This is a genomic window from Providencia sp. 6390 (genome assembly GCF_058148425.1).
In genome coordinates, this window is the sequence record NZ_JBYVYL010000005.1 from 230,686 (window position 1) to 346,028 (window position 115,343).

Annotated in this window: 108 protein-coding genes, 5 tRNA genes and 1 pseudogene (1 of these 114 running past the window's edge); 32 read left to right on the forward strand and 82 right to left on the reverse strand. The window is 42.0% G+C overall.

Translation table 11 applies throughout. The features are described from left to right. The 12 genes and pseudogenes from AC3Z9T_RS12650 to AC3Z9T_RS12705 form a co-directional block, all read right to left on the reverse strand. Nucleotides 1–666 carry the 5' portion of a carbohydrate porin gene (locus AC3Z9T_RS12650; RefSeq protein WP_490126480.1) on the reverse strand. Its footprint begins 639 nt before the window's first position, so 666 of the gene's 1,305 nt are visible here — the first part of the coding sequence; the start codon lies at nt 664–666; its stop codon lies off the left edge, out of view. A 319-nt stretch (nt 667–985) separates the two neighbouring features. Then, the gene (gene ascB / locus AC3Z9T_RS12655; RefSeq protein WP_490126616.1) at nt 986–2,380 is read right to left on the reverse strand and encodes a 6-phospho-beta-glucosidase; all 1,395 of its coding nucleotides are present in this window, start codon (nt 2,378–2,380) and stop codon (nt 986–988) included. Between the two features lie 12 nt (nt 2,381–2,392). Beyond that, nucleotides 2,393–4,288, reverse strand: coding sequence for a PTS beta-glucoside transporter subunit IIABC (bglF, locus tag AC3Z9T_RS12660; RefSeq protein WP_490126481.1), 1,896 nt, complete (start codon nt 4,286–4,288; stop codon nt 2,393–2,395). Nucleotides 4,289–4,466: 178 nt separating this feature from the next. Next, nucleotides 4,467–5,303 carry a BglG family transcription antiterminator LicT gene (gene licT / locus AC3Z9T_RS12665; RefSeq protein ID WP_490126482.1) on the reverse strand — a complete coding sequence of 279 codons (837 nt, stop codon included), beginning with the start codon at nt 5,301–5,303 and terminating at the stop codon, nt 4,467–4,469. A gap of 407 nt (nt 5,304–5,710) precedes the next feature. Continuing rightward, entirely contained in the window at nt 5,711–6,274 is a 564-nt protein-coding gene (locus tag AC3Z9T_RS12670) for an RBBP9/YdeN family alpha/beta hydrolase (RefSeq protein ID WP_490126483.1), read from the reverse strand. A 123-nt stretch (nt 6,275–6,397) separates the two neighbouring features. Next, nucleotides 6,398–6,502, reverse strand: a pseudogene (locus tag AC3Z9T_RS12675) (PAAR domain-containing protein); the annotation flags it as partial. A 336-nt stretch (nt 6,503–6,838) separates the two neighbouring features. Next, entirely contained in the window at nt 6,839–8,032 is a 1,194-nt protein-coding gene (locus tag AC3Z9T_RS12680; protein WP_490126484.1) for a glutathionylspermidine synthase family protein, read from the reverse strand. A 2-nt stretch (nt 8,033–8,034) separates the two neighbouring features. Then, nucleotides 8,035–8,781: a DUF1190 domain-containing protein gene (locus AC3Z9T_RS12685; RefSeq protein ID WP_490126485.1), complete on the reverse strand. Its 747-nt coding sequence runs from the start codon at nt 8,779–8,781 to the stop codon at nt 8,035–8,037. 12 nt (nt 8,782–8,793) lie between these two features. Further along, nucleotides 8,794–9,201 carry a DUF350 domain-containing protein gene (locus AC3Z9T_RS12690; protein ID WP_490126486.1) on the reverse strand — a complete coding sequence of 136 codons (408 nt, stop codon included), beginning with the start codon at nt 9,199–9,201 and terminating at the stop codon, nt 8,794–8,796. A 221-nt stretch (nt 9,202–9,422) separates the two neighbouring features. Next, a complete protein-coding gene (locus AC3Z9T_RS12695; RefSeq protein WP_490126487.1) occupies nt 9,423–10,580 on the reverse strand; it encodes an ABC transporter permease in 1,158 nt (385 codons plus the stop codon). Then, a complete protein-coding gene (locus AC3Z9T_RS12700) occupies nt 10,580–11,725 on the reverse strand; it encodes an ABC transporter permease (RefSeq protein WP_490126488.1) in 1,146 nt (381 codons plus the stop codon). The genes AC3Z9T_RS12695 and AC3Z9T_RS12700 overlap by 1 nt, the downstream gene beginning before the upstream one ends. Before the next feature lie 11 nt (nt 11,726–11,736). Then, on the reverse strand, nt 11,737–12,708 hold the full coding sequence (locus AC3Z9T_RS12705; RefSeq protein WP_490126489.1) for an HlyD family secretion protein: 972 nt from the start codon (nt 12,706–12,708) through the stop codon (nt 11,737–11,739). 231 nt (nt 12,709–12,939) lie between these two features. On the opposite strand from AC3Z9T_RS12705, the gene AC3Z9T_RS12710 reads away from it, so the two are divergent. The 4 genes from AC3Z9T_RS12710 to AC3Z9T_RS12725 are packed head-to-tail and all read left to right on the forward strand — an operon-like array spanning nt 12,940 to nt 15,934. Beyond that, nucleotides 12,940–14,622 (forward strand): LytS/YhcK type 5TM receptor domain-containing protein, encoded by a 1,683-nt coding sequence (locus AC3Z9T_RS12710; protein WP_490126490.1) that lies wholly within the window; start codon nt 12,940–12,942, stop codon nt 14,620–14,622. Between the two features lie 13 nt (nt 14,623–14,635). Continuing rightward, nucleotides 14,636–15,352: a two-component system response regulator BtsR gene (gene btsR / locus AC3Z9T_RS12715; RefSeq protein ID WP_490126491.1), complete on the forward strand. Its 717-nt coding sequence runs from the start codon at nt 14,636–14,638 to the stop codon at nt 15,350–15,352. A gap of 42 nt (nt 15,353–15,394) precedes the next feature. Then, nucleotides 15,395–15,769, forward strand: coding sequence for a YjaA family stress response protein (locus AC3Z9T_RS12720; RefSeq protein ID WP_490126492.1), 375 nt, complete (start codon nt 15,395–15,397; stop codon nt 15,767–15,769). A 3-nt stretch (nt 15,770–15,772) separates the two neighbouring features. Continuing rightward, a complete protein-coding gene (locus AC3Z9T_RS12725; protein ID WP_490126493.1) occupies nt 15,773–15,934 on the forward strand; it encodes a hypothetical protein in 162 nt (53 codons plus the stop codon). Nucleotides 15,935–16,042: 108 nt separating this feature from the next. On the opposite strand, the gene AC3Z9T_RS12730 is transcribed toward AC3Z9T_RS12725, so the two are convergent. From AC3Z9T_RS12730 to rlmE, 17 genes are all read right to left on the reverse strand, one after another. Next, complete coding sequence (locus tag AC3Z9T_RS12730) at nt 16,043–17,986, reverse strand: DEAD/DEAH family ATP-dependent RNA helicase (RefSeq protein WP_490126494.1); 1,944 nt, start codon at nt 17,984–17,986, stop codon at nt 16,043–16,045. Continuing rightward, the gene (locus AC3Z9T_RS12735) at nt 17,970–18,056 is read right to left on the reverse strand and encodes a hypothetical protein (RefSeq protein ID WP_490126617.1); all 87 of its coding nucleotides are present in this window, start codon (nt 18,054–18,056) and stop codon (nt 17,970–17,972) included. The genes AC3Z9T_RS12730 and AC3Z9T_RS12735 overlap by 17 nt, the downstream gene beginning before the upstream one ends. A 99-nt stretch (nt 18,057–18,155) precedes the next feature. Beyond that, a complete protein-coding gene (gene nlpI, locus AC3Z9T_RS12740; protein ID WP_490126495.1) occupies nt 18,156–19,073 on the reverse strand; it encodes a lipoprotein NlpI in 918 nt (305 codons plus the stop codon). 82 nt (nt 19,074–19,155) lie between these two features. Beyond that, nucleotides 19,156–21,279, reverse strand: coding sequence for a polyribonucleotide nucleotidyltransferase (gene pnp / locus AC3Z9T_RS12745; RefSeq protein ID WP_490126618.1), 2,124 nt, complete (start codon nt 21,277–21,279; stop codon nt 19,156–19,158). A 279-nt stretch (nt 21,280–21,558) separates the two neighbouring features. After that, on the reverse strand, nt 21,559–21,828 hold the full coding sequence (rpsO, locus tag AC3Z9T_RS12750) for a 30S ribosomal protein S15 (RefSeq protein ID WP_006657959.1): 270 nt from the start codon (nt 21,826–21,828) through the stop codon (nt 21,559–21,561). A gap of 124 nt (nt 21,829–21,952) precedes the next feature. Next, nucleotides 21,953–22,897: a tRNA pseudouridine(55) synthase TruB gene (gene truB, locus AC3Z9T_RS12755; RefSeq protein ID WP_490126496.1), complete on the reverse strand. Its 945-nt coding sequence runs from the start codon at nt 22,895–22,897 to the stop codon at nt 21,953–21,955. Continuing rightward, complete coding sequence (rbfA, locus tag AC3Z9T_RS12760; protein WP_070925673.1) at nt 22,897–23,307, reverse strand: 30S ribosome-binding factor RbfA; 411 nt, start codon at nt 23,305–23,307, stop codon at nt 22,897–22,899. Before rbfA ends, truB begins: the two co-directional genes overlap by 1 nt. Before the next feature lie 98 nt (nt 23,308–23,405). After that, entirely contained in the window at nt 23,406–26,138 is a 2,733-nt protein-coding gene (gene infB, locus AC3Z9T_RS12765; protein ID WP_490126497.1) for a translation initiation factor IF-2, read from the reverse strand. A 23-nt stretch (nt 26,139–26,161) separates the two neighbouring features. Then, nucleotides 26,162–27,670 (reverse strand): transcription termination factor NusA, encoded by a 1,509-nt coding sequence (gene nusA, locus AC3Z9T_RS12770; RefSeq protein ID WP_490126498.1) that lies wholly within the window; start codon nt 27,668–27,670, stop codon nt 26,162–26,164. A 23-nt stretch (nt 27,671–27,693) separates the two neighbouring features. Then, nucleotides 27,694–28,146: a ribosome maturation factor RimP gene (gene rimP / locus AC3Z9T_RS12775; protein WP_490126499.1), complete on the reverse strand. Its 453-nt coding sequence runs from the start codon at nt 28,144–28,146 to the stop codon at nt 27,694–27,696. Nucleotides 28,147–28,352: 206 nt separating this feature from the next. After that, nucleotides 28,353–28,429 (reverse strand) — tRNA-Met (locus AC3Z9T_RS12780). A gap of 59 nt (nt 28,430–28,488) precedes the next feature. Further along, nucleotides 28,489–28,578 (reverse strand) — tRNA-Leu (locus AC3Z9T_RS12785). Between the two features lie 96 nt (nt 28,579–28,674). Continuing rightward, complete coding sequence (gene secG / locus AC3Z9T_RS12790) at nt 28,675–29,013, reverse strand: preprotein translocase subunit SecG (protein ID WP_490126500.1); 339 nt, start codon at nt 29,011–29,013, stop codon at nt 28,675–28,677. 257 nt (nt 29,014–29,270) lie between these two features. After that, the gene (gene glmM, locus AC3Z9T_RS12795) at nt 29,271–30,608 is read right to left on the reverse strand and encodes a phosphoglucosamine mutase (RefSeq protein ID WP_490126501.1); all 1,338 of its coding nucleotides are present in this window, start codon (nt 30,606–30,608) and stop codon (nt 29,271–29,273) included. Further along, nucleotides 30,601–31,449 carry a dihydropteroate synthase gene (gene folP / locus AC3Z9T_RS12800; RefSeq protein ID WP_490126502.1) on the reverse strand — a complete coding sequence of 283 codons (849 nt, stop codon included), beginning with the start codon at nt 31,447–31,449 and terminating at the stop codon, nt 30,601–30,603. The genes glmM and folP overlap by 8 nt, the downstream gene beginning before the upstream one ends. A 67-nt stretch (nt 31,450–31,516) precedes the next feature. Then, nucleotides 31,517–33,499: an ATP-dependent zinc metalloprotease FtsH gene (gene ftsH / locus AC3Z9T_RS12805; RefSeq protein ID WP_490126503.1), complete on the reverse strand. Its 1,983-nt coding sequence runs from the start codon at nt 33,497–33,499 to the stop codon at nt 31,517–31,519. A gap of 48 nt (nt 33,500–33,547) precedes the next feature. Then, nucleotides 33,548–34,177 (reverse strand): 23S rRNA (uridine(2552)-2'-O)-methyltransferase RlmE, encoded by a 630-nt coding sequence (rlmE, locus tag AC3Z9T_RS12810; protein WP_490126504.1) that lies wholly within the window; start codon nt 34,175–34,177, stop codon nt 33,548–33,550. 207 nt (nt 34,178–34,384) lie between these two features. Here rlmE and yhbY point away from each other — a divergent pair, with 207 nt between their 5' ends. Beyond that, entirely contained in the window at nt 34,385–34,678 is a 294-nt protein-coding gene (gene yhbY, locus AC3Z9T_RS12815; RefSeq protein WP_490126505.1) for a ribosome assembly RNA-binding protein YhbY, read from the forward strand. A 280-nt stretch (nt 34,679–34,958) separates the two neighbouring features. Here yhbY and greA read toward each other — a convergent pair whose 3' ends face one another. Continuing rightward, a complete protein-coding gene (greA, locus tag AC3Z9T_RS12820; RefSeq protein WP_490126506.1) occupies nt 34,959–35,435 on the reverse strand; it encodes a transcription elongation factor GreA in 477 nt (158 codons plus the stop codon). Between the two features lie 261 nt (nt 35,436–35,696). Here greA and dacB point away from each other — a divergent pair, with 261 nt between their 5' ends. Continuing rightward, entirely contained in the window at nt 35,697–37,145 is a 1,449-nt protein-coding gene (gene dacB / locus AC3Z9T_RS12825; RefSeq protein WP_490126507.1) for a serine-type D-Ala-D-Ala carboxypeptidase, read from the forward strand. Nucleotides 37,146–37,220: 75 nt separating this feature from the next. On the opposite strand, the gene cgtA is transcribed toward dacB, so the two are convergent. The 3 genes from cgtA to rplU form a co-directional block, all read right to left on the reverse strand. Further along, nucleotides 37,221–38,396: an Obg family GTPase CgtA gene (gene cgtA, locus AC3Z9T_RS12830; protein ID WP_490126508.1), complete on the reverse strand. Its 1,176-nt coding sequence runs from the start codon at nt 38,394–38,396 to the stop codon at nt 37,221–37,223. 132 nt (nt 38,397–38,528) lie between these two features. Beyond that, nucleotides 38,529–38,786: a 50S ribosomal protein L27 gene (gene rpmA, locus AC3Z9T_RS12835; protein WP_070925593.1), complete on the reverse strand. Its 258-nt coding sequence runs from the start codon at nt 38,784–38,786 to the stop codon at nt 38,529–38,531. A 19-nt stretch (nt 38,787–38,805) separates the two neighbouring features. Next, nucleotides 38,806–39,114 carry a 50S ribosomal protein L21 gene (gene rplU / locus AC3Z9T_RS12840; protein ID WP_004915752.1) on the reverse strand — a complete coding sequence of 103 codons (309 nt, stop codon included), beginning with the start codon at nt 39,112–39,114 and terminating at the stop codon, nt 38,806–38,808. A 334-nt stretch (nt 39,115–39,448) separates the two neighbouring features. On the opposite strand from rplU, the gene ispB reads away from it, so the two are divergent. Beyond that, entirely contained in the window at nt 39,449–40,420 is a 972-nt protein-coding gene (gene ispB, locus AC3Z9T_RS12845; RefSeq protein ID WP_490126509.1) for an octaprenyl diphosphate synthase, read from the forward strand. Between the two features lie 32 nt (nt 40,421–40,452). Here ispB and AC3Z9T_RS12850 read toward each other — a convergent pair whose 3' ends face one another. Beyond that, nucleotides 40,453–40,815 (reverse strand): DNA-binding protein, encoded by a 363-nt coding sequence (locus AC3Z9T_RS12850; protein ID WP_490126510.1) that lies wholly within the window; start codon nt 40,813–40,815, stop codon nt 40,453–40,455. 275 nt (nt 40,816–41,090) lie between these two features. Continuing rightward, nucleotides 41,091–41,438 (reverse strand): DNA-binding protein, encoded by a 348-nt coding sequence (locus tag AC3Z9T_RS12855; RefSeq protein WP_490126511.1) that lies wholly within the window; start codon nt 41,436–41,438, stop codon nt 41,091–41,093. Between the two features lie 515 nt (nt 41,439–41,953). Here AC3Z9T_RS12855 and AC3Z9T_RS12860 point away from each other — a divergent pair. Next, a complete protein-coding gene (locus tag AC3Z9T_RS12860; RefSeq protein ID WP_490126512.1) occupies nt 41,954–42,226 on the forward strand; it encodes a helix-turn-helix domain-containing protein in 273 nt (90 codons plus the stop codon). 82 nt (nt 42,227–42,308) lie between these two features. Here the strand turns inward: AC3Z9T_RS12860 and mdh are convergent, their stop codons facing one another. Further along, a complete protein-coding gene (gene mdh, locus AC3Z9T_RS12865; RefSeq protein WP_490126513.1) occupies nt 42,309–43,247 on the reverse strand; it encodes a malate dehydrogenase in 939 nt (312 codons plus the stop codon). Between the two features lie 545 nt (nt 43,248–43,792). Between mdh and argR the strand changes: the two genes are divergently transcribed. Then, nucleotides 43,793–44,263, forward strand: coding sequence for a transcriptional regulator ArgR (gene argR / locus AC3Z9T_RS12870; RefSeq protein ID WP_490126514.1), 471 nt, complete (start codon nt 43,793–43,795; stop codon nt 44,261–44,263). Between the two features lie 177 nt (nt 44,264–44,440). Here the strand turns inward: argR and mpl are convergent, their stop codons facing one another. Then, nucleotides 44,441–45,820, reverse strand: a complete 1,380-nt coding sequence (gene mpl / locus AC3Z9T_RS12875) for a UDP-N-acetylmuramate:L-alanyl-gamma-D-glutamyl-meso-diaminopimelate ligase (protein ID WP_490126515.1) — start codon at nt 45,818–45,820, stop codon at nt 44,441–44,443. A 167-nt stretch (nt 45,821–45,987) separates the two neighbouring features. Between mpl and fbp the strand changes: the two genes are divergently transcribed. Together fbp and ppa are read left to right on the forward strand one after the other, a co-directional pair. After that, a complete protein-coding gene (fbp, locus tag AC3Z9T_RS12880; protein ID WP_490126516.1) occupies nt 45,988–46,995 on the forward strand; it encodes a class 1 fructose-bisphosphatase in 1,008 nt (335 codons plus the stop codon). 210 nt (nt 46,996–47,205) lie between these two features. Then, nucleotides 47,206–47,736 (forward strand): inorganic diphosphatase, encoded by a 531-nt coding sequence (gene ppa / locus AC3Z9T_RS12885; RefSeq protein WP_490126517.1) that lies wholly within the window; start codon nt 47,206–47,208, stop codon nt 47,734–47,736. Nucleotides 47,737–47,789: 53 nt separating this feature from the next. Here the strand turns inward: ppa and AC3Z9T_RS12890 are convergent, their stop codons facing one another. The 3 genes from AC3Z9T_RS12890 to tamA are packed head-to-tail and all read right to left on the reverse strand — an operon-like array spanning nt 47,790 to nt 53,650. Then, the gene (locus tag AC3Z9T_RS12890; protein ID WP_421667618.1) at nt 47,790–48,137 is read right to left on the reverse strand and encodes a gamma-glutamylcyclotransferase family protein; all 348 of its coding nucleotides are present in this window, start codon (nt 48,135–48,137) and stop codon (nt 47,790–47,792) included. Nucleotides 48,138–48,140: 3 nt separating this feature from the next. Further along, nucleotides 48,141–51,911: an autotransporter assembly complex protein TamB gene (gene tamB / locus AC3Z9T_RS12895; RefSeq protein ID WP_490126518.1), complete on the reverse strand. Its 3,771-nt coding sequence runs from the start codon at nt 51,909–51,911 to the stop codon at nt 48,141–48,143. After that, on the reverse strand, nt 51,908–53,650 hold the full coding sequence (gene tamA / locus AC3Z9T_RS12900; protein WP_490126519.1) for an autotransporter assembly complex protein TamA: 1,743 nt from the start codon (nt 53,648–53,650) through the stop codon (nt 51,908–51,910). Before tamA ends, tamB begins: the two co-directional genes overlap by 4 nt. 133 nt (nt 53,651–53,783) lie before the next feature. Here tamA and msrA point away from each other — a divergent pair, with 133 nt between their 5' ends. Both msrA and paeA read left to right on the forward strand, forming a co-directional pair. Further along, nucleotides 53,784–54,422 (forward strand): peptide-methionine (S)-S-oxide reductase MsrA, encoded by a 639-nt coding sequence (gene msrA / locus AC3Z9T_RS12905; protein WP_490126520.1) that lies wholly within the window; start codon nt 53,784–53,786, stop codon nt 54,420–54,422. 152 nt (nt 54,423–54,574) lie between these two features. Then, nucleotides 54,575–55,942 carry a polyamine export protein PaeA gene (paeA, locus tag AC3Z9T_RS12910; protein ID WP_490126521.1) on the forward strand — a complete coding sequence of 456 codons (1,368 nt, stop codon included), beginning with the start codon at nt 54,575–54,577 and terminating at the stop codon, nt 55,940–55,942. Nucleotides 55,943–56,040: 98 nt separating this feature from the next. On the opposite strand, the gene AC3Z9T_RS12915 is transcribed toward paeA, so the two are convergent. Next, nucleotides 56,041–56,247: a DUF1107 domain-containing protein gene (locus AC3Z9T_RS12915; RefSeq protein WP_319067343.1), complete on the reverse strand. Its 207-nt coding sequence runs from the start codon at nt 56,245–56,247 to the stop codon at nt 56,041–56,043. A gap of 306 nt (nt 56,248–56,553) precedes the next feature. On the opposite strand from AC3Z9T_RS12915, the gene AC3Z9T_RS12920 reads away from it, so the two are divergent. Continuing rightward, nucleotides 56,554–57,114 (forward strand): YtfJ family protein, encoded by a 561-nt coding sequence (locus AC3Z9T_RS12920; RefSeq protein WP_490126522.1) that lies wholly within the window; start codon nt 56,554–56,556, stop codon nt 57,112–57,114. A 428-nt stretch (nt 57,115–57,542) separates the two neighbouring features. Here the strand turns inward: AC3Z9T_RS12920 and qseC are convergent, their stop codons facing one another. Both qseC and qseB read right to left on the reverse strand, forming a co-directional pair. After that, entirely contained in the window at nt 57,543–58,889 is a 1,347-nt protein-coding gene (gene qseC / locus AC3Z9T_RS12925) for a quorum sensing histidine kinase QseC (protein WP_490126523.1), read from the reverse strand. Further along, nucleotides 58,886–59,548 carry a quorum sensing response regulator transcription factor QseB gene (gene qseB / locus AC3Z9T_RS12930; RefSeq protein WP_490126524.1) on the reverse strand — a complete coding sequence of 221 codons (663 nt, stop codon included), beginning with the start codon at nt 59,546–59,548 and terminating at the stop codon, nt 58,886–58,888. The genes qseC and qseB overlap by 4 nt, the downstream gene beginning before the upstream one ends. Before the next feature lie 182 nt (nt 59,549–59,730). Here qseB and AC3Z9T_RS12935 point away from each other — a divergent pair, with 182 nt between their 5' ends. The 4 genes from AC3Z9T_RS12935 (at nt 59,731) to mqo (ending at nt 63,147) form a co-directional block, all read left to right on the forward strand. Further along, the gene (locus tag AC3Z9T_RS12935; RefSeq protein WP_490126525.1) at nt 59,731–60,138 is read left to right on the forward strand and encodes a YgiW/YdeI family stress tolerance OB fold protein; all 408 of its coding nucleotides are present in this window, start codon (nt 59,731–59,733) and stop codon (nt 60,136–60,138) included. A gap of 137 nt (nt 60,139–60,275) precedes the next feature. Beyond that, complete coding sequence (locus AC3Z9T_RS12940; protein WP_490126526.1) at nt 60,276–60,869, forward strand: GDP-mannose pyrophosphatase; 594 nt, start codon at nt 60,276–60,278, stop codon at nt 60,867–60,869. Nucleotides 60,870–61,254: 385 nt separating this feature from the next. Next, nucleotides 61,255–61,644 carry a cupin domain-containing protein gene (locus AC3Z9T_RS12945; RefSeq protein ID WP_490126527.1) on the forward strand — a complete coding sequence of 130 codons (390 nt, stop codon included), beginning with the start codon at nt 61,255–61,257 and terminating at the stop codon, nt 61,642–61,644. A gap of 9 nt (nt 61,645–61,653) precedes the next feature. Further along, the gene (mqo, locus tag AC3Z9T_RS12950; RefSeq protein ID WP_490126528.1) at nt 61,654–63,147 is read left to right on the forward strand and encodes a malate dehydrogenase (quinone); all 1,494 of its coding nucleotides are present in this window, start codon (nt 61,654–61,656) and stop codon (nt 63,145–63,147) included. Nucleotides 63,148–63,199: 52 nt separating this feature from the next. Here the strand turns inward: mqo and cysQ are convergent, their stop codons facing one another. Together cysQ and bamJ are read right to left on the reverse strand one after the other, a co-directional pair. Further along, entirely contained in the window at nt 63,200–63,940 is a 741-nt protein-coding gene (gene cysQ, locus AC3Z9T_RS12955; protein WP_490126529.1) for a 3'(2'),5'-bisphosphate nucleotidase CysQ, read from the reverse strand. A 261-nt stretch (nt 63,941–64,201) separates the two neighbouring features. Beyond that, nucleotides 64,202–64,822 carry a BamJ family beta-barrel-assembly machinery protein gene (gene bamJ, locus AC3Z9T_RS12960; protein WP_490126530.1) on the reverse strand — a complete coding sequence of 207 codons (621 nt, stop codon included), beginning with the start codon at nt 64,820–64,822 and terminating at the stop codon, nt 64,202–64,204. Nucleotides 64,823–65,039: 217 nt separating this feature from the next. Here bamJ and AC3Z9T_RS12965 point away from each other — a divergent pair, with 217 nt between their 5' ends. The 3 genes from AC3Z9T_RS12965 to AC3Z9T_RS12975 all read left to right on the forward strand — a co-directional run bounded on the left by AC3Z9T_RS12965 (nt 65,040) and on the right by AC3Z9T_RS12975 (nt 66,578). Next, entirely contained in the window at nt 65,040–65,657 is a 618-nt protein-coding gene (locus tag AC3Z9T_RS12965) for a LysM-like peptidoglycan-binding domain-containing protein (protein ID WP_490126531.1), read from the forward strand. Between the two features lie 103 nt (nt 65,658–65,760). After that, nucleotides 65,761–66,069: a type II toxin-antitoxin system TacA family antitoxin gene (locus tag AC3Z9T_RS12970; RefSeq protein ID WP_490126532.1), complete on the forward strand. Its 309-nt coding sequence runs from the start codon at nt 65,761–65,763 to the stop codon at nt 66,067–66,069. A gap of 2 nt (nt 66,070–66,071) precedes the next feature. After that, entirely contained in the window at nt 66,072–66,578 is a 507-nt protein-coding gene (locus tag AC3Z9T_RS12975; protein WP_490126533.1) for a GNAT family N-acetyltransferase, read from the forward strand. An 84-nt stretch (nt 66,579–66,662) separates the two neighbouring features. Here the strand turns inward: AC3Z9T_RS12975 and rplI are convergent, their stop codons facing one another. From rplI to AC3Z9T_RS13015, 8 genes are all read right to left on the reverse strand, one after another. Then, on the reverse strand, nt 66,663–67,112 hold the full coding sequence (rplI, locus tag AC3Z9T_RS12980) for a 50S ribosomal protein L9 (RefSeq protein ID WP_154622442.1): 450 nt from the start codon (nt 67,110–67,112) through the stop codon (nt 66,663–66,665). A 38-nt stretch (nt 67,113–67,150) separates the two neighbouring features. Next, nucleotides 67,151–67,378: a 30S ribosomal protein S18 gene (rpsR, locus tag AC3Z9T_RS12985; RefSeq protein WP_000135199.1), complete on the reverse strand. Its 228-nt coding sequence runs from the start codon at nt 67,376–67,378 to the stop codon at nt 67,151–67,153. Between the two features lie 4 nt (nt 67,379–67,382). Further along, entirely contained in the window at nt 67,383–67,700 is a 318-nt protein-coding gene (gene priB, locus AC3Z9T_RS12990; RefSeq protein ID WP_490126534.1) for a primosomal replication protein N, read from the reverse strand. 8 nt (nt 67,701–67,708) lie between these two features. After that, complete coding sequence (gene rpsF / locus AC3Z9T_RS12995; protein ID WP_430261420.1) at nt 67,709–68,104, reverse strand: 30S ribosomal protein S6; 396 nt, start codon at nt 68,102–68,104, stop codon at nt 67,709–67,711. 146 nt (nt 68,105–68,250) lie between these two features. Then, a complete protein-coding gene (gene rlmB / locus AC3Z9T_RS13000; RefSeq protein ID WP_490126535.1) occupies nt 68,251–68,988 on the reverse strand; it encodes a 23S rRNA (guanosine(2251)-2'-O)-methyltransferase RlmB in 738 nt (245 codons plus the stop codon). 256 nt (nt 68,989–69,244) lie between these two features. After that, nucleotides 69,245–71,719: a ribonuclease R gene (gene rnr, locus AC3Z9T_RS13005; RefSeq protein WP_490126536.1), complete on the reverse strand. Its 2,475-nt coding sequence runs from the start codon at nt 71,717–71,719 to the stop codon at nt 69,245–69,247. Between the two features lie 41 nt (nt 71,720–71,760). Further along, complete coding sequence (nsrR, locus tag AC3Z9T_RS13010) at nt 71,761–72,183, reverse strand: nitric oxide-sensing transcriptional repressor NsrR (RefSeq protein WP_490126537.1); 423 nt, start codon at nt 72,181–72,183, stop codon at nt 71,761–71,763. A gap of 264 nt (nt 72,184–72,447) precedes the next feature. Then, complete coding sequence (locus tag AC3Z9T_RS13015) at nt 72,448–72,627, reverse strand: hypothetical protein (RefSeq protein WP_490126538.1); 180 nt, start codon at nt 72,625–72,627, stop codon at nt 72,448–72,450. Between the two features lie 54 nt (nt 72,628–72,681). On the opposite strand from AC3Z9T_RS13015, the gene AC3Z9T_RS13020 reads away from it, so the two are divergent. Then, complete coding sequence (locus AC3Z9T_RS13020; RefSeq protein ID WP_490126539.1) at nt 72,682–73,884, forward strand: mechanosensitive ion channel family protein; 1,203 nt, start codon at nt 72,682–72,684, stop codon at nt 73,882–73,884. Nucleotides 73,885–73,965: 81 nt separating this feature from the next. On the opposite strand, the gene AC3Z9T_RS13025 is transcribed toward AC3Z9T_RS13020, so the two are convergent. The 9 genes from AC3Z9T_RS13025 to tsaE form a co-directional block, all read right to left on the reverse strand. Beyond that, nucleotides 73,966–75,264 carry an adenylosuccinate synthase gene (locus AC3Z9T_RS13025; protein WP_490126540.1) on the reverse strand — a complete coding sequence of 433 codons (1,299 nt, stop codon included), beginning with the start codon at nt 75,262–75,264 and terminating at the stop codon, nt 73,966–73,968. Between the two features lie 287 nt (nt 75,265–75,551). Beyond that, nucleotides 75,552–76,553: a protease modulator HflC gene (gene hflC / locus AC3Z9T_RS13030; RefSeq protein WP_490126541.1), complete on the reverse strand. Its 1,002-nt coding sequence runs from the start codon at nt 76,551–76,553 to the stop codon at nt 75,552–75,554. Between the two features lie 2 nt (nt 76,554–76,555). Next, a complete protein-coding gene (gene hflK / locus AC3Z9T_RS13035; RefSeq protein WP_490126542.1) occupies nt 76,556–77,758 on the reverse strand; it encodes an FtsH protease activity modulator HflK in 1,203 nt (400 codons plus the stop codon). 86 nt (nt 77,759–77,844) lie between these two features. Further along, nucleotides 77,845–79,125, reverse strand: coding sequence for a ribosome rescue GTPase HflX (gene hflX / locus AC3Z9T_RS13040; RefSeq protein WP_490126543.1), 1,281 nt, complete (start codon nt 79,123–79,125; stop codon nt 77,845–77,847). 101 nt (nt 79,126–79,226) lie between these two features. Continuing rightward, on the reverse strand, nt 79,227–79,523 hold the full coding sequence (gene hfq, locus AC3Z9T_RS13045; protein WP_490126544.1) for an RNA chaperone Hfq: 297 nt from the start codon (nt 79,521–79,523) through the stop codon (nt 79,227–79,229). Nucleotides 79,524–79,748: 225 nt separating this feature from the next. Next, the gene (gene miaA / locus AC3Z9T_RS13050; RefSeq protein ID WP_490126545.1) at nt 79,749–80,687 is read right to left on the reverse strand and encodes a tRNA (adenosine(37)-N6)-dimethylallyltransferase MiaA; all 939 of its coding nucleotides are present in this window, start codon (nt 80,685–80,687) and stop codon (nt 79,749–79,751) included. Then, nucleotides 80,680–82,611 (reverse strand): DNA mismatch repair endonuclease MutL, encoded by a 1,932-nt coding sequence (gene mutL, locus AC3Z9T_RS13055; protein WP_490126546.1) that lies wholly within the window; start codon nt 82,609–82,611, stop codon nt 80,680–80,682. The genes miaA and mutL overlap by 8 nt, the downstream gene beginning before the upstream one ends. Before the next feature lie 11 nt (nt 82,612–82,622). After that, nucleotides 82,623–83,936 (reverse strand): N-acetylmuramoyl-L-alanine amidase AmiB, encoded by a 1,314-nt coding sequence (gene amiB, locus AC3Z9T_RS13060; RefSeq protein ID WP_490126547.1) that lies wholly within the window; start codon nt 83,934–83,936, stop codon nt 82,623–82,625. A 14-nt stretch (nt 83,937–83,950) separates the two neighbouring features. Next, nucleotides 83,951–84,415, reverse strand: coding sequence for a tRNA (adenosine(37)-N6)-threonylcarbamoyltransferase complex ATPase subunit type 1 TsaE (tsaE, locus tag AC3Z9T_RS13065; RefSeq protein ID WP_490126548.1), 465 nt, complete (start codon nt 84,413–84,415; stop codon nt 83,951–83,953). A gap of 372 nt (nt 84,416–84,787) precedes the next feature. Here tsaE and queG point away from each other — a divergent pair, with 372 nt between their 5' ends. Continuing rightward, nucleotides 84,788–85,945, forward strand: coding sequence for a tRNA epoxyqueuosine(34) reductase QueG (gene queG, locus AC3Z9T_RS13070; protein WP_490126549.1), 1,158 nt, complete (start codon nt 84,788–84,790; stop codon nt 85,943–85,945). A 687-nt stretch (nt 85,946–86,632) separates the two neighbouring features. Here the strand turns inward: queG and AC3Z9T_RS13075 are convergent. From AC3Z9T_RS13075 to AC3Z9T_RS13090, 4 genes are all read right to left on the reverse strand, one after another. Further along, nucleotides 86,633–86,708 (reverse strand) — tRNA-Gly (locus AC3Z9T_RS13075). Between the two features lie 37 nt (nt 86,709–86,745). Beyond that, nucleotides 86,746–86,821: transfer RNA gene (locus AC3Z9T_RS13080), tRNA-Gly, on the reverse strand. 40 nt (nt 86,822–86,861) lie between these two features. Beyond that, nucleotides 86,862–86,937, reverse strand: a tRNA-Gly gene (locus AC3Z9T_RS13085). A gap of 339 nt (nt 86,938–87,276) precedes the next feature. Further along, nucleotides 87,277–87,489: a YdgH/BhsA/McbA family protein gene (locus AC3Z9T_RS13090; protein WP_490126550.1), complete on the reverse strand. Its 213-nt coding sequence runs from the start codon at nt 87,487–87,489 to the stop codon at nt 87,277–87,279. Nucleotides 87,490–87,799: 310 nt separating this feature from the next. Between AC3Z9T_RS13090 and AC3Z9T_RS13095 the strand changes: the two genes are divergently transcribed. Continuing rightward, nucleotides 87,800–87,928, forward strand: coding sequence for a hypothetical protein (locus AC3Z9T_RS13095; RefSeq protein WP_490126551.1), 129 nt, complete (start codon nt 87,800–87,802; stop codon nt 87,926–87,928). 3 nt (nt 87,929–87,931) lie between these two features. Here AC3Z9T_RS13095 and orn read toward each other — a convergent pair whose 3' ends face one another. Then, nucleotides 87,932–88,474: an oligoribonuclease gene (gene orn, locus AC3Z9T_RS13100; RefSeq protein WP_490126552.1), complete on the reverse strand. Its 543-nt coding sequence runs from the start codon at nt 88,472–88,474 to the stop codon at nt 87,932–87,934. Nucleotides 88,475–88,593: 119 nt separating this feature from the next. Here orn and rsgA point away from each other — a divergent pair, with 119 nt between their 5' ends. From rsgA to AC3Z9T_RS13120, 4 genes are all read left to right on the forward strand, one after another. After that, entirely contained in the window at nt 88,594–89,646 is a 1,053-nt protein-coding gene (rsgA, locus tag AC3Z9T_RS13105) for a small ribosomal subunit biogenesis GTPase RsgA (protein WP_490126553.1), read from the forward strand. A gap of 247 nt (nt 89,647–89,893) precedes the next feature. Further along, nucleotides 89,894–90,805, forward strand: coding sequence for an archaetidylserine decarboxylase (gene asd, locus AC3Z9T_RS13110; RefSeq protein ID WP_490126554.1), 912 nt, complete (start codon nt 89,894–89,896; stop codon nt 90,803–90,805). A 33-nt stretch (nt 90,806–90,838) separates the two neighbouring features. Then, on the forward strand, nt 90,839–94,180 hold the full coding sequence (gene mscM, locus AC3Z9T_RS13115; protein ID WP_490126555.1) for a miniconductance mechanosensitive channel MscM: 3,342 nt from the start codon (nt 90,839–90,841) through the stop codon (nt 94,178–94,180). Then, nucleotides 94,177–94,506 (forward strand): hypothetical protein, encoded by a 330-nt coding sequence (locus tag AC3Z9T_RS13120; RefSeq protein ID WP_490126556.1) that lies wholly within the window; start codon nt 94,177–94,179, stop codon nt 94,504–94,506. Before mscM ends, AC3Z9T_RS13120 begins: the two co-directional genes overlap by 4 nt. Nucleotides 94,507–94,519: 13 nt before the next feature. On the opposite strand, the gene AC3Z9T_RS13125 is transcribed toward AC3Z9T_RS13120, so the two are convergent. The 6 genes from AC3Z9T_RS13125 to pldA all read right to left on the reverse strand — a co-directional run bounded on the left by AC3Z9T_RS13125 (nt 94,520) and on the right by pldA (nt 101,119). Beyond that, nucleotides 94,520–95,311: a tetratricopeptide repeat protein gene (locus AC3Z9T_RS13125; protein ID WP_490126557.1), complete on the reverse strand. Its 792-nt coding sequence runs from the start codon at nt 95,309–95,311 to the stop codon at nt 94,520–94,522. 251 nt (nt 95,312–95,562) lie between these two features. Then, nucleotides 95,563–96,282: a hypothetical protein gene (locus tag AC3Z9T_RS13130; protein ID WP_490126558.1), complete on the reverse strand. Its 720-nt coding sequence runs from the start codon at nt 96,280–96,282 to the stop codon at nt 95,563–95,565. A 185-nt stretch (nt 96,283–96,467) separates the two neighbouring features. Beyond that, entirely contained in the window at nt 96,468–97,277 is an 810-nt protein-coding gene (gene yigL / locus AC3Z9T_RS13135) for a sugar/pyridoxal phosphate phosphatase YigL (protein WP_490126559.1), read from the reverse strand. A gap of 13 nt (nt 97,278–97,290) precedes the next feature. Further along, on the reverse strand, nt 97,291–98,286 hold the full coding sequence (gene pldB / locus AC3Z9T_RS13140) for a lysophospholipase L2 (protein ID WP_490126560.1): 996 nt from the start codon (nt 98,284–98,286) through the stop codon (nt 97,291–97,293). A gap of 16 nt (nt 98,287–98,302) precedes the next feature. Beyond that, nucleotides 98,303–100,129, reverse strand: a complete 1,827-nt coding sequence (gene recQ, locus AC3Z9T_RS13145) for an ATP-dependent DNA helicase RecQ (protein ID WP_490126561.1) — start codon at nt 100,127–100,129, stop codon at nt 98,303–98,305. Nucleotides 100,130–100,225: 96 nt separating this feature from the next. Then, nucleotides 100,226–101,119 carry a phospholipase A gene (pldA, locus tag AC3Z9T_RS13150; RefSeq protein WP_490126562.1) on the reverse strand — a complete coding sequence of 298 codons (894 nt, stop codon included), beginning with the start codon at nt 101,117–101,119 and terminating at the stop codon, nt 100,226–100,228. 163 nt (nt 101,120–101,282) lie between these two features. On the opposite strand from pldA, the gene AC3Z9T_RS13155 reads away from it, so the two are divergent. From AC3Z9T_RS13155 to AC3Z9T_RS13170, 4 genes are all read left to right on the forward strand, one after another. Further along, nucleotides 101,283–101,753 carry a thioesterase family protein gene (locus tag AC3Z9T_RS13155; protein WP_490126563.1) on the forward strand — a complete coding sequence of 157 codons (471 nt, stop codon included), beginning with the start codon at nt 101,283–101,285 and terminating at the stop codon, nt 101,751–101,753. A 154-nt stretch (nt 101,754–101,907) separates the two neighbouring features. Beyond that, on the forward strand, nt 101,908–102,804 hold the full coding sequence (gene rarD / locus AC3Z9T_RS13160; RefSeq protein WP_490126564.1) for an EamA family transporter RarD: 897 nt from the start codon (nt 101,908–101,910) through the stop codon (nt 102,802–102,804). A gap of 733 nt (nt 102,805–103,537) precedes the next feature. Next, on the forward strand, nt 103,538–104,890 hold the full coding sequence (locus AC3Z9T_RS13165) for an APC family permease (protein ID WP_490126565.1): 1,353 nt from the start codon (nt 103,538–103,540) through the stop codon (nt 104,888–104,890). A gap of 101 nt (nt 104,891–104,991) precedes the next feature. After that, nucleotides 104,992–106,710: an amidohydrolase gene (locus tag AC3Z9T_RS13170; RefSeq protein WP_490126566.1), complete on the forward strand. Its 1,719-nt coding sequence runs from the start codon at nt 104,992–104,994 to the stop codon at nt 106,708–106,710. 348 nt (nt 106,711–107,058) lie between these two features. On the opposite strand, the gene AC3Z9T_RS13175 is transcribed toward AC3Z9T_RS13170, so the two are convergent. The 9 genes from AC3Z9T_RS13175 to lptM form a co-directional block, all read right to left on the reverse strand. Continuing rightward, entirely contained in the window at nt 107,059–107,646 is a 588-nt protein-coding gene (locus AC3Z9T_RS13175) for a hypothetical protein (RefSeq protein WP_490126567.1), read from the reverse strand. Nucleotides 107,647–107,996: 350 nt separating this feature from the next. Beyond that, nucleotides 107,997–108,584, reverse strand: coding sequence for a 2OG-Fe(II) oxygenase (locus AC3Z9T_RS13180; RefSeq protein ID WP_490126568.1), 588 nt, complete (start codon nt 108,582–108,584; stop codon nt 107,997–107,999). Nucleotides 108,585–108,769: 185 nt separating this feature from the next. After that, nucleotides 108,770–109,411 (reverse strand): hypothetical protein, encoded by a 642-nt coding sequence (locus AC3Z9T_RS13185; protein WP_490126569.1) that lies wholly within the window; start codon nt 109,409–109,411, stop codon nt 108,770–108,772. Nucleotides 109,412–109,642: 231 nt separating this feature from the next. Next, on the reverse strand, nt 109,643–111,805 hold the full coding sequence (gene uvrD / locus AC3Z9T_RS13190) for a DNA helicase II (protein ID WP_490126570.1): 2,163 nt from the start codon (nt 111,803–111,805) through the stop codon (nt 109,643–109,645). 57 nt (nt 111,806–111,862) lie between these two features. Further along, a complete protein-coding gene (gene yigB / locus AC3Z9T_RS13195; protein ID WP_490126571.1) occupies nt 111,863–112,579 on the reverse strand; it encodes a 5-amino-6-(5-phospho-D-ribitylamino)uracil phosphatase YigB in 717 nt (238 codons plus the stop codon). Further along, complete coding sequence (gene xerC, locus AC3Z9T_RS13200; RefSeq protein WP_490126572.1) at nt 112,579–113,508, reverse strand: tyrosine recombinase XerC; 930 nt, start codon at nt 113,506–113,508, stop codon at nt 112,579–112,581. The genes yigB and xerC overlap by 1 nt, the downstream gene beginning before the upstream one ends. After that, complete coding sequence (locus AC3Z9T_RS13205) at nt 113,490–114,194, reverse strand: DUF484 domain-containing protein (RefSeq protein ID WP_490126573.1); 705 nt, start codon at nt 114,192–114,194, stop codon at nt 113,490–113,492. The genes xerC and AC3Z9T_RS13205 overlap by 19 nt, the downstream gene beginning before the upstream one ends. A 16-nt stretch (nt 114,195–114,210) precedes the next feature. Continuing rightward, a complete protein-coding gene (gene dapF, locus AC3Z9T_RS13210) occupies nt 114,211–115,035 on the reverse strand; it encodes a diaminopimelate epimerase (RefSeq protein ID WP_490126574.1) in 825 nt (274 codons plus the stop codon). A gap of 21 nt (nt 115,036–115,056) precedes the next feature. Further along, nucleotides 115,057–115,245 carry an LPS translocon maturation chaperone LptM gene (gene lptM / locus AC3Z9T_RS13215; protein WP_490126575.1) on the reverse strand — a complete coding sequence of 63 codons (189 nt, stop codon included), beginning with the start codon at nt 115,243–115,245 and terminating at the stop codon, nt 115,057–115,059. Between the last annotated feature and the right edge of the window lie 98 nt (nt 115,246–115,343).

The window sequence follows — 115,343 nt, forward strand, 5'->3', positions numbered from 1 at the left end:
TTCCATTACACCAGTTTTGATCGTTATTTCAGGTGTGATCTTATAGCTGACAGTGGTGCCCCATGTGTGAATATTCCAATTACTCCATGTTAGTGAGTTGGCAGATTTTCCGCCACATTGACTAAGCATTTGAAAATCACAAGGAATAATCTGATCGAACTCTTGTACTTTGTTCATCATCCCTATGCGCCAAGTCAAGCGACGATCGTCAAAGCTACGTGCAAAAGTGAGCCATCCTAAACGGGTGATAGAGCCTCCGCCGTAACTTTCTTGGGCAAGATCATTGTTTGGAACGCGAGGATCTTGCAATCGTTTGAGAGTAAGATTGTCCTCGTGATTGCGGTTAACAATATTTCCTTCAATACGAGCGTCGGGAATACCAGTCCAACGTTCAAGATCTTGAGTAAATGTGAACGCAAATTGGTCAATGTAAGCGGTGTGTTTATCAGAATTATAACCACCGCCTGCATTATAAGCGACTTGACTTAAATAATTACTATTAAATGAAAAACCATGATCAGACAAAATAGGGCGAATCCCTAACATATCTCCAAATATACCTTTAGGCACAGGTTCAAAGCCTAATACAGTACCATTCCATGATGATTGTTCAGCAATAGCAGGCAACGCTAAAAATATCAGTGAGAATACAAGTTTTTTATTCATTTATAATAGAACCTATTTTAAGATAAAAAATGGATAAACATATAAGTCTATTTATACTCTAAATAATTCGAGTTGCAGCTAGGCGACAAGTGAAGATAGACGGGGAGCATAGATAAACTATGTGACTCGGCTAGCTGAACGTAGTCAACAACGCTGCAACTTGAAGTATGACGAGTATATCAATATTTCTATAAACTATTATTATATTGGATATAGGGTATGCAAAGTCAGCCTATATAGTTGTCAGCATATATAGTATATAGCAACGTTAATTTATGGGTTTATGATTAATAAACCCATAAATATTTAATTAGCTTAATTAGCGAATTAAAAACTCCCCTTGTGATTTAATGATTTTTTGATACCAATAAAAGCTTTTCTTACGTTTACGCTCTAACGTGCCATTACCTTGATCATCTCTATCAACATAGATAAAACCATAACGTTTAGACAGTTGTGCATTTGAAGCACTCACAATGTCAATAGGCCCCCAGCTGGTATAACCCATAACATCGACTCCATCTTGAATAGCTTCATATACCTGAACTAAGTGGTCATTAATATATTGAATTCGGTAATCATCAATAATTTCTCCCTCAGGGGTAATTTCATCAATAGCACCTAATCCATTTTCAACAATAAATAATGGTTTTTGATATCTATCCCATAATAAATTTAATATTGTCCTTAGTCCTTCAGGATCAATTTGCCATCCCCACTGTGAACTTTCTAAATGAGGATTTGGTATCATACTGAGAATATTTCCTCGTTTCTTATTATATTCTTCTTTATCCGCCGTAATGCAACCTGTCATATAATAACTGAAAGAGATAAAGTCGACGGTGTGCTTAAGATCCAGTTTATCTTGTTCTGTAATATCTAAGTAAATTTGATTATCTTTAAAATAACGCAGCATATAACCTGGATAAGCGCCACGGCATTGTACGTCGCCAAAGAATAACCATGTACGGTTTTCAGTCATCGCTTCCCAAATATCATTGGGCTTGCATGTTAATGGGTAAACTAACCCACCGAGCAGCATATTACCTATTTTGGCATCGTGGATTATATCATGACAGGCTTTAGTGACCCTTGCACTAGCGACAAGTTGATGGTGAATAGCTTGATAAATCTCTGCTTTTGAACTGTTCTCTGGTAAGCCAACGCCTGTCATTGGTGCATGTAATGACATGTTGATTTCATTAAAGGTTAGCCATAGTTTGACTTTATCTTTATAACGTTCAAAAACAGTACGTGCATAGTGCTCAAAAAACTCAATAGTTTTACGATTTCCCCACCCTCCATATTCAGTAACTAAATGATATGGCATTTCATAATGAGATAGGGTGATGACAGGTTGAATATGGTATTTAGCCATTTCCTCGAATAATTTATCGTAAAAAGCGAGCCCTTCCTCATTAGCTTTTTGCTCATCACCGCGAGGAAAAATACGACTCCATGCAATAGAGGTACGTAAACATGTGAAGCCCATTTCAGCAAAAAGAGCAATATCCTCTACATAACGATGATAAAAATCGATAGCGACATCTTTAATATATTGGTCGTTATCACCCCGCTCAACCAGCGATCCAAAAATACCATTTGGCTGAACATCAGAAGTACTTAGCCCTTTTCCAGCCGTTAAATACGCGCCTTCCGCTTGATTTGCTGCAATGGCTCCACCCCATAAAAATGCGTTAGGAAATTTTGTCATCATTTTCGTTCCTCATTTCGGATTAACTGTCATGAATGTAAGACCAGAATTAATTGTCTGGTTAAGCAAGGCGATTTCAACAGCAGCATAATCATCACTGTTGCTAATAATAACTGGTGTTGTTAAGTCAAAACCGGCTTCAATAATCTTTTCTAAATCAAAGGTAAGGAGTAGGTCACCCGCTTTGAATGTATCTCCCTGTTTTACTTGGGGTGTAAAGTAAAGGCCATCTAGTTTCACCGTATCGATACCAACGTGGATCAATAACTCAATTCCACTTTGGCTTAATAGCCCTAATGCATGACCTGTTTTAAAAAATGAACCAACTTCACCGTCGAATGGGGCATAGACGGCACCAACGTTAGGTACAATCGCTGCGCCTTGACCGAGTAATCCACTCGCGAATGTTTCATCAGGGACATTTGCTAGGGGTAACGTATACCCAGACAGAGGAGACAAAATGTCATATTCAGTAGCCGGTTGTGCTTGAATATGAGTCGAATTAGCGAGTTGCGATTCATGTTTCAACCCAAAGAAGCGAGTTGTTAGGCAAGCAAAAACAAAGGAAAGCAAAGAACCAATAATCGCTCCCCAAACAGTATTATCAAAACCATTTTCGGGAATAATTTGTGTGAAAGTGAAAATGTTGACTAGCCCAAAAGAGTAGGTCAACGTTTGGCTATAACCGATGATTGCGCCCCCAACAGCACCACCGATGCAGCCAAAAATAAACGGTCGGCGTAGTGGTAAAGTAACACCATAAACAGCAGGTTCAGTAATACCAAAAAGCCCCGCAGTTACAGACGACCCCGCCATAATTCGCATTTTGGCATTGCGAGTGGCTAACATGACACCTAGCGCTGCACCAACTTGCCCAGCAACAGCAGGAAGCAGTAGTGGAACAAGCGCATCTTGCCCATATACGCTAAGATTATTGATGCTAATTGGCACAATTCCCCAATGCAGGCCAAAAATAACACAAATTTGCCATATTGCGCCCATAAATGCTCCCGCAATAATAGGAGTAAAGTTATAAATAGATTGGAAAGTATCTGCGATTAATAGGCTTAGCCAGGTTGCCGATGGGCCGATAACCAAGAAAGTTAGAGGAACGATAATGAGTAAACATAAAAATGGAGAGATGAAATTTTTCATCGCCGCGGGTAATAAGGCATTCAATCTTTTTTCTAATAAACAGCTCATCCAAGCTGCAAAAATAATAGGAATAACCGATGTACTATAATTAATGAATGTAACAGGGAGGCCTAAAAAATATTCAGGTGCCGCACCTGTAAGGCTTTGTTGAAATGCAGTTAGCATTGATGGATGTACCAACGCACCACCGATAGCCATTGTTAAGAATGGGCTACCTCCAAATTTTTTACCTGCGGTATAACCCAGTACTAAAGGGAAGAAATAAAATAGTGAATCACTGGCAGCAAACCATAATTTATAAGTGGCACTTTGTTCTGACAACCAATTAAGAGTGATAAATAGAGACAAGAATCCTTTTAAAATCCCGGATGCAGCCATAACACCCAGTATCGGTGTGAATATACTGGATACAATATCGATAAAATGACTAAGAATATTTTCTTTGTCTTTTTTCTCGTTAGGTATATCACCATTTTCTTCAGATAAAGATCTTTCCGTTGTATCTTCTTTCCCTATGAGTTGGTTTATTGCGTTATAAACTTCATGTACATGATTACCAATGACAACCTGAAATTGGCCCCCACTTTCAACGACAGTGATCACTTCTGAGTTTAGTTTTAAATGCTCAGAGTTTGCTTTCTTTATCTCTTTAAGTTTAAAACGCAGGCGCGTTGCACAGTGAATAACATTCACAATATTGTCTTGACCGCCGACATCGTGAATGATTTGTTCTGCTAAAGGTTGGTACGTCATAAATATTCCTTTATCACTTACTGGTGAATACTAGCGCTATTAATGAATGTGCAAAAAAAAACCTGATAGCCACTCCCTTCAAGTAAGAGTGATAATCAGGTTTTGCCCACCATAAAAGGGTGGTAACAATCCATTTGGTTTTTTATTCGTTGTCAGTCAAATAGCGAAATTAATTATGTTATAGTGAATTCTCTTTTATCACCCGTTCTATATGGATAGTCAGAAACATCTGTTCTTCATCCGTTAAAATGCGTCGATATTTTTTTTGTAAAAATTGATTTATTTTCTCGGCACATTGCCAAGCAACAGCATAATTTTCTTTAATCATCAAATGCATCGAAACGTCATCATTCGGCACAGGCGTATTATTCATCATTCTATGAGCAAAAAACTTTAAGTGCGTGACAAAACGTTGATAACTCAATGTTTCTTCATGGTATTCAATTTTTAGATGATATTTCACGATATTCATGATTTCTTGCATCACATCCATTGTTTGCATCACAACAGGCATTTCCCCTGTAAGTTGTGCATTGACGAAATGTAAAGCAATAAACCCTGCTTCATCGATTGGTAATTCGATACCGTGATCCTCATTAATTCGTACTAATGAATCTACCCCTAATTGGTATTCTTTTGGGTATAGGCGTTTTATTTCCCATAACATAGTGTTAGTAATTGCGAGACCTTTTATTTGCCTTTCAATGGCGTAATTGCAATGGTCTGTTAATACAATATATAAATTTTCATTTAATTGACCTAACTGGCTTTGCGCATGTTCAATAATTTCATCACAGGTTTTCATAACAGAAATAGGAATATGGCTAAGTAATTCACTAAGCCGAGCAGTTAACTCATCGCTGCGTAATTCAAAAATCTTTTCAATTTTGGTTATGTCGACAGCATCATACACTTTTTTTTGAAAAGCTAAGCCTCGTCCCATAACAACAATTTCCTGATGTTTTTCATTCAGGGCAATGACCACATTGTTGTTTAATATTTTTGCGATCTTCACGCTATCCCCCTAAAACGAAAAAACCTGATAACCCAATGATAATTATCTCATCGGAATATCAGGTTTTGCCTGCCAATAATGGCAGTAACAATCCAAAAATCTTCTTTTTTGGCACTTTAATCAAATAATAGGTATGATTCAAATGCTAAAACTTGAAAGTGTGAGGTGCCTCATACTGAACTACATATAAAGGTTCAGAAAACTCTGCCGCGACCACGTGTAATGCTCAACAACTCCTGTAGAAGATCTAAGCGGCATTTTTGATGTGGTGTTAAATAGCCAATCACTGAATGGCGTCGATAATACTTGTAAAGTCGGATGTAATTTTCAACTTAAATTATTTAATTCATTCCCAGATCTTCAACAACTTTAGGTAGTTACCTTACCATCTAATCTATATAAATATCCTAGCATTTTATATCTTTGCTTATTAATGGAATGCCAGTGAAATTTTCGAATAACCGTTCCCCTTCAATCCATTCACCATAACCAGCAGCAGTATGAATATGTCCTGCACCATGAATTAAATGAGTTTGGCACCCCCATAATGATGCCAATGAGCATGCGCGAGTTTCGCTGAGATGTTCATCATTATCGCTGTATATTAGTAATGAACGAGTGTTGAATTTTTTCGAAGGCAATGGCCGTTGCTGCCTAATTGGAACGATAGCCGACGGAGAATCAACATCAGCAGGAGCCACTAAGATTAATGCTTTTACCCTGTTACAGGCATGGGAAGAGGCCCACTGTGCAATAGCTACAGCACCACAGCTGTGCCCTAAAAGTACTAAATTTCCGTCAACTTTTTTAATGTAGTGATCAAGTTTATTCACCCACCCTAAGCAGGAAGGATTATTCCAATCATCTTGCTGCACCCGCATAACATTACGGTATTTATTTTCCATAAATGTCTGCCAATGCAGGGGACCTGAGTTGGTATAACCGGGCACTATGAGGTAAGTGGTTTCCATTGTTCGCTACCTTTCTATTATATTTATTGAACATCAATTCTAACATAACCAACTTAGATATCTTCCAACACAAGCCCTGCTTTAATCACCTCGTTGCAGATTGTATACACATGACTTTGCAATCTAAGCAGTCAAACAGCAACCACTTGAGCAGCCACATACAACTTTATGACCTTCGAGTACGACAGGTATCCCGTTGATTTTTATTAAACTATCCCCTTCATAGAGGTTCGGTACCATCGCAAGCAACACGCGAGCACTGTCAAACCAACTCAACGTACTGAACCCCTTCGATACACCTTTGGCTATTGCATAGTCATTTCCAGATTGAAAAGCGAGTTGCCTTGAGTCTTGGTTAATATCAGGTGGCTTGGGAACCGCCTAGCCAAAAGACAAATCATCATAAATTCATTATTAGGAATTTAATTTATGAAAAATGAATCAATTAATGAACAGTAATATAAATGAATTTTATTCATCAGTGAGTACATGTTTTGTCGCGTTTGATCACGATAATATAATAATAAATAACATTACTCAGAAATCTTTCATATATAAACTGAATTACCCCATAATATAATGTGGAACAAATCGAGATGTATCTTTGGTGATTAATGATTTATCTTCTCGGATGCCAATTCCTGCGGGTTCATCACCGATCACCCAACTGCCTATTAATGTATAATCTGAACCAAACCGAGGTAGCAACGCACTGGCCTGATAAATACGTGGTTCATGTGCATATTCACCGAATTCTTCAGTGATGATCTCTTTTTCATGGTTAAGAAAAAGTGACACATTGGCACCTTCACGTGAAAATAGTGGCTTAGTGGTGAAACCTTGCCAATTATTGCCCATGTCCTGTTTAAGCTTTCCAATAATATTGATCGACTCATCGGCAAAATAAGCGGGTAATAAATTAGGGTGATTAGGAAAATATCGCCATAATAAAGGTAATAACCCTTTATTACTTAAAATCGATTTCCATAGCGGTTCAACCCATTCTGTGCGCTGACTACGCAATACAGGGCCATAATCATCCTGAAACATCCACTCATAGGGATATAATTTGAATCCTTGATGGATAATTTGATCTTGTAGATCGGTAAAAACACCACCAGTTCCTAGCCCAACCTCTTCCATATGCAAAAACTGTGTTTTTAGACCCGCTTGACTGGCGCAGTCTTCCAAATATAACACCGTTCCTCTATCTTCAATCGAATCTTCACAGCAGCAGAAATAGAATGGATACTCATTACGCCATAGTAAAAAACGTTGGATCAGCTTTTCTTGAATTGAATTAAACTGATCTGCATTGGAAGGCAATAAACCACCTGCCGTCATATCAAACAGCCATTGCCATTGAAAGAATGCAGACTCATAAAGCGATGTTGGCGTATCTGCATTGTATTCCAACAGTTTTGCGGTGCTATAGCCATTCCATGAAAAATCCATCCGTCCATAAAGCGACGATTTATTATTTTTCCAGCTATCCGCTATTGCATCCCAATAGAGCTCGGGGATTGCCAATTGATTAAGAATGCACTCATCATTAATTGTTGTATCCACAATTTCTAAGCACATTTGATGTAATTCAGCAGTGGGATCTTCAATGCCTGTTTCAATTTGATCTAACGTGAAACAATAGGCATGTGACTCATCCCAATAAATCTCATCATCAATAATATGAAAGTTAAAACCATAATCTTCAGCTATCTGATTTAAATTTTCACGTGGTTTAAGTGGTATTCTTAACATAATCATCCACCCTTACTTTTCGATTTGTTCCCGAAGCCACCACGAGATGTCGTCTTAGTTGAATTATTATGATAATTGGCAGGTTTTAGCTTATTGGAACCATCAGAAACCCATTTTTCTGATGAGCCAACCTCATGATAAACATTAGGCTCATAACGAGTAGAATAAAATGGACGCGCCCTAGAAAAATAGTAGCCACCACCACCTCCTCCTCCTGAATGAGTTTGCGTCGAGCTATAACGCTCTACTGCCTCAGGAGATTCATTAATTGAAAATCCTGCGAGCTTGGGTCCATAAATATCCTGTTCATTCAAGTGATGACAATATTCAGAATCAACATTTTCTGATAAGCATTGAGCATACTGAGATGGGCTTAGTTTACGCTTACCTTGTATACAATTTCCTGTACCATATACGTTTTCGCAAAGATCGAGTTGGCGATACGTCGCCATGTTTCGCATCAATTCTTGCTGTGCTTCCTCTTGTTTTTGTGCACAAAAAGAAAGGTTATAACCTGCTTGCACGCAATCATTGGTATCCTTAAATAAGGATATTTTAGGCGTTTCAGATTCCTGATCGCAGCTACGCAGCCCAAAAAATACCGCTCCGCCCATAATAGCCAACGTCAGTAAACCCGGCCCTTTTCGAGTCTCTTTAGTACTCACGCCGATCCGTTTAATCTCCGAGCCACCTTGATGGTAGCTATTCTTTTTTCGTCGACTATTTTTCTTTCTATTTTTCTTGTTCATAACGTTTTTTGATTAATAGCTCATACTGACAGCATTCAAAATACCAAATCCAAGCGATGTACCACCTAAAAATAAACCAGCAGAAATGTTATTCTGTTCAATCTTTTCGCTAATTTTTGGCATATATATTTTAGTTGCACCCAGTACCAATAATTGAACCAATAAAGCAATAACGCCCCAAATAACGCAATCAAGAATACTTACAGAATGAGAAATAGCACTCGATAACGGCGTGATATAACCAATCATGGCACCAATAAACGCGATCCCAGCGGCGGTATTGTTCTGCTTAATGAGTGCCCATTCATTATGCCGAGAGACTCGCGTATAAATAAATAAAAACACCAGTACCATAATAGTACCAATGAAAAAGTAGCTGATAAAAGAAAGTAATGCAGAGAATATAACAGAGAAGTCCATAAATGCCCCTTTTAATTAAGGGCTGAAATTTATATCAATCTATTTAAAAAATAAACTTAATTAAATAAGTTCTTACAAAATCATTAAATGCCATTCTTAATATGAATATAAAATTAATTAAATACTACAATCTTGTGTATATTTTTATTCTTTGAACAAATCAGCTTAATGAATTTTTAAAATCACAACAAAGAAAAACGGGACAGCGCCCGTTTTTACGATTACTCATGATGCTGTTTACGCCAACGATGAATAACATGAGATATATGCCGTAACTCACCGTCACGTAACATGCCAATAAACACACCGATCGCCGTATAAATTACCCCCAGCACTAGCATCATAACAATATCCATCAGGACCCCGCTGAACGGTAGCCCCATCTGATTAATGCCTGCCATTGCGCTCGTCGCCCAAGTCGACGGCAAAGCGTAAGCAATCATTCGTACCCATTCAGGCATTGCCTGTAATGGCCAAATGGTTCCTGACATATAAAATACTGGTGTGGTGATAAATGCCAATGTCAGATAAATCATTTCAACGCTACGCAAACATTCTGTCACTAACTTGCCAAGTCCCAGCACAGCAAGTAAGAATGGGAAAGTCAGCATCCATAATTGGTATAGCGGCGCTTCTTGGCGGTAACCTAGGATCCATGGCCATAAAGCAAAAAATACTGTTGATAAAAATAGCCATATTGGTATCAGAGCCGACAGTGCACCTAAATACACTGCAAGTGGTGGTTTTCCTTTAGGTGTTCCGCGGATAGCAATACTGACACGCACACAAGCAATCAACAGTGAGTGCTGTAATAGCATCACTAACAGCCCTGGAAATATAATCGCAGCAAAGCTAACACCGGGGTTATAAAGTGGCTCAGTGACACTACGAATGGGTGTGATGATCACTTCTGCTTGCTGTTTACTGTAGCCTGAATCCACCAGCAATTGGGTGTTATAGCTATTCAACAACGTTTGGTAAGCACTTACTAACTCTTGCTGGATCTGACCGCTCGCTAAACGGTTTGTCGCATCACCATAAACAGGTATGGTAATGTTTTTTCCATTTAGTAAGAATTTTTCAAAATCTGTAGGGATAATAATGATGGCAAACAACTGCCTATTTATCATGTCCTTGCGCGCTTGAGTCAAATTATCATAGTTGTGTAGCTCTACCTTAGGTGCCGCATCTAAATCACGAATTAATGTACGACTCGCAACACTATGATCCTGATCGATAACAGCAACAGGCAAATCCCATAAAACCGGTTTTGCATACACCAAACTCATCACACATAGAGAAACCAATAATAACAGCCACATTGGCTTATCCAACATGCCGAGCAGTACTTTACGGAAGGTAGCAAAATACATCTGCATTATAGTTCCCCTCCCTGAGCGGCAATCCGTTTAGGTAAACGCTTACGGATCAAAAATGCGGTAACCACTGGGTAAATCAATAAAAATAAGCACACTTCCACAATACGCATAAATGAAATTTCACGTAAGAAAATATCAAACATCGCATTAAGGGTATGAGTAAGAGGCTCAATATTGGAAATGATTTGAGCAGGTAAAATCATGGATAATTCAGGTACAGCCATACCCGAAAAGGCCAATGCAATACTGACCAACATCCCAATTAAACTGTAAGCCATAATAGCGCTAGAGGTAAAACTAAATAGTAATAAACCAATACTTTGCGCTGCTATCACATAAAAGAAGCCAACCATTATCATATACAAGGGATTGCCCACCACCTTAGCATCAAAAATGCTCACTAGTGCGGCTAATTCCACCACTAATAAGGTGGTAAAAAACAACGTATAAGGTGCCATTTTGCCTAAAACTGCCATCGAAAATGGCTTCACACTCTGCAATATAGAGCTGCGTGATAAGGTATAAATGGTGCAAGTTACCACAAACAACTGCAACATATGGATCGTTGCTGCAAACTGCTGATAATAAATATAGCTGCCACTTGGGTTAAATAAGCTATCGTAGGAAAGTGTCACTTGTGCCAATGGTGGTAACGCTTTACCCATTGAACTAGCGAGTTGAGTACGATACTTCGCGTTCAGTTCTGCGACGAGCCCGCTAAAATCTTGAATGGCGTAACTACCAGAGGCATAGAATAATGCGTTGTAATACATGCGTAATTCAGGCTGACGCCCACGCAACACATCAGCTTCAAAATTAGTTGGAATATACAATAATGCATAGTCTTGAGCACTCGCCAAACGTTTTAGTGAGGTATTGAGGTTATTATCAATCGCTTTAACGTCTGCATGAGGCCCTGCATTTAAATCTCTCACCACCATCCTTGAGACTGGGCTGCTATCGTTATCCACCACAGAAACAGGTAGATTCATCAGTGTGCCTTCTGAAAAGTTAGCACTTACCAACGTAAATAACATCAAAGGAAACAACCAGCTCAACCAGTGAAAAACGGGGCTACGAATGGCGGCTTGTGTTTCTCGACTAAAAGCATGCTCAAAACCATGCCAAGCGAATTTTAATTTCATATTCGCGCCTTCTATTTATCCCAGCGCCATAACACGCTCATGCCAGGCCTTAAACCATCAATTGGCTCCAACGGATACAAACGTACTTCAAAGGTTTTCAAGTCAAAGTCACCTGTTGCTCGGGTTGCCCTTTTGGTTGCATAGTCCCCTTTTGGTGCGATATAGCGAACTTCCGCTTCCACTTTTTTATCACCTAATGCAGGCACATCGAGCTGAACTTTATCGCCTTTTTTGACATCAACAAGAATGTCTTCGCGTAAATTGTAAATAAAATACGCTTGAGGGATGCGCACCATGGTCAGCAATGGGCTACCTGCATTGAAAATTTCACCCACCTCAGCTGGAATTGGGCCAACTTCACCATCCACAGGGGCTTTGACTTGCAAATCATCAAGTTGAACCTGTAGTTCAGCCAATTTTTGATCAGCTTCATTGAGCTCGGCTTGATATTTTTGGCGTAATTCAATGCGATCACCGTTTTTCGCTTCTTCAAGTTGTGCTTTAGCTCCTTGAACTTGCTGGAAAGCCACATCTTTGGCTTTTCGTGAACTATCAAGTTCATTGGCGGAGACATATCCTTTACCTGACAAATTACTTAATCGGTTATATTCACGAGAGGCATTTTGATACTGAGATTCCGCTTGTGACAATGATGCTTGTAAATTACGCAGTGTTTCTTCACGAGTTCCGTGAAGTGATTGATCTAACTGAGCTTGCGATTGGTCTCTTGCTGCTTTTAATGCTGCATACTGAGCTGTGAGCTCAGGACTTTCCAATGTAATCAACAGCTGCCCTTTTTTAACATCATCTCCACGCTCAACGTGACGTTCAATCACTCGTCCTTTGGCTTTCGATGTCACCATAACTTCAGGTGCGTCAACTTCACCTTGTAATAATAAAAATTGATTATGGGAATGAAAAAGTGCCGCCGCCGCTATCAAAATCAGCATCAACAAAATCAGTGCTATTGTTCTTTTTTTCATTATTAGTAAAACCTTAAATAATCACGGAGGAAACTATGGCAATGAAATTATCGCAGCAATTGCCAGCACAGCGTTAATAAATTTGTGCGCAAGGTCACACATAGAAGGGGGAAACGCCTATTATTGAATCAGGTACAGTCTTATGTCAAATAAAGATAGCATATCACTATTATCTAATTAGCAGGTTACGCTACAATCGCCACCGTTAAAGCAGCAAAACTGGAAACCTTAATGTACGAGTTCGATCTGATCCTGCTGCTATTGCAGCAGATGTGTGTTTATTTAGTCATTGCATGGGCACTGAGTAAAACCCCACTAGTGATCCCTTTATTAAAGGTGACCATTCGCCTGCCACACAAAGTGATGTGTTATGTCATTTTCTCAGTTTTCTGTGTGATGGGAACCTATTTTGGCTTACATATCAATGATTCAATCGCTAATACACGAGCCATCGGCTCAGTGCTTGGCGGCTTGCTTGGCGGGCCCGCCGTTGGTTTTGCTGTTGGTTTTACAGGTGGTCTACATCGATACTCCCTCGGGGGGATGACAGCTTTTAGTTGCATGGTGTCAACTATCGCTGAAGGGCTAATTGGTGGCCTTGTGCATCGCTATTACATGAAACGTGGACAAATCAATAAAATATTTAACCCACTCACCGCCAGCTGTGTGACCTTTGTCGCCGAAATTATTCAAATGTTAATTATTTTATTATTGGCGCGCCCTTTCGACGAGGCATTAGAACTGGTCAAAAATATCGCTGCGCCAATGGTCATTGCCAACACTATCGGTGCAGCAATGTTTATTCGTATTTTACTTGACCGTCGTGCCATTGTTGAAAAATATACAACCGCATTTTCAGCACAAGCACTAAAAATTGCGCTTTGTACTGATGGCATCCTGCGCAAAGGCTTTAATGCAGATAACAGCATGAAGGTCGCTAAAATTATCTACCAAGAGCTAGAGATTGGTGCAGTCGCCATCACAGATAGAGAGAGGATTTTAGCGTTTATTGGTATTGGAGCTGATCATCACCGCCCAGGAACCCCCATAGCCTCAGATCAGTCAAGGCGAGCCATCGATAACAATGAGGTCGTTTACGCAGATGGTAATGAAACGCCTTATGAATGCTCTTTAAGCCCTACCTGTAAATTAGGCTCAGCACTGGTGATCCCACTTAGAGGGGAAAATGAACGCGTTATTGGTACTATTAAGCTTTATGAGGCGAAAAACCGCCTATTCAGTTCAATTAACCGCACATTAGGTGAAGGGATCGCCAGTTTATTTTCGGCGCAGATCCTCGCAGGACAATATGAGCGTAATAAACAGTCCTTATTACAATCTGAAGTAAAACTATTACATGCTCAAGTTAACCCACACTTTTTATTTAATGTATTGAATACCTTACAAGCCGTTATTCGTCGGGACAGCCAGCAGGCAGGTCAGCTAGTTCAGTATATTTCCACTTTCTTTAGAAATAACCTTAAGCGCCCTGAGCAGCACGCCACATTAGGCGAAGAATTAGAGCATGTGAATGCTTACTTACAGATAGAAAAGGCCCGCTTCCAAGAAAAATTACATATAGAGCTGGATATCCCTGAACACTTAAAGCAGGTTGAATTACCTGCTTTTTCGCTACAACCCATTGTAGAGAATGCAATTAAACACGGCACCTCACAGTTATTAGAGACTGGATATATTACAATAAGAAGCTATATACGTGGTGAGCAGGTTTATATCGAGATAGAAGATAATGCAGGGCTCTATCAACCCACAACGCAAAGTGATGGTTTGGGTATGAGCCTCGTAGATAAACGCCTCAGACTTAAATATGGCGAACAATATGGCGTGAGTGTGGAGTATGAGCCTGAGCAATTTACACGCGTACAGTTACGATTGCCTTACGTTTTAACATAATAGAACACTACTTATGAAAGTATTAATTGTTGATGATGAACCACTTGCTCGGGAAAATTTACGTTGCTTGCTTGAAGAACATGACGATATTGAAATCATGGATGAATGTGCCAATGCGATTGAAGCAATCAGTGTGATCCACAAAAAGAAACCTGATGTCGTATTTCTTGATATTCAAATGCCACGCATCACTGGTCTGGAAATGGTGCGCATGCTCGATCCCGAAGATCGGCCTTATATCGTCTTTTTAACCGCTTTTAACGAGTTTGCTATACAAGCTTTTGAAGAACATGCGTTTGATTATTTATTAAAACCGCTCGAAAGTGACAGGCTAAATAAAACACTCACTCGCCTACGCCAAGGCCGACAAAAACAAAATCTTGAGATCTTAAGTGACCATGAGCCATTAAAATTCATCCCTTGCACCGGCCATAGTCGCATCTGGCTAATGAAACTCGATGAAGTACAGTATGTGACTTCACGAATGAGCGGCGTTTACGTAATGAGCACACAAGGGCAAGAAGGCTTTACTGAGCTGACACTAAGAACCTTAGAACTACGCACTCCATTAGTACGCTGCCATCGTCAATATTTAGTTAACATGACCCAATTAAGTGAAATTTTGTTTGGTGATAGTGGGCAAGCAGAGCTAGTCTTAAGTTCGGGAGAACATATCCCAGTAAGCCGCCGCTACTTAAAGCCGTTAAAAGAGGCACTAGGACTTATTTAAAACACTCATTTAAAAGATGACGCGTATATAGGGAGATCACACATGGCCGACTACTACTTACAACTCCGTACCAACTCAATGACCTTAAAAAACCTAGAAACCCATGAAGAGTACACCGCAGAAGGCGAGTTCTCATCATCTCGATTGATCATTGGCGATTTCTATGTCGCACAAAGCCTTCTAGTACAACTTATCGATGCAATGAAACTGAGTGTTCGGTTGCCGTTAACACCACACCACCGCATTGTCATCCAAGCCTTAGAAAAAAATGAAGGCGGCTTAAGCCCTGTCGAAGTCAGGCTACTCGAAGAGATCACCGTTGCGGCTTTTAACCATAAGCTTAAAAAAGTGATAGTCAGCCATGACACACTGCCAATGCCACAAAGGCATGCAGAAGAGTTGTTGAATAAGAAGTAAAGTATGAATATAGAAAATATCAATAATGAATCGCAACAAACAAGAGATCAATTAGATGCTGATGCACTTTTTACATTAATCATGATGGCTAAATTAGACATCGAAACGGGTCGTTATATGCCCGTCGATGAAGCCTTTCAAAGATTGGAAGAATCAAGATGTTAGAAGATTAATGATTCATTTATTAAAGTCATAAAAAAACCCGCTATCCAATTGGAAGCGGGTTTTGCATTTTAACAAGTGCCTGTTTAATCAAGGCACTCGATAGTTTAATTACGCGTTATGGCTAGTGCTGCGACGACGCGGTGCTGCTGTATTGTGATCTTCATTACGACCACGTGGAGCACTGCTGTTACCACGATCACGGTTACCACCACGGCGATTACCACCTGCGCTCTCACGATCGCCACCACCACTACGACGGTTTCCGCCTTCGCGGTCATTACGACGGCCTGCGCCGAAACCACCTTCGCTACCACCGTCACGACGTGGACCACCACGACGCTCACGGCGTTCAAATGGTTGTGCATCACCAATCAGTTGCATCTGTGTTGGTTTGTTCAGAATACGTGCGCGGCTTAAATGCGTTAATACGTCAGTTGGCATGCCTTTTGGTAATTCGATTGTAGAGTGCGTACCGTACAATTTGATATTACCGATATAACGGCTGCTGATGTCAGCTTCGTTAGCAATCGCACCAACAATGTGACGAACTTCCACACCATCATCACGACCCACTTCGATACGGTACATTTCCATATCGCCAACATCACGGCGCTCACGACGGCTTTTATCGCCACGTTCTGCACGATCAAAACCATTACCATTGCTGTTGCTACGCTCACGACGACGATCATCACGGTCGTTAAACTCACGACGTGGACGACGCGGTGCATCAGGTGGCAGGATCAGAGCACGTTCACCTTGAGCCATTTTCAGCAATGCTGCTGCTAATGTTTCCATATCAACATCTTCTGATGGAGACAGTTTAGTCAACAGTGCACGGTATTGGTCTAAATCGCTGCTTTCAAATTGCTGTTGAATTTTCTCAGCAAATTTAGCCTGACGACGCTCGCTTAACAGTTGTGCATCTGGCAGCTCAACTTCTGGAATAGTCAGCTTCATGGTGCGTTCAACATTACGCAGCAGACGACGCTCACGGTTCTCTACGAACAGTAACGCACGACCTGCACGGCCAGCACGGCCAGTACGACCGATACGGTGAACGTAAGATTCTGCATCCATTGGGATATCATAGTTAACAACTAAACTGATACGCTCAACGTCAAGGCCGCGAGCCGCAACGTCAGTTGCAATCAAAATATCCAAACGACCATCTTTCAAACGCTCTAACGTTTGTTCACGCAGTGCTTGGTTCATATCACCATTCAATGCCGCACTATTATAACCGTTACGTTCAAGGGCTTCAGCCACTTCCAGCGTTGCGTTTTTAGTACGAACAAAGATGATTGCTGCATCAAAATCTTCAGCTTCTAAGAAACGAACCAATGCTTCGTTTTTACGCATGCCATACACAGTCCAATAGCTTTGAGCAATATCTGGACGTGTTGTAATGCTAGCCTGAATACGGATTTCTTTAGGCTCTTTCATGAAACGGCGTGTAATACGACGAATTGGCTCTGGCATAGTTGCAGAGAACAGCGCAGTTTGATGTTCAGCTGGAATTTGGCTCATGATGTTTTCAACATCTTCAATAAAGCCCATACGCAGCATTTCATCCGCTTCGTCCAGTACTAAGCCTTTCAGTTTAGAAAGATCTAAAGTACCACGTTTTAGGTGGTCAAGTAGGCGGCCTGGTGTACCGACAACCACTTGTGGGCCTTGACGCAGAGCACGTAATTGCACGTCATAGCGTTGGCCACCATACAGAGCAACAACGTTAACGCGGCTCATGTGTTTAGAAAAATCGCCCATCGCTTCAGCAACTTGCACTGCCAACTCACGAGTTGGAGCAAGAACTAAAATTTGCGGAGCTTTTAAATCAGGGTCGATGTTGTGAAGCAGTGGCAGACTGAAAGCAGCGGTTTTACCACTACCTGTCTGTGCCATACCCAGCACATCATTACCTTCCATCAACAATGGAATACATTGCTGCTGGATTGGTGAAGGTTTTTCGTATCCCAGGTCGTTTAGTGCAGTCAAAATAGACGCTGATAAACCTAAATCAGCGAAAGAGATATCAGTCTCGGTGGTCATGTAAAGGTGCCTCATACTTAATGGCGGCCAGTTTACATAACCGTGCGAAATTCATTTCGGTCATTTTCATTTAAAATGTGAACTGGCTCAAATTGTGTTATTAAACGAACAAATAGGCCGTCACCCCTAAGGATGATGACTCAAAAAATAATCATGAAATGTTCGTCAGCTATTGCTGGCCCGATTCTAAAAGGTCGTCTTGTTCTTGGCCTAACAGCGCCAATTCCAACAATGCATAGCGGTGTTCAACAAAGCTGTGAGCGTTGTTAGCCACCGTCAGTTTGAATAACGCAGTTGCGCTATCCTTATCCCCCAGACTTAGGTAATGCTTACCTAAATAGAAGTTAGTTTCACTGAGATGCTCAGCGAGCGAAGTGTTATCCGTAAAAGTTTCCTTCAAACGCGTCATCAATGTGTTTTCACTGATGTCACCGAGATAAAACTCTACGATATTCCAGCCCCATTGCCCCTTCTCCGCACGGTTATAACGAGCTGCAAGGTTTTCTTGCGCCATATGCGGGTCTATGTCTTTTTCAACGAGATAAAGCCACAGAGAACGAAAAGGATCATTTGGATCTATCTGATAATACGCCAGCAGATCATCCTGCGCTAATTTATGACGGCCACCGTAATATAATGCGATGCCGCGGTTCATACGCGCGAAATTGTAAGTTGGATCAAGCTCTAATACAGAATCAAACGCTTCATAGGCGGCATCATAGTTGCCAGCCTGCGTAAAATATATTCCTAAAAAGTTAAAGATTTCAGGAATATCTGGGCGGATCGCTAACGCAGTTGAAAAATCATTGCGCGCTAATGCCCTCAAACCGAGACTATCATACAACACTCCGCGCTCATATAAAAGCTGGGCGTACTCATCATCGGTCAAAGATCGGCTCGCAAGAATTTGTTCCATACGAGCCAATATCACTTCTTGCTGTAATGATGGTTGCAAAGGAACGGCAAATACCTCGTTTTTACGCCAATCCTTACTGCTACATCCAAGTAGGACAAAAAAGATAAGCGCAGAGACCACACGAGCAAACGTGTTTAAGTCCCTAAACCGAAGACAGATACTGTTCAGCATACTCCGTCCTTACATTACCACTATTTCAGCAAATTTACGGCTAAATGCGCCCTCACTTGAAGGGCGCTGTTCCAGTATCAGCCTATTCTGCTGAGTCCTGTTGCTGCGCTGGAGCTTCTTCCGTTGCGACAGCTTCTTTCATGCTTAGGCGGATACGGCCTTGACGGTCGATTTCCAATACCTTAACAGGAACTTCTTGACCCATTTGCAGATAGTCAGTCACTTTCTCAACACGCTTATCAGCGATTTGAGAAATGTGAACTAAACCTTCTTTACCGCCACCGATAGCAACGAATGCACCGAAGTCAACGATACGAGTAACCTTACCTTGATAGATACGGCCAACTTCAACTTCTGCAGTGATCTCTTCGATGCGACGGATAGCTTCTTTTGCTTTCAGGCCATCAGTTGCAGCAATTTTCACAGTACCATCATCTTCAATTTCAATGGTTGTACCAGTTTCTTCAGTCAGTGCACGGATCACTGAACCACCTTTACCGATAACATCTTTGATCTTGTCTGGGTTGATACGGATAGTATAGATACGTGGTGCGAATTCAGAGATCTCTTCACGAGGGCTGTTAATCGCTTGTTCCATAGTGCCTAAAATGTGCAGACGAGCACCCTTCGCTTGGTTCAATGCAACTTGCATGATTTCGCGAGTGATACCTTCAATCTTAATGTCCATTTGCAGTGCACTGATACCATCACGGCTACCAGCCACTTTAAAGTCCATATCACCTAAGTGGTCTTCGTCACCAAGGATGTCAGAAAGTACAACGAAATCGTCGCCTTCTTTAACCAGACCCATAGCAATACCTGCAACAGCCGCTTTAATTGGTACACCAGCGTCCATCAGAGCCAGAGAAGCACCACATACAGAAGCCATTGAAGATGAACCATTTGATTCAGTGATTTCAGATACAACACGTACTGTGTATGGGAAATCAGCGTGGTTTGGCATCACAGCCAGAACACCACGTTTTGCTAAACGACCATGACCAATTTCACGACGCTTAGGCGAACCAACCATGCCTGTTTCACCAACAGAGTATGGAGGGAAGTTATAGTGGAACAAGAAGCGGTCAGTGTACTCGCCCATTAATTGGTCGATTACCTGTGCATCACGCTCAGTACCCAGCGTTGCAGTGACTAGCGCCTGTGTTTCACCACGAGTAAACAGAGCTGAACCATGAGTACGTGGTAGAACACCAGTACGTACGTCGAGCGCACGGACCATATCTTTCTCACGACCATCGATACGTGGCTCACCACGGATAACACGGCTACGTACAACTTGTTTTTCTAAGTTAGCAAGGATGTCTGCAACTTCAGAAGTATCAACGTTTTCGTCTTCAGCAACGATTGCCGCAGTGACTTCATCTTTAATCAAGTCAACTTGTGCATAACGCTCTTGTTTCTCAGTGATACGATATGCATCGCCCATACGGCTTTCAGCTAATGCAGCCACTTTATCTTGCAGAGCTTGGTTAACTGGCTCAGCTTGCCAATCCCATTTTTCTTTGCCAGCTTGTTTAACTAATTCGTTAATTTCTTTAATAACAACTTGCTGTTGGTCGTGACCAAAAACAACTGCACCAAGCATTTGTTCTTCACTTAACAGCTCAGCTTCTGATTCAACCATCAGAACTGCGCTTTCAGTACCTGCAACCACTAAATCAAGGCGACTTGATTTCAATTCATCAGCAGTTGGGTTCAATACATATTGGTCATTGATAAAACCAACGCGTGCCGCACCGATTGGACCATTAAAAGGAACACCTGACAGTGCCAATACAGCTGATGCACCGATCATTGCAACGATATCAGGGTTAACCTGTGGGTTAACAGAAACCACAGTAGCAATGATTTGGATTTCGTTCAGGAAGCCTTCTGGAAACAGTGGGCGTAATGGGCGGTCAATCAGACGAGCGATCAGTGTTTCACCTTCACCCGGGCGGCCTTCACGACGAAAGAAACTACCTGGAATACGGCCTGCCGCGTAGGTACGCTCTTGATAGTTAACAGTCAGAGGGAAAAAATCTTGCCCTTCTTTAACTTTTTTCTGAGCTACCGCAGTAACGAAAACCGCAGTGTCATCCATATTCACCATGACGGCAGCTGTCGCTTGACGAGCGATCATGCCAGTTTCAATGGATACCGTGTGCTGACCATATTGGAATTTGCGAACGATAGGATTTAACAAAATATTACCCTTCATTTTTAGGCCGCTGGAGCTTTTCTAGCGACATTGGCTTTCTCTTCCTACCACAGCCTCGCGACTAATGAGAACACAGATGTTCATGTTATCAATTTTCTCATTAGCCGCGCGAATCGGTGTAGCTGAAGAGGCGTTAATAAAACAACTAATTACGGATCATAGCTTAGCATTTAAGTTAAGTATAATTCGAGTATTACTTCAACTTTAAATATAACTTTTAGAAGAAAAGGGGCCGCTGGCCCCTTTTCTTTAAAACTAATCAGACTAGCGACGCAGGCCTAAACGCTCGATAAGAGCGGTATAACGCGCGATGTCTTTACCTTTCAAGTAAGCTTGCAATCTACGACGCTGAGCAACCATACGCAGCAGACCACGACGGCTGTGGTGATCTTTTTTGTGCTCTGAAAAGTGGCTTTGCAGATGGTTGATTTGAGCAGTTAACAGAGCGATTTGAACTTCGCTTGAACCAGTGTCGTTTTCACCGCGGCCGAATTCAGCAACGATTTTTGCTTTAGCTTCAGTACTTAGAGACATAATGAACTCCAAAAATATATAAATGTATGTAATGAGAGCCAATCTCTAATTTAGCATCTCACAGATTAAGCGCCGCTATTCTACGCTGCTTAGCGGTGCAAAGCAATAAGTGCCGCAATGCGGATTATTCATTTTCGACGACTAAACGCTTCGGGGCAACCCGAAGATCTTCGCTAATCACAGCAATACCAATAAAGCATTGGGAGTCACCACGAGTCACTCGGATCAGAGTTCCTTCAGCCAACTCGCCAATATCAGCTCTAACTGGTTGACCTTGCTTGAAATAAGCCGCCGTTTCCTCAGTTAAATTAACAGCTGGAAAGTGTACAACCGCAGTATCCATTGGTAACAATAAACTGTCGAGCAAGGATTCAAAAGAACCTTCACCAGCGTCTATTTTAGCTCTCAACTCAGCCAACTGTTCCAATGTCACCATGCGTTCGTACGGATAATTTGCCACTTGGACTCGGCGCAGGTAAATAACATGGGCACCACAGCCTAACATCTCACCTAAATCATCAATAATCGTTCGAATATAGGTGCCTTTAGAGCAGTGAATTTCCAGCTCAAGCTCATTCCCCTCAAAACGGATAAACTGTAGCTCATAAACTGTAATTGGCCTAGCTTCACGCTCCACCGTGATCCCTTTTCGTGCATACTCATACAAAGGGCGCCCCTGATGTTTCAATGCAGAATACATAGAAGGGACTTGCAAGGTATCACCACGAAAGTGCTCTAAAGCATTATCAAGCTGAGCTTGTGTAAACTCAATGTTACGCTCGCTGATGATTTCGCCATGAGAATCAGAGGTATCGGTACGTTGCCCTAGGCGAGCAATCACGCGATAACGTTTATCTGAATCGAGTAAAAACTGAGAGAACTTGGTTGCTTCACCAAGACAGACTGGAAGCATCCCAGTTGCAAGTGGGTCTAACGCACCAGTATGGCCCGCTTTATTTGCATTGAAGAAGCGCCGCACTTTTTGCAGCGCATCATTTGAAGAAATATCAGTGGGTTTATCCAGCAGCACAACGCCATCTATATTACGGCCGCTACGACGACGCCCCATTATTTTTCCTCTTTATCGTCCGCATTTGCACGGCGTATTTCATCATTACGAATAACATTCGAAACTAAGTTAGACATACGCATACCATCAACCAGTGAGCTATCGTAAGAGAACGTTAACTCTGGAATGACGCGTAAACGCATCGCTTTACCTAATAAAGAACGAATAAAACCTGAAGCCTCATTCAGAGCTTTAATACCATCTTGAACCATTTGTGACTCATGCTCTTCATGAGAAATGTTTAAGAAGGTGACAAATACTTTACCGTAGGCCAAGTCTCTTGATAGTTCAACACCAGAAACCGTTGCCATACCAATACGAGGATCTTTAACTTCGCGTTGCAAGATGATTGCAATTTCTTTTTGCATTTCTTGTGCTACGCGCTGAGAACGACTAAATTCTCTTGCCATATCCATATCTCCTGATACTTGATATTAAAGGGGGCAAAAGCCCCCTCTAAAAATATATCAATTAGTACCCACATATTAAATCGTGGGCACTAGTGAAATTAACCGTCAATTGAACGTTTAATTTCAATTACTTCAAAGACTTCGATCATATCGCCAACACGAACATCGTTGTAGTTCTTAACACCGATACCACATTCCATGCCATTACGCACTTCGTTGACGTCATCTTTAAAGCGACGCAGTGATTCAAGCTCACCTTCGTAAATAACCACGTTATCACGTAAAACACGGATTGGGTTATTACGTTTGATGATCCCTTCAGTCACCATACAACCAGCGATTGCACCAAATTTCGGTGATTTAAATACATCACGAACTTCTGCAAGACCCATGATTTGCTGTTTGTACTCAGGCGCCAACATACCGCTCATTGCTTGTTTGATTTCATCAATCAGGCTATAGATAACGGAGTAGTAACGTAGGTCGACGCTTTCACTTTCGATAACACGGCGAGCAGATGCATCAGCACGTACGTTAAAGCCAAGGATGATTGCGTTAGACGCTGCAGCCAGTGTTGCATCAGTTTCAGTGATACCACCAACGCCAGAGCCGATGATTTTGATTTTAACTTCATCAGTTGACAGTTTCATCAGTGAATCAGTGATCGCTTCACAAGTTCCTTGAACGTCGGTTTTCAGAACGATATTCAATTCAGAAACTTTACCGTCTTCCATGTTAGCAAACATGTTTTCCAGTTTAGATTTCTGCTGGCGAGCCAGTTTAACATCACGGAACTTGCCTTGACGATACAATGCAACTTCACGAGCTTTCTTCTCATCACGAACCACTGTCGCTTCATCACCTGCTGATGGGACGTTTGACAGACCGAGGATCTCAACAGGCATTGATGGGCCCGCAGATTGTACCTCTTTACCTAGTTCGTTACGCATTGCACGAATACGACCGTATTCAAAGCCACACAGTACGATATCACCTTTGTTCAAGGTACCTTCTTGAACAAGGATCGTTGCTACTGGACCGCGACCTTTATCAAGGTAAGACTCAACAACAACACCGCTTGCCATACCTGCATAAACCGCTTTCAGTTCTAAAACTTCAGCTTGCAGTAGGATTGCGTCGAGCAGGTCATCAATACCTGTTCCTTTTTTCGCAGATACGCTGATAAACTGAGTATCACCACCCCAATCTTCAGAAATAACGCCATATTGTGACAGTTCATTTCTTACGCGGTCTGGATCAGCTTCTGGTTTATCAATTTTGTTCACAGCAACAACGATTGGCACACCAGCAGCTTTCGCATGTTGGATAGCTTCGATAGTTTGTGGCATCACACCATCATCTGCTGCAACAACCAGGACAACGATATCCGTTGCTTGCGCACCACGAGCACGCATCGAGGTAAACGCGGCGTGACCTGGGGTATCTAAGAAAGTGATCATACCTTTGTCAGTCTGCACATGGTATGCACCAATGTGCTGGGTGATCCCACCCGCTTCGCCTGAAGCAACTTTAGTTGAACGAATATAGTCAAGTAGTGATGTTTTACCGTGGTCAACGTGACCCATAATCGTCACTACTGGTGCACGTGGCTCTTCAACTGCTGAACCAGTATCACGGTCGTTCATTACCGCTTCTTCTAGCTCGTTTTCACGACGCAGGATAACTTTGTGCCCCATTTCTTCTGCAACAAGTTGTGCAGTTTCTTGGTCAATGACTTGGTTGATAGTCGCCATAGCGCCCATCTTCATCATTGTTTTAATAACTTGTGAGCCTTTAACGGCCATTTTGTTAGCCAGTTCGCCAACGGTGATCGTTTCACCGATAACAACATCACGGTTTACCGCTGCAGCAGGCTTAGTAAAGCTTTGTTGCAGTGAGCTACCCTTACGTTGTTTACCTTTGACGCGACCAGAACGGCCAGCAGCGCGTTCTTCTTCACGATCAGCTTTCTCAGAAAGTTTGTTGCCTTTCTTCTGGCGAGGCGCTTTCGCACTACGGTTACGAGAACGACGGCCTTCTTCTTTCTCATCACTCTCATCTTCCGCTGCACGCGCATGTTGAGAGGTTGTTGTGTGATAGTCGCTATCTTCTTCAGACTTTGAATCACTGGTCCATTTTTCGCCGTTTTCTTCTGCCATTTTACGCGCCTCTTCTGCAACGCGTTTCGCTTCAGCTTCAACTTTACGTTGAGTTTCTTCTTCCGCTTTGCGTTTCAGAGCTGCGGCCTCGGCTTCAAGGCGCTGTTTTTCAGAATTGCTCTCACCGGCTTTGCCAGCTTTTTGATGATTTTCGCTTGGTTTCACTTTTTCTCTTTCCGCTACTTCGCGCGTAGCTTTTTCAGCTGCTTCACGTTTTGCTTTGTCTTCGGCATCACGTTTTGCCTGTGCTTCATGCTTCGCATTTTCTTCTGCGATACGTTTAGCTTCAGCTTCACGTTTTGCCAGTTCTTCAGCTTCGCGCTGTGCCTGCTCTTCCGCTTCACGCTTCGCCTGCTCTTCCGCTTGCGCTTGCTCAGCGTCACGGTTCACATAAGTGCGTTTTTTGCGGACTTCTACATTTACCGATTTACTTTTACCACCGGTGACTGGAACACTCAACGTACTACGCGTTTTACGTTGCAATGTTAACTTACTCGGCTGACCCGCCGAGCCGCCGTGTTCACGATTTAAGTGCCCCAGCAATGTTTCTTTTTCTGACTGACTAACAGAGTCATTCTCACTTTTTTTGATCCCTGCTTCAGCAAATTGCTGTACTAGGCGCTCAACTGTGGTTTGAATTTCTGCTGCCAATGATTTTACAGTTTCTGTCATGCCGTTCCTTCCTGCTACAGTGTTTACGCATCGTTACCGAACCAGCAAATATTACGTGCAGCCATGATGAGTGCTCCTGCTTTCTCACCATCCAGACCTTCAATATCAATCAGGTCGTCGATGCCCTGCTCAGCAAGATCTTCCAGTGTACAGATACCATGAGTAGCCAAATTATAAGCTAGAGTATTATCCATACCTTCCAGATTCAATAAATCTTCTGCTGGCTGATTATCACCTAGGCTCTCTTTTTGAGCCAATTCAATCGTGGTTAGGGCCGCTTTTGCTCTTTCACGTAGAACTTCAACAGTATCGGAGTCGAGACCGTCAATTTCCAGAAGCTCTTTAATAGGCACGTAGGCCAGTTCTTCTAACGTCGAGAAGCCTTCTTCAACAAGTGCAGTGGCGAACTCTTCATCAATATCAAGATGCTTGGTGAATGTGTCAATAGAAGCATGTGCTTCTGCCTGATGTTTAGCATTCAGCTCTTCTGCAGTCATGACATTCAGTTCCCATTTGTCATCACCACGGTGTTTTTTCAGTAATTGTGCTGCTAAGCGAACGTTTTGACCATTACGGCCAATCGCTTGAGCCAAGTTACTGCTTTCTACGGCAACATCCATCGTGCATTTGTCTTCATCGACCACAATAGATGCCACATCAGCCGGAGCCATTGCATTAATAACGAACTGAGCTGGGTTATCATCCCATAACACAATATCAATTCGCTCGCCGCCTAATTCACTAGATACGGCTTGAACCCGTGCACCGCGCATACCTACGCAAGCACCGACTGGGTCAATACGCTTATCGTTAGTTTTCACTGCGATCTTAGCGCGAGAACCTGGATCACGAGCAGCAGCTTTGATTTCGATGATCTCTTCACCAATTTCAGGTACTTCAATGCGGAACAGTTCAACCAACATTTCAGGACGAGAACGGGTAACAAAAAGCTGTGCACCACGTGCTTCAGGACGAACATCATACAGGACTCCGCGGATGCGGTCACCTGGACGGAAGTTTTCACGTGGTAACATGTCTTCACGCAAAATAACCGCTTCAGCATTGTTGCCCAAATCTAACGTGATATTTTCACGATTAACTTTCTTCACTTGAGCAGTGATGATTTCACCTTGTTGCTCACGGAATTGGTCAACTACCATTGCACGTTCAGCTTCACGAACTTTTTGAACGATAACTTGTTTTGCCGTTTGTGTCGTAATACGGTCAAAAACAACAGATTCAATCTGATCTTCAACATACTCGCCCAGTTTAAACTCTGGGTTTTCATATTGTGCTGCTTCTAACGTGATTTCACGTGTTGGCATAGTCACTTCATCAACGATCAACCAACGGCGAAACGTATCAAAGTCACCTGATTTACGGTCGATTTCTACACGAACATCGATCTCTTGCTCATATTTCTTTTTGGTTGCTGTTGCTAGTGCAGTTTCCAGAGCCTCGAAGATTTTTTCACGAGGGAGGGATTTTTCGTTAGAAACCGCTTCAACAACAGCCAGAATTTCTTTGTTCATCCTAGTTGCCTCATTGAACTTAATTAAAAGTGGGGGACCAAGTTAGCTTTCTGGATGTTGCCAAGGGCGAACACTTCATCCTTACCATCCACAGTAACCGTTATCATTTCACCTTCGACGGATTTAATAATACCTTGCCATCTACGGCGGTTCTGCATCGCAATGCGCAAAGTCAGTGCCACCTCTTCACCGACAAAACGCTCATAATGGGCGACAGTGAACAGCGGGCGCTCTAGCCCTGGTGACGAAATTTCTAGGTTATAAATAACAGAAATTGGATCTTCGACATCCAATACTGCACTCACCTGATGGCTGACATCAGCACAATCATCAACGGTGATGCCTTCTTCACTATCAATGAAAACACGCAATGTCGATGTACGCGCGCGGACAAACTCTAAGCCTACAAATTCAAAGCCAAGTGCTTCCACCGGTGCTGAAATCATCTCTGTTAATTTTTGCTCTAATGTGGACAAGCCCACCCCCAGACATAAAAAAAGGGCTATAAAAGCCCAGTTAATTCGATTGTCAAATAACAAAAAACCCCGAAATTTCGGGGCTTTATGAAACTGGACCCTGTAGTGCCAACGGGTTCACCATGTTCTTAGTATATCTTTAAAATCTAGATAAATCGATGAGAATTTACGATAAATACATCTGACAAGATATGTTGACTAAGAATTGGTTGCGGGGGCCGGATTTGAACCGACGACCTTCGGGTTATGAGCCCGACGAGCTACCAAGCTGCTCCACCCCGCGTTCGAAAACGTGACATATTCTACACAGATAACTCGTAGATCACAAGTCATCTTAAATAATGGTGCCGAGGACGGGACTTGAACCCGTACGCCCGTTTTGTAGGCACTACCACCTCAAGGTAGCGTGTATACCAATTTCACCACCTCGGCACTGAGGCGAGGTTATCCGTTTATAATAAACAATAACCTCAAATTCTTTACTTCTTTGATGATGGCTTAAATGCCTTCATCCGGGATCTTTAACACTTAACGAGGAATATCACTCGTAGGTGTAGCTGGTGCTGCCGGAACGTCTGTTGGTTGCTCGACTTTAGTAGGTTCACTAATGTTTTCCCACTTGCTACCAGTTCCGTATTTGTTGGCAGTCATATTGCCAAGAATCAAACTGATAACGAAAAACACAGCAGCCAAGATCCCAGTCATACGGGTCATGAAATTACCTGAACCCGATGAACCAAACAGTGTTGCAGAAGCACCCGCACCGAATGATGCACCCATGTCAGCACCTTTACCTTGCTGTAACATGATCAGACCAATTAGGCCGATTGCCGCTAGCAAGAAAATAATTAAAAGAGCTATGTACATTTGAGTTACCTATTCAGTTGCGGTTCATAGTATCTATGACCTGTAATACTGCACACCTGCTCTATCGCCCTTGAGGAATGACCTTTACGGGAATGAGCAGGTGCGAATACTAACCAATGCTGAGCTGACAAGCAAGTCAAATTTTATTTCCTTAGTTCATTTGCGGAAAAAAACAACAAATGAATGAAATAACCGACAACATGATTTTCAGCCCAACAACAAGCCTATTTTTAAACAGTAGTCACCAATAAATTTTACTAGCCTGCTGCTTTCACTGCATCAGCAATACGATTAGCCATTGCTAATACATCGGCTTCGTTTTCACCTTCAACCATAACGCGGATCAGAGGTTCAGTACCTGACTTTCTCAACAATACTCGGCCTTTGCCTGCGAGTTCTTTTTCAACTTGCTCGTTAGCCGCTAATACTGCTTCACTTTGTAGCGGATCATGCGAACCTGCGAAACGCACGTTAACCAATACCTGTGGCAGTAATTTCATACCGCTGCATAGGTCATGTAGACTCATTTGGTTACGCACCATCGCACTTAATACCTGCAAACCAGCAACAATACCGTCGCCCGTTGTGGTTTTGTCTAATAATATAATGTGGCCTGAGTTTTCAGCCCCCATGCGCCAACCTTTTTCTTGTAATTTTTCAAGAACGTAACGGTCACCGACTTTTGCACGCTCAAAAGGTATACCGAGCTGTTTTAGTGCAATTTCAAGGCCCATATTACTCATTAAAGTACCAATCACACCGCCTTTAAGTTGGCCTTGGCGTAGCGCTTCGCGAGCGATGATATACAGGATTTGGTCGCCATCAACCTTATTACCTTGGTGATCAACCATAATTAAACGGTCACCATCACCATCAAATGCCAAACCGACGTCAGCTTTCTCAGCAATCACACGCTCTTGCAGCATGCGTACATCTGTTGCACCGCATTTTTCATTAATATTGATCCCATTAGGCTCACAACCAATAGCAATAACGTCTGCGCCTAACTCACGGAAAACGTTCGGTGCAATGTGGTAAGTGGCACCATTCGCACAATCAATAACCACTTTTAAGCTAGAAAGGCTTTGTTCGCTTGGGAAGGTGCCTTTGCAGAATTCAATATAGCGGCCTGCTGCATCCACAATACGGTTTGCACGACCCAGTTCTGCCGATTCAACACAAGTAATTGGTTTTTCCATTTCAGCTTCAATGGCTTCTTCAACTTCATCAGGTAATTTTGTGCCATCGATAGAAAAGAATTTAATACCATTATCATCATAAGGGTTATGTGATGCTGAAATAACGATCCCTGCTTCTGCACGGAAAGTACGAGTCAAATAAGCAACCGCAGGTGTTGGCATTGGACCCGTGAAAGAGGCCGAAAGCCCAGCTGCCGCTAAGCCAGCTTCTAGCGATGACTCCAACATGTAACCAGAGATACGCGTATCTTTACCAATAATAATTTTTCGTGAACCGTGACGCGCAAGCACTTTACCTGCTGCCCAGCCTAATTTTAAAACGAAATCAGGTGTAATTGGGCTATCACCTACCTTGCCACGAATACCATCAGTACCAAAATATTTACGGTTACTCATACGCTAACTTTTCCTTTTCTGACAGAGTCATCTGAACGATCTTCATTGCATGAACTGTCTCTTTAACATCATGGACACGAATAATTTGCGCTCCTTGCATCAAAGCAATGGTTGCACAAGTAATGCTGCCCGCAAGCCGTTCTTGAGGTGGAACATTCAATAAGTTCCCAATCATAGATTTACGCGACACACCTGCCAATAGCGGTAATCCGAAATCATGAAACTGATCTAAGTTTCCTAATAATTGGTAATTATGCGACAAGTTCTTACCAAAACCAAAACCAGGATCAAGTATTATCTGTTGTCGCTTAATACCTGCTGCGACACAACGCTCAATTTCTGAATAAAAATAATCTTTCACTTCTCGCACCACATTTTCATAATTAGGTGCTTCTTGCATGGTACGAGGCTGACCTTGCATATGCATAATACAGACTGGCAAGCCTGTTTTGGCTGCAACTTCTAGGCTACCCTCTTCATGTAATGAACGAATATCATTGATTAGATGCATACCTGCCTTAGCGGCTTCTGACATAACCTCTGCTTTTGAAGTATCAACAGAAATCCACACATCAAAACGTTGTGCGATGGCTTCTACGATGGGGATCACACGATCTAATTCTTCATTAACGGAGACATCAGCGGCACCAGGGCGCGTTGACTCACCGCCAATATCGATAATGGTTGCCCCCTCATTGACCATTTTAGCAACGTGTTCAATAGCATCATGATAACGATTATGAGTGCCACCATCTGAGAATGAGTCAGGAGTAACATTCAGAATCCCCATCACTTTGGGCGTTGATAAATCAAGTTCACAGCCTCTAGCATTGATTTTCATTACTATTATACCTCAATGTAAAAAACCCCAGTAAACTGGGGTTTCATATTACTAATCTAACAATAACTTACTGTGGTTTATTATCGTTAGTATTGTCTGATGAGTTAGATTCATCAGCGCTATTTTTTGGTTCTTCAGATGAAGAAGTCTCAGTGTTTGTTTCAGGTTTTGAACTACTAGAACCTGCACCAAACGAACCTGTTACATTACTGACTTTTTTGTCTTCATCCCAACCTGCTGGCTCACGCACTGGACGTCTATTCATCAGATCATCAATCTGAGGCATATCAATCGTTTCATATTTCAATAATGCATCTTTAGAGGCATGCAAAATATCAATATTGTCTGTTAGCGTTTTATAAGCTAGCTGGTAACAATGGTCTAGGATAATTTTGATTTCTTCATCAACAATACGTGCTGTTTCATCAGAAATACCTGAGCCATTGCCTGAAGAACGACCTAAGAATGCAGGGCCTTCCTCTTTAGAATACTGCATTGGGCCCAAACGGTCTGAGAAGCCCCATTGAGTTACCATGTTACGTGCAGTATTCGTTGCAAATTGAATATCAGATGAAGCACCTGTTGTTACTTTATCGCGACCGTAAATCAGCTCTTCTGAGATACGACCTGCATAAGCGGTTGCAATCATACCCTCAAGTTTCAAACGGCTACGACTTACTTCATCACCTTCAGGTAAGAAGAAAGCCACACCCAGTGCTTGCCCACGAGGTACAATTGTGACTTTATGAACAGGATCATGCTCAGGCATCAAATGACCCACGATCATATGCCCTGCTTCATGGTAAGCCGTCGATTCTTTTTGCTCTTCAGTCATCATCAGAGAACGACGCTCAGCACCCATCCAAATCTTGTCACGCGCTTTTTCAAACTCAACCATTGACACCACACGCTTATTTGCACGAGCTGCAAACAGTGCGGCTTCGTTGACTAAGTTAGCCAATTCAGCACCAGAAAAACCTGGCGTTGCACGTGCCAAAATAAACGTATCTACGTTCGGGTCAATCGGTACACGACGCATATGAACTTTCAGAATTTGTTCACGGCCACGTACATCAGGTAAACCAACCACAACTTGACGGTCGAAACGGCCTGGACGTAATAACGCAGGGTCGAGTACGTCTGCACGGTTAGTCGCTGCAATGACAATAATACCTTCATTACCTTCAAAACCGTCCATCTCAACCAACATTTGGTTCAACGTTTGCTCACGCTCATCGTGACCACCACCTAAACCAGCGCCACGCTGACGACCGACCGCATCGATTTCATCGATAAAGATAATACAAGGCGCGGCTTTTTTCGCTTGTTCGAACATGTCACGCACACGAGATGCACCAACACCCACAAACATTTCGACAAAGTCAGAACCTGAAATAGTAAAAAATGGGACTTTTGCTTCGCCAGCGATCGCTTTAGCAAGCAATGTTTTACCCGTACCTGGGGGCCCTACCATCAGGACGCCTTTTGGAATTTTACCACCCAACTTTTGGAAACGCGCTGGTTCACGTAAGAACTCAACGATTTCGCCAACTTCTTCTTTTGCTTCATCACAACCTGCGACATCTGCAAAGGTTGTTTTGATCTGGTCTTCAGTCAGCATTCGCGCTTTGCTTTTACCGAATGACATTGCCCCTTTACCGCCACCACCTTGCATTTGGCGCATAAAGAAGATCCAGACACCAATCAGCAGAAGCATTGGGAACCAGGAAATAAAGATAGATGTTAGTAAGCTAGGTTCTTCTGGTGGTTCACCAACGACAGTTACATGCTTGTTTAGCATGGTATCTAACAGCTTCTCATCCTGCATAGGAAGATAAGTTGTATAGCGGCTATTATCCGCCTTTCTGACGTTTAATTCACGACCTGTGATACGAACTTCACGTACCTGATCCTGGGCTAACTCATTGATAAACGTAGAATAATCGACTCTGCGACTATTCGAATCGCTTGGGCCAAAACTCTGGAACAAGGACATCAGAACAACTGCGATGACTAACCAGAGAATCAGGTTTTTCGCCATGTCACTCAAGGGATTAACCTCATATTACAACTGTGTTAACAAATAACGCTCAGGGTACTACAGTTTTAGCCCTGTCGCTACAATGTATACTTCACGCGATCGTGCCCGCGAAGATTCGGGTTTACGAACTTTTACTTTCGTAAATAGGGAACGGATATCCCTTAGGTACTCATCAAAGCCTTCTCCCTGGAACACTTTGACAATAAAACTTCCCCCAGGAGCCAATACTGCACGGCACATATCCAAAGCTAACTCAACCAGATACATTGATCGAGGTATATCGACCGCTGGAGTCCCGCTCATATTAGGTGCCATGTCAGACATGACTACCTGAACTTTTTTATCACCAACTCGTTCCAACAACGCTGCTAGCACCGCCTCGTCACGAAAATCCCCTTGAAGGAAATCGACGCCAACGATAGGATCCATTGGTAATATATCACATGCAATCACCCGACCATTTTGGCCTATTTGGCTGACAACATACTGTGACCAACCTCCGGGTGCAGCACCCAAATCAACAACGGTCATACCTGGTTTAAAAATTTTATCACCTTGCTGGATTTCATCCAGTTTAAACCATGCACGCGAGCGAAGCCCTTTCTTTTGTGCTTGCTGAACATATTTATCACTAAAATGTTCTTGCAGCCAACGGCTGGAGCTTGCCGAACGTTTTTTACTGGTCATTGAATTTTCCAACTATACACATAGAAACACATCTATTCCCAATATCCCCACAACTACATGCCTACTAACACTGTTACTAACATATAACCTGAATATTTTGGGTATTTATTGTCACTTCTTTACCACCCGATAGAGATTAATTGATGGTGATAGATATCAGATGGCGGTAGAATAAGCCATTTTCAATACTAAAGAAGTAAAAAATCGATGAATCTTAATAAAAAACAAATTCAGCACCTGAAAAGCCTAGCTCACCACCTAAACCCTGTTGTTATGATTGGCAACAATGGGTTAACTGAAGGTGTTTTAGCTGAAATTGAACTTTCATTAGCTCACCATGAGCTTATCAAAGTCAAAATCGCAGGCGAAGACCGCGAAACTAAAAATTTGATCGCTGAAGCGATTGTTCGCGAAACAGGTGCTGCTAATGTACAAATTATAGGCAAGATACTTGTTCTTTACCGCCCATCTGCTGAACGAAAAATTATTTTACCTAAATAATTACCCTTAATTTATATAAAAATGCCATTAAAGGCAGCTTTTATATGAAGAAAAAGGCCGCTTTCGGCCTTTTTCACTGCGGAAAAACATAATTATGTTTAGCTACAGTCATTAAGGTCGTTGAAATAAACAAGGAAAATCAATTTATTTGATTTTCGGCTAATCACACGAAGCGGGAAAAACTACGCTTTTATCCCGCTCCGTCAACCACTTCAAGGCCACTAGCGGCCTTTTTTCACTAATACCGTAAAATAATATAACCAATTCAGTGAAATAGGAATCAGATATACTCAACTTTAAGAATTTCGAACTCTACATCGCCACCCGGTGTTTTGATAACAACAACGTCATCAACTTCCTTACCTATCAAACCACGAGCAATCGGAGAGTTAACAGAAATCAGATTAACCTTAATATCTGCTTCATCATCCCCAACAATACGATAAGTCAATTCTTCATCGGTATCGACATTCAAAACACTCACTGTTGCACCAAAAATGACACGACCGTTATTTGACATTTTAGTCACATCAATCACTTGAGCATGAGAAAGTTTAGATTCAATTTCTTGAATTCGACCTTCACAGAACCCCTGCTGTTCACGGGCTGCGTGATATTCTGCGTTCTCTTTCAAGTCACCATGTTCACGTGCTTCAGCAATTGATGCAATAATTTCCGGGCGGCGGACAGATTTAAGAAACTCGAGTTCTTCTCTAAGTTTATCTGCACCAAATACCGTCATTGGAATCTGTTTCATTGATAAATACCTCTGTTTCAATCCTATCTAAAAATAAGTATCTTCCTGATTTTTGTAACAACAGTACACTAAACACCCTACAAAATAAGGGGGGTGTTTGAACAATACACAGGCCGTGAATACGTTTTGAAAACCCATTCACACACTTATCTTATCACAATGGTAACCATTCTAACGTAGACTTAATAGCGGGTCATCGTTTACTTTTTTAGGCATTACACTTTAGTATGTACACTATGTCTACCCTAATGCGTGAAATTTATGCCGTTATTAACACTCACCAGAAAATGGATCATCACTTTAGGACTCACTTTTACAGTTGGGCAAGCGCTTGCTATTCCGATTGATGATTATAAGCAATATTTACCCGATGGTACTAACCTCGCTCTGGTTGCGCAGAAAGTTGGTAGTGATACCCCCATTATTGATTACAATGCGCAGCAAATGGCATTGCCTGCCAGTACACAAAAAGTGGTGACTGCGCTAGCAGCTCTTTTGCAACTGGGGCCTGATTATCGTTTCGTCACTAACTTTGAGACTGATGCGAAACTGAACAATAATACATTAGCGGGTGATCTTGTGATCCGCTTCAGCGGCGATCCCACTCTTACACGCCAACAAATACGCAATATGGTTAATGCGTTAAAACAAGTTGGTATTCATAAAGTCGATGGCGATTTGATCGTCGATATTTCTGCATTTACCAGCCATGACAAAGCACCAGGGTGGGTGTGGAATGATATGACTCAATGCTTTAGTGCTCCACCGGCAGCAGCTATTATTGACCGCAACTGTTTTTCTGTATCTCTTTACCCCGCAGAGAAAGTGGGTGATATGGCTTATATCAAGTCGGCTAGCTTCTATCCCGTTAATATGTTTAGTGAAGTCAAGACCATTGCTAAAGGTGCGCCTGAAGGACGTTACTGTGAACTTGATGTAGTTCCCGGTGAGTTAAATCGTTATACATTAACGGGCTGCTTATCACAGCGTAGTGAGCCTTTGCCCCTCGCCTTTGCAGTACAGAATGGTGCCAGCTATGCAGGTGCGATTGTTAAAAATGAATTACTAAACGCAGGTATTGAAATTACAGGCCATGTGAAAAAACGCACCTTCCCAGCAGCTCAATCGCAAGTATTGGTGAAAACAGAATCGAAGCCATTACATGACTTACTTAAGGTGATGTTGAAAAAATCTGACAACATGATCGCTGATACCGTTTTTAGGACTATTGGTCGTGATTATTATGGCGTGCCGGGTACATGGCGCTCAGGATCCGATGCAGTTCGCCAAGTTCTAAAACAAAAAGCAGGAATCGATCTAGGTAATACCGTGATGGTCGACGGCTCGGGTTTGTCTCGCCATAACCTCATCACACCAGCCACAATGATGGAAGTGTTGCAGTTTATCGCCAAAAACGATCAACAGCTTGATTTTATTTCGATGCTACCTCTAGCCGGCCATGACGGTACATTGCGCTATCGTGGCGGTTTAGATGAAGCAGGTGTGAATGGCAAAGTTTCTGCTAAGACAGGAGCGCTACAAGGGGTGTATAACCTTGCGGGCTTTATTACAACAGCAAGTGGTCAGCGTGTTGCGTTCGTGCAATATATTTCTGCCTATGCAGTACCTCAAAGCCAACAACGCAGCCGACGTGTTCCGTTAGTTCGTTTTGAAAGTCGACTCTATAAAGATCTTTACCAAAAAAATTGATCGTTTGATTCTATTTCAAACAAAAAGCCCACAATAATAATAATGTGGGCTTTTTTAATCGTCTAAATGATCAGCTTACTTTTGATAAATGATTTCGACGCCTTCGTCGTCTTCATCATCCCAATCGTCATCCCAATCATCATCGAGATCTTCTGCACCTTCGAGTTGCTCTTTATGATAGTCATCCCACATAAATTCAACTTTTTCAGGCTGCTTCTCGTCTTCTGTTACTGCCATATTGCGCGGTTGAGTTTCCATAAACTCCATAATGTCCCAGCACAGTGCTTTCACGCCTTCGTGATTCACCGCAGAGATCATATAGTATTTATCTTCCCAGCCCATTGCTTTAGCAATCTCAGCCGCACGCGCAGCGGACTCTTCAGCACCTAAAATATCCACTTTGTTAAACACTAACCAACGTGGTTTCTCTGCCAGTTTTTCACTGTATTTTTCAAGTTCGCTAACAATGATCTTGGCGTTTTCGACAGGATCAGACTCATCGATCGGACAAATGTCGATCAGGTGCAATAACACTCGGCAACGTTCCAAGTGTTTAAGGAAACGGATCCCTAAACCTGCGCCTTCAGCTGCCCCTTCAATCAAACCTGGGATATCAGCAACCACAAAGCTTTTTTCGTTATCCATGCGCACTACACCTAAACTAGGCACAAGTGTTGTAAATGGATAATCGGCAACTTTTGGTTTTGCTGCTGATACCGAGCGAATGAAGGTGGATTTACCTGCATTAGGCATCCCCAGCATCCCTACATCAGCTAATAGCATCAATTCTAACATCAAGTCACGTGTTTCACCTGGCGTACCCATAGTACGTTGACGTGGAGCACGGTTAACTGAAGATTTGAAGCGGGTGTTGCCTAAACCATGAAAACCGCCTTTAGCGACCATATGACGCTGTTCATGACGCGTCATGTCTCCAAGTACCTCTCCAGTACCTAAATCGCGTACACGCGTTCCTACGGGCACTTTAATCGTGATATCTTGACCACGTTTGCCTGTGCACTCACGGCTTTGACCATTTTGACCGCGCTCAGCACGGAAAGACTTCTCAAAACGGTAATCGATCAGGGTGTTGAGGTTTTCGTCTGCTTGTAAGTAGACATCACCGCCGTCACCGCCGTCACCGCCGTCAGGTCCACCTTTTGGAATATATTTTTCACGGCGGAAGCTGACACAACCATTGCCACCATCTCCCGCCACAACCAATATTTTGGCTTCATCAACAAATTTCATAATTCTTTCTCCGTTTGATAGCCATATTATAGTGCTGGATGGCCGCGTTACCCAGAGATGGCGTATTTTGAATATAAAAAGCCCCGCAAAAAGTTTTTGCAGGGCTTTAATTCGAATTAAAAGTCAGAAAACTTATTCAGCTTCGATGCTGATAAATTTACGATTGTTAGGACCTTTAACTTCAAATTTAACTTTACCGTCCGCTAAAGCGTACAGAGTGTGGTCACGGCCACAACCTACGTTGTTACCTGCGTGGAATTTAGTACCACGTTGACGAACGATGATGCTACCTGCTAATACAGCTTCACCACCGAAACGTTTTACACCCAGACGTTTTGCTTCTGAATCGCGACCGTTACGAGTCGAGCCGCCAGCCTTTTTGTGTGCCATTAATCTGCTCTCCTAAATCTTAAGCGATGCCAGTGATCTTAACATCAGTGAACCACTGACGGTGACCCTGTTGTTTACGGCTGTGTTTACGACGACGGAACTTAACGATTTTAACTTTATCGCCACGACCGTGAGCAACCACTTCCGCTTTAACTTTAACGCCTTCAACGACAGGAGCGCCGATTTTGATATCGTCGCCGTTAGCAACCATCAGAACGTGATCAAATTCAACAGTTTCACCTGTTGCGATGTCCAGCTTTTCTAGGCGGACAGTTTGACCTTCGCTAACTCGGTGTTGTTTACCACCACTTTGGAAAACCGCGTACATATTAACTCCGCTTTCCGCGTACCCGCTAAAAAATTTAATTCAAGAGCACGCTATAAAATATTCACAATAGGGCGCGAATTCTACGCAAAAAAGCATCAGAACACAAGCCAATAATGCAGTTAGATCACAAAAAAACCGACTTTTTTATTTGATACGCTAGCCAACCATTAATTTATGATGGATAACTCGAATTGTTACTTATTTAAACATTTTTTGCATTACAACTAATTATCTTAGAAATATTAATGTTATGCTTACAAGATAACTGTTCTAATGGCGGCACCTATTTTATGAGTTGGTGGCGGCTAAAATTTAATAATATGAATAAATTACAATGAATTTAGAATCTATTGTTGAACTGACCAGCGAGGATATGTCAGCGGTAAACGAAGTGATCCTCAGTCAATTGAATTCAGACGTTGCGCTAATTAACCAGCTTGGTTATTACATTGTTAGCGGCGGCGGGAAAAGGATCCGCCCGATGATCGCAGTACTGGCTGGACGATCCCTTGGCTATTCAGGACATAAGCATATCCAAGTTGCCGCCTTGATCGAATTTATCCATACCGCTACTTTATTGCATGACGATGTAGTTGATGAATCCGATATGCGACGCGGCAAACAAACAGCTAATGCCGTCTTTGGTAATGCTGCTAGCGTCCTTGTAGGTGACTTTATTTATACACGATCCTTCCAGATGATGACGGATCTTGATTCCATGCGCGTATTAAAACTAATGTCAGAAGCGACCAATGTGATCGCGGAAGGTGAAGTTTTACAGCTCATGAACTGCAATGATCCTAATATTACTGAAGATAACTATATGCAGGTTATCTACAGCAAAACAGCACGTTTATTTGAGGCTGCAGCCCATGCTTCTGCTATTTTAGCATCGGCAACATCTGAACAAGAGAAAGCACTTCAAGACTATGGTCGTTATCTAGGTACTGCGTTCCAATTGATCGACGATTTGTTAGATTACGATGCTGATAATACGCAATTGGGGAAAAACACCGGCGATGATCTTGATGAAGGGAAACCAACACTCCCTCTTCTCCATGCCATGAATCATGGAACGGAAGAAGAGTCAGCAATGATCCGCAAAGCAATTGAACAAGGTAATGGCCGCCATCTGTTGGAATCCGTACTTGCAACCATGAAACGCTGTGGGTCTCTTGAGTATACCTATGCCCGAGCACAACAAGAATCACAAAAAGCTATTGATGCTTTAAGTATCATTGATGATTCTATATACAAAGATGCGCTTATCAGCCTTGCTGAAGTCGCTATTTCACGCCACTCCTAGTTGCAAATAGAGTGAGTTAGAGGGGAATGGACCTATTCTTCCCCTTTTTCTTCTTTATCTATCTGAACCAATAATGATGACAGGCCGTAACGTAGGATATATTTAACCACTTTATCTCGCTCGACTTCTGTCAGCTGGTAGTAAGCTTCCGTCCAGATTTGTGAACCATCCATCCTGTGGCTTTGATAGCCAATAGTAGGTTCAGCAAGACTCAATTGACCCTGTATTTCCCCAGGCAGGCTATCTAAATAATACTCTACGGCTTTACCTTGCACACCACGCTTACGACGATTTTTCCATCCCTCTCTTCTTGCCATTAGATTGATGCCTTGAGGAGAGGTAGGTAAGCCTTCTAAACCTGCTAATTCTTTCGCAGTGAACCACATTTTTTTCATATTATCTCTTTCGAACTTATATGATGAAATCTGCCGTTGAGGCTGTTATACCTAAAAAGATTATTAACCAAGAATAATTCGCTGCTATACTCGTCACACTTCAAATTAGAGCGCTGTTCGTTAAAGTATAGTGACTGTATTCACGCATACCAGTTACAGTGCTTTCTATGCATCCTAGCGATTTGTTCGCTAGTCGCCTAGCTGAAACCTGAATTATTTAGAGTATATACATTTGTATTCTTTATTAATTACTATCAACCAATTTTTCAGGTAAATTATTTTTTATTAATTAAATCCACTAATGCGATTACACCTTCACGCATAATAAATGCCAATATCTTGCTACGTTCTTCTGTTGATAGTTGGTTGTAAACCTCTTGCCAAATAAATGCACTGTCATTATTTTTTACTTGATAAGGCGTTGGTGTTTCATAGACAGAAGAGGGTTCGAATAAGCCTTCCGGTAGACTATTAATATGATATTCCAGCGCTTTACCTTGAATACCTCGTCGTTTACGGCAAAGCCAGTTTTCCCTACGAGCCATCGCATTAATACCTTGAGTTGTCATTGGAAGTCCCTTTAAACCAACTAACTCCTTAGCTGTTAACCATTCTTTTTGCATGTCTGACCCTCCTAGTCACGTTTACAATTAAATAATAATTGCTGAAAAATGCGTTTATTTTCTTAATAACCTTATTCTGTTTTGTTTTATGAAAATTTATTATTAATTAATTTATAAGTTATGCATGTAAAGTCTATTTTAATTTCTTTTAATAACAATAAATTGGCTAGCAACCGCCTGACAACTCTGTTTTTTCTCTATTATGCTGTTTCTATATTAAGGGCACTTTTAACTGCTATCATTAATATGCCATTTTTATAGATAACTAAAACTAGTTAGTTTTTATTTTCAATACGTTATATTGGCTCGCAAATATAGATGCTAGTACTTTCTTATATTTCACAAAAACAGAATCTCTTTCATAAAACTGAATTTTTATAGAAAATTAGAAATATTTTTGGGAAATTTCTGTTATTTTATTTCCAATAACAGGACGGTTGCAGTGAATGTATCACAATCTTCTGTTAGATGTACCATTAACTCTACATGATTCTGAGTAAAAAAAGGACTAAAAAATGATTTTACGGAAATCGGATTGGCATCCAGCAGACATTATCGCGGCTTTACGTAAGCGAGGCACAACTTTAGCGGCGATTTCTCGCCATGCAGGCCTAAGTTCATCAACACTAGCTAATGCGTTGTCTCGCCCATGGCCAAAAGGTGAATGGATTATTGCCAACTACCTAGAGATTCATCCCTCTGAAATCTGGCCAAGCCGCTATTTCAATCCAATTACAGGTGAATTATTGGAAAGAAAAGTAAGGGATAAGCCACAATCCGAGGGCTAAACGAATATAAAAAAACCGCTGATCGACATTCAATGCCAGGTCAGCGGTTTTCATCGGCTGATGATAAAGTGATTAACAGTTATTAGCCGTTAATGAATTTTTCACCAAGCTCAATATCATTTTTCAGTACTTCTAACATATCTTTCAGTGCTTTTTGTTCAAAGTCACTCAACTTACCGAAAGAAATATGCTCTTCAATACCATTTTTACCTAAGCGAACTGGCTGGGCGAAGAAACGTGCATGTTCGCCATCACCTTCAGTGTAAACACATTCAATGACGTTAGGCTCACCTTGTAGACCACGGATCAGAGATAAGCCAAGACGTGCAGCTGCTTGGCCCATAGACAGTGTTGCTGACCCGCCACCTGCTTTAGCTTCAACAACCTCAGTACCTGCATTTTGGATACGCTTAGTTAATGCAGCAACTTCTTCATCAGTGAAACTTACACCAGGGATCTGAGACAATAAAGGTAGAATTGTCACACCTGAGTGCCCGCCGATAACTGGCACTTCGATTTCGTGAGTTTTCTTGCCTTTCAGTTCAGCAACGAAAGTGTTAGAACGGATAATATCCAGTGTTGTCACACCAAATAAGCGGTTTTTGTCATATACGCCTGCTTTTTTCAATACTTCAGCAGCGATAGCAACCGTAGTGTTAACTGGGTTAGTGATAATGCCGATCAATGCTTTCGGGCAAGTCGTTGCAATTTGCTGAACCAAATTACGCACGATACCTGCGTTAACATTAAATAGGTCTGAACGATCCATACCTGGTTTACGTGCAACACCAGCAGAGATCAGAACAACATCGGCACCTTTCAGTGCTGGCGTTGCATCTTCACCTGAAAAACCAACAACTTTAACGTCGGTAGGAATGTGGCTGAGGTCTGCGGCGACACCTGGAGTTACTGGTGCGATGTCGTAGAGAGAGAGTTCTGAACCTGCTGGGAGCTGATTTTTAAGAAGAAGGGCCAGAGCCTGACCGATACCACCTGCTGCACCGAGAACTGCAACTTTCATTCTGAAACTCCTTTATTTGTACTTTAAAAAGTATATGAATTCATCTTGTTATGTATTTAGTACATTACTGATAAAAAACAATTCATTAACAGATACTGAAACATATTAACGCAAATAATTTTCAACATTGATTTTGACTATTCTAAACAAAATCCTTATCTGTTAATGAGATAAGGGGCACTTTTTTAACAAATAGTTTTTATCACTATTGATTTTTGCATAATAAACTGTTTTTACTGCCGTTCATGATTTACTTCACAAAGTGATTAACAAAAAATTTACACCTTTTATTGGCAAATTGCATTATCTCTCTATGCGACTTGTCATATTTTCCGAAAAAAAATAGATAACCGTTTAAAATAACTTACTATTTTGTTTGCTGAATTCATAGCAAGATCACTATTACAAAACGATTCTTTGATCAAAATCTAATGAAGATAATGAGTTGCTATTATCTATAAAATCGTCACCACGCAATTTTGTTGCATAAAAATTCACATTTACGGATAATGCAACTCAATTTATAGTCAAAGGATGGGTTTATTATGCGTACACCGTCTAAACAAGAAGACTTGGTTAAGGCTTTTAAAGCCCTACTAAAAGAAGAAAAATTTAGCTCGCAAGCTGAGATAGTTATCGCACTACAAGAGCAAGGGTTTGAAAATATCAACCAATCCAAAATTTCCAGAATGTTAACAAAGTTCGGTGCTGTACGAACACGTAACGCAAAAATGGAAATGGTCTACTGCTTACCAGCAGAGCCGGGCGTACCAACAGCGACTAGTCCGCTAAAAAACCTTGTTCTCGATATCGATTATAACCACTCAGTGGTTGTTATTAGAACTAGCCCAGGTGCAGCACAGCTAATCGCTCGCTTACTCGATTCTTTGGGCAAAGCAGAAGGTATTTTGGGAAGTATCGCAGGTGATGACACCATTTTTTCAACCCCTGCCAATAACTTCACTACCGAAGAGCTTTATGAAGCCATTCTGACGTTATTTGATCAAGAACTTTAATCAAAACTCTATCACAGGCGGGAGCTTTCTCGCCGCCTTCTTCATCCGAATATTTTGTCTAACTTTCTTTCATAGGCAGTTCATTCACTATATGAATGAAAAAGGCAGCCTCAGCTGCCTCAGACTGCTGACAAACGCATTATGTTCGGCGACAGTCGTTAAAATTTTTGAAAAATACTACTCTTCGTGCTCAAATTCTGCTTTCTTTTTTAGCCCTGCCAGCAATTTACCGTGGATCCCACCAAAGCCACCATTACTCATGACTAAAATATGATCACCGGGCTGTGCAGTTTCGATCACCATATTCGTCAGTGCTTCAATATCAGAACTCCAGCGCGCAGGTTGGACACAATTTTCTGCAATATCAGTAACCATCCAAGGAATGTTTGATGGTTGGAAAAGAAACACTTCATCAGCACGACCTAGTGCTGGAGCTATATCGTTTTTACTGATCCCCATTTTCATGGTGTTAGAGCGAGGCTCCAATACAGCAATAATACGCGATGTGCCACCAACCTTACTGCGTAGCGCTTCGAGCGTCGCTAAGATCGCCGTAGGATGATGAGCGAAGTCATCATAAACACTCACGCCATTTTCAACACCACGTAATTCTAAACGGCGACGCGCGTTAATGAATTCCCCCAATGCACGGCAGGCTTCTTCTGCGGGAACGCCAACATGATGCGCTGCTGCAATTGCCATCAGCCCATTATGAATATTGTGATTACCCACTTGTGACCAGCTAACTTCGCCGACCTTTTTCGTTTGATAAAAAACTTCAAACTGGCTGCCATCATGGCTCAATTTACGTGCTTGCCATTCACCATGCTCGCCAATAAATTCTTGTTCGCTCCAGCACCCCATGCCAATCACTTGCTTTAAGTTCGAATCATTATCAGGCATAAAGATTTTACCGCTGCTTGGCACAATACGAACTAAATGGTGGAATTGCTTTTGGATCGCCTCAAGGTCGTCAAAAATATCAGCATGATCGAATTCGAGGTTATTAAGTACCAATGTCCTTGGGCTGTAATGGACAAATTTCGAGCGTTTATCGAAAAATGCACAATCATATTCATCAGCTTCTATGACAAAAAATGGGCTTTCACCCAATTGTGCTGACACTTCAAAATTGCCCGGCACGCCACCAATTAAAAAACCAGGTTTGTAGCCACAATCTTCTAAAATCCAAGCTAGCATACCCGCCGTAGTAGTTTTACCGTGGGTGCCTGCAACCGCAAGAACCCAGCGCTCAGGTAAAACATGATCATGCAACCATTGAGGACCTGAAGTATAAGTTAGCCCTTTCTCTAATACGGCTTCTACACATGGATTACCGCGTGTCATTGCATTGCCAATAACCACCATATCCGGCGCGGGTTCAAGCTGGCTAGGATCATAACCTTGAATGAGTTCAATACCTTGTTTTTCGAGCAAGGTACTCATAGGAGGGTACACATTTGCATCAGAGCCCGTGACTTTATGGCCAAGTGAGCGAGCCAGTATTGCCAAGCTTCCCATAAACGTACCGCAAATACCCAAAATATGTATGTGCATTATTTTCCATCCAATAGCATGAGGTTTGTCACTATTCTACCTATCAAATGCAGGTTTATAAATGCATTAACCTATGAATCTTTTTTTAATTTAGATAAACTCCACCCGCAGGGTAAGGTACAATCCCTCCCTACAAACCTCTGTCAATTATATTCAGGACCTTCGTCATGAAAACATTAGGCGAATTCATCGTCGATAAGCAACAAGATTTTCCTCATGCAACAGGAGAACTGACGGCATTACTGTCAGCGATTAAACTGGGCGCTAAAATTATCCATCGTGATATAAATAAAGCTGGGCTGGTAGACATTCTTGGCACAAGCGGTGTGTCGAATGTTCAAGGTGAAGTCCAGATGAAGCTTGACCTGTATGCAAATGAAAAACTGAAAGCGGCTTTGAAAGCACGCGGAGAAGTTGCCGGTATTGCCTCCGAAGAAGAAGATGAAATTGTCATTTTCGAAGGTGACCGCGCAGAAAACGCGAAATACGTCGTTTTAATGGATCCACTGGATGGTTCTTCAAATATCGATGTAAACGTTTCCGTCGGCACTATCTTCTCTATCTACCACCGTATTACCCCAATTGGCCAATCAGTGACTGAAGCAGATTTCTTGCAACCAGGTCATCGCCAAGTGGCTGCCGGCTATGTTGTTTATGGTTCATCAACCATGTTGGTTTATACCACAGGTTGCGGCGTGCATGCCTTCACCTATGACCCATCTCTTGGTGTATTTTGCCTATCTCATGAGAAAGTCATGTTCCCAGCAGAAGGTAAAATGTATTCAATTAACGAAGGTAACTACATCAAGTTCCCTATGGGTGTTAAAAAATACATTAAGTACTGCCAAGAACAAGATGAAGCAACAGGACGCCCATATACGACGCGTTACATTGGTTCATTAGTCGCGGATTTCCATCGTAACTTGCTTAAAGGTGGGATTTACATCTACCCAAGCACAGCAAGCCACCCTAATGGTAAACTTCGTCTACTGTACGAATGCAACCCAATTGCTTTCCTCGCTGAGCAAGCTGGCGGTAAAGCAAGCAATGGCCGTGATCGTATTTTAGATATTATTCCAAGTGAACTTCACCAACGAGCGCCGTTCTTTGTTGGCACCGAATCTATGGTTGAAAAAGCAGAATCATTCATGCGTGAGTTCCCTGACACTGAATAATCTGTTTCACTGAGTAAAGGCGGGAAAACCCGCCTTTTTTGCCCTACTGACTCAGCTTTTTTTTATGAATGCCCCACCAACTAGTGAGTTTTACCCCTCTTTACGGCTATAATACCCCCCACGTTATGTATCAATCATGATACAAGTTGCATTTATGCAACTTAACATATTGATGACTATATTAGTTTTTAACATAAAGGATACTTTTTCATGGGCCTGAACAATGTACCGGCAGGTAAAGATCTGCCAGAAGATATCTACGTTATTATCGAAATCCCTGCTAACGCAGATCCAATCAAATATGAAGTTGATAAAGACTCTGGCGCTCTGTTTGTAGATCGTTTCATGTCTACAGCGATGTTCTATCCATGTAACTATGGTTACATCAACCACACTCTGTCTTTAGATGGTGACCCTGTTGATGTGTTAGTTCCAACGCCATATCCATTACAACCAGGTTCAGTGATCCGTTGCCGCCCAGTTGGCGTGCTGAAAATGACCGATGAGTCAGGTGAAGATGCGAAGCTGGTTGCAGTACCACACACTAAACTGAGCAAAGAATACGATCACATTAAAGATGTGAACGACCTGCCTGAATTACTGCGTGCACAAATCACCCATTTCTTTGAACACTACAAAGATCTCGAAAAAGGTAAGTGGGTTAAAGTTGATGGTTGGGATAATGCGGCGGCGGCTAAAGCTGAAATTATCGCTTCTTTCGAACGCGCTGCGAAAAAATAATTTTCCCCTTTCAGGGATAAAAGGCTCTGGCATCACTGCCAGAGCCTTTTTTATTACTCTTCTTCGTGGCGTTTTAGCCAATCACCACTCTTGATGCGGTGCAAGCCGTCAACGGAATGACGATAGAGATAAATCCAAGCATTACCATATGGCGTAGGGATCAATTCTCGAACATAGTCCTGTGAATTTTTCTTTAGCTCATCGAGTTCAGTCAAAATAGACGGATTGATACGGTAAACTTCGCACTCAATCACACCATCCCCTTTGACAACGGCTGGATAATACCCAAGATCGTAAAGCTCATAGCCTTCTAACTTATGCTCTCCTAATAATTGAGCATAAGTCATCCAGTGATGATTTCCCTGCTTGCGCCTTAAACTGCCATAAACAATTACACGCATATTCTAAAACTCAAATTGGTAAAGGAGATCAAGAGCCTGATTAACACCAGACACTGCTTCCAAATATAATTTAGGCATTAATCGATAACGTAATGTTAGCGTTGCCAATGAATCAAATATACCAACACCATACTTAATTTGTAGGTCATTAGTAATTTTGCCGCTCACCACCACTTGGGATTTATCACCTACCCCTTGGGTATCGAGCGCCAGATCGGATACCCCAAATGTCTCACCAATTTTACCGACAAGTTGACCACTTTGTGCCACCCCGAGACCGATTAGCATTGAGGTCATTTGAGAACCGTTAGCATCTCCGCTTTCTAATCCTTCTCCGCGTAACAGATAGGATAATGCTTCTTGCTGAGTTTTGGCTGGCTCAGAGAATATCTCGACTTTCGGTTTGTCTGCAAGTCCTGTAACTTTAACCCCTGCAATAACACCATCAGCCGTGTTATCTGGATTACGGATCGCCTCTAAATTCAAGAAAGGTTGCTCCGGTGGCCCAGAGAACTGAATTTGCCCTTTACGAACAATTAAGTCTTGCCCATAAGCATGGAAACGCCCTGATGGGATATCAATTTGCCCATTAAGACTCAAGCCCTGCTTGCTTTGCAGCACTTTTAACATACCTGTTAAGCGAGCTTTCAAACCAAAAGCATCCAACTGTACATCATTTCCAATCTTAATATCCAAATTGGTTTGAATTGGAATTGGTGTACTGGTTTCATTAATAGGCTTCAGATTACTGTCTAACATCACGACATCAGAAGATGCACCTACCGCTGATTCAGGGATCTCTTGAACGGTAATACGCGCCCATGGAATATTTACACTGCCGTTGAGCGTCAATAATGAAGGTGAAGCTTCAAATACAATATCAGGCTGAACATCCACTTTGATCATCGGCGGTATAGAGACACGCAGGTTATTACCCACGGCCATCACTTTCGCACGCCACGCATCTACTTTACGCCAATCTGCATCACCGTTAATGTTTAAGTAGCCCTCAGGAGTATTAATTTGCCCACTCATTACAGAACTGGTGCCATTAAAAGCAATACCTAAATTGCCACTTTTGATATCAAATGGGATCAGTGATGATTTTATTTCTAGCCCTGAGAGCGCCAAATTACCATTAAGTAATGGACTATTGGCCGTACCACCGAGGCGTAAATTGGCATTTAATTCACCATTAGCCACTTCTTTTTCACCAATCAGTGGTTTAATTAAGGCTAAGGTAATCGAATTGATTTCAACATTACCTGACAACTGGCGTTTTTTCTCAATATCAGAGACTTGCACATTACCTTTCAATTGGCCATTGTTGGCAATTTTAAATAACCAATTCAGGTTGGCTTTACCATTTTGTAATGCAGCGTTCAATGTCAATGTTTCAAATTCCAATGGTAAGCGTGTACCATCAACCAATTGAACAGCTTTTACACCATCGCCTTTTAGATCCACTTTGGCTTGTGGCAAGCTACCATTATCTTTCCATACCACGTTAGCCTTACCACTGAAAACACCACGAACACGCGTTTCATCAGGCAAGAAAGGCTTCAACATTGCTAGATCAAAACGCTCTAGCACAATATCTGCGCTACCGCTTTTTCCTGCTTTAATTGGTTTTGGAACGCAAAGGCGTGCATTGGTATTGACCCAGCAATGGGTACCAATCGTCACTTCTTGAGTTTGATTAGCATAATCCAGTGACATGACTTTACTGAGCTGCCACTCACCAACGGGGGTTTCAAACAGCGTATTACTTAGATTACCTTTCCATTGCTCTGTTTCACGATCAAACCCACCCGCCAATGTTAAATGCCCTGAAACGGGTTCACCTTTAACATCTAATTTTAAAGTATGCTTTTTCTCACTACCTTTGGCATCTAATGTCAGATTACTGACTATCATGTCGCCTTGTTTTAGCTGACGCACAACAACAGACAAATCACCTTTGATTTGTTCGCCAGAAGCCACGTTGCCCTTGATAACCACATTATCAATCGCAAGATCTTTTTGCCATCTCACACCACGTGCGGTTAAATCAGCAACCACCTCAGGTGCAGTGAGATCACCTCGTAACTTAACGTCACCAATAATCACACCGCCTAGGCCGGGTAGAATACCATCCAGCCCTGGTGCATTAATTTTTGCATCTAAATTCCATTTTTCGGCAAGGCTCCCTTTCACATCCAATTGATTTTTGCCTAACGCAAGTTTGAATTCAGGTATATCCCACTGCCCAGCCGCATTACCAGAAGCTTGGCCGCGTGCTTTTAACTGATTATTTTTCACATTGCCATCAAGGGAAATGTCAGGGATTTGCATTTGCCAGCTGCCGCCGTATAAACTACCTCGTGTCGCGATTTTACCGTCGACCTTCGCTGGCCATTCAGGCCATTGTTTCGCTGTATTGATACCTGATAATGTTAGTACTGCATTCCAACTGATTGCCTTGCTCCAATCCGCCACCCCTGTAATATCTGCATTACCTTGCAGAGCAGCTAAACGTAAACGGGTAATGTTAATTTGCTCTTCATTTCCTTTCGCATCTAACATCAAGGTGGATGGTGGAATTTCTTGGCCTGTTATTGCTGAACGTAATGACAAATCGTAAGCAGATGGGCGACCGTTCAAACGTAAACGCGTGCCATCTAATTGGTACTGCGCATCTCCTACCAGCGGCCACGTTAACTTTTGGCTTTCCAATGTCAGTAGGATAGGTAAATCCGCTTGGCCAAGGTCAGTTTCGGCATTCAAGGTTGCATTAATCGGCCCACTAAGGTTCAGCGCAAGTTTTAGCTCTTCAAGCAGGCCACCTTTCAGTGATAAATCCACTTTTTGACCATTGAGATCATCAAGGCGGCTTTCTCCTGTAATCGATAGCGCTACAGGCCACTTATCTTTTAAAGTTGCCGTACCTGATAAAGCGACATTGCCCTGTGGTGCATCAACAGTAAACTGTTTCAGTAAAACATTTTGTCCATCATTGGAAAGTTTCAAACGCAAATGATTAATTGAAACTTCTGTCGCACCGGTAAGTTGCAGATTCGAACCATTGATCCCTTCAACGTCCAAATCTACAGGCAAAATCACGTCAGGTAATTCAGCCAATAATGGCTTCTCAAATAACGCTTTTAGTGTTTCACCAATCGATTTTTCTTCGCCAATTGGGGTTTCTGTCACTGGCTGTTCAGGCTGCTTCTCTTCGCTGACGGGCAAATTAATCGCTAAATCAATAATGTCAGTCGGTGCTAATGTCAGCGCTTTTTTCTGCCAGTGCAGACCTGTTTTGAATTTCGCTAAATCAATTGCCATACCATCAACAGTGACTTTAGTTGATGTTAATTGCAGTTGATTTAGACTAATCGTTAGTGGTGCATTCAGCTCTGTCAGTGGCTCTGAAGGTGGGGTTTCTTCTGATGGTGGCATTTTTGAAGTATCAACATCGACCACAACATTTTCGGTCGAAAGATCATCAATACATAACTCTCGACTGGTTAAACAGCGTAACCGCAAGGCAAGATGGAGTTTTTCTGCATTTACATCCACACCCGGCATCTGATATTTAACACCTGCCAAGGTCAGATCACGAATATCCCCTTCAATCGAGCGAATTTCCAATCCAGGCACGAAGCGCGTTGCACTATTTAACGCAAAATGTAGACCCGATTGAGTACCCAGTACCCAACCTAGTGCAGCAAAAACTAAGATCAAAACTAATAAAACGGTGAGACTTATCCATTTCAACCACTTCATCCATTTCATAGTTCAGTCCCCAAGCCGATATAGAATTGAATCTTATTGTTATCAGGATCGCCAATCGGGGTCGCTAGATCAAATTTGATCGGCCCTACTGGTGAAACCCAACGGATACCAACACCCGCACCCGTTTTAAAATCACTTTTCTTGATGTCATTGACCGCCTCACCACTGTCAATGAAAGCAGCTCCCCACCAATTACCCGTGAAGTTATAATCATATTCGACCGAGCCAACCACCAATTTTGATGCCCCTGTCAGCTTGCCTTTGCTATCTTCTGGTGAGATTTTTTGGTATCCATAACCACGTACACTACCATCACCACCCGCGAAGAAACGCAAATCAGGTGGTACTTTGTCGAAGCTATTAGTTTCGATCCAACCTAAGTTCCCTCTGACCACAAAACGATGACCTTCCCAAGGGGAACGGATCCACACTTGTTTCGTTTGCAGCACAAGGAAATCAATATCGGAACCCCAAATTTCGTTAGAGTAATCGACAGAGTAACGCTGGCTATCCCCCCAACTTGGCATCACACCACCACGCTGGCGAATTCGACTCACATTTGCCCCTGGATAAAGCAGCATAGTAGTATTAGTGACATCAGCCTGTGTAAAGTGGCTCATCATCCAACGCATATTGACACCATACTGCCAACCACTTGAATAGTCCCAGTTACGCGACACATTCAAGGTCGTTGTATCTGACTCTGTATCGTTTAAATTGGTACGCTTATAGCCCCCTTGCACTGCATAATACTGCTCAAGTGGATTCACTTTTAAAGGGATCTTATAGCTTGCATCAATAATTTGTTCAGGCTGCGATAAACTAATACTGGATGTAATACTTTGCCCGCGTGAGTTGACCCATGGTTTGTTCCATGTTGCTTTTACTCGAGGGCCAACGTCTGTTGCATAACCACCACCAAGCTCAACAAAGTTTTTTGCCCGAGGAACCATCACGCCTTCCATTGGCAAAATATCGGTATGGTTATCACGTGCTTTAGCAATATTTGGTGTGACAATCGAAGATGTAAACCAACCTGTTTCTGCAAGTCGGCGGTTAAATTCAGCCAGTTGCTCTGAGGTATAATATTCACCCTCTTTGAAAGGGGCTAAGTTGTTGAGGTAATCAGAGCGAATTTGTGAGCCTTCATAGGAAATTGCACCAAAACGATAACGCTCACCACTATTAAAATCGAAATCCCAATAAGACGCATGATGATCTAATGAAATACCCAGTTGGCTTTTTTCCATCACGGCATCGAAATAACCTTCGCGGATAGCTAAACTGCTAAATTTGCCTTTAAAACTTTCATATTCACCATCATTTTGAATGGTGCCAATTTTAGGGGTGCTATTTTTAATCATTTTTGCATAGTTAGGATCGGTTTTTGCGCCCCCTTCTAATACCACTTTTACCCCTTGCACAGTCACTGGCTCACCTAAAGTGACTTTCGCCGTCAATACCGAACGTGCTGGCGGCTTATTTTCTTGATAGCTAAACTCAATCGTTGGCTCATAATAGCCAAGTGGTCTTAACCCAGCCTCGATAGCTTTGGTAACTCGAGCGCGAAAACGACCATTAGGTACCACTTCATCTTGAGAAATATTAGAAAGTTGAACGCGGACGTTCTGATTTGTTTGCCCTTCAAGTCCTTCAATATTAAGGCGAAGATTTGCACCATATGCTACAGGCACAGCCGCCGTTAAGCAGAGAAAACAGATGATAGGGTATTTTGACACGCCCGCTCCTAAGATCATTGATAGTTTGACTAAACACTTAATATCAATTTATTTTGAGTAAAATAAATGTTAGATACAAGTTTTTATCCTAATTTTTAGCTAAATTTTACGCCATCCCACATAGGAATCCGTTATGTCTTCTAATAAGTTACACCCAATGAGTATTTCACAAGCGCTACCCGGTAGACAAAGCGCTATTCCCCATTCACCTTATCATGCGGTGAACCATCATTCGATTGATAATATTCCGAACAATGCCGAAATTGCGTATTTTGCCATGGGCTGTTTTTGGGGTGTAGAGAGACTATTTTGGCAACAGCAAGGGGTATATTCAACATCAGCAGGCTACAGTGGAGGGGTCACTCCTAACCCAACTTATGAAGAAGTGTGCACAGGTCTAACGGGGCACACAGAAATTGTTCGTGTTGTTTTTGATCCACAAGTCATTAGCTATGCTGATTTATTAACCCTATTTTGGGAGAACCATGATCCTGCACAAGGCATGCGCCAAGGTGGAGATATTGGTACCCAATACCGTTCAGCGATCTATACGGTCTCTGATGCTCAGTGTCAACAAGCACAAGCCACACTAAGCGCCTATCAACAAGCAATGAAGGCACAACAAGACTCACGCACCATCACCACTGAAATTGCGCCATTGGATAAGTTTTATTTTGCAGAAGACTACCATCAGCAATACTTACATAAGAATCCAGAGGGCTATTGTGGATTGGGGGGAATTGGTATTTGCTTGCCGCCGAACATAAACTAGGCAGATAATTTAACCTAATGCTATAATAACGCCACTAACCAAATTTTCGCGCACTCCGCGCCACTTTTATCTGTGTAGTAAGGACAGTTACCTTCAGGGGATCCAACGTTACGATGGATCAGATGTTCCTGAAGGTATTATCTGGATAATTTATGCTTAATAGTTTACTGATCGTTCTTTTATTATGTGCAATTAGCGCATTTTTTTCGTTGTCAGAAATTTCACTGGCAGCTTCCCGCCGCATTAAATTGAAACTGATGGCCGATGAGGGCAACATCAATGCCGCTCGCGTTCTAAAATTACAAGAAATGCCGGGTAAATTTTTTACGGTAGTACAAATCGGCCTAAATGCTGTCGCCATCTTAGCGGGTATTGTCGGCGAATCTGCATTTTCACCAGCGCTGCAAGAACTGTTTATTAACTTCCTATCGCCGATTTGGGCACAGCAAACAGCATCCATCCTGTCATTCACCATTGTCACTAGCCTATTCATCTTAGTGGCGGACTTGACGCCTAAACGTATCGGTATGGTGAAACCAGAAGCTATTGCGGTTCATATTGTCAACCCAATGCGCTTTTGCCTTGCGGTACTTAGCCCATTCGTCTGGTTTTTTAATGGCCTTGCTAACCTTATCTTCAAACTTTTCAAATTACCTACAGCACGTAACGAGGACATTACCTCTGATGACATCTTTGCTGTCGTTGAAGCAGGTGCGGTTGCAGGTGTATTACGTAAGCAAGAACATGAACTGATTGAAAACGTGTTTGAATTAGAGTCTCGTACCGTTCCTTCCGCGATGACACCACGTGAAAGTATTATTTACTTTGATAAGCAAGAATCTGAAGACAGTATCAAACACAAAATCTCCACAGAACCTCATTCGAAGTTTTTGGTCTGTAATGGTGACATCGACCATGTGATTGGCTATGTCGATTCGAAAGTACTTCTAAATCGTGTACTAAATGGGCAAAGCCTAAACTTAAAAGATGGTGTTCATATTCAGAATGCGTTAATGATCCCTGACACCTTGTCTCTCTCTGATACCTTAGAGGCATTTAAAACCAATGGGGTTGATTTTGCTGTTATTCTTAACGAGTATGCCATGGTTATGGGTGTGATCACGATTAATGACGTAATGATCACACTCATGGGCGATCTACTCGGCCCTGGGCAAGAAGAGCAAATTGTTACACGAGATGAAAACTCATGGTTGGTAGAAGGTGGCACGCCGATTGAAGATGTACAACGCATTCTTGATATTGATGATTTCCCTGATTTCAGCAACTATGAAACCATTGCAGGCTTTATGATGTACCGCTTGAGGAAGATGCCGAAGCGTACTGACTACGTAAAGTATGCGGGTTATAAATTCGAAGTGGTCGATATTGATAACTATAAAATTGACCAGCTGCTTGTGACTCGCCTTACGGCACCACCAGCACCTGTCGTCGTGCAGGCGGGAACAAACAACACGGAAACGGCTAACGCAGAACAACTAACAAAAAACACCAAAGATTAATGCCTTACAGCGAAGCCGTTTCGTTTTCATGCGCCACTTTATGTGGCGCTGTTTTTAGCCCAATAGCAATACATCACAGCTATTGATGCCAACAGCAATCACCCCAACTCAGTTTGTAAAACCAGAACTTGTTTGTTCACCTCACTCATTACATTGTAATGGCGCTTATCACCCACTTTTGGTGGTAGGATTTTGCCATAATTAAATTCAAAAGCGCCAAAGTCTTTGATATACAGGCGACCACGGAATAGCGTTTTAACGTAGAGTGCAATTTTGGATGGGTTATAACGGTTAAATATTTTCATTAGAACTTTTCCTTTCCTTTTGTCTGACGATACTCGTTCACTCATACCGCACGTTAATAATAGACCATCAATGTCTAGTTTGGTTCGAATATTGCAATTTTATTCAATTCATTTACAGAACATGACACTGTTAACTAACGGTAAATACCCGTAAAAACTGTGCAGTTATGCTAAATTTTGCAAAAATGTTAATTTTCATTTCACAACTCATCGGATGAGCTATGCTATAACAGTAACGACTTAATAACTTCACCGTCACACTTTGCTCGTTTGGCGTGTGGCAATAATAATAAATGAGGTAATATAATGATTAAAAAGAGCTTTCTATTTGCTTGCTTATTGGCTTTATCATCGACTGCTTTTGCAAACCAAATCCAGATCAATCAACCTGTACCAGCTGTTGCGGTTACAGACAAAGGTGAAATGCTACTAAGTCAAGAAGGGAAATTTTCATATCAAGAATGGAAAAGTCAGCAATTACCGGGGAAAGTCCGCACAATTCAACATATTGCCGGCCGTTCCTCCGCAAAAGAACTCAATGCCCCCTTGATTGAAGCGATCAAAAAAGCGAGTTTCCCACATGATCGTTATCAAACCACTTCAATCATTAATGCCGATGATGCTATTTTTGGTACTGGTGTGTTTGTTAGTAATAGCGTTGAGGACAGCAAAAAAGAGTTCCCTTATTCACAATTTATCGTCGATAGCGATGGTGTTGTGAAAAAAGCTTGGAGCCTTGCTCCTGAGAGCTCAGCAATTATCGTATTGAATAAACAAGGCAATGTGCTTTATTTTAAAGATGGTGCACTCACTGCACCTGAAGTAAATAAAGTAATTGAGCTGATTAAAACGGAATTAGGTAATTAATATAATTTAATCTCTAGTGCACGATGGCTGTGCACTAGAGCATCGTATTTTCAAAAATGGACGGTTATTCTGAATTATATTTTCACCGTTAGAATCAATATTACGAATGATTATATGAAATTAAAATAATAGAAAACACTAATATGCATGATTATATACTCTAAATAATTGTGGTTCTGAACGATAATGAAAGTAATATTTCAAAATTAAAATAACAATAAATAAGAGTAAAAAGAATAAAACCAGCCTGCATATCATATTTCGGATTTAACTTAAGGTTGGAGTGTTATATCATGCTTTATCTACATTGATATTAAATTTTATAAGACCAATACAGCATAAAAAAACTACTTTTATCATTGGTCATTGATTTGAATATATAGTTATTCTTTAATACATATTTCAATCACCCTTCACAGAATTTCATGCTACCAAATAACCCTCACACAAAACCCACCCGCTTCACTATTGGAAAATTCAAGCCTTAAGTGATGTAACTCAGCAATGCGTTTTGCAATAGAGAGCCCTAAGCCGCTCCCTGTTTTTTCTTGCCCCGCAGGTCGATAGAAGCGTTCACCTAATCGTGCTAAAACATCCTCTGTAACCCCTGTTCCATCATCTTTAATCGCTAGATAGCTATGGTTAAGTTCAATATCTATCTTTCCACCCGTTTTGCCATAACGAATGGCATTATGAAGCAGGTTTCGTAGCAAAATGGCGAGTAATAATCGCTGCCCCATAATCGGTAGGGGTTCATTGAGTACTAAGATTTCAACGGTGGCTTGTGCTGCTTTCGCTTCTGAAGCAACTTCTTGTACTGATGACTCAATCAACGCAGACCATTTCAACTGTTCGATATCATCAAGCTGTGATAATGATTCTAATCGCGATAATGTCAGCAATTGGTCAACAAGACGTGTTGCTCGGTCAATACCTTCAGATAAATTAGCCACTGCATGTTGGCGGATCGCCGCATCTTGCCCTGCTATTTGTACCACTTCAGCTTGTACTTTCAATGCTGCTAATGGGCTACGCAATTCATGTGCGGCATCAGAAGTGAATTGCCGCTCTCGGGTAAACATGGTTTGAATACGCTCAAATAAGCTATTAAGAGCATCTAACAAAGGCTTCACTTCTGAGGGTAATCGCTCTACGTTAACCGCATCAAGCTCATTGGGCTGACGCCGATAAAGTTGAGCTGCCACTTGGTGCAAAGGACGCAGCGCACGAGTCAATAACCATAAAAATAAAACTAACATTATGGGCAGTGCGATCAGCCAAGGTAAAAATTGAGCGACCATAATATCTTTCGCCATATCTTGTCGATATTCCCACTCTTGGCCTACTGCAATAATGTATTGCCCATCAGATGATTTTAACCAAACGAATCGCCATTCATCATCACTGCCCTTCATTTTGCCTTCACTAAAACCTTCGCGGCGAAAGTCAAAAGGAATTTTTCGCCCATTGTCACCATCATTCAGCAACATTTCACCTTGCTGACTAAAAATAGCAAAGGCCAACGCATCATCATCTTGATTACCACGATTTTTGCGTAATGTTTTTTTCGTTTTGGCTAATGAAGATCCGGCAAAATCTAAATCAGAAGGTAATACAGATAAACGTTTTGCAAATACCATCTGCTGAGTATCAAATAATTCATTGATGGTTTTATAGGTTTGATGCCACGCCAGCAAACTCGCGGTTCCCCACGTCATTAACGCAAGTAGCAATAACATTAAGGTTAATTTTAAGCGTAAGCTAAACGTTTTCATGTATTTTCACCTAGACGATAACCAACCCCATGGACAGTACGAATAAAATTCGAACCTAACTTACGGCGTAGGTGGTGGATGTGGACTTCAACTGCATTACTTGAAACTTCATCATCCCAGTTATACAGTTTTTCTTCTATGTGCGCCCGAGATAGGACTTTATTTGGATTATGTAAAAATAAAGACAATAACGCCAACTCTTTACTTTTAAGCTCAACCATCTCACCGTGACATGTCACCGTCATTGCCACTGGATCTAATTCAACCTCACCATGCTTCAAGGTCGGTGTTAATTGACCACTACGACGACGGATCAGGGCTTGTAAACGCGCGGCAACTTCAACTAATGCAAAAGGCTTGCACAGATAATCATCGGCACCTTGTTGTAACCCATTCACTCTCTGATCTAATGCATCCCTTGCTGTCAAAATTAAAACGGGTTCTTCTCGCCCTTGTTTGCGCCAATGTTTTAAAATATCCATGCCATCTAAACTCGGTAATGAGAGATCTAAAATCACAGCATCATAAGGCGCATCAAATAACGCAACTTGCCCTTGCTTACCATCAGTGAACCAGTCAATCGTAAAACCGAGTTGGCTTAAACCCACCTTTAAACCATCACCAATTAACCTGTCATCTTCTATCAGCAAAATACGCATGACTGTCCTCCTTCACTCGAATCATTTAAAGTATATTTATCCGATTAATTTCACGATGACCAGCCGTAATTAGCTAAATTGCAAAACTATTTTTTTGTGGCGACTTCTTAAGATCCTGTTAAGAACTTTTTGTTTTAATAGCTCCTGTAAACAAATTTAGACAATCAATGGAGAGAACCACGATGAAAAAACTACCTATTATTGCCATGATCGCTGCACTTGCTTCTGCACCTGTATTTGCGGCAACAGGTGGATTTGAAGGACCGGGAGCAGCACCACAAACTTCATCAGCTCAAACCAACAAAGCAGGTGGCTTTAATGGCCCGAACAGTGGCGAAACCACTGTAGCCAAAGCGCTTGAATTATCAGATGACAGCTGGGTAATTTTGCGTGGAAACATCGTTAAACAGCTAGACCCAAAACATTATGAATTTACTGATGGCACTGGCACTATCAATATTGAGATCAGTCCAAAACGCTGGAACGGTGTAAACGTTACACCAAAAGACAAAGTAGAAATTCGCGGCAAAGTTGATAAAGACTGGAACTCTCGCGAAATCGACGTAAAACAAATCCAAATCATTCAGTAATACTTTCAAAATACGAAGAGGGATTTAATCCCTCTTCGTTAACCAAATATTTACCATACAAACTGTCATAAACTCTTATTTTCGGACACTGGCGATAATGTTAGATTAATCATTACCCTCATTTTCAAGGTAATATCATGTCCGCTAAACACCCCCAAGTGCGCAATATCCGTGAAACGTTACTCTCTGATAATTGGTACACCCTCAAAAAATACACTTATGAACTGCAACGTAGTGATGGTAGCTGGCAAGAGCAGAGCCGCGAGTCCTATGATAGAGGCAATGGCGCTGTCATTTTGCTCTATAACCGCAGTAAAAACACCATAGTGCTGATCCGCCAATTTCGCCTTCCTTTATATATCAACGGCTATGATCAGTTACTTATCGAAGCGGCCGCGGGTCTGCTAGACAATGCCTCCCCTGAAGAAAGAATTATCGCAGAAGCGGAAGAAGAAACTGGCTTTAAAGTGCAAAAAATCGAAAAGATTTTTGAAGCCTACATGAGCCCCGGTTCAGTGACCGAAAAACTGTACTTTTATATTGCTGAATACCATGATCAAGATCGCTTAAATTCAGGAGGTGGGCTTGCCGATGAAGGAGAGGATATTGAAGTCTTAGAATGGGAATTCCCCAAGGCATTACAAGCCATTAAAAATGGAGAAATTGTCGATGGAAAGACAATTATGCTAATACAACACGTAGCATTAAATAACATATTAAAAAACACTTAATATAGCATTTATATTTCTCTATTTTCCTTCTTGATATGAATCGAGAAGGAAAATTAAATCATGTTTATTTGGATTTATAGACTTTTCGTTATGTAACATTTTTTACAACAATGATTAGTGAAAAAAATACCACTTTAAAATCAAAAAGATAAACAAATCTTTTTTTTCCCATCACTATCATCGAAAAACACCAGACCAATTACTACAGTATTTATTTTAATTAGAATAAGATACAATGAATTCATGAATTATTTCTTTCAAAATATAACAAAGTATATTTATTTAGTTGCTACTATTTTAATATTGTCTTTTTATGAATGCTTTTATTATTTTGTATCCATTCAATTGTTCAGTAGTGCAACATACAAACTAAAAGGTTAATAATATGATACGTTGTGTTCGTATGTGGACCGGTGAAGATGGTAACTCTCTTTTTGAAGAAGGCACAATAGAGTTAAGTGGTGAAGCAAGGGGCGACAATGAAACCCCTGCGATTGCGGTGAGCGAACTTTCATTTCGTGAAACCACATCAGGCGGCTCATGGGACTGGCACAAAGATCCTGTTCCACGTTATGTGCTGACACTGACCGGCACCCTAGAGTTTGAAACTAAAGATGGCTCAACATTTATTATCAAACCAGGTGATGTTTTATTAGCACAAGATAATACAGGCACTGGTCACAAATGGCGTTTAATTGGTGATGAGCCATGGCGTCGTGCTTATGTTGTGTATCAAGAAGGCACAGAACTGTGTTTTAAACCCACTAAGCAGTAGGAGTTTTTAATGAGTAAGCCTATTTCTGAACAAGTCGATATCGCGCTAATCGGTGCAGGTATCATGAGTGCTACATTGGGAACTTTTTTAAAAGAACTCGAACCATCGCTCAACATCGCTATTTTTGAAAGGCTCAATGATTGCGCCCAAGAAAGTTCTCATCCATGGAACAACGCAGGTACAGGCCACGCTGCTAACTGTGAGATGAACTATACGCCACCAAACCCAGATGGCACAGTGGATATCAGTAAAGCACTTGAAGTAAACACCGAATTTGACCTCTCACGCCAACTTTGGTCTTATCTGGTCACCAAAGGCAAAATTAAAGATCCACGTGACTTTATTCACCCATGTCCACATATGAGCTTTGTTTGGGGTGAAGACAACGTAAAATTCCTCCAACAGCGCTACAAGCAAATGTCTGCGCACCACTGTTACCACAACATGGAATACAGTGATGATCCAAAACAGATCAACGAGTGGGCACCATTGATCATGGAAGGCCGTGATCCAAAAGAAGCGATTGCTGTCACCCGCGTTAACACTGGTGCTGATGTCGATTACGGTGCACTAACTCACTTATTAATGGCGCAACTAAGCGAACAATCCGGTTTTTCAGTTCACTATAAACATGAAGTCATTGATATTAAAAAGACAGCCGATGGCAGATGGAATATTGAAGTTAAAAACCTAATCACGCATGAAAAAACCATCACTTCTGCGAAATTTGTATTTGTGGGTGCTGGTGGACGCGCCATTGAGCTGCTACAGAAATCAGGGATCCCTGAAGGCAAAGGCTATGGCGGTTTTCCAGTCAGCGGTATATGGTTACGTTGCGATAACGAGGAAATTGCCTCTCGCCACCATGCAAAAGTGTATGGTAAAGCAGACAAAGGCTCACCACCAATGTCGGTTCCGCACTTAGATACACGTATCATTGGCGGTAAGCGCTCCCTGTTATTTGGGCCTTATGCAGGTTTTTCCAGTAAGTTCCTTAAACACGGCTCTTATTTAGATCTGTTTGAATCGGTTAAATTAAATAACCTTGAGCCAATGCTTGCGGTTGCAAAAGATAACTGGTCACTGGCTGAATATTTAGTCGGTCAAGTGTTACAAACTTCAGCGCACCAATTTGCCATGCTGCAACAATTCTACCCTGAAGCACAGCATGAAGACTGGAAAGAAGTGGTTGCGGGCCAACGTGTCCAAATCATTAAGCCAGATCACGACAAAAAAGGCGTTTTAGAATTCGGTACAGAGCTGATTACTAGTGCAGATAAGTCATTTACTGTCTTGATGGGCGCATCACCGGGAGCCTCTACAGCAGCCTTTATCGCGTTGAATGTATTGAAAACCTGCTTTGCAGATCAATTAAATTCAGATGGCTGGGAAGCTCGCCTGAAAGATATCATTCCAACTTATGGAATTGACTTAAAAGTTGACGCCAAAGCTTGCCTTGATATTCGAGCCACAACGGCAAAAGTATTAAAACTGGATAATTAATTCAGTTGTGGTGGGAAAAATAATCACGTTTTCCCACCTTTCTTCATCCAAATCAAAACAACGTGACACGAAACCCTGGGTTTAAAAAGGATTCACGAGGCGTATAATCCAGCGCTTTTCCATTCCAATCTAGCACTTTGGCCCCCGAAGCAATTGCCACTGCGTGGCCTGCTGCCGTATCCCAAATATTAGTTGGCCCAAAACGTGGATAAAGTTGTGCTTTACCTTCAGCCACTAAGCAAAACTTTAATGATGACCCGACCGCCACAGTTTCATGGCTACCCATTTGATTAAGGTAATCACGTAACTCACTGTCCTGATGAGAGCGGCTGATAACAATGGTAGGCGGCATCATCTCTTTTACATGAATAGATTGTTTATGACCGCCTTCTTCTTTCCACGCTTGATTGCCTTCAGCGTAATAAATCAAATCTTTGGCAGGTGCATAAACCACGCCCATGACAGGAACACCATTTTCAATTAACGCGATATTGACGGTAAAATCACCATTACGATGGATAAATTCTTTGGTTCCATCCAATGGATCAATCAACCAATAGCGTTGCCAATTTTTACGTTCATCCCATGGTGGCGGTGCTTCTTCTGATATTTGAGGTATATCTGGGGCGATACGAGCTAGACCGGCTGTAATAATGTTATGAGCCGCAATATCTGCAGCAGTGACGGGTGAATCATCACTTTTACGTTCAACCTGTAAAGGTTCTTCCGCTGTATAGTAACCCATGATAGCTGAACCCGCCTCGATAGCCAGTTCGCAAATTTGTTTTAACATAGTTCACCTCTCTCCCGCTGACTGTTCAAACTAGGTTAGCAGCCATAAGCAACTGATGCACCTTTTTCTACTGACCTTATATACTCGTCATACTTCAAGCTGCAGCGCTTTTCGTCAAGGTATAGTGAGCTAGTCATAATTATGTAGGCTCCTAGTGACTCATTCACTTATCGCCTAGCTGCACCTCGAATTATTTAGAGTATAGATAAAAAAATAGCGGGCTATTTAACCCGCTATTTTACAATTTAATGATCAGTCGAATTACAGAATATCTAATAACTCAACTTCAAATACAAGGGTGCTGAATGGCGGGATCGATGCGCCAGCACCACGCTCACCATAAGCCAGTTCAGAAGGAATGTAGAGCTCCCACTTAGAACCAACAGGCATCAAAGTCAGAGCTTCAATCCAACCAGGGATCACACCACTAACTGGGAACTCAGCGGGTTGACCACGTTGAACAGAGCTATCAAATACAGTGCCATCAACTAGACGACCAGTGTAGTGTACGCGAACACGATCGCTACGTGCAGGGATCGCCCCCTCACCTTGATTGATCACAGAGAATTGCAAACCTGAATCAGTCGTTGAAACACCTTCACGCTTTTGGTTTTCTTCTAGGAATGCACGGCCTTCTGCTGCCATTGCTTCTTGGCGAGAAACACGCACAGCATCAGCACGTTCGTGAATTTCACGTAGCGCTTTGTGCAGAGCTTCAACAGGAACTGAAGGCATATTACCTTCTAGTGCATCAGTCAGACCCGCGAGGATCGCTTCAGGAACTAAGCCTTCTAAGCCAGACTCTAGTAGTTGTTGACCAACTTGTAAGCCAATGCCATAACTTGCTTGTGCTTCTACTGAATCAAAATTTTGGTTTGCCATGAAAATACCTGTATGGTTTTAAGAAAAAACCAAGGATAACAGCCTTACCCTTATGGGTAAACCTAAACGATTTACTGATTAGCTATCAATTTCAGCATGATTAAGTGTTCTCTGAAAAATAACATTGAGTAATCAATTTGCTGAAAATCAATGCTAGTATTTGAATAACAATATATTCATTCAGCTTAATGCTATTTTCCTCAATCAAGGAGGAACTATGTTTAGACTTTCGGTATTTCATCGTATTGGTATCGCTATTTTAGCGCTTATCATATTAGCGGCACTGTTTTGGCCTACCGGTGAAAAGAACACCGAAAGCCAAACGATCCCAAGCCAGTCTCAACCGATTGTTGTGCCACCACCGGCAGCACCAGAGATCGTCACGCCACCACCTGAAGACCCTCTCGCCAACGGAGAGACTGAGCAGCCACTAACAGGCTTACCTACTGAACCAGAAATCATTCAGGAGCCACCTACTGAACCAGTACCTGTTGCCCCCCCTCCAACAACAACCGTACCACCTACGACAACAGCGCCACCAAAACAAACGCAGCAACCTCGCCCATCAGCCAATGAGTGGCAAAATTATCAAATACAAAAAGGGAAAACGCTCGCGCAGCTATTTCGTGATAATAATTTGCAAGCAAATGATGCTTTTGTAATGGCACGAGTGGAAGGTGCAGAAAAACCTTTAAGCAATTTACATAAAGGCCAAAAAGTTCGTTTAAAATCCAATGCGAAAGGTGAAGTCGAAGTATTGGAGATCACCACTCCAGAAGGGAAAAGCTTTAGTTTTGCTCGTCTAAGCGATGGCAGCTACTACCGAACACCTTAAAGCCTGTTGCATTTAGAGCTTTGCTTTAGCTGATGGCGTAATGACAATGACATTACACCGTGCTATAGTTTAGCTCAACTTTATTCTTTAGAAGAGGTCTGCGATGCCAAATCGTAATGAAAACCCTACGGCAGAGCCTAAAATTAATGTTACTCGTTCATCATTGAACTTACGTATCAAACCTGAAGATAAAATTCTTATCGATAGAGCATCAGCTGCTGTTGGTAAAAATAGAACTGAATTTGTATTAGAGGCTGCACGTAAAGCTGCTGAAGAAACACTTGCTGACCTAAGAGTTATCAGTGTAGCACCTGAGGTATATCAACAGTTTGTTGAACAACTAGATATGTCACCAACATCAAACGGTGCTCTGCAAAAAACAATGCAAACTAGGTCACCGTGGGAAAAATAATATTGAATATCACGGCTCCAGAGCCATTGTCACACACACATGATGTTAATCATTTTAATTCAGGGGAAGCATCATTAGATCTTTGGCTAAAAACACGCGCACTGCAGAATCAAAATTCAGGCGTATCACGTACCTTTGTTATCAGTGAACATAGTCAAGTTATTGCTTATTACGCTCTTTCTACAGGCATTATTAGAAATAACCAAGCTATTGGCCGTTTTCGTCGCAATATGCCTTCAGAGATCCCTATTATTTTACTAGGCCGCCTAGCGGTAGATCAAAAAGCAAAAGGATTGGGAATTGGCCGAGGCCTTATCAAGGATGCTGCACTGCGTGTTATTCAAGCAGCAGATATCATTGGTGTGAGAGGATTGGTTGTTCATGCATTGAGCGAAGATGCTAAACGCTTTTATGAGCATGTTGGCTTTACTTCATCACTGGTTGAGCCGATGCTTTTAATGATCACACTGTCTGAGCTAAAATTAGCTATGGGCATACACCCCAACTAATTTTATTATAAGCAATAAAAAACACCGGACCAGCCGGTGTTTTTTGTGCCATCAGTCAACCAATGGCACTACCATCATTTTTGATTACTCAGCAACGATGATAACGTTCAGCTCTGCAAAAACATCGCTGTGTAACTGGAAGTGAACTTCGTGGTCACCAGTAGTACGCAGAACGCCATTTGGCAGGCGAACTTCGCTTTTCGCGATTGCAACGCCAGCTGCAGTTACTGCATCAGCGATGTCACGAGTACCGATAGAACCAAACAGTTTACCTTCGTCACCAGCTTTAGAAGCCAGTGTAACAGAACCCAGTGCAGTAACAGCTGCAGCACGAGCCTGAGCTGCTGCTAGAACGTCAGCTAATTTAGCTTCCAGTTCAGCGCGGCGAGCTTCGAAGAATTCGATGTTTTTCTTAGTTGCAGGAACAGCTTTGCCCTGTGGAACTAAGTAGTTACGAGCATAGCCCGATTTAACGTTAACCTGATCACCCAGGCTACCTAGGTTAGCTACTTTATCAAGCAGAATAACTTGCATTACCTTATCCTCTTAAAGTCGTTAATGGACTGTACCAATTACTGATGACGATCAGTGTATGGCAACAGAGACAGGTAGCGAGCGCGCTTGATAGCACGAGCGAGCTGACGCTGATATTTTGCACGAGTACCGGTGATACGGCTTGGTACAATTTTACCACTTTCAGTGATATAGTTTTTCAGCGTTGCGATATCTTTATAGTCGATCTCTTGAACGCCTTCCGCTGTGAAACGGCAGAACTTGCGACGACGGAAATAACGTGCCATATGGCTAGTCTCCAGAATCTATCAAATCAATCTGCTCGGCATGAAGGACCAGTTTACTTAAGCCATTGCGCCCTTGGTGGGTGCTAATAAAACCAGTGACTGTAATCCGACTGCCGACCGTTATACTGTGAGTATGGGCTTGTAAGGCTTGTCCGCTAGCAATTATGGGCATTCTGCACCATGCTTGCCGAGTCAACCCTGCTTCCTGTTGCTGAGAACGATGTTCTAAAACAAACTGGCAGTGAGGGATGCCTGACGGACTCACTTTTCGAATCAATGCTTTACAGACTGTGCCTGTGAGCACCAAACGATTAGTGAACACCTGCGCAATTACTCTTCAGAATCCCCAGTTTCTTCTGCTTCTTCATCCTGATATTCATCAGAAAGGTCACGGCCACGACGTTCGTCTTTAGCTTTAACCATTGGAGAAGCTTCTGTTACTGCGTGTTTTAAGCGCATAACCATGCTGCGGATAACGGCATCGTTGAAGCGGAAGTTAGTTTCCAGCTCATCAATCGCTTCCTGCGGCGCTTCTACGTTCAGAAGAACATAGTGTGCTTTGTGCAGTTTATTGATTGGGTAAGCCAGTTGACGGCGGCCCCAGTCTTCCAGACGGTGAATCTGACCTTGTGCGTTAGTGATAACTGCACTGTAACGCTCGATCATGCCCGGAACCTGTTCGCTTTGGTCAGGATGGACCATAAAAACGATTTCGTAATGACGCATTAGTAGTTGCTCCTTACGGATTATTAGCCTCCTGTCTGGGTTAACCGCGGCCCGCGGAGGCAAGGAACTTGTTGAGTGCGGCTAAAAAATTGACGCGTAACTATACCCACCCCAGAGAAAAAACTCAAGGGATGGTGAAAAATTATTTATTTTGCGCTGCGCTGGCGCACGGCTTCAAATAAACAAACCCCTGTCGCCACCGAGACATTCAATGAAGAAACCGTTCCTGCCATTGGGATACTGATTAACTCATCACAATGTTCACGAGTCAAACGGCGCATACCTTCACCTTCAGCACCCATCACTAACGCCATCGGGCCTGTGAGTTTACTTTGATAGAGGGTGTGATCCGCTTCGCCTGCAGTGCCGACAATCCAAATATTGTACTCTTGCAACAAGCGCAATGTTCTTGCCAAGTTAGTCACACGGAACAGCGGTATGCTTTCTGCGGCACCACATGCGACTTTTTTCGCTGTTGCATTCAATTGTGCAGATTTATCTTTAGGCACGATCACCGCATGTACACCCGCAGCATCAGCACTTCGTAGGCAAGCGCCTAGGTTGTGAGGATCTGTCACGCCATCTAAAATTAATAAAAACGGGGCTTCTGTGCTTTCAAGAAAATCAGGTAAATCGCCTTCTTGGTACTGTTTACCCGGTAAAACCTTCGCAATAATGCCTTGGTGCACAGCCCCTTCCGTTTGTGTATCCATCCATTGGCGATTAGCAACTTGTACGACAATACCAAGCGCCTCGATTTCATGAATAATTGGCATCAAACGGCGATCTTCACGCCCTTTTAACATATAAACTTCTTTGATCCGTGATGCATCACGATCAAGTAAGGCTTTCACCGCATGAATGCCGTAAATAATTTCGCTCATAAATATCTTTTTTGTTGATGGAGTTCAAGGTGGCATCACGCCACCAAACATAATTTGCTTGCAGCTTGAGGTAGCCTACGCCACCTCAGGCTGCTGACAAACGTACTCTGTTTGTCGGCAGTCGTTAAGGTTTTTGAAATAAACTAGGAAAATCAATTTATTGATTTTCGGCTGATAACACGGAGTGGGAAAAACCACGCTTTTATCCCACTTCGTCAACAACCTCTGGTAGCCTACGCTACCTCCCTTACTCACATTAGCCTTCTTGCTTCTCGGCTTTTTTCGCTGCGCGTTTTGCTTTTAATTTTGCACTGATCTTTTTGGTTTTATCAGAGGCTTTTTTAGCTTTTGCCTTTGTATCCGCTTTTTTATCTGTTTTCTTGTCCGTTTTCTTGCCTTTCTTCTCTGAACGACGGAAAGCAGAATCAGGTTCGAAATTCTTTTCTTTACTGACATCACGCTTACCACGAGCTGATTTAGTGGCATTTTTGACTTCTTTCTTCATTTTATCACGGGTTGTTTTGCCCGGATTTTTCGCCTTACGTGTTGTTGATATCAAGGCGAAATCAATAGTACGTTCATCCATATGTACGGCTTCAACACGGATCTCAACTTCATCACCAAGACGATAAGTTGTGCCCGATGATTCACCAATCAAACGTTGACCTACGGCATCATAACGATAGTAATCGTTATCGAGTGTCGATACATGAACTAAGCCATCAATGAATAAGTCATTAAGGCGCACAAAGAAGCCAAAACCAGTGACACTGGTGATCAAACCTGTAAATACTTGACCTACTTGGTCTTGCATAAAGTCACATTTTAGCCAATCTGCGACATCACGGGTAGCCTCATCAGCGCGACGCTCAGTCATGGAGCAGTGCTCACCTAGCTGCAACATGCTATCCATATCAGAGTGCCAACCACCTGTTGGAGTCCAGCGATGATCTGAATGACCATGCTCTTTCGCCAGCAGATATTTGATGCCTCTGTGCAAAGTAAGGTCTGGGTAACGACGAATTGGTGACGTAAAGTGTGCATACGATTTTAGCGCCAACCCGAAGTGACCTCGATTTTCAGGATCGTAAATCGCTTGTTTCATTGAACGTAAGATCATTGTTTGCAGCAATTCATGATCAGGGCGCTCAGCCACGTCATTCATCACCTGTGCATAATCTTTTGGTTCCGGTTTCATGCCACCCGGTAATGTCAGTCCGAGCTCACTAAACACCGAACGCAAGTTCATTACGCTCTCTTCTTTCGGGCGGTCATGCACACGATATAGCGCAGGCTCTTCATTTTTCTCAACAAAACGAGCTGCGGCAATATTGGCTAAAATCATGCACTCTTCGATTAATTTGTGAGCATCATTACGTTCAACTGGCTCAATACGTTCAATACGTTTTTCTGCATTAAAAATAAATTTCGCTTCTTCTGATTCAAACGAAATCGCACCACGTTCAATACGTGCAGCATCCAACGTTTTATACAGAGCATGTAACTGTTCAATATGCGGAACTAATGCTTTGTAGTGTTCACGTAGCTCTTCATCGCCTTGCAAAATTTTCCAAACTTTGGTGTAAGTCAGCCTTGCATGTGAATTCATCACAGCTTCGTAGAATTTAAAGGATGACAAACGCCCTGTCGCTGACACGGTCATTTCACACACCATACACAGGCGATCAACCCCTGGGTTTAATGAGCAAAGGCCATTCGACAGAACTTCGGGCAACATTGGAACCACTTGTGATGGGAAATAAACGGAGTTACCGCGGCTACGAGCTTCATCATCTAATGCAGTTTGTTGACGGACATAATAGCTGACATCCGCAATGGCTACCCATAAACGCCAGCCACCACCTTTTTTCGGTGCGCAATGTACAGCATCGTCAAAGTCTCGCGCATCTTCACCATCGATAGTCACCAATGGTAAGTCACGCAGATCAACACGACCTTTTTTGGCTGACTCAGGCACTTGCTCACTTAAATCAGCAACTTGTTTCTCTACTTGAGGTGGCCATGAATGTGGAATTTCATGAGTACGCAGAGCGATTTCAACCGCCATACCTGTACCCATGCTTTCACCTAAAATTTCAACAATATTACCCACTGCTTGAGCGCGACGCTGTGGTCTTGAAACCAGTTCAACCACCACCACATTGCCCATACGAGCACCATTAATCTGATCTTTAGGGATTAAAATATCAAAACTTAAACGGCTATCATCAGGGACGACAAAACCCATACCTGATTCAATAAAATAGCGACCAACGATTTGGTTATTACGTGGCTCAAGTACTCGCACTACACGGACTTCAGTACGTCCTTTGCGATCTTGACCATAAGGTTGCGCTAAAATGACATCACCATGCAGTGCGCGTTTCATTTCGTCTTGCGACAGATAATAGTCTTCTTTTTTACCTTCTACGCGTAAAAAGCCATAACCATCGCGGTGACCAATAACTTTACCTTTTAGTAGGTCTAAGCGCTCAGGTAAGGCATAACATTGACGGCGAGTGAAGACTAATTGTCCATCTCGTTCCATTGCCCGCAAACGGCGGCGCAAGGCTTCTAATTCTTCTTCTGAAGAAAGATTTAATAACTGTGCGATTTCTTCGCGTTTAGCGGGTGCAGTCCGCTGAGTCAGGAGTTCAAGAATGAATTCTCTACTAGGAATTGGGGATTCGTATTTTTCTGCTTCTCTTTCCTGAAAAGGATCGTGTGACATCGTTACCTCCGTTGTCATCAGAATTTGTTATCACCGCTTATTTAATCAAGCAGTAATTGATAAAGCGGACTGTTGTCTTTGACCATATCAGCCAGCGTATGTTTATCGAGTTCCTGTAAAAACTGTTGTATCGCCTGATGAAGCACACCCTTCAATCGACAGGCGGGTGTGATATGACAAAATTCACCACTACAGTTAACTAAAGTTAAGGGTTCAAGCGCCCGAACAACATCACCAATGCGTATTGTTTCTGCAGCTTGTCCTAATGTAATACCACCATTTTTACCGCGTGTTGCTTTAATATAGCCAAGGTGACTGAGCTGGTTAATGATCTTAACCATATGATTACGCGAGACACCATAAACGTCAGTGACTTCTGTGATACTGGTCATTTTCCCTTCAGGGAGCGATGCCAAATAGATCAATGCACGTAGTCCATAGTCTGTAAAACTTGTTAGCTGCACAATCACCTCAAAAATTTAGGCTAAGCCAATGACAATCTCGCCATATGTATCTTATCAATCTCAAATTATAGAAAAATTACTCTCTAGTTTTTTGCGTTAGGACAACACCCTAACCATAAAATAATGAAATATAACGAGATTAATTTCGCTTCAATTTGACATCGTAAGATAGCGTTTTATTGGCGTTTAACTTACTACAAAGAAAAAAATCGTTCTATCACCAGATAGCGAGATGAGCCGTTACCATGGCAGATGCTTTATTGCTTAGGCATTTTCCGCTATACATTTACAACAAATAATATCAAAGAACAATCGAACACATAATAGCACATATTTTTTGGCTACTCGTGTTTCTTGAGCTTGTCCCACTTTATCTATACTGTTTAAAGAGCTTTCTTGGGAAATAGACACGGCTTTATCACTTTTAACATCAAATCTTTTCATTTGATCCGCTTTACAATACAAAGCCAGTGCCATAAAGAGGTGACATAGGAAATTATGGAACAAATTATTGAAATATATAATTATATATCAGGAAGCACCTTCTTAATGACTTCCCTTCTAGTCGTCATATTGCTACTAACGTGGTTTGTTGGAAAAGTGATTTTTTTGCGGTCTGCTAGGAGGTTGTTACCATTATTCACTAATTTAAGTGATGACGAGTTAATTGATGGTATCGCTCAGAAAATTGCATCGATCGTCGCTGTGACGTTTGTACTTTATATCAATCAGATGCTACCTTCACTTTCTGATGAAGTAAACATCACATTTAAAACTATCTGCTGGGCGCTGATTATTATTAATGTTGCCGCATTAGTGAATGATGGCTTAGATGTATTTATCCTCCGCCAATCAAAAAAAATACTACATCGAAATAACTCGATAAAAGGCTACATTGAAATAGCCAAAATTATTGTTTGGATAATTTCCTTTATCTTGATCATCGCCCTGATGACCGAGCAATCTCCAATCATTATTATTTCTAGCTTCGGTGCTATTGCTGCGGTATTAATGTTTGTATTTCAGCACACCCTGCTATCATTTGTCGCCAACATCTTAGTATCAAATGGGAAGGTGTTAAAACTCTATGATTGGATTGAGCTACCAAGCAGTAATATCAGTGGAGAAGTTATCGATATAGCACTACACACTATTACAGTTCGAAACTGGGATAACACTATCTCTCGCATTCCCACCAAAGATTTTTTGACCGAAAAGTACACCAACTGGCAGCCTATGTTTTCTTCAGGAGGGCGTCGCATTAAGCGTAGTTTTTACATTGATCAATCATCTATTTCCTTTGCAACAGAAGACCTCTTCAACGAGTTAAAAACAACAGCTCCCTTGCGCCAAAGTATAGAAAATATGTTAGAGGAACGAAGTAATATCGGGGATATCAATGAATGGATGGTGAATAATGGTGTCACTAACTTACAGCTATTTAGAAAATATATTTTAAATTGGATAAAAATGCGCGGTGATGTCAGAACGGATATGTATTTAGTCATACGAACCATGCCGCCAACACCCAATGGGCTCCCTGTCGAAATCTATTGTTTCACACGTTCAACCATTTGGGTCGATTATGAAGAAGTCCAATCCGAAATTTTTGAGTATGTTAATGCATCAGCAAAATACTTTAAGCTCCGAATTTATCAACATCCATCCGGAAGCGATCTAACTAACTTAAAATATCGGTAGCGAATAACAAAAAACACCGAATAAATCGGTGTTTTTTATCTGCTAGTAAGCCACTATCAGCATCTAATCAGTGTGATTAGATTATGCATCAAACGGGTCACGCAGGATCATGGTTTCAGAGCGGTCAGGGCCAGTTGAAATAATATCAACTGGAATACCTGTCAGATCTTCAACACGCTTGATGTAATCTAAAGCAGCTTGTGGCAACAATGCTCTGTCTTTAACACCAAATGTTGTTTCATTCCAACCAGGCATGACTTCGTAGACTGGTTCTAAACCTTCCCACTCGTCAGCTGCTAATGGTGTAGTTTCAAGCACTTGACCATCTGGACGGCGGTAACCTACACAGATTTTAACTTCTTTCAGGCCATCTAAAACGTCTAGTTTAGTCATACAGAAACCAGACAGTGAGTTGATCTGAACTGCACGGTTAATAGCAACGATATCTAACCAACCTGTACGGCGTTTACGACCTGTAGTCGCACCAAATTCTTGGCCTTTTTCACGCAGGAACTCACCTGTTTCGTCAAAAAGCTCAGTTGGGAATGGACCAGCACCAACACGTGTTGAGTAAGCTTTAATAATACCTAATACATAGCTAACATAACGTGGACCTAAGCCTGAACCCGTTGCAACACCACCAGCAGTGGTATTTGAAGAGGTCACATACGGGTAAGTACCGTGGTCAATATCCAGTAACGTACCTTGTGCACCTTCAAACATAACTAATTCATTCTTCTGATGTGCTTTATAGAGCAGATCAGAAACATCAATTACCATACCAGTTAAGATATCAGCAACTGCCATGATATCATCGAGAGTTTTTTGATAATCAACCGCTGGCTCTTTGTAGTAATTCACCAATTGGAAGTTATGATACTCAACGATCTCTTTCAATTTCTCAGCAAAAGTCGCTTTATCAAACAAATCGCCCACACGCAGGCCACGACGAGCTACTTTGTCTTCATAAGCAGGGCCAATACCACGACCTGTTGTACCGATCGCTTTCGCACCACGTGCTTTTTCACGCGCATTGTCTAATGCCACGTGATAAGGCAGGATCAGTGGGCATGCTTCAGAAATATATAAACGTTCGCGAACAGGCACACCGCGTTCTTCTAATTGCTTCATCTCTTTCATCAATGCATCAGGCGCAAGTACCACACCGTTAGCAATAATGCTGATGACGTTTTCACGAAGAATACCGGATGGAATTAAGTGGAGAACGGTTTTTTCACCGTTTACAACAAGAGTATGGCCAGCATTATGGCCGCCCTGATAGCGAACTACGTATTTAGCACGCTCTGTCAGCAAGTCTACAATCTTGCCCTTCCCTTCGTCACCCCATTGGGTGCCCAGTACGACAACGTTCTTACCCATTTCGAAATACACTCGGTTGCTTAAAAATGAATTCTACCATCTAAAATAATCTGTTCCAGTGATTTTTAGCACAGTAAAAATTTTTTCTGGAAAACCAAAAAAGATGGCATTTTTTATTTCTGCCGTAACCCAAACTGATCGTAATCTGCTCAAGTAGCATGAATTTTCCCTGAAAAATCCACAACTTAAAACGACAGGCGAAAAAAAAGCCCGCGAAGCAGGCTTTTCTTTACTAGATTAACAGTTATTTTCAACTGTTGCACGTAACTTAATCGATTACATGTGACTTAATCGGTCGCACGTAGCTTAGTCGGTGCTTTCATAAAGCGGAAGAAGTCAGTATCTGGGCTAAGCACCATTACATCATCACCATTTTTGAAGCTCTGCTCATAAGCACGTAAGCTACGAATAAAGGCATAGAACTCTGGATCTTGGTTGAATGCATCAGCAAACAGTTTTGTTGCCATTGCATCACCTTCACCGCGATAAGTCAGCGCAGTACGCTCAGCTTCTGCCAAAGTTTCTGTTACTGTTTTATCAGCAACCGCACGGATCTTAGTGGCTTCTTCTTGGCCTTGTGAACGATGCTGACGAGCAACCGCCTCACGCTCTGCACGCATACGTGCATAGATAGCCTCAGAGACCTCATTTGGTAGCTCAATACGTTTAATACGTACGTCAACCACTTCAATCCCTAACGCAGCCATACTGTTGGCGTTAACCACCAGAGGCTTCAAGTTAGTTTCTTGCTCTACACGTGCCGCCGCAGAAGCGATAGCAGCATCAGCTTCTTCTGCAGTGCCATCAATCGCAGTTCCTTTGTTCAACGCATCACGTACATCAATGGTTAAACGGCCACGAGAGTCAGTGATGATATCTTTTACGCTTAAACGACCAAACTCAGAACGTAAACGGTCACTAAACTTACGTTTTAACAGTGTTTCCGCTTGATATGGATTACCACCGCCAGTCGCTACATAGTAACGGCTAAAATCAGTGACGCGCCATTTCAGGTATGAGTCTACCATTAGGTCTTTGTTTTCGCTCGTTAAGTAGCGGTCTGCTTGGATTTCTAACGTCTGAATACGTGCATCAAGCATTTTAACCGTCTCAAGAAACGGAACTTTAAAGTGCAGGCCCGGTTCATAAATAATCGGTTTGTTTTCAGAGTCACGCAGTACCTTACCAAAACGTAAAACAATGCCGCGATCAGTTTGAGGAACAATAAAGATTGATGCGTAAGCGACTGCCAAAATGGCAATAACGATAACAATTAGCGATTTACGCATGATTATTGTCTCCCTACTCTAACGGCATCACCACGAACACCACTATTTGGTTGTGCCGGTGCCGAACCATAAGATGATGAACTATTTGTATTTGGATTCATCACTTTAGGCGCTAAGCTTGATTTTGGTGCCGCACTGTTGTCACTACCACGCATCAACTGATCTAGCGGTAGAACCAGCATGCTGTTGCTCTTATCATTAGCAATAATTTTACGTGTATTACTTAACACACGCTCCATTGTATCAATGTAGAGACGCTCACGAGTAATTTCAGGTGCTGCACGGTATTCAGGCAACATTTTCGCAAAACTTGCTACCTCACCTTCCGCTTTAAACACCACACTGGCCTTATAAGCTTCGGCTTCTTCAATTAGCTTCTGTGCGTTACCTTTTGCCATCGGCAGAACTTCGTTACGGTAAGCATGTGCTTCACGAATAGTTTTTTGTTCTTCTTCCCTCGCCGCGATCACATCATCAAATGCTGCTTTAACATCTTCTGGTGGACGCGCCGCTTGGAAGTTGACGTCAAGCAGTGTGATACCCATTTTGTATGGTGCGATAGTCGCTTCAAGTTCTTTTTGCGTCACATCACGAATGAATGCACGGTTTGTCGTCAGCACTTGTTCCATCGCAGACTGACCAATAACACCACGTACCGCACTATCTAACGCTTGGCGCAGGCTGTTATCTGGGTTAGTCACACTAAACAGGTATTCAGCAGGATCAGTAACACGATACTGTACGTTCATTTCAACGCGGATCACGTTTTCATCTGATGTCAGCATCATACCGTTAGTCGCTTGCTCACGAACGGTTTCAACGTTAACAGGGATCACTCGGTCAATAAACGTTGGTTTCCAGTTCAAACCAGGCCCAACAATACCGTTATATTCGCCAAAACGTAAAACTACGCCTCGGTCACTTTCTTTAATGGTATAGAAGCCCGAACCAGCCCATACCACTACAACAGCAGCAAGAGCCAACATACCAAGGCGACCACTGATTTGGGATGGTTGTTTATTATCACCATCACCATTGCCACCTTTTTTACCACCAAGCTTACTGCTCAGTTTACGAAAGAGATCGTCGAGATCAGAAGCCCCACGTTTTCGACCACCTTTATTCCCGCCAGAGTTGCCGCCTTTATTGCCGCTTCCCCACGGATCGCGGTCTTGTCCGTCATTACCGGGCTGATTCCACGCCATGTTTTAGCTCCATATCTTTATGATTGATTTTTCGGGTTAAGAGCAAAGCATCACTCTTAATATCAATTCCATCTCCTAGAAATATGTTAAATCACATAACTAGGCAATTGTTGTTCCTGTTTGCACAAACGCAGCCAATCAACCATTGGCATACGCACCTCAAGGCCAATTGAGCCGTCTTCCTCCTGCCATTCACGCTCAATAGCTTGGAGCTGATAAAAACGACTACGCAGGCGGCCTTCACTTGGTGGTAAACGCATTTCAACGTGTGCGATTTCACCCGAAAGGCGTTCCGTCAGTGCTTGTAGCAACAAGGGGATACCTTCACCCGTTTGCGCTGAAACCCAGACACGAACTGGCTTGTTATCCTCATTTCTGTCAATACGCGGGACAAACTCTTCCAGCATATCCACTTTGTTCATGACTAAAAGTGTTGGGATCTCATCAGCTTCAATTTCTTCCAAAACACTTTCGACCGCATGAATGTTTTCATCCAAACGGTTATCCGCTGCATCAATAACGTGCAGCAATAAAGTTGCCTCACGTGTTTCTTGCAACGTTGCTTTAAAAGCCGCAACTAAATCATGTGGCAAGTGACGAATAAACCCAACCGTATCTGCAAGTACAACCGTTCCTACATCATCGACATCAATGCGCCTCAATGTTGGATCGAGTGTTGCAAACAGTTGATCAGCCGCATAAACCTCTGACGATGTCATTCGATTAAATAGGCTCGATTTACCTGCGTTAGTATAACCCACTAGCGATATCGTTGGGATATCAGCTTTATTACGTGCTTGCCGACCTTGTTCACGTTGCTTTTCGACTCGACTAAGACGGGACAAAATCTGACTGATTTTTCCCCTTAATAACCGACGGTCAGTCTCAAGCTGAGTTTCGCCAGGACCACGTAGACCGATCCCACCTTTTTGCCGCTCAAGGTGCGTCCATCCTCTAACAAGACGAGTAGACAAATGACGTAATTGCGCGAGTTCAACTTGCAGCTTCCCTTCGTGAGTCCGCGCCCTTTGAGCAAATATATCTAAAATAACGCCTGTACGGTCAACGACCTTACATTCGCACAACCGTTCAAGATTACGTTCCTGAGCAGGGCTAAGAGTATGGTTAAACAGCACCACATCTGCGCCACTTTCCTTGACTGCATCAGCGATTTCTTCCGCTTTCCCTTCCCCGACATAGTATTTAGGATGGGGGGACTTTCGACTGCCTGTTACTATCTGTACGGGTTTCACCCCCGCAGATGTCACGAGTGACTCAAACTCTGCCAGATTTTCAGTATCTTTTTCTTGAGAAAAAAAGACATGTACCAATACAGCCAGCTCACCGCCTTCATACCTATCAAACAAGGGCTATAACCTCTTAGGCTTAATCACTATAAAGACAAAGGAAAAACACAGGTAAAGTCTCCCTACCTATGTTTTCCTTGAATTTTAACGTGCAACTGGTATTACTCAGCAGCTTCGCCATCCTGCTGAGCAGGAGCTCCAGTGTGGTAATTACCATTGCCTGTACCACCTGTAGCGCTACCGCTATGATGAGAAACAGGACGAGCAGGGACAACGGTAGAGATAGCGTGCTTATAAACCATCTGACTTACCGTGTTTTTCAGTAAAATGACAAACTGGTCAAAAGATTCAATCTGCCCCTGCAATTTGATGCCGTTAACTAAATAAATTGAGACCGGAACCCTTTCACGACGTAATGCGTTCAGGAACGGATCTTGCAAAGATTGCCCCTTAGCCATTCTATGTTTTCCTTATTTTGTTGTTTTTAAATGAGAACCTTACGGCTCCAAAAAGTAACTACTCAAAAATTGCGCTTAACGTTCTAATTGTACACAAACAATGGCTCTATGCACGTATATACTTCAAGTTACAGGATTGTTGGTGACATTCACTTGTACTCGTTACATAGTAATTTATGTATCTAGATACTCACTGATTTGTTACCTAACAATACTTCAAGTTAATTAGCGTATGACCTGCATAACTGCCTTAAGCGCCTGCTGTGGTTGTTCACTATCTAACCAATGAACATTTTCCCAGCTTCTCAACCAGGTAATCTGGCGTTTTGCCAATTGGCGTGTTGCACAAATTCCCCGATAAACCATTTCATCATAATTTATTTCGCCTTCCAGATATGACCACATCTGCCGATAACCCACACAACGAATCGAGGGTAAATCAACATGCAAATCACCTCGTTGATAAAGAGTACGAACTTCCTCTTCAAAACCGGCTTCTAACATCTGATGAAAACGTTGTTCAATGCGCTCATGTAAAATTTTACGATCTTGGGGCGCAATAGCAAACTGAAACACATTATAAGGTAATTCTTCGCCCGCTGTTTGTGTCATTTCAGTCAAAGTTTGCCCTGAAATGAGATATACCTCTAAAGCCCGGGATAATCTTTGTGGATCATTCGGATGAATCCTAGTTGCAGCAACGGGATCAACCTCGGCTAAACGACGATGGATCTCAGACCATCCATGCAATTGTGCTATCTGCTCAATTTCAGCACGCACAATAGGATCAGCCGAAGGTAATGGCGAAAGTCCTTCGAGTAATGCCTTAAAATACAGCATTGTGCCGCCCACTAATAATGGAATTTTACCTTGAGAAGTAATTTCATCCATTACATTTAATGCGTCTCGCCGGAAATCGGCAGCGGAATAAGGTAAAGAAGGATCGAGAATGTCGATCAAACGATGAGGGGCTTGGCTAAGTTCCTCTGCATTTGGTTTCGCTGTGCCAATATCCATACCGCGGTAGATCAACGCCGAATCGACACTGATTATCTCTACAGGTAAGTGTTGACGTAAAGCAATCGCCAACGCAGTCTTACCTGAGGCCGTAGGCCCCATCAGGAATATTGCATTCGGTTTTTTTTGAGTTGCTGATTCACTCATTTGTTAGTGTAGCTACCACGGGTTGTAAATTAATTAATTGTAATAATGTTGGTGACGGCTTTTTCACCTGCTGTGGGCAAAGCCTCTCAACATCAGCGAGTAACTGTACTGCTTGTGCTAAGCTCCAGCTTTCTTGCGTTTTTTCTTGCGAAACTGTTTTTGCAAGCCATTGTGCAATATCTTGATGCGATGAATGCTCTTTTGACGACAAAAACACCAGTAAACCTGAAAAAAGCTGCGATAAATTTTGTGTTCTTAGCGGTAACGATACCGCATGAATAGTAACTTTTCCATGAGATATCGTGGCTTCAATACCAAATAATGTCAATTGTTCCTTATTACGCTGAAAAACCGCAATTTCATCATGACTAAGCGTCAATTTTAGCGGGATCAGCAGAGGCTGAGGTTTCAACGCTTCGCCTGTTGGAGATAATTGCGCCAACTTCAATAAGTAATTTGCTTCAACTAAGGATAACAGGATTATCCCTAATGAAGACTCAATTAATGCAAAGTTTTTCGCGTAAATTGTCAATACTTTACCAAAAGTATAGCTGTTAGCATTTTCTGCAACAGATTGGGAAAAAATCGTTGGAACATCTAATGGTTGCCGAGTTGGAAACAAGGTTTTTTTATCTTCCTCAGCAACAGGCACTGACATTAATGACTGATATAGCTGCCCTGCTTTACGATCATACGTTGGGGCCGTGTGTTCAAATGCACCTTTTTCTCGATTATGACTGACAGATGCTGCCCCTGAAGATAGTGAACGTGATTTTTCACTGTCAAAACGCGCAGCCTGAGAAGGCGCCGTTTGATCATGCTTCGCAGTCAGTGGAGCCGCTTGCGGTGCAAAATAGTTATCCCCCGCCGCTGTTCTATTAACTAACTCATGAGTGACGGATTCTATTCCTGGTAATTCATCGGGTTGGTGCGCATTAAGTAACGCAGTACGCACGCCTTGATAGATAAAATCATGCACTAATCGTGCTTGATGAAAACGCACTTCATGTTTAGCAGGGTGCACATTGACATCGACTTGTTGAGGGTCAACCGTTAAATACAGTACATAAGCAGGTTGTTGATTATCATCGAGGTGGCCTTCATAAGCCTGACGAATAGCATGGTTAATCAGTCTATCCCGCATCATTCGACCATTGACATAACAATATTGAATATCGCTAACTGAGCCTACGGAAGGCGACACAATCCAGCCTTTGATACCAAGGTCACCATGTTCCCAAGCAATTGCTAATGCACCTTGCATGAAACCTGTACCACAAACTGCCGCTAAACGGCGTTCTTGCTGAGCTTCATCTTGTGCTGCTCGATACTGCTTAACTAGCTTACCATTGTGATTCAAATTAATGGCAACATCAGGGCGAGAGAGCGCAATGCGCCGAACAATTTCATCGATGTGACCAAATTCGGTTTTTTCAGTACGCATAAATTTGCGTCTTGCAGGCGTATTGTAGAAAAGATCTAATACTTCTACCGTTGTTCCATTTGGATGAGCCGCAGGTTTGACTGTAACCGCCATATCACGGCCTTCCGCATAGGATTGCCACGCCTCGCTCTGTTGCGCAGGCTTTGACGTTAATGTTAAACGTGACACTGAGCTAATACTGGCAAGCGCTTCACCACGGAACCCCATACTCATTATTGCTTCAAGATCATCCAATGTCGCAATTTTACTGGTAGCATGGCGTGCTAAAGCAAGGATCAGTTCATCTTTACTGATGCCACAGCCATTATCACGAATACGGATCAGCTTTTCTCCACCACGTTCAATATCGATATCAATACGTGTTGCACCTGCATCGAGGCTATTTTCAACTAACTCTTTGACCACCGATGCAGGCCGCTCAACCACCTCGCCAGCCGCGATTTGGTTTGCCAGTTGAGGAGAGAGGATCTGTATCGCCATGCCATAACTCCTTATTTAGGTGCAGCTTGCAAAGGGTTTGCAAGGAAATATTGACGCAAGCCTTGATGGATAGCTTCTGCCACTTGCTCCTGATAAGCATCCGATTTTAATAACTGCTCTTCCGCGCTGTTACTGATAAAACCTGTTTCTACCAGAATTGATGGAATATCAGGTGATCGTAATACGCCTAAGCTTGCATGTTCAGGGCTATTTTTATGGATATTACCCACTTTTCGTAACTGGCGTATCACATGTACTGCAACATCGTAGCCGACACGCTGCGAGTGACCGAATTGCAAATCAAGCACCGCCTGACTTAAGTATGGATCCGCACCACTGAGGGCATCTCCTGCACCACCAAGCAGTTCTGATTGTTTTTCTCGTTGCTCTAACCAACTACCTAACTCGCTATTCGCTCGACGGTTGGAAAGTACCCACACTGACGCCCCACGAGCGCTACTATTTGGTGCTGAATCCGCATGAATCGAAACCAACATATTGGCATTTTTTTTACGCGCGACATCCGAACGACCGCTTACAGAAATAAAATAATCACCATCACGGGTCATTGCAGGTTTAAACATTGGATCAGAATCTAATTTCGCATACAGTTTGCGTGCGACACTTAAAGTGACATCTTTTTCACGATAGCCATTTTTACCAATTGCGCCGGGATCTTTACCGCCATGGCCTGCATCGATTGCAATCACAACTTGCTTTGAACCTTTCGGCATCGTTTTATTGGTCTTAACGGGCACAGGTGCAGCTGTCGAATTATTTTGCTGAGTCTGCGCTGCCGACGGAGAATTCATTTTTAACGGCTTATCTTGAATAGTATTACGCGGAGTTTGCACCGGTTGAGCACTATTATTAAATGTAGCAGCCGAGTTCCCTTTGCCTGTTGACAGTGTAAATACCACCTGATATTCACCCGCAACTTGCTTAAGTGACGCTTGAACTTTTGCTGCTGACGCTAATTCCAACACAATACGTTTATGCTGACTGGTTGGAGGTTGGCTAGCACGGATCACTTTGACTAAATCACCTGCTGGCAATTTCATTGGTAATCCAATGATTTCACCGCTCTGCTTCAGATCAATCACAAGCCGCTCTGGCGAATGCAAAGGGAAAAATTTGTAATCAGGGCTGCCGTCTGCAAAGGTTAAGGTTACCTGTGCACTTGATGGGCTGTTGTTTACCTGAATATTTGATAAGGTGGCTGCTTGTATAGGCCGAGCAACCAACGATAGCGCAAAAATAATCAACAATAATAAGAAGGAGCAGAGACCCCTTTTTGTTATTTTTATTGGCAATGCATTCGTCATAAGCAATATATCCCTTAGAGTGCTTGTAATGCTTCTAACAACGACTCCCCATTTGCAGAAAAAGCAATAAAGTGAGCCTGACGACCTTCACCTTGATAAGTTAGATGTAGCTCAAGGTCAGCTTCAGGTAAAAAACCTTTACCTTGCTGAGGCCATTCAACTAAACAGATCGACTCTGGGGAAAAATAGTCACGGATCCCCATAAATTCCAGTTCTTCTGGATCAGCCAAACGGTAAAGATCAAAATGGAAAACCTGCCTACCAGGAAGATCGTAGGGTTCGACTAGTGTATAAGTCGGGCTTTTTACATGGCCTTGATGCCCTAGCGCTTGCAGAAAACCACGACTAAAGGTTGTTTTTCCTGCACCAAGATCACCATATAAATTGATCACTGCTCCTTGTTTGCAAGCAGCTGCGACAGCACGCCCTAGCGCCACGGTTTGTTCTTCGTTGGCAAGTTGTAAAATGCGTTCTTTCATGGATAATTTAATCAGCTTTATAAAAAATAGATCAATTTAGTGAGTATATTAACTCAAGCCGCTTTATTTTTCTTAACTATACTCTAAATAATTCGAGTTGCAGGTAGGCGACAAACGAAGATAGACGGGGAGCATAGATAAACACTGTGACTCGGTGAGCGTCGCGTAGTCACTTATTCCTCAACAAAAAGCGCTGCATCTTGAAGTATAACGAGTATAACATTACAGAAATATTCAGATAATGCATATAAGACAACCACTGGATCCTTATTAAAGCATACCTTTTCGCAAAGGAGGCACTTTGTGAAATAGCACGGCCATGGTAAAGTGCCGCTGCAATTATACTGAGTTTAACACCCTGATAAAATCAATATGGCAACACATCTCAAGCTCGATCTTCTCGCACAAAATATCAAACAATGGGGCCTTGAAATCGGGTTCCAGCAAGTGGGTATTTGTGATACTGACTTATCATTAGAGGAGCCTAAGCTACAAGCATGGCTAGATAAGCAATATCATGGCGACATGGAGTGGATGGCTCGCCATGGCATGATGCGAGCAAGGCCACATGAATTGCATCCAGGCACGCTCCGCGTTATCAGTGTTCGCATGAACTATCTACCTGCAAAAGCAGCCTTTGCCAGCACTCTTAACAACCCCGATCTAGGTTATATCAGCCGCTACGCACTGGGTAGAGACTATCATAAGCTTCTCAAAAAACGTTTAAAAATGCTGAGTGATCGTATTTTAGAATACTGTCGTGAGTACACTTGTTCTGATGATCTTAACTTTCGCCCTTTCGTTGACTCAGCACCTATTTTAGAACGACCGCTCGCGGTGAAAGCAGGTTTAGGTTGGACAGGAAAACATTCTTTGATCCTCAATCGTGAAGCAGGATCTTGGTTTTTTCTTGGTGAATTATTGGTGAATTTACCACTCCCCATCGATCAACCTATCGAAGAACAATGTGGTCGTTGTGTTGCCTGCATGACAACATGCCCAACCGGCGCGATCGTGGAACCTTATGTGGTTGACGCAAGACGCTGCATTTCTTATCTCACCATCGAACTTGATGGCCCTATTCCAGAGGAATTTCGCCCATTAATGGGTAATCGCATCTATGGTTGTGATGATTGTCAGCTCATTTGTCCTTGGAACCGTTTCTCGCAGTTAACCGATGAAGAAGATTTTAGTCCAAGACGCGCATTGCATACACCAGAGCTGCTTGAGTTATTCAGTTGGAGTGAAGAAACGTTTTTAAAGGTCACTGAAGGTTCTGCTATTCGTCGGATTGGCTATTTGAAATGGCTGAGGAATATTAGTGTTGCGCTAGGTAACGCACCTTATCAAGACAATATTGTGACCGCTTTGCGCTCTCGTTTGTGCTTTAATGACATGTTGGATGAGCACCTCACATGGGCAATACAACAGCAATTAAAACGCAGAGAAGAAAATCAAGTGACTATCCAAACTTCACAACAAAAACGCCTTGTACGCGCCATATCTAAAGGTTTACCAAGAGATGCTTAAAAATAGTACGTCTATATAACTCGATTCAACAAAAGTCAATCAAGTGTGCATAAAATAAAAAACTGCTTACTAGACAATAGTTAAAGAATTTGCAAGTTGTGCTGCCCACATTTTAAGTAAAAACATTTACTATTTAAATTCAACCACATAACAAATCTCACAGAGAAAGTATTTTTACAAATGCGCAAAAATACCTACCTGAGCATCCTGTGGATAACTCTGTGCAGTAAAGTGTTACAGAGACGTATAGACGACATCTTTTCGCTAATAAATTGTGGATAACTAGGCAACAATGGAAAGGTAAACAAATTGACCTTTTAACGACTCACAACGAAAGTAAAGTTACAAAAACTTTAGATTGAAACAAGAAATTAACTGAAAACGCCAAAAATAGGCTTTTTGTTTATTGTTACAAACGAAATTATAACAATTGGGATACTTATTGATAGCCCCTATCGCTAAGGGGAGGCTATTCTATGGTGGCAACCCGATGAATGCAAGCAGAAAAACCAACAAGATCAAAAAAAGATCGTGATGATCATCACTGATTTCTTTCACCGTATAAAAGCCGACAACAAAGGTCATAAATAGGTATAGAGCATAGATACAAATAGGTCTAATAATAAATAAAAATATATTTTGAGAACTAAGGTATAAGAAAGTGTATAACGAAGGATATTAAAACTTTGGAGCGGGAAACGAGACTCGAACTCGCGACCCCGACCTTGGCAAGGTCGTGCTCTACCAACTGAGCTATTCCCGCATTTGGTGGGTTACTACACTAAAACACTAAGAGAGATTGGAGCGGGAAACGAGACTCGAACTCGCGACCCCGACCTTGGCAAGGTCGTGCTCTACCAACTGAGCTATTCCCGCAGACCGAAAATAGTGTTTTAGCTAAAACATTAAGAGAGTTTGGAGCGGGAAACGAGACTCGAACTCGCGACCCCGACCTTGGCAAGGTCGTGCTCTACCAACTGAGCTATTCCCGCAAAACGTACTCTTTTTGCTTTGCCGCACTGATGAAAATCTTCATCGGTACGGGGAGCGCATTATACGAGAAATTGCACGTCAGGCAAGCCCCTTGACGCAAATTTTTCATTTTTTTGTTCGTTTGCTGATAAATTCGACATAATGATGATTTTATCAGCATTATAAGTAAACTTCTGATTTCAATCGGTTAACATTTTTTACTTTTATGGATATTAGGTGGGATAGAACGAATATTGAAAAGTTGGATAATTTGGAGCATTGCAGGTAGGTCATTAACATAAACAAGCAACGGAGTGCCTGAATTAGGCATTCCGTTAACTCGGCGAGACTGGAAAATCTTATTTGTTGAGATCGGCACTCATAGTCACAAAGTTACCTACACGTGCGCTTGTAATGGTGTAATTATCTGCACCAGCATCTTTTGCTTTTTGAGCAATCAGAGCTTCAGTAGAAGAAAGCGTATCACCTGTTGCAGTAATCGTTTGAGCCGAAGCACCGAAAGCCAGCAGAGATAACAGAGATGCAGTTGTTAATGTTTTAATCATGTTCATAATTTTTATCCTTCATTTTTTCTTTTAGATTATGTAGATAACCTTTGTTATCTGCGATGGAGTTAATGTACCTCCAAGCAATCACGAATGAAAGCAACTAAATTTGCCTTTGTTGGACAAAAAATTTGAATGAACTTTTTGTGAACCCAATCACTGAGAGAGGAAAACATCGCTAAAGAATGTTGAACACATTACAACTGATGAAAAAGAATTTTTGATTACACTAAACTCCATTAAAGAACTCTTTAATAGAGTTACATCTTGTTAAATTATTCTTTAATAGGATTCATCACAATGAAAGGATTTTTTAATGAAACGTATATCGGGACAATTTATTGAAACCTCTAGCTATGATGAAACAGTTAAAGCTTTTATCCCTGCCCAAAAAGTAATTAGCTGCCCACTGGCAGCTAATTACTTTAATCATTTGATTAGATAACAACTATTTAATAAAGGTTTCGCGGTAATAAGCGAGTTCCGCAATAGACTCACGAATATCATCCAATGCTTGGTGGGTGCCCTGTTTAGTAAAGCCTTCTAAGATTTCAGGCTTCCAACGGCGTGCAAGCTCTTTTAACGTGCTGACATCAAGGTAGCGGTAGTGGAAATAACTTTCTAGTTCAGGCATATAGCGGAATAAGAAACGGCGATCTTGGCCAACACTATTGCCACAAATTGGTGATACACCTTTCGGCACCCACTGCTCTAAAAATTCAATCGTGGCTAACTCAGCATCTTGCTCGCTAAATTGGCTGTTTTTAACGCGCTCAACTAAACCGCTACCCGTGTGTGTATTGACGTTCCATTCATCCATCAAATTAAGCTGTGCTTGTGTCTGATGAACTGCAATCACTGGACCTTGTGCTAAAATATTCAGTTGACTGTCCGTCACAATCGTCGCAATCTCAATAATACGATCGCGTTCAGGGTCGAGCCCAGTCATCTCTAAATCGATCCAGATTAAATTATTCTCATTCTTTTGCATCATATGCCCTAATTTGATCCAATAAAGTTCATGCTATAATAGCGCGTTTGAGATATCGGTGCGAACGACTCAAATAAGCAAAAAAACAAAACTCAGCCAATAATATCAAGAGAGGTCCGGTGGCTAAGCAAAAACTGTCGAAAGGCCAACAGCGCCGCGTACAAGCAAATCATCAAAGGCGATTGAAAAAACAGCATGTCGTTGAGATTGATGATAGCCAACTCGGTGAAGCGCAAGAGGGGCTGGTGATCAGCCGATTCGGTCAACATGCTGATATCGAAGCCAATGATGGCACCATACAGCGTTGTAACTTACGTCGAACTATTTCATCCCTTGTGACTGGCGATCGCGTTGTTTGGCGTCCCGCACTCAATATACAGGCTGATATTAAAATTAATGGCATTGTCGAAGCTGTACATGAGCGTCACTCGGTTCTGACACGCCCTGATTATTATGATGGGTTGAAACCTATCGCCGCAAATATCGACCAAATCGTCGTTGTTTCTGCCATTTTGCCTGAACTTTCTCTGAATATTATCGATCGTTACTTAGTCGCTTGCGAAACATTAGGTATTAAACCTATTATCGTTCTGAACAAGATCGATTTATTAGATGAAGAGAATCGTGAGTGGGTTAGTGACCTGATGACAATTTACAGTGATATCGGTTATCAAGTACTTGAAGTTTCCAGCCATACCAATGAAGGAATGGAAGCACTTACTAACACGCTAGAAGGTAAGGTATCAGTGTTTGTTGGTCAATCTGGTGTAGGTAAATCCAGCTTACTGAATACATTACTGCCTCACAACGAGCAAGCCATTTTAGTCAATGATGTATCTGATAACTCAGGGCTAGGCCAACACACCACCACGACATCAAGGCTCTATCACTTCCCTCTGGGTGGTGATGTGATCGACTCACCGGGTGTACGTGAATTTGGCTTGTGGCACCTTTCTACGGAACAAGTGACGAAAGGTTTTGTCGAATTTAAAGAGTACCTTGGTGGCTGTAAGTTCCGCGACTGTAAACATTTAGATGACCCTGGCTGCTTAATACGTGAGGCCACCGAGCGAGGGGATATCGCTGAATCGCGCTTTGAAAACTATCACCGTATTTTGGAAAGCATGGAACAGGTTAAGCCACGCGGTAATTTTACTGGTAAAGAGAAATAATCTTTTTCTTTAAGATCGAAATTGTAAGTAAGCACTTACATTTTATTATGTAAATGGCTCACTGAATAGTAAAGATTTTTCAGCCTATTCATTATTTCGGCACCCACAGGTAAAATGCTGCCCTTCGAAAATAGAGTGTGTGTGGCAGCAGTCAATAGAAGTTGTGAAATAAATGGGTATCCACCTTCCCATCAATACTTTCAGTGACTATTTTACGCTAATTAGTGTTTAAGAATTTGAGGTTAACGTGCTAAAGAAAATTAAAATACGTTTGCAATATATGCTGCCTAAACAAGGCCTTACTCAACTAGCAGGCTGGTTTGCAAGTCGAAATGTTGGCTTTGTTACCCAATGGGCAATAAAACTTTTTGCCAAAGCATATAAAGTGGATATGAGTGAAGCACAGAAAAGTGAATTCACCGCTTACGCAACGTTTAACGATTTTTTTGTTAGGCCATTAAAGGAAGAAGCACGTCCACTGGTTGCAGGTAGCCACCAATTGGCGCAACCTGCCGATGGAGCAGTAAGTCAGTTAGGTACAATCCAAGATGACCAAATCTTCCAAGCCAAAGGCCATAATTACACGGTTGAAGCTTTACTGGCAGGTAACTACTTGTTAGCGGACAAATTCCGTAATGGTGATTTTATCACCACCTACCTCTCTCCAAGTGATTATCATCGTGTCCATATGCCATGTGATGGTTTATTGACTGAAATGATTTATGTACCGGGTGATCTGTTTTCCGTAAACCCACTCACCGCGGCCAATGTGCCTAATTTATTTGCCCGTAATGAACGTCTTATTTGTGTTTTCAAAACCGAAATGGGCACGATGGTGCAAATTCTAGTCGGTGCCACCATTGTCGGTAGCATAGAAACTGTGTGGAGTGGTTGCGTAAACGATCAACGCGAGGGGGTGGTCAAGCGTTGGACCTACCCTGAGCAACTCACTGAAAATGCAGTATTCCTGAAAAAAGGCGAAGAAATGGGTCGCTTTAAGTTAGGCTCGACCGTTATCAATCTCTTCGAACCTAACGTAATACGTTTCAATCCTTCGTTGATCCCCGGTTACGCTACGCGTATGGGTGAATTACTGGCTGAAGTGGTCTCTGATAAGGCTGACACTGATGCAACTATTAGCCCGATTGAAACTCAGTAATACGACATTAATAGCTTGAAGGAGCTCCTGACTGTGCGTTTGATTATCAGTTTTTTTTTCAGCCTGCTAATCGCCTTCTCTGCGGCTGGGGCTTCAAATACTACGCAAAATGAAGCACAGATTAAGCAGGAGCTAGCACAACTTGATCCAAGCAAAAACCCCAAAGATGCTGAAATTGCTCAAGCATTGCAAGGGGCGTTAAATTGGATCAATGAAGCTAATGACTCTGACGCGAAAGCAAAGTCTTATCAAGAGGCTATTGATAACTTTCCCAAAATTATTAAAGGGTTAAGGCAAAGTTTGCTTAATGAGAGCGATGAGCCTAGCCCTATTCCATCCAATATTGGTTTATCTGAACTTGAACAGCAAATTGTTCAGGTTAGTAGCCAACTGCTTGAGCAAGGCCGTAAAACTCAGCAAGAACAAGATAAAGGCCGTGAAATCAGTGAGTCACTGGGTGCGTTACCCCAACAACTGTCTGAGTCACGTCGGTTACTTTCTGAGGCTTCTTTTCGCTTACAATCATTGAGCACACCAGCTACCCCACTCGCAGAAGCACAAGCTATGCTTGCTCAAGCCGAAGTGAGTGCTCGCAAATCAGAAGTAAATGAATTGGAAATGGCGCAGTTATCTGCGAATAACCGCCAAGAGATTTCGCGTGTCACATTAGAACTGAATAAAAAGCGCTATAGTCGCCTAGAATTGGAGCTACAGAAGCTACGTGAAGTACAAAGTACTCTGCGTCAGCAAAAAGCAGTGTTAGCCTTAGAACACACAGAGATGCTTGCTGAACAGGGTGAATTAACCCCTTTTCTGAAGGAGCAAATCGATGTTAACCGTAAATTATCACAAGAACTGACTGACCAAGCTGTTCGTATGAATAGCATCAGCGCCAGCCAAACTGAAATCTCTTCAGGTATACAAGATGCGCGCCAAGCACTGACAACAATCCGTGAACAAGCCCAGTGGCTTGATGGCTCAAGTACATTAGGCGAAGCATTACGTACTCAGCTATCACGCTTACCTGAAATACCTAAAAGCCAGCAGCTCAATCGCGATATGGCTGATTTACGGGTACAGCGACTAAATTATGAAGACACCCTTGAGCGCTTATCTAAATTGGATATTGCCAGCCAAGAAACTGAAAATAATTTAAATGCCGCACAAGCACAGGTATACACCTCACTGATCAAAACGCGTAAAGAACTGCTGACCGCACTGATCTCCGGTTTTGATACCGAAATGCTGGAGCTAACTAAACTCAATGTCGCCACCAGCCAGCTCACCGATGCCTTAAAAGAAGTTAAAGACGCGTCACACCGCTATCTGTTTTGGGTTGCTGATACACCGCCAGTAACGCTGCACTATCCCGTACTTTTGATCACTGATATCACTCAGCTACTTTCTTTAGATACCTTGTCACAGCTGACAGGCGCTTTAGAAGTCATGCTGACAACCCAAGATACCTTCTTATATTTACTTGGCTCGATTATTTTAGTGATTTTCAGCATCAGCACACGTCGTCATTATCAGGACTTCCTTGATCGCGCAAGCCTACGGATTGGTAAAGTCACTCAAGATCATTTTTATCTGACTGTACGAACCATTTTTTGGTCGATCATTGTTGCATTACCTTTACCAATGATGTGGTCAGCCATTGGTTATGGGCTACAAAGTGCTTGGCAATACCCAATGGCTGCGGCAATTGGCTATGGCGTTAGTGCCACAACCCCTGTATTGTGGCTATTTATGATCAGTGAAACCTTTTCACGCCCTACTGGTTTATTTATTTCCCATTTCGGCTGGGACAAAGACTCCGTCAAACGCGCGATGCGCTACTATCGTCTCGCAATTTTTGTGATAGTACCGTTGATGATGGCACTGATCACCTTCGAGTATTACAGTGATAGGGAATTCGCCGCCACTATTGGTCGTTTCTGCTTCTTACTGCTATGTGTTGCTTTAAGCTTAATGACCAATAACTTACGTCGCACTCAGGTTCCGCTCTATTTAGATCGACATGGCTCAGGTGATAACCTGATCAACAAAGCACTCTGGTGGATGCTACTAATTGCACCTGTTGTCGCAGCATTTTTCTCATTGTTAGGTTATTTCTCAACCTCCCAAGCCTTATTGGGTCGCTTGGAAACCTCAGTGGCAATTTGGTTTGTATTGCTCATTGTTTACCATGCAATTCGTCGCTGGATGTCAATACAGCGCCGTAAGTTAGCCTTTGAACGTGCTAAGCAACGCCGTGCTGATATCTTAGCGCAACGTGCAAAAGGGGAAGAAGATTCACAGTTACCTAACGCAAGTGGTGAAGGAACGATAGATATTGATGAGCAAGTCATTGATCTTGATGCAATCAGCGCACAATCAGTTGGGTTAGTCCGTTCGATCCTGACCATGATCGCTTTGGTTTCATTGATTTGGCTATGGTCTGAGCTGCATACTGCGTTCTCTTTCCTCGAAAATATTCGTTTATGGGATGTGACCTCAACGGTTAACGGTGTCGATACCGTTCAACCGATTACGATGGGGTCAATTTTCATTGCCATATTGGTTATTATCGTCACTACACAGTTAGTCCGTAACTTACCTGCATTACTTGAACTAGCAGTGTTGCAACATTTAGATTTAACACCCGGTACTGGCTATGCTATCAGCACATTAACCAAATATTCTCTGACCATCATCGGGACTATCGTAGGCTTCTCAATGTTGGGGATCGATTGGTCTAAATTACAATGGCTAGTCGCTGCGATGGGGGTAGGTTTAGGGTTTGGCTTGCAAGAGATTTTTGCCAACATCATTTCTGGCCTAATGATTTTATTCGAAAAGCCGATTCGTATCGGTGATACCGTGACCATCCGTAACCTGACAGGCAGTATTACAAAAATTAATACTCGAGCAACAACGCTAACGGATTGGGATAGAAAAGAAATTATTGTACCAAATAAGGCTTTTATCACAGAGCAGTTTATTAACTGGTCTCTAACTGACACCATCACCCGTATTGTGATGACCATCCCAGCACCTGCTGATGCAGATAGCAAACTGGTGACATCAACTATACTCAATGCGGCAGAACGCTCGACCATGATATTAGAAAACCCAAATCCAGAGGTCTATTTAGTTGATCTTCAACAGGGTATTCAAATTTTTGAATTGCGCGTTTATGCAGCCGAAATGGGACACCGATTACCTGCTCGCCACGAGATCCATCAAAACATATTGGCTGCATTTGCGGAACAAGGCATTCCTCTGCCATTCCCACCATTCCAAGCACGTGTGGATGTTCGAGAAAACTCGCTACAAAGTGCCACCAATAATCTTTCAAGCCGTAATCCTGCACGCAAGTCAGGTGAGTTATGAAAACGGTGGTAACCCCACAAGATGAGCTGACTCTATTACGAGTCAGCCAATTTGAAAAAATTGGCTCTATCCTGTTTTTTCTTATCCCATTGGTGATATTACTGGTTGTGGGTAAATCTTTTGCCGTCAATATACTGTACCTATGGCAACTACTAACTTTGATCTATATTGTGAGCTATCGATTATTAGTGCGCAAATTATCAAGCCAAGAGTTGCAGCTAAGCGTACGTAGAGGTTGGGGATATAATCGTTTTTACCGAATGAGTTGGGCTTATCTCGTATTATCGGTGATTATCATAGTGGGATACCGATTGATATCCCACTAGCCGAATTTAATCGTTAGCCGGCTTTAAAACCATACGTTTGAATATAGTTGTCCGCTAATTTTTGCGCCTGTTTTAATTCATTATCATTAAGTTGTGACGCTATTTTCTCTTGTAAGCGATGACTTTCTTTATTACCGCTATATACGGCGGTAGCTAGCCATGCATACGATTGTTGGAGGTTTTTCTTCACCCCCTTGCCTTCTGAATACATCACTCCAAGACGATCTTGAGCCTTTGCATCTCGCTGTTTAGCTGCTTTGCGGAACCAAAAAACCGCTTTTTCATTATCCACATCAACGCCACTGCCTATTGTATACATTTGACCAATATGGAACTGGGCAATCACATTTCCACCCTGAGCCGCTTTTCTAAACCAATAGGCGGCTTTATCGAGGTCTTGAGCAACACCAAGCCCCTGAGCATACATCATAGCCATATTGGTTTCGGCACGGGTATCGTTATTCTTTGCTGCCTCTTCATACCACAGCATGGCTTTATCATAATCACGGCGTACACCGAAGCCATTCACATACATAGTACCAAGTTGGAACTGCGCATCTGAATTGCCTTGATCGCCTGCTTTGATAAACCACTGTGCAGCCATTTTAGAATCTTGTGATACACCTTCACCTTTAAAATAGCGTTGGCCAAGCAAATACTGTGCGTTTACATCACCTTTTTGTGCTAACTGGGTGATCTGCTCAATAGTCTGTTGAGTTGGGGCTGAGGTATTCGAGGGTACAGCAAGTAATAGTGAACTATAACAAACAGAACCTAACAATAATGCTAACGCTATTTTTTTCATCCTAAACAACCCTCAACAGTGCAAAAAACCGACTGAGAAAACAGTGTGCTCCTTAGTTATCGGCAAATCGTGACTAAGCTATAGGCTGGGCTTTGCAGACAACTGCTAGATAGTTTAATGCGACTTTTAAGCAGAAAGAATAGGAAAATTGACTTTATTGCCAATTCCGCACATTTTTTCACATTCGTTGTAGAAATAGAGATAATTGTGAATTAGTAAGGTGTAGAACACACCTTACTAATAAACCAAGTCTATGGCTTAACGTGGCACAATTGTTGAGGTAAAAACACATCCAATGAAGTATCTCTGTTGCTATTGCTGACACCATCTTCTATTGGTGCTAGTGCATTGATATAGCTTGAAAGGCCATCACCTACTTCAACTGACACATGTGTAATATCCCCTAACACAAGGTCACGGGGGACTTTTCCTGTAGATATCGACATATCGAGAATAGCTCTGATTGGTTCAAGGTCATTGTTAAACTTTTGAAGCTCATCCAATAAGTTATGTCTTGATTCGATTAATGATTGCATTTCAACAAGAAGCCCGCAATAAGGCTCTTGATAATCATCTAACATATCGCCCAAACTTTCCTTGAATTTATTTAAATGTTCATATTTAGAGAGTGATATTTGTAAATCACCAGTTTGACGTCGAAGCTGATCTTCTTGAGCAATATTAAATTGCACAAAGGCCATATCATGCTCTTCAAGCGCATTGATAAATATATTTTGTTTCATTGAAATTAAATTAAAAAACTGTTTAGTTTCATTTAAATCACGTTGAATATACCTCATTATCGCATTAAAAAACTCAAAATCCTCTACATTAGCTTCATTAGCAGTATCACTAAATGCTGCCGCTGCTTTTTCAGCTAATTGGTTAACCGCGTCTTCATACAAATAAGTAGAATTATCAAGTTTTTCTGCACTTTCCCGGATGTCTTTTACTATTTTTTCTATATCCATATTATTTCCTTATAATGTGTAAATGCTAATTTAGCCTGTATAAAAAACAAGCAAAACTAAATTACACCCATTTTATGGATATTAAAAATTCAATATTTATATGCTTTCAATTTTATTATTAGCATAAAAAATAAAAAAAGCAGAGTTTTTTATTTCCTCTGCTTTTATTTAATTAATAATGCAATTTATTTTGCTAAATAAACTTTTTGTAAATAATGCGCCACCGCATCATCAGCATTCGAGCCAATAATTTCCAGCTGAGGCAGCTCATCTTTTAACATTTGATGTGCATTATCCATGATGCAGCCTTTACCTGATAAAGTGAGCATCTCTTTATCATTCATGCCATCACCAAATGCGATGCAATCATGAACTTGGTAGCCTTGGAGCGCAGCAACTTGCTGTAAAGCTTCACCTTTTGACACCACTCCAGCCATCACTTCAAGGCAACTACGTAGCGAAAAAGTCACATTGACGCGATTTTGCCAACGTTCACGAATGCGATGTTGCAGATCAACCAACATATCGTGATCTTCACTGGTGTAATACACCTTACACACATCTGAAGTATCAAAATTGTGGCGATCAAATAGGTTATATTGGAAGACGGATTCTTTAAAAAATTCTTTCTGCTCTGGGCTTTCACGGTTAATAAACCAGTCATCACCACCATAATAGTTGGTGATCAGATCTGGGTGATCAAATTCCATTAAACACAGCTCATGAGCGATATCGGGATCAACATTGTGCTTAAAAATCAGCTCACCTTTGGTGTTATGCACTCGTGCACCATTGGAGGTGATCATATAAGCATCAATACCAAGTCCATCTCTAATTTGTGCCACATCGACATGGTGACGGCCCGTGGCAAACACAAAATGGATATCTTGTGTATCAACGAGTTGTTTCAATGTTTCCTTGGTGAAAGGGGTTAAATCATGATTGGGGGATAAAAGTGTACCGTCCAAATCAGAAGCAACAACAGGATATTTCATACTTAATTCCTAGCTAATACTGCTCAAAAAAATCACAGATAGCATTCAGAGCCATGGCTCTCAGTGCATCCACTTCAAACAGGATTTCATGGTGTGCCCCTTCGATGACGAGGGGTAATTTTTCTTCTCTTCCTATTTGTGCTTTTTGCCGACTTTGACAAAAAGCCTGTAGCTCTCGATTGCTGACCACTTTGTCTTCGCTGGCTTCTAACAGCATCAGTGGTACATCAATTTCTCCCGCTTTAGCAATTAGCTCATCACCAATCGCAAAACTTTCTTTTAGCCAATGGTAGGTGGGGCCGCCAAGGCGTAATTCAGGGTAATCAGCGTAATAGCGTAAATAGCGCCGATAACGCTCCTGACTGTGTGTCAGGACATTAATTAAATAAGGTAATGGCTGCCATTTGCCTGTCGAAACAGCATAATCCGTGCGCACACTAGGGTGTGATTCTGCCCTTTCGACAATAAAACTCGCCAACCAATGTGGTATGGGTAAATTAATGCCAATCATCGGTGCACACAATGCGGCGGCATCAAATGTGACCTTATCGCGCAATAAATAACCTGCAAGTATAGCACTACCCATTGAGTGGGCTAAAGCATAACATTTGAGATAATGCCGACATTGCACTTCAAGTTCAACAAACTTCGCAAAATCATCAATATAGTCAGTGAACTTTTCAACATGACCTTTTTGTGGGTCATCTAACATGCGCCCCGATCGTCCTTGCCCACGATGATCAATAATAAAGACATCAAAACCTAGATGATAAAGATCATAAGCAACTTCAGGGTATTTGACATAGCTTTCACTACGCCCAGGCGAGATGACAATAGCTTTGTCATGTTGAGAACAAGTAAAACGTACATAGCGGATCGGTAAACCATCAACCCCCAAAAACTCAGCCTCTTCACGTTGCAGCCAAAAATCTAAAAGAGGCCCGTTGGTAAATGCAGAAAATTGCACTTCTCGGTTTAACCAACTCTCTTTTAGCTTTTCAGGGGTCATTGTGGCTATCCTTTCGTCATTCATAACCTTCAAGATGATCTCGGATTAATGCCATAAAAGCATCACCAAAACGCTCTAGTTTTTTCTCTCCCACGCCATTAATTAATAATAATTCCACAGGAGAGGTTGGGCAGTGTTCTGCCATTTCAATCAACGTAGCATCATTAAATACAACAAATGGCGGAATGTTGTCTTCATCAGCAATAGATTTACGTAGTTTGCGTAGCTTAGCAAATAACTTCTTATCATAATTGCCTCGATAAACTTTGTTTTGCTGATTACGGCTTTTTGTCACTAATACACGTGGAACGGCAAGCTGCAATGTCGTTTCACCACGTAATATCGGCCTCGCAGCCTCAGTTAATTGTAAAGCAGAAAAATGCGCGATATTTTGTGTGATCATGCCAAGATGGATTAATTGGCGGATCACGCTCACCCAATGCTCATTGCTTTGATCTTTACCAATACCATAAACAGGTAATTTATCATGACCTAAATCACGAATGCGTTGGTTGTTCGCACCACGCAACACTTCAACAATATAGCCAATCCCAAAACGCTGACCAACACGATAAATACATGAAAGAGCTTTCTGCGCGTCCACCAGCCCATCGTATTGTTTTGGTGGATCTAAACAAATATCACAGTTACCACATGGGGTCTGTCGGTTTTCGCCGAAATAATTAAGTAAAACAAGCCGACGGCAAGTTTGTGCTTCTGCAAATGCCGCGATCGCATTAAGTTTATGGCGTTCAATATCCTGTTGTATGCCCACAGGTTTTTCTTCTAAACAACGGCGCAACCATGCCATATCGGCAGGATCATAAAACAAAACTGCTTCAGCTTCGACACCATCACGCCCTGCTCGACCTGTTTCTTGGTAATACGCTTCGATATTACGTGGAATATCGAAGTGGGCAACAAAACGTACATTGGATTTGTTAATCCCCATACCGAAGGCAACCGTTGCCACAACTATTTGCAGGTTATCTTTTAAAAAAGCGTCTTGTACCCACTCACGTTGCTGACTATCTAGCCCTGCATGATAAGCTGCAACGCTCAAGCCCCGTTTTTGCAAACGCTCCGCGGTATCTTCCACTTTACTACGACTATTGCAGTAAATAATACCCGCTTTACCTTTTTGCCCTTTAATAAAAAACCATAGCTGATCGAGCGGCTTGTATTTTTCAACTAAGGTGTAACGAATATTGGGCCGATCAAAGCTGCTAACTTGGATTAAAGGATCATGCAGATCTAATAAACGAACGATGTCTGCGCGCGTGGTTTCATCGGCTGTCGCAGTAAGCGCCATCACAGGCACATCGGGGAAATGTTGCCTTAACTGACCTAACGCACGATATTCAGGACGAAAATCATGACCCCATTGTGAAATACAATGCGCCTCATCAACAGCAAGTAAGCCAATTTTCCAATTCGCTAGCTGACTCAGAAAATAATCTGTTAATAGCCGTTCAGGTGCAACATACAGTAATTTAAGGTCACCACGAGCACATGACTCCATCACTTCTCGCTGTTCTTGAGCGGTCTGAGATGAATTCAAGCAGGCAGCGCGAATACCATGTAAGCAAAGTTGGTCAACTTGATCTTTCATCAGAGAGATCAGCGGAGAAACCACTAAAGTCACGCCCTCTTTAACCAGTGCGGGAACTTGATAGCACAAGGACTTACCGCCACCTGTAGGCATTAATACCAGACAGTCACGGTTATCTAAAATGGCATGAATAACCGCTTCCTGCCCAGGGCGGAAAGATTGATAACCGAAAGTACTGTTGAGTATGCTTTCAGCCAGTGACAATTGGGAGATCACTTCAGCAGTAGACACGCGGATCCTCAAATTACAAACAGATAGCTGCCCAATCGAGCAGCTAATGATAAGTAGCGGGTTTAATTCGTCATGCTAGCAAATAACGGCTAGTGACTAAAGCATATCATTCAGCATTACACCAATACCAAAGCGTGTTTGCCGATAATTGTAATCAATCATCGATTCACCATAACCGCTAAACAGTTGGGTATAGAGCCTAACATGCTTAGAAACTGGGTAACTCCAGCCAAGCTCTGCTGCCCCATAACCGGTATTCCAGTTATAGCGACCTGTTGCGCTGATCACACTATCACCCAGCGCATAGCCCACTTTTAAGCGATAATAGCCCATGTATTTAGTGATGTCTTTATTGTCATCACTGCTGTCACTCTCAGGGAGGCGATACCAAGGTTTCAGATCAACTTGCCAATTGCCATTTTGTGCCATTGCGCGTGCATAAATACGGTTCCAGCTACGTGATGTTGGATCTGAACGACCATTTGACTCATGGTTAAACCCTGTTTCGAGCTCACGTAGTGTCCAACCGCCTAGCTGATAATCTGTTGCCCAGCCAATAAAGACTTGCGGCTCATAGTTAGTTTCACGAAATGGTGACGACTCTTTTTTATTACTTAATTGCCACCAAGAACGTTGAGTATAGGATGCCGCTAGCACTGAGTTATCCCCTGCAATCCCACGCCATAAAGGGAAGGCTAAACTCAGTTGGAATTTCACTTCATCATGCAATGCATCTTTACCCCAATCATAACTTTTGATCGCTTCTTTGTTCATTGATGAGGTATAAGTGTAAATAATGTAGTTTGATTCGTAAGGGTACAGGACAAATGGATTATCATAATTTTGCAACAACCCGGAAATGATACTCCCTCGGACAGGGGAGTTATGGTTGGCTTCTGTGGAGGATGCTATATCAGTATTTTCGGCCGCAACCAATGAAACAGACCAAAAACAGAATACAGCCCCAAGTAATTTATAAAGAACGCGCATCCTATCATTCCTATTTTGAAATAAGCTCAAATGTAAATTTCATTTCATTCTACACGCAAATTTTGATGCCTGCTGAAAGATTATTCATTGCTTTGTTAGAGACATATTTTATACATAGTGATAACTTATTATTCACATTTTTAAAGGATGAAAAGGATTGAAGATGAATGACCGTACCTACACATTAGAAGAAGCTACCAAGCTCATGAGTGATGCGTTTATCTATAAGATGCCTTTTAATCACCTTTTGGGGATTAAATTGGCTCATATGACCGATGATTTTGTCCAATTAACAATTGATAATCGACCCGAGCTGATTGGTAATTTTACCCAAAACATCCTACATGGCGGTGTTATTGCTTCCATTCTAGATGTTGCAGGGGGAATGGTTTGCATTAATCGGATCCTCCAGCGCATCACCCCATTAGTACATCAAGATATTGCCGATAAAATGTCAAAAATGGGCACAATCGACTTGCGAGTTGACTACTTACGCCCCGGCCGCGGTGAAACATTCACAGCGAGTGCTAGCTTGCTGCGAGATGGTAATAAAATCGCTGTCACCCGTTGTGAATTACACAATGAACGTAATCAACACATTGCGACAGCAACGGCAACTTATCTGATTGGATGAAAACAAAAAGTAAAAATTTAGTTACTTGGTAAACTAATAGCTTGTAAAAAAACCCGCACAATGTCACATTATTGAATCATAAATTGAGCCTACTCATAACTAGGCTCAATATCTCGGAATCACATTACCTTTAGTCATCTATTCAGAGTCAATAATGAGCCAGCAAAATACCACCAAGGGCGTATTATGTGCCTTGGGAGCCTATTTAATTTGGGGTGTCGCCCCCATTTATTTTAAAACGATCCAACAAGTGCCGGCAGAAGAAATACTGACTCACCGTATTATCTGGTCATTTTTCTTTATGTTGGTGTTATTAACTGCCACCAAACACTGGAGCTATATGCGCCAAGTGTTAAAACACCCAAAGAAAATCCTTGTATTGGGTGCAACGGCTGTCACCATTGCTTCCAACTGGCTAATTTATATTTGGGCCGTTAACAATGGACACATGCTACAGGCCAGCTTAGGTTATTTTATTAACCCATTAGTTAACGTGCTATTTGGCATGCTATTTTTGCAAGAGCGATTCCGTCGCATGCAATGGATTGCAGTAGGATTAGCACTAACCGGTGTTTTGATCCAGTTATGGCAATTTGGGTCAGTACCCGTGATCGGGTTGAGTCTAGCCGTCACTTTTGCAACCTACGGTTTATTACGTAAAAAGTTAGGCGTTGATGCACAAATTGGTATGACATTCGAAACATTATGGTTGTTGCCAGTTGGGGTCATTTTCTTACTATTCTTTGCTGATAGTCCGACAAGCAATATGATGATGAATGATTGGCATTTAAATATCTTGCTGATCCTCGCAGGCGTTATCACCACGGTGCCACTTTTGCTATTTACAGAGGCAGCAAACCACCTGCGGTTATCGACGCTGGGTTTCTTCCAATATCTCGGCCCAACCATCATGTTCCTTCTGGCAGTATTTATCTACGGCGAGCAAATGACATCTGAGCTATTGGTGACCTTTGGCTTTATTTGGGTTGCATTAATTTTGTTTACCTTAGATGCGTTGTATACTCAACAAAAGTTGAGAAGAGCAGCTTAATACTTTACTAATATGGCTCTTATTAGTTTAATAATAAGAGCCAAGTTTCATTTTATGGAACAGTAATTATTAGTTTACTTTATCTATTTTGTGAATAAATAAAACATTACCAGACAACTTTAAACTAAATTAATTTTAAATAGCTTATTTCTGGTTAAAATAAATCATTATCATTTCCCTTAAAGAAATAATCTTCTGCAATTAACTAGAGTTTTAACCATCATTAGCTAAAAATAAATAATAACCATAAAAATCAAATAACTATATCCATTTTACAACTATTGATTTAATCAAAAAATCCGTTATGATGAACCTTATCTAAAATCCGCTTCTGATTAACCTCAGAAATAAAATCAACCCTTTGAATTAGCATAATATTTTTATTTTTTAAAATAAATGATTGCGTAATAAACGCATCATCACTATATTGTACGCCGCTTGTATTCACCCCAGCGGATGGTGATGGTCCGATTCATCACTGACGTTTCATTAAAGTGCGCACGATGACATATATATTAATGATGTCCTGGTGCGAGGTTTTCTGAAATTGAATACAGGTCGGTTCTAAAATTTAATTTAATACAATAATGTAGCATTATGACCGATGTTATAAGCCCTCCATTATTTCGGATACAGTAAGCTATGGTTCGAAGTATAACGGGTCAGCTACATGCAAGGTTCACTCTTATATAAGAGTTGATGGTTGTTAAAGGCTTTTGGGAAGGGCTTAAAAATGCAACAGAATACCGTTCAAATGAAACGTGTACTGACCACGCCTGCGTTAGTTTTCTTTGGGTTGGCTTATATGGTGCCACTCGGGATTTTCACCACCTATGGGCAAGTTACAGTGCTAAGTGAAGGCCATTTGCCGATCGCTTATCTTGTCACACTAGCCGCCGTTCTATTTACTGCTATGAGCTATTGTCGTATGACCAGCGCGCTACCGCTTGCTGGCTCAGCCTATTCGTACGTACAAAAAACATTTGGTGGTACACTCGGTTTCTTAGTCGGTTGGGCGCAATTGCTTGACTACTTATTTCTACCGATTATTAACTACATCGCCATTGGGATCTTCGTTCACGAAGCCTTCCCAAATATCCCGATGCCAGTGATTATCTGTAGCACTATTGCGATTGTCAGCTTAATGAATATTTTAGGGATCAAATTGGTCTCTTCGATGAATATGCTGATTATTGCAATGCAAATCGTCTTTATTGCCGTGTTCTTATATCTTAGTTTTAAAACTAACTTTGTATTAGATACCGATGCACTGCTAGCGCCTATTACATTAGCTTCAGACCAAATGCCTGGGCTATTTGCTGGAGCCGCTGTACTCTGTTTGGCTTTCTTAGGTTTTGATGCTATTTCAACCATGGCCGAAGAAACCAAAGATGCACGTAGCGCACTGCCAAAAGCCATTATCTACACGGTATTTATTGCCGGCACACTGTTTGTGGTTATCTCTTATAGCGCACATTTAAGCTATCCGATGTGGCAAGATTTTATCCCAAATACCGATGTGGCTAGCCTTGCAGTGATGAAGCAAGTGGGTGGCGCAATGATGGCATCTAGCTTTATTACTGCCTATGTGATTGGTGTATTTGCTTCAGCAATGACCTCACAAGCCAGTATCGTGCGTATTTTCTACGCTATGGGTCGTGATGGGGTGTTACCGCGCTCGATCTTTGCTTACCTGCACCCAAGGCTGAATACCCCTGTGTATTCAATTATTTTTGTCGCTATTGCTTCACTGCTTTCGCTGGTTCTGTCATTAAGTATGGTAGCATCAATGATTAGCTTCGGCGCATTGATTGCATTTACCTTTGTAAACTTGTCAGTGATTAAGCACTTCTACATTGACCGCAAAGAAGCCTTAAGTGGTAAAAAGTTAATTACTTGCCTGATTATGCCGTCAATTGGTGTCATACTGACTTTATGGCTATGGACAAGTTTAGATAAAGAAGCCTTTACGGTTGGCCTATGTTGGCTGGCGGCAGGTGCTATTTATTTAACCTTACTCACGCATGGTTTCAAACGTCGTCCTCCGGCAATTTCGGATGATGAGACGAATATGATTATCAACTAAGTTCTCGATAATCATTAACTCGGGGGAGCCATTGTCTCCCCCGTTGCTTTTTTCTTTCGGCTCCATACTGCTTGAGCCCCCTGATAAAGACTGTGATAGAAATGAATAATAAAGTTGCTGATGTCATTTACTTCAACGGTTATATCTACACCGCCGATCAACAAGATAGCGTTGTAGATGCCATTGCCGTGCAAGATGGCTATATTATCGCGAGTGGTACTTCAGAAGCGTTGCACCAGTACGTGGGGCCAGAAACCGAAAGTATCGATTTAGAAGGCAAAATGATGATGCCTGGCATCATCGATGGTCATATGCACCCATTTTGGGGCGGTATTCAACTGTTTGGTTGCCACCTCAACTATGAGTCGCTAACCATTGAACAAATCTTACAACGCGTCCAAGATCATTTAGATAAAGACCCTCGTACAGGGGAAAATGATTGGTTGAAAGTCACCGCTTGGCTTCGTCAAGGCATGTTACCTGCGGGTATCGACATGTACCGCGAAGACATGGACAAATTGAAAACCAATCGCCCTGTGGTGCTGTTTTCTAATGACTGCCATACACTACTTGCAAATAGCCGTGCATTAGAACTGTTTGGGATCACCAAAGACACGCCTGAGCCACCAGATGGTAAAATTGGTAAATATGACAATGGTGAGCTGAACGGTATTTTAGAAGATGCCCCTGCAATGCGTGCAGCTGACAGTATTCCCTCAATTCGTGATGACCAAGCGGTTGAAGTTGCTGAACTAGTACAAAAAGTTCTTAATCAGCAAGGCGTCACCACGGTGATGGATGCACGTGTTTCAGAACAACAGCTTGAAGCTTTCGCTGAATTACAGCGCCGTAACGAACTGACATTACGTTTCCAAGCTGCTCGTGAAATCACCCCTGACGAGACACCGAATGTGGCTGCGGTCGCTGCTGCCGTTGATAAGGCGGTTGCCTTTGCGAAAAAATGGCACCAAGCCGATTGGACGCCAGCACCGGGTATCGGCTTACGCAATATAAAAATGTTTGTTGATGGTGTTTTACAGTACCCAACCATGACCGCTTCATTGTTACAGCCGTATCGTATTAACAAAGGCAATGATAGCGCACCAAATTGGGTTGAAACAGATAACTATGGTGACCTCTATTTCACAGCTGAGATCCTCGATGAGTTAATGGAAAAAATTGCCGCGGCTGGCTATGATCCGCATTTGCATACCGTTGGCGAAGGCGCAGTTTCTATCGTTCTTGATGCGATTGAAAAAATGCGTGCGGCACATCCAGAAAAAGACATTCGCCCAGGGCTTGCGCATAACGAATTAGTACATCCAAAAGATTATGAACGTTTTGCTCGTTTAAAAACCATTGCTTGCCTGTCGTTCCAATGGGCAGCACCAACACCTGAATTAGCCGCTTTCGAGCGCAATATGTTAGGTGAAGAGCGTTTTGAGCAACTAGAACCGATCGCAAAATTTATCGATGCAGGTGCAGTCGTGGCGTTTGGGAGTGACTGGCCAATCGATGATTTTGACGAATGGTATGATCTAAAAGTGGCAGCGACACGTCGTGGTCGTGATATCAATGGTCAACCTGCACCACGCTTGGATAACGACCGTGATATGAGCGTGATCGAAGTACTGCGCTCTGCAACGATTGATTCTGCATTTGCGCAGCATCGTGAAGATGTGATTGGATCACTCGAAGCAGGTAAATTTGCTGATATGATCGTGCTTGATCGTAATGTATTTGAGATCCCAGCAGACGATATTGAAAATGTGAAAGTTTTACGCACGATTATTGGCGGTAAAACGGTGCATATTGCTTAGTTGTAAATAAAAATAAGTTGCATATGATTAATAACAGCATGTGCAACTTTAAGTATGACGAATATATTAAATAGCTTATGTTATTATGATTTTCATTTACAAATTAAACTATGTTGGCGCGCTTGAGGAGTGTTGCTTACATTTCCCGCCATATCAATCACCTTGAGAATAATTTTAATTTAAAAATCACAAACCAAAATATATTAAGAAAGCAGTATCATAGTTTTAAACTCATGATAAATAATAATATTTAATTATTATTATAAAAAGACCGCCCATTTATATCAACAATAAACAAAATCTTTCAAAGCTAATACCATCATTTAATAGCAGTATTTTTTATATCCGTTATTTAACACTAAAGAAATCATAATGTTCAGCTAATGCATTTTCATTATATCTGTAATAGCCGGTGGTTATGTCATTCGTGCTTCCTACATTAATGTTCTCAAGCAAAAATGATACATCAATTGGCTGTGGGTTAAGAGACTCATATCGTTTATTGCTTGATTCTATATATTCCACAATACTTTTCCCAAAAGCCATTACATTTGTAGTCAATTCTTCTTCACCTGGCCCAAATAGGACATTTAATACAGCCTGTAATGCAGCCTCATCCGCTAGATTGATATCATGACCGCTCACATTCAAAAAAACCTGATATTTATTATTAATCCATTTTATGCTAATCCCGAACATTTCATCAGAAACAGATTCAAAATCCGGTTTTTCATGTATTCCATTTAACATAGTACTTTCCTGATGGCGAGAAGATAGAAATCCCCAAATCTTATCCATACCATTCGACATTTCATTATACAAACTAGGACTATCTTCATATTCAAGAATAGTATTTTCTAAAGTATCTATAGCTTTTTGAACGTTACTCCATGAATTATTCCATTCTGCATTGACTGACTCTTTATAATTACTCATAGTACTTCACCTTATTAACTTAGAAGTTTTCTTTATTTATTAAATTAAAAATCAATAAAATAGCTATTGATATAGTTATATCAACACCAACCTACACTTAAGCTATAAATACATGACATGATATTTCAAACCGTTGAATTAAAAATTAAACCATGAGCATCTCCATCTGATTAATTAAGACTAAAATAACATAGCGATAATTTTAATAATAATTTATTATTTGTATAAAAAAGAAAATTAAATTATTTTTCTTAACAATTACATATTTTTTATAGGATAGGCATTAATATTGCCAAGGAGAATATCTGTATCAGCCCACCCCTATTCGGGGTGGCTTTGTGAGATAAGGGTCAAAGTATTTTTTCAGTTAAAAACCAACCGGCAATACTTTCACGCTTTTTCTGAGTGGGCAAAACTTCATGAGGAAAGTTTTCAGACATAAATACAATCATCCGCCCAGCTAATGGATCGAGCCGAAAGAGCTCTTGGTCTTGCAAGTCATACACCACAAGCTCACCACCATCACCTGACTGCCACTCTTCGTTTAAATAGATCACCGTAGTGACTTTACGAATCCCTTGGCCTTGGAAGTTATCAATATGCTTTTTATAAAATGCGCCGTTAGGGTAACGGCAAAAATGGGTTTCAAAATCACGCAGCCCCATATAGCACTGACGATTTAACTCCTCGCGAATAGAGTCCATTTTATTCATATATTGCGTAATAGGTGCGCCCATTTCAGGCTCTAACCACACCGTTTGATCACCACGAATGGTTTTATTACCTTGTAATGACGATTTATTACCAATACGCGCATCTTGCAATGCAATTTCAGGGATGCAATCTTTGATTGCCTGACGTTGTTCAGGGGTCACAAAGTCATCCCACACATACCACCCATTAGTGGCGAGAGAATCAATTAAGTTATTCAATGACATGATAAATACGAGAAAGGTTTTTCGGTATGATTTTATACGTTACTGAGTGGAAAATTTAAAATTAAAAACTTAAATCTTGATGATTAGACTCTTAAATCAAAGTAACCATCCATAAAAAAGACACTAAAAGATGCTCATAGAATAATGAGCATCTTTAATTCAAATGAGTTTGTATTATTTAATAATTAATGAGTTACACCACAAAATGCCGTGCGACCAGCACAGAAATGTTGACGTGATGTTGATACTTGCAGGGTTACTTCACTTGAAGAAGCACTCACGCCATCTGAAGGGCTGTTAAACCCAGACATATTTTCACTAAGTTGCACAAACTCTGTAGGTATAGAGCTTCCCTTAAATTTAGCAGCATCTGAATCATAATTAATATCTGCATTACGTAGCTCATCTTTTAGACCTTCAAATGCCATTTTCGCTTGCATGACAGCATTCCATGTCTTAGGAGAAAATTTATCTGTAATAGTATCGAGTGTGAAATCAACACTAAAACTTTTTATTGGATTTTCAAAACGTGTTAATTCTTCTTTGCCTGTAGCCACTTTTTTTAATGAACGACGATGATGACTTACATGACTCGACATCGTTTTTCTTTCAAAATCCATTCTCTCCAAAGAGTCACTCATATATTTAATCAGATCGGCATTATTATCATGACCGCCAATATAACGATTAGACATTAACTCTTTAAGTTCTAAACGTAACTCTTTAATTGCCAAATCCATAGCATCTTTATAATCAAAATGTTTATTATTTATTTCCTTATAACTTTTCTTATAATCTTTATACATACTTTCTTTTTTAAAATCCATTTCATTCCCTTATTTTTATGGTGAAAACATTGAGTTATATCACTCAAGATCAAAAGTCAATATACGCATAAAAATAGCCCTAAACAAATTTTTATTTTATATATTAAGAAACTATCAAATGAAATTATTTATTTAATAGTTAATAATAACTAAGCATATAATAAACGCTCAAATTTATTTATAAAAGTGAGCCTTTATTATAATTACCTAATTTTTTCGCATAATCAAAAACTACACATTCTCCAGCCGTGCATACGATGCCACCAACCATTTAATGCCCTGACCTTGAAAAGCAATTTGTAAACGGCAATGCTCACCGCTACCTTCCAAGTTAATAATGGTGCCTTCACCAAATTTAGGATGAACTACACGTTGACCTAATGCATAGCCTGAATCATTCTGACTGATTGGTGTGCCAAGACGCTGATGATTTACAGGGCGCGAAACCGTTGCACGTAAACGCACTTCTTCCACACACTCTGTTGGCAGTTCAGCGATAAAGCGTGATGGTCGGTGGTAAACTTCTTTACCATATAAACGACGACTTTCTGCGTAAGTGATCGTCAGCTTCTGCATCGCACGTGTAATACCCACGTAGGCTAAACGGCGCTCTTCTTCCAAACGACCACTTTCATCCATCGACATTTGACTTGGGAACATGCCTTCTTCCATGCCAACAATGAATACGATTGGAAATTCAAGACCTTTTGCTGAGTGTAATGTCATCAGCTGAACCGCATCTTGATGTACATCAGCCTGACCATCACCCGATTCCAAAGCCGCATGAGAAAGAAACGCCTGTAATGGCATCAAATCTTGATCTTCGTCTTGATAACTAAAATCACGCGTTGCGTTGACTAGCTCTTCCAAGTTCTCGATACGCGCCTGCGCTTTTTCGCCTTTTTCTTGCTCATACATCGCACGCAAGCCAGAGTCGTTAATCACCCGATCCGCTTGCACATGTAATGGCATTTCTTGGGTTTCTTTGGCTAAAGCATCAACTAGCTCTAAAAAGCGCTCAATCGCCGCTGCTGCGCGACCACCCAGTACTTGCTCACGCAATAAGTATTCACAACTTTCCCATAGCGTGAGTTGCTGGTCTCGAGCGGTTTGACGAACAGTATCCAAGGTGCGATCGCCAATGCCTCGAGTAGGTGTGTTAACGACCCGTTCAAAGGATGCATCGTCGTTACGATTAGCAATTAACCTTAAATATGACAAAGCATCTTTGATTTCTTGGCGCTCGAAGAAGCGTTGACCACCATAGATGCGATATGGCATTGCACTTTGGATCAGTGCCTCTTCCAATACACGTGACTGGGCGTTGCTACGGTATAGCATGGCGCAATCTTGCAGTGCACCACCGTTTTCTTGCCATTGTTTGATGCGGCTCACCACATAGCGTGCTTCATCTAGTTCGTTAAACGCGCAATAGAGGGAAATCGGCTCGCCATCGCCGCCTTCAGTCCACAAATTTTTACCTAAACGATCGCTGTTATTGGCGATCAAGGCGTTAGCTGCTTTCAAAATATTGTTGGTAGAACGGTAATTTTGCTCAAGGCGGATGGTTTCTGCGCCGGGGAAATCATTTAAAAAGCGCTGAATATTTTCGACTTGTGCACCACGCCAGCCGTAAATTGACTGATCGTCATCACCCACGATCATCACTTTGCCAGTTTCACCTGCTAAAACACGGATCCACGCATACTGAATGCTATTAGTATCCTGAAACTCATCCACTAATATATTGGTAAAACGCTCACGATAATGTTGTAACACATGCGGTTTGTTCAGCCACAGTTCATGGGCGCGCAATAGTAGCTCGGCAAAATCTACCAAACCTGCACGATCGCATGCCTCTTGGTAGGCTTGATAGACTTTCAACCAAGTGCTTTCAACTGGATTACCATAGCTTTCAATATGTTGAGGACGTAGCCCCTCATCTTTTTTGCCGTTGATGTACCACATACCCTGACGTGGCGGCCATTGCTTTTCATCTAGATTCATGGCTTTGAGTAAACGGCGGATCAAACGATATTGGTCATCACTATCTAAAATCTGAAAGTCTTGCGGTAACCCTGCATCCAAATAATGCTGACGTAATAGGCGGTGCGCCAAGCCGTGAAAGGTGCCAATCCACATGCCACCTTCGCTCGAGCCAATCAATTGGTTGATACGATGGCGCATTTCTGCTGCCGCTTTGTTGGTAAAAGTAACCGCCATGATCGAGAACGGTGACGCATGCTCAACGGCCATCAACCAAGCAATACGATGCACTAGCACACGTGTTTTACCGCTCCCTGCACCTGCAAGAACTAAGAGATTGGTACGTGGAGCAGCAACCGCTTCACGCTGTTTATCATTAAGACCTTCGAGCAGATTAGAGACGTCCATAAGTACCATTAAGCTAAACAGCGAAATCAATCACTGTGTTTATATACAGAAAAATGATTATACCAGCGACAACAAAGAAGCCAATCGACAAATTTCAACATGTGGCAATAAACGGACATCTTTTTCTTTCATCAACGTTTTATTGTCACTATTGATCCAGCACGCTTGCATACCACTACGAATAGCCCCTTCAACATCCGTCAGTAAGTTATCACCAACGTGAAGGATAGCATGTGGCTCCAGTTCGAGCTTTTGCGCTGCCAACCGATACATATCACAATACGGTTTCGAACGACCATCAGGGCCGGCCTTTAATACAAACTGAAAATATTGCCCAAGCCCACATGCGCTGGGTTCTGCATTACCATTAGTGATCGCCACCAGCGGTAATTTTTCAGCCAATTGCGCTAATATTTGATGAGTTTCTTCAGGCACATTGATTTGATTTCGCCAGTAGGTGAAATGAGCCATAATGTCATCGGCTCCTTTTTGAGCCTGTTCACGGCTATAACCATAGTGGCAGAACATCATTTTTGATGATAACCAGCGCCAACGCGTAATATCATGGCAAATATCAGGTTCTTGCTCTGCGACGATATTGCGAAAGGTATATAAGTCATCATTGGTAAAATGATTAAATCGCGGGTCATATTCACGGACAAAACGTAATACTTCTTCTTCCGTTTTATCAATGACCGGATGGTTATCATATAAAGTATCATCCAAATCAAAGGTCATCGCTTGGATCGGTGATAACGGACGGTAAAAATGCATTAAGATTTCTCCCTTTTTGCTCTGGGATGAGCTACATCATAGACGTTTGCCAGATGCTGAAAATCAAGGTGTGTATAGATTTGTGTTGTCGATAGATTTGCATGACCGAGTAGCTCTTGCACACCGCGTAAATTACCACTTGATTCAAGAATATGTGTTGCAAATGAGTGGCGCAACTTATGAGGGTTGATATGACTATTCACCCCTTGCTTGATGCCCCACTGTTCAAAGCGTTTTTGTACATTACGATTAGAAATACGTTTACCACTTTGCGTAGAAATAAAAACGGCATCATCTTCTGGATCATACAATTCACGCATCTCCAGCCAACGCTCTAACCAGCTCACTGCGGTTTTGCCCATGGGGATCTTACGTTCTTTGCTACCCTTTCCCATCACTCGAACTTCACCAGTGGCCAAATCTAAATGGCGGACATCCAAGCCAACCAATTCAGACAAACGTAGCCCCGCACCATACATCACTTCTAACATGGTTCGGTCACGAACGACTAACGGATCGCCACTGTCCATATTCAGTAATTGTGCAACTTCATCGACATCCATATTCTTTGGTAGCCGTTTTTTAGCTTTAGGTGCGTGCACCGATTTTACAGGATTGGCAGGGAGCTCCCCTTGCTGAACCATCCAATCGCAAAAACTACGTAAAGCAGATAGACGTAATGCCATACTTGCTGCTTGTAGCCCTGTTCGACGGCTTTTCGCGGCAACATTACGTGCTTTTGCCGTATCTAATTGCTGCCATTGCGTCATTTTCATCTCATTGAACATCCCAACGACGGTGGTTAATTGGCGCCGATAATTAGTAATGGTGACAGGGCTCAGTCGACGCTCAACCTGTAAATAACGTAGAAATGATTCGACTTGGATCATCAGCCCTTGAGGCTGAGTAGCTAGAGGCGTTCTATCCATCGACATAGCAACCTCGGTAAGATTTGGGCAACTTTTTCTAACATCACAGTACCCATTCCAGATTGGTAATGGTCACGGTCTCGACTCGTAAAAATGACCATGCCAGACTCACCATGATGCCCAAATAAAGAAACAGATACTGACCCTACATTGGTCGCATTAGGTAACAATAATTGTATTTCTGGGCCATTTAAACGCCCTAAATAATTAGTTCTATCACCAAAGCGTTGAATACGTATGGACTCAAATGCACTGCGTGATACCACTAGCGCTTGTGCATCCAAAGGCGCAGAGAGACGCCAACAATCACTAAATAAGCGTACGGAGGCACCTGATAAACCTAGCTTTTTAGCCCAACGGTTTAGTGCGGTTAGCATGCCACTCAGGCTTTCAGCCATCGACATGTCAATCACTAAGTATAAGAGTTCATCAAATAACTGACCATTTTCATGTGCCTGCTCGACCATGAAACGAATATCTTGCTCCAGTTGTTTGATTTTTAAACGTTGGCGGTTCATCACTGCTTCAGGGAGCGAAATCGCCCCCTGTATAGCATGTGGAACCAGAAGATGCTCAACGATCGAGGCATTACGGATAAAGAAATCAGGTTGTTCCTGTAAGTACTGCAACACTTGGCGCTCATCTAATTGATGAAGGCTTTCTGATGCAATTTTCGTTTTATCCATTCTAACCTCTTAATCACTAAAGCTGTAAAACCCCATCATACACATGGCTAGTTGGGCCAGTCATATATAATGGTGTGCCTGGGCCATCCCAACTGATGTCGAGTGAACCACCCGGTAAATCGACTTTAACACGGTTTGCCAGCAACCCTTGTTGAATACCAATCGCAACCGCAGCACAAGCCCCACTACCACACGCCTGCGTTTCACCAGCACCACGTTCATAAACACGTAAACGGATGTGGTTTGCATTCACCACTTCCATAAAACCGACATTGACGCGCTCAGGAAAGCGTTCATGACTTTCCAATACAGGCCCTAAAATTTCCACTTCAGCAGTGTGCACACTTTCAACTTGGATCACACAGTGAGGGTTACCCATTGAAACGACACCGCATAACACTGTACGTTCTAATGCACGAATGATATAGGTTTTTTCCGCTTTGATGGCACGAAATGGAACCTTCTGAGGCTCAAACTCAGGCTCACCCATGTTGACACACACATCATCGTTATCATTCACAGTGAGAACCATACGCCCAGCTTGCGTGCTAACTTTAATTTTCTGTTTATTGGTTAGCCCTTTAAGTCGCACAAAGCGAGCGAAACAACGAGCACCGTTGCCACATTGTGCAACTTCGCTGCCATCTGCATTAAAAATACGATAATGGAAATCTAAATCAGGATCATAAGGCGCTTCAACCAATAACAATTGATCAAAACCAACACCCGTATGCCTATCCGCAAGACGGCTAATCAGTTCAGGGGAAAAATAGACGTTCTGTGTGACGCCATCCACCACCATAAAATCATTACCTAAGCCATGCATTTTAGAAAATTGCATATTCCGCTCCATCGCAGCAGCTTACTGAGGATTTGATACTGATGCAGGCGATTGTGTCGCCGTATTGTCTTGCGTTTTAGGCTCTACATCTGACGTTTTTGTCGGTGTCGCCTGTTCTTCAGGTGGAAAATAAAGAGGCCCTTTTAAACCACAACCTGAAAGTGACAATAAAATAATAAACGCAGATAGCCCAACTAAACTTTTTTTCATGATGTTTCGCCTGTAATACATACTTTTGACGTCTGAATATAGCTAACAGATTAACAGGTGTGCTTGTGCAAATCACTATTGTTCATCAATTGAAATGT

Bases quoted from the DNA above. Each gene is read 5' to 3' on its own strand.
- AC3Z9T_RS12695 (WP_490126487.1), bottom strand. From the start codon at position 10,580: ATGCAGATGTATTTTGCTACCTTCCGTAAAGTACTGCTCGGCATGTTG.
- msrA (WP_490126520.1), top strand. From the start codon at position 53,784: ATGTCTTCTAATAAGTTACACCCAATGAGTATTTCACAAGCGCTACCC.
- AC3Z9T_RS12855 (WP_490126511.1), bottom strand. From the start codon at position 41,438: ATGCAAAAAGAATGGTTAACAGCTAAGGAGTTAGTTGGTTTAAAGGGA.
- rnr (WP_490126536.1), bottom strand. From the start codon at position 71,719: ATGTCACACGATCCTTTTCAGGAAAGAGAAGCAGAAAAATACGAATCC.
- mutL (WP_490126546.1), bottom strand. From the start codon at position 82,611: ATGGCGATACAGATCCTCTCTCCTCAACTGGCAAACCAAATCGCGGCT.
- AC3Z9T_RS12915 (WP_319067343.1), bottom strand. From the start codon at position 56,247: ATGAAAATATTTAACCGTTATAACCCATCCAAAATTGCACTCTACGTT.
- AC3Z9T_RS12850 (WP_490126510.1), bottom strand. From the start codon at position 40,815: ATGAAAAAAATGTGGTTCACTGCGAAAGAATTAGCAGGTTTAGAAGGC.
- yhbY (WP_490126505.1), top strand. From the start codon at position 34,385: ATGAATCTTAATAAAAAACAAATTCAGCACCTGAAAAGCCTAGCTCAC.
- ispB (WP_490126509.1), top strand. From the start codon at position 39,449: ATGAATTTAGAATCTATTGTTGAACTGACCAGCGAGGATATGTCAGCG.
- AC3Z9T_RS12935 (WP_490126525.1), top strand. From the start codon at position 59,731: ATGAAAAAACTACCTATTATTGCCATGATCGCTGCACTTGCTTCTGCA.
- rplI (WP_154622442.1), bottom strand. From the start codon at position 67,112: ATGCAAGTTATTCTGCTTGATAAAGTAGCTAACCTAGGTAGCCTGGGT.
- mqo (WP_490126528.1), top strand. From the start codon at position 61,654: ATGAGTAAGCCTATTTCTGAACAAGTCGATATCGCGCTAATCGGTGCA.
- AC3Z9T_RS12700 (WP_490126488.1), bottom strand. From the start codon at position 11,725: ATGAAATTAAAATTCGCTTGGCATGGTTTTGAGCATGCTTTTAGTCGA.
- argR (WP_490126514.1), top strand. From the start codon at position 43,793: ATGCGTACACCGTCTAAACAAGAAGACTTGGTTAAGGCTTTTAAAGCC.
- secG (WP_490126500.1), bottom strand. From the start codon at position 29,013: ATGTACATAGCTCTTTTAATTATTTTCTTGCTAGCGGCAATCGGCCTA.
- pldB (WP_490126560.1), bottom strand. From the start codon at position 98,286: ATGACCCCTGAAAAGCTAAAAGAGAGTTGGTTAAACCGAGAAGTGCAA.
- ascB (WP_490126616.1), bottom strand. From the start codon at position 2,380: ATGACAAAATTTCCTAACGCATTTTTATGGGGTGGAGCCATTGCAGCA.
- AC3Z9T_RS12965 (WP_490126531.1), top strand. From the start codon at position 65,040: ATGTTTAGACTTTCGGTATTTCATCGTATTGGTATCGCTATTTTAGCG.
- yigB (WP_490126571.1), bottom strand. From the start codon at position 112,579: ATGCATTTTTACCGTCCGTTATCACCGATCCAAGCGATGACCTTTGAT.
- AC3Z9T_RS13090 (WP_490126550.1), bottom strand. From the start codon at position 87,489: ATGAACATGATTAAAACATTAACAACTGCATCTCTGTTATCTCTGCTG.
- AC3Z9T_RS13015 (WP_490126538.1), bottom strand. From the start codon at position 72,627: ATGAAAAGATTTGATGTTAAAAGTGATAAAGCCGTGTCTATTTCCCAA.
- hflC (WP_490126541.1), bottom strand. From the start codon at position 76,553: ATGCGTAAATCGCTAATTGTTATCGTTATTGCCATTTTGGCAGTCGCT.
- bglF (WP_490126481.1), bottom strand. From the start codon at position 4,288: ATGACGTACCAACCTTTAGCAGAACAAATCATTCACGATGTCGGCGGT.
- AC3Z9T_RS13025 (WP_490126540.1), bottom strand. From the start codon at position 75,264: ATGGGTAAGAACGTTGTCGTACTGGGCACCCAATGGGGTGACGAAGGG.
- AC3Z9T_RS12945 (WP_490126527.1), top strand. From the start codon at position 61,255: ATGATACGTTGTGTTCGTATGTGGACCGGTGAAGATGGTAACTCTCTT.
- amiB (WP_490126547.1), bottom strand. From the start codon at position 83,936: ATGACGAATGCATTGCCAATAAAAATAACAAAAAGGGGTCTCTGCTCC.
- cgtA (WP_490126508.1), bottom strand. From the start codon at position 38,396: ATGAAATTTGTTGATGAAGCCAAAATATTGGTTGTGGCGGGAGATGGT.
- AC3Z9T_RS12710 (WP_490126490.1), top strand. From the start codon at position 12,940: ATGTACGAGTTCGATCTGATCCTGCTGCTATTGCAGCAGATGTGTGTT.
- rpsR (WP_000135199.1), bottom strand. From the start codon at position 67,378: ATGGCACGTTATTTCCGTCGTCGCAAGTTCTGCCGTTTCACAGCGGAA.
- nusA (WP_490126498.1), bottom strand. From the start codon at position 27,670: ATGAACAAAGAAATTCTGGCTGTTGTTGAAGCGGTTTCTAACGAAAAA.
- AC3Z9T_RS13095 (WP_490126551.1), top strand. From the start codon at position 87,800: ATGAAACGTATATCGGGACAATTTATTGAAACCTCTAGCTATGATGAA.
- hflK (WP_490126542.1), bottom strand. From the start codon at position 77,758: ATGGCGTGGAATCAGCCCGGTAATGACGGACAAGACCGCGATCCGTGG.
- xerC (WP_490126572.1), bottom strand. From the start codon at position 113,508: ATGGATAGAACGCCTCTAGCTACTCAGCCTCAAGGGCTGATGATCCAA.
- AC3Z9T_RS13180 (WP_490126568.1), bottom strand. From the start codon at position 108,584: ATGTCATTGAATAACTTAATTGATTCTCTCGCCACTAATGGGTGGTAT.
- dacB (WP_490126507.1), top strand. From the start codon at position 35,697: ATGCCGTTATTAACACTCACCAGAAAATGGATCATCACTTTAGGACTC.
- AC3Z9T_RS13165 (WP_490126565.1), top strand. From the start codon at position 103,538: ATGCAACAGAATACCGTTCAAATGAAACGTGTACTGACCACGCCTGCG.
- AC3Z9T_RS12730 (WP_490126494.1), bottom strand. From the start codon at position 17,986: ATGACCACCGAGACTGATATCTCTTTCGCTGATTTAGGTTTATCAGCG.
- tamB (WP_490126518.1), bottom strand. From the start codon at position 51,911: ATGAAATGGATGAAGTGGTTGAAATGGATAAGTCTCACCGTTTTATTA.
- pldA (WP_490126562.1), bottom strand. From the start codon at position 101,119: ATGCGCGTTCTTTATAAATTACTTGGGGCTGTATTCTGTTTTTGGTCT.
- greA (WP_490126506.1), bottom strand. From the start codon at position 35,435: ATGAAACAGATTCCAATGACGGTATTTGGTGCAGATAAACTTAGAGAA.
- qseB (WP_490126524.1), bottom strand. From the start codon at position 59,548: ATGCGTATTTTGCTGATAGAAGATGACAGGTTAATTGGTGATGGTTTA.
- cysQ (WP_490126529.1), bottom strand. From the start codon at position 63,940: ATGTTAAAACAAATTTGCGAACTGGCTATCGAGGCGGGTTCAGCTATC.
- AC3Z9T_RS13175 (WP_490126567.1), bottom strand. From the start codon at position 107,646: ATGAGTAATTATAAAGAGTCAGTCAATGCAGAATGGAATAATTCATGG.
- mpl (WP_490126515.1), bottom strand. From the start codon at position 45,820: ATGCACATACATATTTTGGGTATTTGCGGTACGTTTATGGGAAGCTTG.
- orn (WP_490126552.1), bottom strand. From the start codon at position 88,474: ATGCAAAAGAATGAGAATAATTTAATCTGGATCGATTTAGAGATGACT.
- fbp (WP_490126516.1), top strand. From the start codon at position 45,988: ATGAAAACATTAGGCGAATTCATCGTCGATAAGCAACAAGATTTTCCT.
- rarD (WP_490126564.1), top strand. From the start codon at position 101,908: ATGAGCCAGCAAAATACCACCAAGGGCGTATTATGTGCCTTGGGAGCC.
- AC3Z9T_RS12690 (WP_490126486.1), bottom strand. From the start codon at position 9,201: ATGGACTTCTCTGTTATATTCTCTGCATTACTTTCTTTTATCAGCTAC.
- mdh (WP_490126513.1), bottom strand. From the start codon at position 43,247: ATGAAAGTTGCAGTTCTCGGTGCAGCAGGTGGTATCGGTCAGGCTCTG.
- rpsO (WP_006657959.1), bottom strand. From the start codon at position 21,828: ATGTCTCTAAGTACTGAAGCTAAAGCAAAAATCGTTGCTGAATTCGGC.
- rpsF (WP_430261420.1), bottom strand. From the start codon at position 68,104: ATGCGTCATTACGAAATCGTTTTTATGGTCCATCCTGACCAAAGCGAA.
- AC3Z9T_RS12720 (WP_490126492.1), top strand. From the start codon at position 15,395: ATGGCCGACTACTACTTACAACTCCGTACCAACTCAATGACCTTAAAA.
- rlmB (WP_490126535.1), bottom strand. From the start codon at position 68,988: ATGAGCGAAATTATTTACGGCATTCATGCGGTGAAAGCCTTACTTGAT.
- truB (WP_490126496.1), bottom strand. From the start codon at position 22,897: ATGGGGCGTCGTCGTAGCGGCCGTAATATAGATGGCGTTGTGCTGCTG.
- btsR (WP_490126491.1), top strand. From the start codon at position 14,636: ATGAAAGTATTAATTGTTGATGATGAACCACTTGCTCGGGAAAATTTA.
- AC3Z9T_RS12670 (WP_490126483.1), bottom strand. From the start codon at position 6,274: ATGGAAACCACTTACCTCATAGTGCCCGGTTATACCAACTCAGGTCCC.
- AC3Z9T_RS12920 (WP_490126522.1), top strand. From the start codon at position 56,554: ATGATTAAAAAGAGCTTTCTATTTGCTTGCTTATTGGCTTTATCATCG.
- AC3Z9T_RS13155 (WP_490126563.1), top strand. From the start codon at position 101,283: ATGAATGACCGTACCTACACATTAGAAGAAGCTACCAAGCTCATGAGT.
- AC3Z9T_RS12860 (WP_490126512.1), top strand. From the start codon at position 41,954: ATGATTTTACGGAAATCGGATTGGCATCCAGCAGACATTATCGCGGCT.
- rpmA (WP_070925593.1), bottom strand. From the start codon at position 38,786: ATGGCACACAAAAAGGCTGGCGGCTCGACTCGTAACGGTCGCGATTCA.
- AC3Z9T_RS12680 (WP_490126484.1), bottom strand. From the start codon at position 8,032: ATGTTAAGAATACCACTTAAACCACGTGAAAATTTAAATCAGATAGCT.
- AC3Z9T_RS12940 (WP_490126526.1), top strand. From the start codon at position 60,276: ATGTCCGCTAAACACCCCCAAGTGCGCAATATCCGTGAAACGTTACTC.
- AC3Z9T_RS12890 (WP_421667618.1), bottom strand. From the start codon at position 48,137: ATGCGTGTAATTGTTTATGGCAGTTTAAGGCGCAAGCAGGGAAATCAT.
- AC3Z9T_RS12685 (WP_490126485.1), bottom strand. From the start codon at position 8,781: ATGAACAAGAAAAATAGAAAGAAAAATAGTCGACGAAAAAAGAATAGC.
- AC3Z9T_RS12970 (WP_490126532.1), top strand. From the start codon at position 65,761: ATGCCAAATCGTAATGAAAACCCTACGGCAGAGCCTAAAATTAATGTT.
- AC3Z9T_RS12705 (WP_490126489.1), bottom strand. From the start codon at position 12,708: ATGAAAAAAAGAACAATAGCACTGATTTTGTTGATGCTGATTTTGATA.
- hfq (WP_490126544.1), bottom strand. From the start codon at position 79,523: ATGGCTAAGGGGCAATCTTTGCAAGATCCGTTCCTGAACGCATTACGT.
- nlpI (WP_490126495.1), bottom strand. From the start codon at position 19,073: ATGCTGAACAGTATCTGTCTTCGGTTTAGGGACTTAAACACGTTTGCT.
- AC3Z9T_RS13130 (WP_490126558.1), bottom strand. From the start codon at position 96,282: ATGGATATAGAAAAAATAGTAAAAGACATCCGGGAAAGTGCAGAAAAA.
- rlmE (WP_490126504.1), bottom strand. From the start codon at position 34,177: ATGACCAGTAAAAAACGTTCGGCAAGCTCCAGCCGTTGGCTGCAAGAA.
- bamJ (WP_490126530.1), bottom strand. From the start codon at position 64,822: ATGGCAAACCAAAATTTTGATTCAGTAGAAGCACAAGCAAGTTATGGC.
- AC3Z9T_RS13125 (WP_490126557.1), bottom strand. From the start codon at position 95,311: ATGAAAAAAATAGCGTTAGCATTATTGTTAGGTTCTGTTTGTTATAGT.
- paeA (WP_490126521.1), top strand. From the start codon at position 54,575: ATGCTTAATAGTTTACTGATCGTTCTTTTATTATGTGCAATTAGCGCA.
- qseC (WP_490126523.1), bottom strand. From the start codon at position 58,889: ATGAAAACGTTTAGCTTACGCTTAAAATTAACCTTAATGTTATTGCTA.
- glmM (WP_490126501.1), bottom strand. From the start codon at position 30,608: ATGAGTAACCGTAAATATTTTGGTACTGATGGTATTCGTGGCAAGGTA.
- ppa (WP_490126517.1), top strand. From the start codon at position 47,206: ATGGGCCTGAACAATGTACCGGCAGGTAAAGATCTGCCAGAAGATATC.
- AC3Z9T_RS13185 (WP_490126569.1), bottom strand. From the start codon at position 109,411: ATGGATTTTAAAAAAGAAAGTATGTATAAAGATTATAAGAAAAGTTAT.
- AC3Z9T_RS13020 (WP_490126539.1), top strand. From the start codon at position 72,682: ATGGAACAAATTATTGAAATATATAATTATATATCAGGAAGCACCTTC.
- lptM (WP_490126575.1), bottom strand. From the start codon at position 115,245: ATGAAAAAAAGTTTAGTTGGGCTATCTGCGTTTATTATTTTATTGTCA.
- dapF (WP_490126574.1), bottom strand. From the start codon at position 115,035: ATGCAATTTTCTAAAATGCATGGCTTAGGTAATGATTTTATGGTGGTG.
- yigL (WP_490126559.1), bottom strand. From the start codon at position 97,277: ATGAAATATCCTGTTGTTGCTTCTGATTTGGACGGTACACTTTTATCC.
- AC3Z9T_RS12735 (WP_490126617.1), bottom strand. From the start codon at position 18,056: ATGAAAATGACCGAAATGAATTTCGCACGGTTATGTAAACTGGCCGCC.
- AC3Z9T_RS12725 (WP_490126493.1), top strand. From the start codon at position 15,773: ATGAATATAGAAAATATCAATAATGAATCGCAACAAACAAGAGATCAA.
- folP (WP_490126502.1), bottom strand. From the start codon at position 31,449: ATGAAAATCAATGCTAGAGGCTGTGAACTTGATTTATCAACGCCCAAA.
- uvrD (WP_490126570.1), bottom strand. From the start codon at position 111,805: ATGGACGTCTCTAATCTGCTCGAAGGTCTTAATGATAAACAGCGTGAA.
- AC3Z9T_RS13120 (WP_490126556.1), top strand. From the start codon at position 94,177: ATGAAAACGGTGGTAACCCCACAAGATGAGCTGACTCTATTACGAGTC.
- AC3Z9T_RS13170 (WP_490126566.1), top strand. From the start codon at position 104,992: ATGAATAATAAAGTTGCTGATGTCATTTACTTCAACGGTTATATCTAC.
- tsaE (WP_490126548.1), bottom strand. From the start codon at position 84,415: ATGAAAGAACGCATTTTACAACTTGCCAACGAAGAACAAACCGTGGCG.
- rbfA (WP_070925673.1), bottom strand. From the start codon at position 23,307: ATGGCAAGAGAATTTAGTCGTTCTCAGCGCGTAGCACAAGAAATGCAA.
- AC3Z9T_RS13205 (WP_490126573.1), bottom strand. From the start codon at position 114,194: ATGGATAAAACGAAAATTGCATCAGAAAGCCTTCATCAATTAGATGAG.
- infB (WP_490126497.1), bottom strand. From the start codon at position 26,138: ATGACAGAAACTGTAAAATCATTGGCAGCAGAAATTCAAACCACAGTT.
- rplU (WP_004915752.1), bottom strand. From the start codon at position 39,114: ATGTACGCGGTTTTCCAAAGTGGTGGTAAACAACACCGAGTTAGCGAA.
- miaA (WP_490126545.1), bottom strand. From the start codon at position 80,687: ATGAGTGAATCAGCAACTCAAAAAAAACCGAATGCAATATTCCTGATG.
- queG (WP_490126549.1), top strand. From the start codon at position 84,788: ATGGCAACACATCTCAAGCTCGATCTTCTCGCACAAAATATCAAACAA.